Origin of the sequence: Bacillus sp. THAF10, from assembly GCF_009363695.1 — a bacterium.
Classification (GTDB): domain Bacteria; phylum Bacillota; class Bacilli; order Bacillales; family Bacillaceae_I; genus Sutcliffiella_A.
In genome coordinates this window covers 2,509,056-2,624,398 of sequence record NZ_CP045403.1, presented here as the reverse complement: position 1 = coordinate 2,624,398, position 115,343 = coordinate 2,509,056, and the positions used below count along the sequence as shown (strand labels likewise).

The window sequence follows — 115,343 nt, the reverse complement described above, 5'->3', positions numbered from 1 at the left end:
CCATCATTCCTTTATATTTCTACAATCATGTATATCTTCAAAATGAGGCTGTAAAAGGAATTGTCCGTCACCCAGTAGGGTATATCGAGCTGAAATGGGCAGATAAACAATAATTTCATAACAAAGACAATAGGAAAAGGGTGTTCACGGAACACCCTTTTCCTTGAAATTGTAGGGGTATAACATACATATACATAATTAAAAAGAGGTGAAAATACATGAAGCCTTTAAGAATTAATAGAGGGGACACAGTTGGCATCATTGCGCCTGCTAGCCCGCCAAAACAAGACAAATTAAAAGCTGCGATTCAATTTTTAGAAAACGAGCTTGGATTGAAAACTAAGCTCGGCAACTATGTGGATACACCATACGGTTACTTAGCTTCCAAGGATGAGGAAAAATTAGAAGACCTGCATGCGATGTTTTTAGATCAAGAGGTAAAAGCAATTATTTGTGCATGCGGTGGTTTTGGTACGGCAAGAATTGCGTCAGGGATAGATTACGAAATTATCAAAAATAACCCTAAAATTTTCTGGGGCTATAGCGATATCACGTTTCTCCATCAAACGTTTTATCAAAAAGCTGGGTTAGTTACCTTTCATGGGCCAATGTTAAGCTCAGACATGGGCTTAGACAATCTTCACCCACAATCCAAGGAAGGCTTTCAACAGTTATTTGAGCCAAAAGAAATCGTGTATTCGGAAGGAATTTCTTCTCTTGATGTCTTGAAGGAGGGAAAAGTAAGCGGGGAGCTGGTTGGTGGTAATTTAACCTTACTCGTAAGCTCACTTGGAACAAAGTTTGAACTCGACACAAAAGGGAAGTTGCTCTTTTTTGAAGATATTGATGAACAGCCCTATAAAGTGGACAGAATGCTAAATCAACTGAAGATGGCAGGGAAATTCGATGATGCAGCAGGGATTGTCATTGGGGACTTTCATAACTGTGTTCCAGATGAAGGTAAGCCAAGTTTAACGTTGGATGAGGTAATCTCTCAGCACGTATTAGAGGCAGGAAAACCAACCATGAAGGGCTTTAAATTTGGGCATTGCTTTCCAAATATCGCTATTCCTCATGGTGCGATGGCAAAACTAGACACCTACACAAAAACCCTAACCATTGAGCCAGGAATTAGTTGAAAGGAGAGGCATCATGATAATAGAGCAACTGGAAACATTTCGCACGAAGGTTCCTTTAACCAAGCCATTCAAAACCGCACTCCGTACCGTTTATCATGCAGAAGCAGTCATGGTGAAAATAACCTGTGACTCAAGATTGATTGGATGGGGAGAAGCTCCTCCAACACATGTCATTACTGGAGATAGTTTGGATAGCATCGAATACGTCGTTCAGCATATTTTTAAGCCTTTGCTCTTAAACCAAAGCCTTCTAAACTATGAACCTCTGCTCCAACAACTACATACTGCCATTATACGGAACTCCAGTGCAAAAGCGGCAGTGGATATGGCCATTTACGACTGTTTGGCTCAGTATAGCAAGCTTCCACTCTATCAATATCTAGGAGGAGCAAAAACGGAGCTTGAAACTGATTTTACCGTTAGTGTGAACTCGCCCCAAGAAATGGGGGAGGACGCACTTACCTACTATAAAAACGGCTTTAACGTGCTGAAGGTCAAGGTTGGAAAAGATGATATTAACCTTGATATGGAAAGAATAAAAGAGATCCGGAAACGTGTGGGAAAACATGTAAAAATTCGTCTTGATGCTAATCAGGGCTGGACAGCAAAAGAAGCAATAAGTGGCATTCGCAAAATGGAGGACCTTGGACTTGACATTGAACTTGTCGAACAACCTGTAATTGCCGATGACTTGGAAGGATTAAAACAGGTGACAGACGGAGTGGATACTCCTATTATGGCGGACGAGAGCGTTTTTACTGCACAACAAGCTCTTCAAGTGTTGAAAACAAGGAGCGCCGATTTAATAAACATTAAATTAATGAAGGCTGGTGGCATTTTTCAAGCGGAAAAAATTAATCAGATTGCCGAAGCCTTTGGAGTAGAATGCATGGTTGGAAGTATGATAGAAACTCGCCTTGGAATAACAGCAGCAGCCCATTTTGCAGCAAGCAAAACCAATGTAACCCGCTTTGATTTTGATGCTCCACTTATGCTTGCCGAAGATATTGTAGCAGGCGGAATCATTTACAATGGGCGTAAAATAACATTTCCACAATCAGCAGGACTTGGAATTTCAGACATTCGATTGCAAGGGGGAGTTAAAGTTGAATAAATATATTGTAAATGTACCGGTAGCAACCATTTGGACCTCCTTTGATTCTTATAGATCTCTCGATAAAGGAGCAGTATCCAATCCAACCGATATCAAGGGTTGGCTGCAATCTTTAAATTTTGAAACAAGACTGGAACTTTGTGATGCAAACCTAATACAGTCTCAACTCTTATATGGGGAAGAATTGTTGGTGATAGATGAAAAGGAAGACTATTTTCACATACTTGTCCCCACACAAGGCTCATCAAAGGATGATCGAGGCTACCCTGGTTGGGTTCCAAAGTGTCAGGTGACAAGACTTGAGGATTGGGATATTGTGAATCATCCCATAGCTGTGGTGACAAGTAATCTAACAAAACTTCTTACAAAAGATGAAAATGAACGGCTAGAACTTAGTTTTCAAACAGTGCTACCCTTTCTAGAAAATGCGGGAAGCCTCGTAAAGGTAAAACTACCCGATGGAAATGATGGATTTTTGCATTCTAAAGATGTGTCAGTCTATAACAAATGGGCTGATATTCCTAAAGGAACAGGCAGCGATATTGTCAAAACTGGAGAACAATTTTTAGACCTTCCATACCTTTGGGGAGGAATGAGTGGATATGGCATGGACTGCTCAGGCTTTAGCTATACCATGTGTAAAGCAAATGGCTACATCATTCCAAGGGATGCCACCGATCAAGCGAAAGAAGGCACAGAGATTGCCCTAGGTGAGATAGTGCCTGGAGATTTACTGTTTTTTGCCTATGAAGAAGGAAAAGGAAAGCTTCATCATGTTGGCATTTACTATGGTGATGGCAAGCTTTTACATTCACCTAAGACTGGGCGAGACATTGAAATTCTCCCAATGAAGGACACCATTTATGAAAAAGAACTCTGCGCAGCAAGAAGGTACTGGCAAAAGGATGGGGAGTAACATGAAAAAGAAGGTTTTACTTCAAGTAAAGAATCTACAAAAATATTTTTTTATGGCAAAGAAAAAAACATTAAAAGCCGTCGATAATATTTCTTTTGAAATTTATCAAGGAGAAACATTTGGGCTTGTCGGTGAATCTGGCTGTGGAAAATCTACCACAGGCAGAACCATCATTGGTTTATATGGCAAAACGGCTGGGGAAGTCATTTTCAATGGGAAAGATGTCCACACCCTCTCTGAAAAAGAGAAGTTTGCTTATCATAAAAATATGCAGATGATTTTTCAAGACCCTTATGCTTCTTTAAATCCGCGATCGACCGTTAAAGAAATAATCTCGGAGCCGATGGAAGTTCATGGAGTGTATGCAAATGCGAAAGAAAGAACGGCTAGAGTGTATCAGCTCCTTGAAGACGTTGGCCTAAATCGTGAGCATGCCAATCGGTACCCTCATGAGTTTAGTGGTGGTCAACGTCAGCGAATTGGAATTGCTCGGGCGCTTGCTCTAGACCCTGATTTTATCATAGCGGACGAGCCTATCTCTGCCTTAGATGTCTCCGTTCAGGCGCAGGTTGTTAATTTGTTGAAGCGACTCCAAAAGGAAAAGGGGCTTACCTATTTATTCATCGCCCACGACCTCTCTATGGTTAAACATATTAGTGACAGAATTGGCGTTATGTATCTAGGAAAAATGATGGAGCTTACAGAAAGTAAAAGTCTTTACAGAAAACCGCTTCATCCATACACACAAGCGTTGCTGTCAGCTATACCGATACCTGACCCTGACGTAGAGGACAAGCGTGAGAGGCAGATTGTGAAAGGAGAAATTCCAAGTCCCATTAATCCTCCAAGCGGTTGTGTGTTCCGAACCCGATGCCCTCATGCCATGGAAGCATGCAGTAAAATTGCACCAACATGGCAAGAGGTAGAAGAAGATCATTTTGTCGCATGTCATTTATATAACGAGGAAATTGTCGGAAGTGACAAAGTAAAACAAACGGTAGCAGCTGCTAAAGACGTGCTTTAAAAGGCTCTTTTCTAAAAGATTGTTGTTAAAAAACTAAGAAAAAGTCGGCTTCAAAACTTTTTCAAATTATGATGCGAGTTAAAATTGCCACATGTATAAAACTTTTAAAGAGCCATTGATACTGGTTTCTTCCCTATAAGAAGTAGCCACAAAGTTTGCGAAAATAGCTTTTAAAAAAGGGTAGTGAAAAGGTTCTCTTAGCAGACAAAACTATAATCCGCGTTGAATAATGCATAGTAATACGTATAACGAAAAGCACTGCTACTCGCAGTGCTTTTTAAATGTCAAAAATGCAAATTTTTGATTCTAAATATTGTGGTTTCTATTATTAAAAGGAAAGTTTATTCCATTTTTTGTTAATGAAAATATGAAGATGTTATTCGATTAATGGGCCATTATATGGAAGACTTGAATTCGAGATAAATGTGATATTTATCCAGATAAGTGGCAACTAATGAAACATGTCAGAATCTTAAATGCTACGAAGTAACGACTTCCATGGAAAATACGAACAATTATTCGTTTTCATCTGGTATGATTTTAGTATGTAGATTTGTAATATTGTGAAGTTACTTCAATAAGCGAGCTGTTATATTAAAATTATTCAGAAATAACTGGGGGAACGTATATGGTTGTAAATGTAGTATGGAAAAACGAAGAACTATATGGTTGCGAGTACCTTAAAATTGAGAAAAAAGCCGAAAACCTCGTTGTTCAAAGTACAGTAATTTATGTAGATGAAAAGAAGACAAATGCTCATACTTTAAATTATTATGTTGAATTAGATGAACATTGGCTAACTAAGAGGTTTAGTATCAATGTTGATAAAATTAATAGTTTAGAATTACATACTGATGGAGATGGAAACTGGTTTAATACTGATGGAGAATCAATTAATAGTCTAAAAGGTGCGACTGACATAGATATTTCTGCTACTCCTTTTTCCAACTCTTTACCTATTAATAGAATTAATTGGAGTATTTATCAGATAGAACACTTTCATATGGTCTATATATCATTTCCATCTTTAGAAGCAAAAAAAGTACCCCAATCTTATCAATACATCCGTATGGAAGGTGATTTAAGATATTTCAAATATCGTTGTTATGATTATGAAACAATCATTTGTGTTGATACAAATGGTTTAGTTGTTAATTATCCCAATACTTTTAGTAGGATACTATAATGTTTAGTTTGTGATTAAATTCACTTAAAGTAACGGGGGCTTATGTTGAAAAGAACGATGAAAAACCATAAATTATTTGTTGGATAGTGCAACGATACTGTTCAACTCAACAGAAAAGTATATTATATAATATAGCGCAATTATTGTACTTGCGTTACTCCATTAAAGGGCGCGATAATCTAATATTGCGTCCTTTTTGTCTTGAAAAATGATTGTCAGATCTGAGGATATTTGAAATAATTGGTATTAAGTTAAAGGGCAAGATTGTGGAAGAGATATCATACGAATAACGTTTCTTTTGTTTTCTAAATACGTATAGTTCTTAAAGTAAATAAAGTGGGGGTAGAGATTTGAAATCTAGTTTTCAAACGACTCAAAAAGAGGAAGTAGTAACACAAAAAGAAGTGAATATTAGAAAATTATTGAACATAATAGGTCTATTTATTTTTTCTGGAATAGCATTAACTTACTTAACAACTTCACTCCCTAAAACCGATTGCACCAAAGAATATTTGTACTTTTTGGTTGGAGGTGCTATTACTTATTATGTTCTATTGAATATCTACCACATAGGACATACAGGTAGAAAGGTTGTCCTTATAACTCTATTTCTATTGGGTTGTTTTAGCATTTTTATGGCTTATTATTCTTTGAATAATCCAGTATCACACTGTTATTAAAGTGATTATTTTTTCTAGATTAGTGAACAAACTAGGAGCGATTGTAGCATAGGTAAAAGCTCTTTCAGTACTTAAGAATTGGGCAGCTTTCCTGTATAAGAGTTTGTTACAGTGCGGATTAGAGGGGTAGTTAAAATGCATTATTTTAAATTTCTTTTTTATGAATTTATATTATTTAGTTTGTTGATTATTATAAATTATTATTTGGATGGTTACCTCAATCCTCCCTTTACAAAAGTTGATTTAATAGCAGGTATTATATCTTTATCTATTTTTGCGGTTTTTTTTACTTTGTTGGGTAAATGGTATAAACGGTTTTATACCATTTCATTAAGAAATAAGATTTTACTTTCAATTCCAACTTTTATTTTTGCTGGATTAATTACAGGCATTATTATGTCTCACTTTTTTGGTGTAGAGTAACTTTACTTCCTCAACAAACTAGGAGCAATTGTTGAAGACTAAGTAGGTTCTAATTGAGGCTTTTCACGGAAAAGCAGAAAGGATGACTGGTATGGCACCTAAAACAGTAATGATTATTGGTGGAGGGATAGGTGGACTTTCTGCTGCAATAGCCCTACAGCAGTTAGGATGGAACGTCTCTGTATATGAGAAGGCAAAAGAACTTAAGGAACTAGGTGCAGGAATTGTTTTATCCGCAAATGCCATCAAAGCCTTGGAGAAATTGGGGGTCGCCGAACAAGTCCGCAAGACGGGCTCCCCCGTAAAAAAAGCAGAGATACGAACATGGGATGGAAAGCTCCTCGTTAATGTACCTGTTCATAAACAATCGAAACTTTATGGCACCTATAGTTACCTGATTTATCGACCTGATCTGCAAAGCATTTTATATAAGAAATTAAAACAAGAAACCGTTGTTTTCGGAAAAAAGTTAATTCGTATAGAAAATGATGAAGCCAAAATTACGGCGATTTTTGAGGACGGAGAGGAAGCAGAAGGAGATCTATTAATTGGAGCTGACGGTGTACACTCTGAAGTAAGGAAATCTATCATCGGATCAACACCTTCCCGTTATTCTGGGTTCACCGCTATTCGAGGCATATCCAATTTTGAAGATGACCGCTTTCCAGTCGAACTTGGCGGAGGCTTTGAAGCTTGGGGTCCAGGTAAAAGGTTCGGATTTTCCCATCTGGGCAGTGGCCGAATATTTTGGTTTTCAGCAATTAATACCCCGCAAGGAACAATGATTAGCACCGAGGATCGGAAGAAAGCTGCTTTGGAGAATTTTAAGGGTTCATTCGAGCCAATTGAAGCAGTCATTGAGTCTACCAATGAATCAGATATACTTCTGCATGAAATCTTTGATCGGAGTCCGGTAAAATATTGGAGTATAGGCAGGGCTACGTTGCTCGGAGATGCCGCTCATCCGATGCTTCCTAACCTCGGACAAGGGGGAGCCCAAGCCCTAGAAGATGCACTAGTATTATCCCGTTCCCTTGAAATATACCCTGACAACGTGCAACAAGCTTTAAAAATGTATGAAAAAATTAGGATTCCCCGCACCACACAAGTGGTAAGAGGCTCAAGAGCAATGGCGAGGTTGATGCAGCTTGAAAATCCTTTAGCTATCCATTTCCGGAACCTAATGCTCCGTGCAATGCCAGACACCGTTCAAATCAAGCGTTTGGAATGGGTGGTTGGACATGAGGTGTGAATGGGTGTTTTTCACTTTGTTGTTTATGTAGGTCCAGAGGAGTTAGAAGAAATCATAAAAGCCTTTAAAAAGGGTTGAAAGATAATAAAAAATTATTGAAGTAAAGGGGGCAATATTTGAAGATCAGCTAATTGATCTCAATCTATTGATCATCTACAATTATTGGGCAGTTTAGAGCAAAAGCAATGATTAACGGATGTTCTACAATCTGGGTGTTTTACGATATAACTTATTGGGGGGTGAAAAATTTGGATAAAAGATACTATCAAGGCAAATTATTATCTCTTAAAATAGTGACTACGCTTCTCATACTCTTATTTTTAACGATGCCATATTTTATTTTGATTTCTCACAGTGTAAGTGCATTATTAATACCTATAACATTACTTTTATTTATCGTGGTAGACTACTTAATTGTTAAAGCAACTCTGGAAGATTAATGATATAAACCATATTTATTGGAAATTATTTCAAATTAAATTGATTAAGTTTTTCTTCCGCAAACGGATGAGATTTTTGGATGACGGCCGTCCTTTTGGTGTGTATGGTTTTTCAGGTGTTAGGGGCGGGAAAGGAATGGCGCGGAGTATTTTCACAGTTGTTGTAACATTTGGTTTATCAGCTTTTCTTGTATATGCTCTTCGCCGCAGATACAGAGCGGTTTGTAATAATCAACAGCTGTGTCTAGCAATGCATTTTTCAAAAAAAAAATAAAACTTTGCAGGAATCTGTCATTCTATGTAGAAATTTAACAGGGCAAGAAAAACAAACTGAAAGGAGACCTAAGAGAAGTATTCCCATACCCTTGAAATGAGGTGGAAAATGAATATTGAAAAAAAGTGTGAAGAATTAATCCGCCAGGCCGTTAGATTACGTGTTTCCGATATTCACATGAAACCCCTTGAAACTACCGCACATGTCTTATTCCGCTTAGACCACTACCTTTACGATCAAGAAAAAGTCCCGATTGAAGTGTATGAACGAATGTTATCTCATCTGAAATTTCAAGCTGCCATGGACATAGGAGAAACTAGAAAGCCTCAAAACGGTGCGCTAGCCCTGCAAGTAGATTCTAATCAAATCAACCTCCGACTCTCAACCTTGCCCACTTTAAACAGAGAAAGTCTTGTCATTCGTATACTACCTCAAGAAGACCATCAATTTTCCTTAAAACATCTCTCTCTTTTTCAGCATTCCACCAGAAAAATAATGTCCTTAATGAAGCATTCCCATGGTCTGTTTATTTTTACAGGTCCGACTGGCTCTGGCAAAACCACAACGCTATATTCTATTTTGGAAGAATCCAAGAGCATGCTGCAGCGAAACATTATTACTTTGGAGGACCCTGTAGAGAGAAAAAGCAGGCATGTTTTGCAGGTCCAGGTGAACGAGAAGGCAGGAATTAGCTACTCATCAGGATTAAAAGCAATACTCAGGCATGATCCGGATATTATAATCGTTGGGGAAATAAGAGATGAAGAGACAGCGAAAATTGCTATCCGTGCTGCTCTCACAGGTCATTTAGTTTTAAGTACACTTCATACAAGGGACGCAAAAGGAGCGATATTTAGATTACTTGAATTTGGTGTCTCCCATCAAGATCTGGAACAATCCTTAATTGCCGTATCCGCACAAAGGCTAGTGGAGTTAACGTGTCCTTATTGCAAGGAGGAATGCTCTGCTTTTTGCAAAAAATATCGTACTCATCGTTTGGCGAGTGTTTATGAACTGCTTTATGGAAACGAATTGCAAAAGGTCTTACAACAATGTAGGGGAAATTCTGTACTGGCGGCTTATCCTACTCTCAAAGAAGTGATAAAAAAAGGAATTGCCCTCGGGTTTATTCACCAGCGGGAATATGAAAGATGGGTGAATGATGGCAAAAAATAAAAATAGATGGACCATGAAGGATCAAGAGGAGTTTCTAACAAGGGTGGGGGACATGTATCACAATGGCTACTCCTTAACCGAAGCAATTGAATTAATCAGTATTCACTATTCTGCCAAAAAGAAACAACATGTTTTCTCTGCAATGAAAGCACTCCGAAGTGGTGATAGCATTCACCAAGTCTTAGAAGGCCTACATTTTCATGAGGATGTCCTTTCTCTTTTATTTTTTTCACAAAAGCATGGAAATTTAGCACATGCCTTTTGCTCCGCTGGGGAAATGCTTGGAAGAAAACGACAATACCGGGAAAAACTCGTCTCATTGATTAGATACCCCATGCTTCTGCTTATCCTTGTGTTCATCATGCTACTATTTGTTCATGTCATATTAGTTCCTCAATTCCTCCAGCTATTTCATCATATGAACCTGGAAATGGACGCTCTCTTGTCCACATTTTTTACCCTTTTAAACTATGCTCCCGTACTCCCTCTATTTTTTTTCGGAGCTACCCTATTTCTTCTTGCAAGCTATCACATGTTTTACAAAAAGATGAAACCCACCAAACGAATACAATTATTATTTAAATTTCCTCTAATCCGTACCTACCTCTCTCTCCATTATTCTCACTATTTCGCAGAGCAATTAAGTAACCTTCTCTCTAGTGGATTGACCATTAATGAAGCTCTTTCTGTATTTGAAAGGCAAAATTACCATCCTTATTTTCAAACGAAAGCAAGCGAATTTCGTAGTCGTCTTATTGAAGGAGAAAAGCTGGAGGATCTAGTAGGAAAGGAAATTGTTTTTGTTAAAGGGCTTGAGCTTATTATTATGCACGGTCAAAACAATGGGAGATTGCCGTTAGAGTTACTGCAGTATAGCAGAATTTTACTCGGCCGACTGGAAGAACATGTGGAAAAACTGCTAGCAAAAATTCAACCACTTCTCCTATTGGGAGTGGGAGCGTTTGTGATGATTCTCTATTTGAGTATTTTTATACCAATGTTTCAATTAATGGGAGGAATTTAATATGAAAATTATGAAAGATAATCGCGGTTTTACACTTGTTGAAATGCTTCTTGTGATGATGGTTATCACTGTTCTTCTCTTGGTGATGATTCCAAATGTGACGAAAAACAGCAGCATGATTGGAGACAAAGGCTGTGATGCAATGGTGAGCATGGTGGAGGCACAAATGCAGACGTACAGACTCGATTACGGTACGCCTCCTTTGAGTATTGATGATCTAAATGCACCAGAATACCTGGAGGATAAATTTGATGAAGCTGGGATGCTGAAATGTCCAAACGGAAAAATCGTTATTATAGAAAATGGAAAAGCAGCTCCACGTGAACCAGACGCTAGCTAACTTCAAAAAAAACTCCGCTGGCTTTACTCTAATGGAATCCCTCCTTATCCTATCTATCATTGCCATCATGCTCTCTGTCCTTTCCTCCAATGGCTTTGCCAAAACGCAAAAACACAGCTCCAGTCATTTTTCCGAGCAATTTACCAATGACCTCTTTTTTGCCCAGCAATATGCCCTTAGTACAAAAAACAGTGTTCAAATAGTGTTGTCTCCTAATTCAAATTCCTATCGCATTCGGCAAGGAAGCTTTCAAACAAAAGATCTCGTGAACCGTGAGTATCCATCTTCTCTATCAATAGATACGAGAACAATGGGAGAGGTGATCACCTTTTTAGGAAACGGTAGTATCGATAAGTCTGGAGCAATCATTATATTACAAGATGGAAAAGAGCGTTATCGTTATGTTTTTACGTTAGGAAAGGGGCGATTTTATGTGGAGGAAAGATGAGGGCTTTACGTTACTAGAGGTTCTGGCGGCACTGTTTGTATGGGTGGTCATTGCTTCGCTGCTGGTTCCTGGCTTAGTGAGGATGAATCAGGAAAGAAAGGGATTTTTGCTAGAACAAGATGCAAGGTTTATTTTGGCCATGAGTTTGGAGGAAATCCGCCGCGAGCAACCTATCAATTTTGAGGGGAAAATAATAAAAAAAAGAACAACTTATTCTACCCATATGAAAGAAGCAAGCATGTCACCTTTACTATGCGTAGCTTATACAGATTTTCGAAATATGAAGCAAGAGAGGTGTGTGCATGTTTTTTACCCATAAAGAGCAGGGCTTCACACTATTAGAGGTTTTGGTAAGCTTTGCAGTTGTTCTTGTATTAACGGCAATGTTTCCCCTTTTCATCAAAAGTCTCATGGAGTTAACAGAACCGGAAAAAGGGATTCACCCATTAGAGCTCGAGGTATTTGTTCAACAAGCCAAAAGGGAGCTTAGAAATGGAAAGAGCTTTTCTGCAAATGAGTCCGTATTAACCATTGTTAATCAACAAAATCAGTCAATAATCTATGAATGGTATGACGGGAAAATGAGGAGAAGAGTGAATGGAAGCGGTCATGAACTGATGCTTCATAACGTAAAAGCCATCACGTTTAAAGAAAGGGGAAATGGTGTTGTGTTTGAAATAAATGAAGGGCAGGAGCTGCAAATAGAGCTCCTTATTGACAATGTACCTGTCAGGTAAGGAATGGATGAGGAAGGAAAAGGGGTATATCTTACCTTTTACAATCATGATGAGCGGGTTGTTGTCCCTGTTTCTCCTACATCAAATCGAAAGTTTTCGTTTAGAGAATCTGTTCTACCATGAAGCGGAGCAGCAATTTAGACTAGATAGCATGATGAAGTATACATGGGATGCTGTGCACCATGAATTGGAGAACGAGGACGAAGTGCAGACGAGTTCCTTACGATTTCCAAATGGAACATCTACAATATCTACGCAAACAAAAGATGAAATAGTCGAGATTCAAATTTCATGTTTAACAGACTCAGGAAGGTCATACCAAGCTATTGTTATTTATAGCATGAATAATCATGAGGTTGTATCCTGGAATGAAAACCTGTAACATCTAGGGAAACAGAACTTCAACGCTCATTATGCTAAAGAGGGAGAATGCGAGGAGAGAACGGTGAAAAGTATTTACTTGACGGGTTTTATGGGAGCTGGAAAAACTACAGTAGGGGAAAAACTTGGTAAAGCACTGCAATTGGAAGTTTATGATACCGATCAAGTCATTGAAAAAAAGACCGGTATTTCCATAAAAGAACTATTTAGTACAAAAGGTGAATCATATTTTCGGACATTGGAAGAGCAAACTCTTCAGGAAATGCCAATAGAAAATGCTATCATCACTACAGGTGGAGGGATTGTGCTATCAGAGCGGAACAGAAATTGGATGAAGGGCAACGGCATTAGGGTTTTCTTGTTTGCAGAGATGGATATAGTGTGGGAGAGGCTAAAAAACGACCAAACCAGACCAATAATTCAACAAAAGAAAAAAGAGGAAGTGGCTAACATTTTTCAACAACGATTACCACTCTATAACCAAGCTGAGATAACAGTTGATACCACCTACCTATCTTTAGAAGCAGCGGTAGAAGCGGTATACCATGCGGTTAAAACCTACGAAAAGCGTCAACACTAAAAGAGAAATGAATCTTTGGTGGTGATGTTTTTTATGAAAACGAATGATTACGTAAAGTATGTTACGCAACAATTGGTCACTTATATGGATAAGCCGAAAGAAGTAAGAAAAGAGCAAAGGCAGATTAAAAAACAAGAACGTCCGCCTGTTGCTTTTCAGCTCTTTGGAATTATCCCCTATGCGATATTAATGATGTTTAAAAAGAAGGCGTAATGGTTGTCAAACGCTTGAAATTTTGCTACAATCTTTTCGGACAGTTAATGAAGCATTCAACTATTTGTTCATGCAAATGCTTACAACAAAGAATAGAACTTTACGTGTTACTGATACGATCAGGCATGAGTGAAGCGGTTTTGATCAATACTAAAGGGAGAAGTTTACCCTTTTTTAGAGAAAAGCCCTCTCTCATGCCTTTTTCTATAGATTAGTACGCTTTTGTACAGGGTATAGAAGAATAGTTCTATAGCTGAATGCTCTCTACATAATTTTTCGATTGCCCATAGGTTGAAACCTGGGAAAAATCCTTGTAGATTATGTATTACCAAATAACACAATTCAAAGGAGCTTGATTACAATGGCAGAAAAAACGTTTAAAGTAACAGCAGATTCAGGAATTCACGCACGTCCAGCAACTCAATTGGTACAAACAGCAGGAAAATTCGATGCAGATGTGAACCTTGAATATAACGGAAAGTCAGTAAATTTAAAGTCCATCATGGGTGTAATGTCTCTAGGAATTCCACAAGGAGCAGAAATCAAAATTGTGACACAAGGTTCTGACGAAGCGGAAGCTTTAAATGCAGTAGAAGAAACTTTGAAATCAGAAGGGTTAGGGGAATAATGTCAAACAAGATTCAAGGCATCGCTGCTTCTAGCGGGATTGCAATCGCAAAAGCATACCGTCTTGAAAACCCTGAACTAACAGTGGAAAAAAAGACAGTAGACAATGCTTCTGCTGAAGTAGAGAGATTTGAAAATGCAGTAGAAAAATCAAAAAATGAATTGGAAAAAATAAAAGAGCACGCACACAAAGAGTTAGGTGCCGATAAAGCAGAGATTTTTTCTGCTCACCTTCTCGTATTAAGTGATCCTGAGCTTTTAAATCCAATCAAAGATAAAATTAATAATGATAATGTAAACGCTGAATTTGCTCTTGATGAAACAGCTTCTATGTTTATCAATATGTTTGAGCAAATGGACAATGAGTATATGAAAGAGCGAGCAGCAGATATTCGAGATGTCACCAAGCGGGTACTTGCTCATCTTTTAGGAGTTTCTGTTTCAAACCCTGCACTTATTGCAGAAGAAGTAATCATTATTGCAGAAGATTTGACACCTTCTGATACAGCTCAGCTTAACCGTCAGTTTGTAAAAGCATTTACAACAGATATTGGGGGGCGCACTTCACACTCCGCAATCATGGCACGTTCTATGGAGATTCCAGCTGTTGTTGGGACAAAAAATGTCATGGAAGAAATCCAAAACGATACGATGGTTATTGTTGATGGCTTAGATGGAGAAGTAATTGTCGATCCAACAGATGATGAAATTGCTTTCTACCAAGAAAAACAACAAAAATTTGAAGAGCAGAAAAAAGAGTGGGCGAAGCTCGTTAATGAGAAAAGCCTTTCTTCTGATGGTCATGAGGTCGAGCTTGCAGCAAATATCGGTACCCCTAAAGACGTAAAAGGCGTTCTCGCTAATGGTGGAGAAGGTGTTGGTCTTTACCGTACGGAATTTCTTTACATGGGTAGAACCGAACTTCCCACTGAAGAGGAGCAATATAAAGCATACAAAGAAGTGCTTGAGCGCATGGAAGGGAAGCCTGTAGTGGTTCGTACACTAGATATCGGAGGAGACAAAGAACTTCCTTATCTAGATCTTCCAAAAGAAATGAATCCATTCCTAGGCTACCGTGCGATTCGCCTTTGCCTAGAACAGCAGGATATTTTCCGGACACAGCTACGTGCTCTATTGCGTGCAAGCTCTTATGGTAACTTGAAAATCATGTTCCCGATGATTGCCACTTTAGATGAATTCCGTCAGGCAAAAGCTATTCTTTTAGAAGAAAAAGAAAAGCTTGTTAATGAAGGTACAAAAGTGAATGAACATATCGAAATCGGAATTATGGTGGAAATCCCATCTACAGCTGTGATGGCCGATATGTTTGCCAAAGAAGTGGATTTCTTTAGCATCGGTACAAATGATTTAATTCAATACACAATGGCTGCAGATCGTATGAACGAGCAAGTTTCTTACTTGTATCAGCCATACAATCCAGCAATTCTTCGATTGATTGACAACGTTATTCAAGCAGCTCACAAAAACGGCAAATGGGCAGGAATGTGTGGAGAAATGGCTGGCGATCCAATCGCGATTCCAATTCTTCTTGGACTTGGCTTGGACGAATTCAGTATGAGCGCAACGTCTATCCTCCCAGCAAGAAGTCAATTACGTGGCATCTCAAAAGAAGAGGCAGCGTCCTATCGTGAAGAAATTTTGAGTATGGGTACGGCTGAAGAAGTAGTGGCCTTTGTCAAAGAAAAATTTAATGTGTAAGAATTGATTTTCCGACCTCCCTAAAAGCAGGGAGGTCGTTTTTTGCGTTAGAGTAAATTTCATTTGTATATCCCCCCCTTTACGTATGCTACAATGAACGCATACTTAAAAAGGGGGCAGGAAGAGATGATACAAGAAAATTTAATAAAGTACGCAGAACTGGCTGTAAAGGTTGGGGTCAATCTACAGCCCAATCAACCTCTAGTCATGAATGCACCAATAACAGCAGCACCTTTCGTTCGTGAAGTTGCAAAAATTGCATATAGTATCGGCGCAAAATATGTACATACAGAATGGAATGACGAGAAGTTATCAAAAATTACACTCGAGGATGCATCCGAGGCATCACTAGAATCTGTGCGTGATTGGAAGGTACGGGGGATGGAAGAGATGGCGGAAGAAGGAGCTGCATTTCTCTCCATCGTTGCATCCAACCCAGACCTACTAAAAGACGTGGACCAAAATAGAGTGGCCATTGCTAACAAAGCTCAAGCAAAAGCGATGCAAAAATATCGTAAATATACCCAAACCGCTAAGGTGAGCTGGGCCATTGTTTCCGTTCCTTCAGAAGAATGGGCAGCCAAGCTTTATCCAGGGCTATCTACAGAAACGCAGGTCCATGCACTTTGGGAAAATATTTTTGCGGTGACAAGAATTAACGAAGAGGATCCAGTTGCAGCCTGGAACAAGCATATTGAATCCTTACAACAAAAGCTCCACGTACTAAATACAAAAAAATATAAAAAACTTCACTATCAAGCACCTGGAACAGACCTTACGATAGAGCTCCCCTTAGAACAGGTTTGGTTAGGTGGAGGTTTAAACAATGAAGAGGGAACGTATTTTGTTCCAAACCTCCCAACGGAGGAAGTCTTTACACTTCCGGTTAAAACCGGAGTAAACGGTGTCGTTTCCTCGACTAAACCATTAAATTTGAACGGTAATCTTGTGGAGAATTTTAGCTTCACCTTCAAAGATGGGAAAGTCACCGAATTCCAGGCGGAACAAGGATATGACGTGCTGAAAAAGCTTCTAGAAACAGATGAAGGTTCTCTCTATCTTGGAGAAGTGGCGCTTGTACCAAACAGCTCTCCTGTTTCCAAACAAGATGTTATTTTCTACAACACCCTGTTTGATGAAAATGCTTCTTGTCATTTGGCGTTAGGCTCTGCTTATCCTATTTGTCTCGAGGGTGGTGCAGCTCTTTCAAAAGAAGAGCTCGAAGCAAAAGGGGTCAACACGAGTATGATTCATGTGGACTTTATGATTGGCTCAGAGGAGTTAAACATCACAGCTGAAACAAAGGATGGAACGAAAGAGGCCATTTTCGTGAATGGTGAGTGGGCAATCTAACTTTTTTGGCAGAGGACATTTCTTTTTTGTAACGCTGCGTTCGTGCTAAAAGTTGATTTATTACTAATAAATTAGGCTGCCAAAAAAATGACAGCCTAATTGTTATTTTTTTTATTCAACTATCCCCCGTTTGTTGAAATAAGGTTTCCCTTTATATACCTTTTAAATTATGTTCAAATAAAGTATCTATTTTCTGGTCAAACACTTCATAATCACTTTTTCTAATATATATGATACAGAATTTATCTGTATACAATGACTCTGGCGGATATTGAAATTCTGTTTCTGCAAATATCCTTGTTAGCTCTTCCATTATTTTTTCTTTATTTGAATAACCATAAATGAGATAGATACTTCCGCCATCTACCTCATATTGTTTTTCATCTGAACCAGAAATGGAAAATAAATTGGAATATTCTTCTCTCTCCTTTAATTTAATTCCTGCCTCTTCAAATTCATCAATTATAGGTTTTACCACTGTTTCTTGAAGTGTATTAGAACTACAAGCTGAAAGGAATAAGATTGGAAAAATCAAGATAAAGAAATAAAATATTTTAAGCATTTATAACTCCTCTTCTCCCATAAATCTTCCCGTTGTTAAACAGGAAATATGTTCACATAATGACATCGCTAATCTAGATAACCTAAGTGTATCAAACATTTCCAAATTCGGTAATAAATTTCCTTTAATGATCAAGTCTTTAATAGTAACGTCACTATCTAATTGTTCTTTTGTTAATCGACCCATTCCTAATGCTTTTAAAAGGCCAGTTTACTAACACGCAGACTTACTATCAACAATAAATACTAACACAGCTTTTTGTAAAAAAAAGAAACTCCTCTGCTTTTTCTTTTGGTAAAATAAAAGATAGAATTTTCCAAACTTAATTTGGTTTAAATGTATATGGCGGGTATTTGACAACGGGTTCCTTTTCTTTTCTAATACTTTTGGCAAAAGAGGAACTTACATCAACATTGCTTTCCACTATTTGAGCGGGAGTTAGTGCCATCCATTGGGCAAGCGAGACATCTTCAAAGCGGTCACTTTTGAACATTTCTAAAAACCAAACGGTGTCTTCACCAGTGTTTTGAATATAGTGACCTGTTGCAAAAGGCACATAGCCAACATCGCCCGCTTGATAATCAAAGGTTCTTGCTGTCCCATTACCAAGGAATACAGTCATCCGTGCTTTTCCAGTCAGATAGTACTGCCATTCATCGTTATTCGGGTGCCAGTGCAGCTCACGCATGCCTCCTGGTTTTACCTCGACTAAGGCTGCAGCGACCGATTTGGAAATCTTAAAAACGCTAGAATCTACAATCCTTACAGAACCACCAGAAAACTCCAATGGTGGTTGTTTCAGCAGCTCATATTTGAATGAAAGTGGCACTTCTCCGTTTGGTGAAGAAACCTTCTGTGTTTTTAACGGTCCAGGTACTTCTGCTTGGTAAATGTAACGTTGGCTTTTTGGACGATTACGAAACGTGCTTTCCGGCACCCCAAAATTGGCTGAAAGAACTTCCACTGGTGTATGTGCTAACCAATCGGAAATCGATAAGGTGCTCAAGTCGGAAAAATCGCCGCTATCAAAAACAAGTAGAAATTCACATTGCTCCAAGCCTTGAATAGAGTGAGGAATACCTGGTGGGAAGTACCAAAGATCACCAGGACCGACATCTGCGATGAAGTTTTTACCATCTTGGTCCACTGCTGTAATTCTTGCTCGACCAAGAATCATATACGCCCACTCGGCTTCTTTATGCCAATGTAGCTCCCGAACGCCTCCTGCAGTTAGGCTCATGTTGACACCTGAAAGCGTGGTGGCGATTGGCAGTTCTCTGACATTAATCTCCCTGGACCAGCCGCCATGCTTTAGGATCATGGAGGTATCAGAAAAGGAAAAGCGCAAATTGGGAACAATACCGGCATCAGTTTTTGGGGGAACAAGCAAATCAGGGTTTTGAAGATCGCGCATGACGTTTCTTGGCCCATCATCCGGTGCACCTGCGCCATCCCTTCTTATTGGTTGAGGAATTCTTGGGTCTTGAGAAGTCATGATCATTCATCCTTTTCAAATTATTTACGCTAAATATACAGTATGAAATATTACAATTATGTAGTACCAGATAGAAAGCAAAGGGGATAGTTTCAATGGGAGAAATCATTTCACTACAACCAATTACAGAACAGAATTGGAAAAAAGCTATTAATCTTAAAGTTACAGAGGAGCAAGAGGATTTTGTTGCATCCAATCTTTACTCTATCGCGCAATCAAAATTTATGCCTGACTTTCATTCGATGGGTATTTTTGCTGGAGAAAATATGGTTGGTTATTCCTTATATGGGGTGGATCCCGATGATGGAAACTACTGGATTTATCGTCTGATGATTGATCAGGATTTCCAAGGCAAAGGGTATGGAAGAAAGGCATTACAAAAGGTGTTGGAGGATATCCAACATGATAATACGGGACGGAATATTCCATTTGTGGTGCTAGGCTTTAATCCAAAAAATGAAGTGGCAAAGCAGTTATATTTGAAGGAAGGATTTGTGCAAACGGAAATGGCATCATGGGGGGAGCAACTGGCACAGCTTGAACTAGAAAGGACCATAGAAGGAGTAACGCCGATTGTTTATGCAACAAACAATCATCAAAAATATTACATAAAATTAGGACAAGCTCTTTGGCCGGAAAGCTCCACAGTGGAATTAGAGCAGTCCTTTAATGAAATCATGGCCTCAGATAGAGACCGCATATTATTCTACCAGGTAGAAGAAGAATTGGTCGGGTTTATGCATCTTTCTATCCGAATTGACTATGTGGAAGGGACTGAAGCTAGCCCAACCGGCTTCATCGAAGGAGTGTACGTAAAAGAAGCGCATAGGAGAAAAGGATACTCCCAACAGCTTTTAGAAACAGGGGAAGCATGGCTAAAGAAAAAGGGCTGCCAACAAATCGGCTCAGACATTCATTTAGATAATGAGATAAGCTACCATTTTCATAAAAGTCTTGGATTTAAAGAGGCTAGTAGGTTGATTGCTTTTATTAAGGATATAGAGTAAGGAGAGAATTATTTGAATCAGATCATAACAAGTAACCAAAAAAGCTGGGATTTGGTAGCGCATTACTTTAACGGAGTGGATGCATTGCCAAGCTATGGGCCATTTTCACAAACAGAAGATGAACTAAATCTCCTTGATGATTTACGGGGAAAACGAGTGTTAGAAATTGGATTTGGAAGTGGACACTCGTTGAAATATATGAAGGAAATGAAAAAAGTAGGAGAAATATGGGGTGTAGACCTGTCACTAGAGCAAAAACAAACAGCAGAAAAACTGTTGGCAAATTACAATCCTCATTTGTATACTGCCCCAATGGAGGAGGAAATTGAACTACCAAAGCAGTATTTTGATACCGTCTTTTCCATTTATGCATTAGGCTGGACGACTGACTTAACCAAAACGCTGCAGCTTATCTATTCTTATTTGAAGCCTGGAGGAAGCTTTTTATTTAGTTGGGATCACCCGTTGTATCCTTATCTAAAAAGTGAAGAAGGTATCATAACCTTAGAAGGGTCTTATCAAATAGAAGGTGTACAGCGTTTTGAAAAGTTTAAGGGTGAGGATGCACCGATGGTTATCCATACTCGAAAGCTGAGCACATACATAAACGAACTAATTCAAGCAGGTTTTATGATTGAAAAAGTAGTGGAAAGTGAAGTGGGGCAGCGGTATCAACATGAAGAAGCTCCATTATCAGATCGCTATTATTCTTTACAAAAGGTAAAAAGGTTTCCTTCTACTCTTATAATCAAGGCGAGAAAATAAAGGAGGTATCTTATGTTTTTGATTAACGTCGAAGCAGCCTTGTATCGAGGAGATAAATGGCTGATGATTAAACGTAGTTCAAAAGAGGAGCATGCTGGAGGAACGCTTTCCTTTGTTGGAGGTACGGTGGATCACGAAGGCGCAAGCTCGGATATTTTGGAACGAACGCTAAGGCGTGAGTTGTATGAAGAAGTCGGTGTGACAGCAGGAGAAACAATGACCTATGTCAGAAATACTTCCTTTGTTTTACCCGATGGTAGAGAAGTGGTAGATATCATTTTCCTTTGTGAATGGAAGGAAGGAGAACCCTATCCAAAAAGTGAAGACGAGGTAGATGCGGTTTTCTGGATGAAAACAGAAGAACTTCTCTCAAATCCACAAATAGAGATATGGCTGCGAGAAGGGTTGATTGCAGCGGAGAAGCTAAAATTTAGAGTCCTAAAATAATGACCGAAAACCTTTTACGAGTAAAACCTGCCACAAAAGAGCATTTCCGAACAGGTCAAGTGAAAAGTAGGCTGGTAAGATGAATATAAGGAGTGAGGCATATGGCAATGGTAGAATCCATCCAAAGAGCAATCGCATTTATAGAGAATAACATCCTTGAAGACTTATCCATAGGGAAAATTGCACAGGAAGCTAATTTTTCTTCATTTCATTTTCAACGCGCCTTTGCGTTGTTAACGGATGTTTCCGTGGGTGAGTATATAAGGCGGCGCAGACTTTCTCTCGCAGCACAGGACCTCTTATCAACAGACGATAAAATCATCGACATTGCTTTTAAGTATGGTTATGACACTCCAGAAGCTTTCACCAAAGCGTTTCGCCGTCAGCATGGGACCTCACCATCTGATGTGCGAAGGTTTGAAGGAAAGCTACAAACCTATAATCGCCTGGTTATCCAGGTAACCTTGAAAGGGGCAGAGCCAATGAAGTACAGTGTGGTAAACAAAGATGCGTTTAGAGTAGTTGGAGTGAAGAGGACATATTCGCTTGGCAATGGAGAAAACATGGCGGAGATTCCAAAGCTGTGGCAGGAAGTGAATGAAAATGGAATCACTGAAAAGCTAGTGGATATGAACAATGGATTGATCAAAGGTATTCTAGGAGTTTGTGGTGCTACTACTGAGGAAATGCGCACAAAAAACCTAATGGACTATTGGGTTGCAGCAGCATCATCAGAAGATCCACCCGAAGGTATGGAAGAGTTAGAGATTCCTGCAACAAAGTGGGCAGTGTTTGAGGTACATGGTGCGATGCCACATGCCATGCAAGATAAATGGAAGCAAATCTTCTCTGAGTGGTTCCCATCCAATTCTTATGAGCATGCCGGAACACCAGATTTTGAATGGTATGGAGACGGAAATCCAAACAGTGAGGATTATTATTCGGAGATTTGGATTCCGGTGAAATAATGTATCGACAGAGCAGGCGGTGATGCTGCTCTGTTTTTAACTGTTTAATGGGAGGTTTATATGGAAAACAAAATAATTATGGCTCATCAATACAGTAGCCATCATCGAAAAACCATGGAATTCAGCAATTTATGTGGGTGTTTTTTCTGTACAGAAATTTATCATCCTAGTGCGATTGAGGAGTGGATTGACAATGGTCAAACTGCACTTTGCCCGAAGTGTGGGATAGATGCCGTGATAGCGGAAAGTGTGGAGTTTCCAATTTCAGAAGAGTTTTTGATAAAAATGAAGGAATATTGGTTTTGATTTTATGAAAAAAGTAGCTGTGATGGCTACTTTTTTTATTTTAGAGGGTTTTTAGAGTAGAAAGGCTAAAAAATACAGGTTATCGAGGGGAAACTTTGGCCATAATTTATGCTATACCAAAAGTTCGTGCCGTTTTGAGTAAAGTTGATGCCAAAATGGCCCGAGTTCGTGCGGAAATGACCTGAGTTCGTGCCAAAACACCCCTGAGTTCATGCCGTTCCCTTTTTTATCCCAAATAAAGAACGCTTTGTTGCTAATAATGAACGAATATTATATAATTGTTCTTAAATAAGAACAAACGAGGTGCCGCCCCGTATGCCTACCATAAAAAAACTACTGCTAATCCTTCTAGCGCTAAATCTATTTGACGGAGCGGCAACCTATATCGGTCTACACTTCCAACTCATCGAAGAAAGCAACCCTCTGATGCAAACCCTCTATGACCTCAACCCCATAATATTTCTCACTTTTAAAGTTAGTATTTCATTTTTACTATTCTGGTTTATCATGAGCAAGCAACTGCTGCAATCCATGTTGCTTAAAGCAGTTAGCATTGTTGCGGTGACAAGCTATACATTCGTAAGCATATTGCATATTTATTGGATTTATCATTATTTTTCTTGAACAGTGAAACTTTCTTTCGTCACCTAACGTAATAAGCAAAAAGGGGGATGAAAATGGAAGAAAATTCAATAGGACAGTTAAGAAGAAAACAATTATTGTTTATTAATTTGGCATTAGGTATTATCTTTTTTATAATCCCAGTGTTCGCTGTATTTGAAATAAAACTATTTTATCTTACTTTATTTAGTTTAGTAGTATTACTAGTTACCTTTGTGGAGCAGATAACTAAAGTAAGCTTTTTGGACAAATTTTTTCCTTTTATGAAGGCAATTGAGGAACATGAGAAGGAGAAACTAGGAATCGCTGAACATAAAAAACAGAAAAGAGTAGTTATTATTAGTGAAGTAGTAGTAATTTTTGTGCTGATGCTGCAGGTAGAATCAATGTACCATCAGGCGGTAGTGATGGATTTTCCCATGGCAGTTTTTATCCTCATCACCTTATTAGTATTAGGTTTAGTGATTAATATCGCCCATTTCCTTCGAGTTCGCAAAATTGATCGTGCTCCTTCACCTGAAAACCTTAAAGGATATACTATGAAAAGCCTTGCTGTGCAAATAAGTGTTGGAGTAATAATTGGTTTTTTACTTACTGTAGGTATCATAACTTGGGCCATACATAGCAGTGCACAGTGGTAGGCTACTTCCCACTGTGCAGATTGCCAATAAAAGCAGGACTTAAATAAAACAGCCCTCCATTAATAATATTCACATGAATTTTCGGCTCATATTGCTCCTGCAAGGCTTTCATTTCTGTTTCATAGGATTCTGGTTTTTCATCATCATCTTCATAAAAATGTTGAAGCAGCCTTAAGTCTTGATCCCATCTTTTCCGAGCATCCTCTGCCCACTGATGATCCTGGCTTGCGATAAATCCATTCACATAGTGCTCAAGCCTAGATAGTCCACTTGCTGGCATAATAATCGGTGTCATCGTAAAGCAGAAATCTGGGATTTTTGGTGTGAGCGTTACCCTGCCAACTTCCTCTTGAAAATTTTCTACAATTGCCCCAGTGATGAGATGAATACCAAGGGACATGATGACATCCTTTTTCCTGTCACATTGATAGCTAACCTTCATATTCACATTGAGCCAGGGGTGAAGCGGAACGTGTCCACTACTACCGTTTTGAGTAGGCAAGTTTTCATACAACCGAATATAGCCGGCCAGATTTTTCGCTGACTCGAAGATTTGGTGCATTCGGGGTGAGCCGAAATGCACATGATCCCCATTTAAATCCTCTGGTGCTTGGTTGCTGTCTGTAATTAGTGTCATTTGCTTAGGGTTTGGCTCGCCGCCTGTTTTTTCAAGGTAATGCCAATAAAACGGACGGTTCATCAATTCCTTGTCCATTTCAATTGTCAGCTGTACAGCTAGGTGGCTGTTCGTATTTTCAATGATTTCACAGTTATTGGCTGTAAAATATCGCTCCAGAAATCTATGAATTTCCCGCTGCTGCATGAGGTTCATCCTCCTTTTTCATCTGATCGGCAAATTCGATAATAGAGGAAAGGTTCTCCATTTTAATTTTCATTTCTCCCTCAGACTTGGAATGAAGCATAATGTCTTGAATGTGCTCTTCAAGATTTTTAATTTCCATTTTAGTTAAAATATCATCAAGTTCGCCAATAACCCGTTCGAACAGATTTATTTTTTCATACAGAAGCTTTAAGATATGCTCTTCTACCGTGTTGCTGGTTGCAAAGTTGTAAATATTTACGTCACGCTCTTGACCCAGGCGGTGGATACGACCAATCCGCTGTTCGAGCCTCATCGGGTTCCATGGCAGGTCATAGTTGATGATATGATTACAGAATTGTAGGTTGATTCCTTCTCCACCAGCTTCTGTAGCAATCAGTACCTGCACATGATTTTTGAAAAGCTCTCGCATCCAATCCTTTTTTCCTCGTTTAAAGCCTCCGCGGAAGGGCACAGAGTTAATGCCATTTTGCTTTAAAAACCATTGCAGATACATTTGAGTGGCACGATATTCCGTGAAGATAATGACCTTATCATTCACTTTTTGGATTAGCTCAAGCACTTTTTCCGCTTTAGAATTTCTACCAACTTGATCAATCTTTTCAAAAATAGTTAATAACCCACGAGAAGGCTGGTAGTGTGGATTTTCCTTTTGCTTTCGTTCAATCATATTCTTGACGGTGTAATAAACGGCTTCTCTGCTACTACAAGCCTCTCGTTGAAGTGTCATGATGGAAAACTGACTGGTAATGGGAACAAGCGGGTCCGTTTTTAGATCATTGATGGCATTATACAAAGCTTGTTCCTCTTTTGAAAATTCAATAATGCAGGATTCCACATTGCGTTTTGGCCACTCAATTCCAGTGTCTCCACGGCGATTTCGAATCATTACCTTGTTAACGAGCTCTCTTAAATACTCATCGTTCTCAAGCTTTCGGTCCTTTGCTCGGAAGACTTCCATAAAGTTGCTCTCGCTGCCAAGATGCCCTGGTTTTAATAAGGAAACAAGGTTAAATATTTCAGCGACTTTGTTTTGAATCGGAGTAGCTGTTAAAAGCAGACAAAACTTCTTTTTCAAATTCTGTACAAACTCATAGTTTTTGGTTTTACTGTTTTTAAGTTTATGAGCCTCATCAATAATCACCATGTCATACTCTAGGCTATTTACTATCTCCTTGTGGGGACTGCGTTTTGCTGTATCAATGGAAGAGACTACTACATCGCATTGCTCCCATACATAGCTTTTACGCTGGGCAATGGCAGGAATATAGAATTTTTGATTTAATTCCATTGCCCACTGAGAAACGAGGGAAGCAGGTACAAGAATAAGGACTTTTTTTACTAATCCGCGAATCATGTACTCTTTCAAAATTAATCCAGCTTCGATGGTTTTCCCAAGCCCCACTTCATCGGCAAGGATGGCTTTCCCGTTCATCTCTTCTACTACATTTCGGGCCACCTCAAGCTGATGTGGCAGGGGAGTAAGCTGGGGAAGATGCCCTGGTGCAAGCAAGCCTTCAAATTCAGGGATACTGAGGTGCTTTTCCACTTCAAGTGCTAATTTGAATAGTTCGTAGTTTGCCCATGGTCCATCATCGGCCATTCTTTTCAGCAATTCTCCTTGCCATTCCGTATCAAATACAATCTCTACATTCATCACTCTGCATCCTTTCTGAGGCATCCATTTATTGTTTATGTAAAAGGATAGCGTTTTCATTAGAAAATATTGAGAAAAACCTTTGTGAAAGCCGAACATTTAGCTATATAAAAATAATAATGATAAGCGTTTTTATATTGCCAGATTCCATTATGTAATGGTAGGATAATAGTGTGCTTTGCGTGGTCATTCAACCATAGTCTTTTCGGTTTATTTTAAGAAGAAAAGGTATAAAGAATATTACTGTAAATATTCAAACGGAAAAAGCAGCGTCCAGCTCCACGCGCCTGCGACTAGCAAACTTCCCTCGCCTCCTTACGATAAGGCAACACGAAAAAGCTTGCGCTCTTCGTGTTTTCTTTATCTCATACGGCTCAGTGCCACGAAAAGTGAAGCGGCTCGTTCAGCTCCGACAAGCATAAGACAGCTTTTTGCAGGAGGCTGTTCTTGCCTCCGGAGGAAAGATGGCTTATGACTCGAGGAGCTAGCCGCTGCAACTAGACAAAGTTTGTACGTCGCAAAACGGGCGCATTCCGCTTTTGTTCTAGTATGACCATGTTAGGAAAAAATATAATAATGCGAATGAGAACAAGGGGAGAGACTGCCACCCGCGTTACGGCAGCGCCGAAGGAGCAAGCAACATATTTGTGAATCTCTCAGGCAAAAAGACTCTTGTTGGACGCAGCTCTGGAGAGTGTTTCACGGGTATTTTCGTGTAAACCACCAAAGGGGAAAGCCTTATAAGATAACATAGGGTAAACTTTCAGGTGCAAAGGACAGGGACTCTTTTTTTATGAAAAGGAGTTTTTCTGTCCTTTTTTTGAGACCAAAATGAGATTGTTGGAAAGGGAGAGAAGGAATGACGGAATTAAAAAGAACACCTTTGTTTGATTTGTACAAAGAAAACGGTGCAAAAACCATTGATTTTGGCGGCTGGGATTTACCAGTGCAATTCTCCAGTATTAAGGAAGAGCATGAAGCAGTTCGTACAAAAGCAGGGTTATTTGATGTCTCCCACATGGGCGAGATTGAAGTAAAAGGAAAAGATAGTCTCGCTTATCTCCAAAAAATGATGACAAATGATGTTTCCAAGTTAAAAGACGGTGGTGCCCAGTATACTGCGATGTGTTATCCAGACGGTGGTACAGTAGACGACTTGCTTGTATACAAAAAAGCCGACGAGGATTACCTGTTAGTGGTCAATGCCTCAAATATTGAAAAAGACTTCGACTGGTTGATTAGCAATGTGAATGAAGAAGTGGAAGTGACAAATATCTCTGAAAGCGTGGCACAGCTTGCCCTGCAAGGTCCTCTTTCTCAACAAATCTTGCAAAAGCTCACAAAAACGGACCTTTCAGAAATTAAATTTTTTAAATTTAATGAAAATGTAGACATCAATGGTGTGACAGCTCTAGTTTCCAGAACTGGCTACACTGGTGAGGATGGCTTTGAAATCTATTGCGCTAGTGAGGATGCTACAAAGCTTTGGAACTCGCTTTTAGAAGTAGGCAAAGAGGATGGACTTGTTCCATGTGGACTTGGTGCTCGCGATACCCTGCGTTTTGAGGCGAAGCTTGCGTTATACGGACAAGAGCTAACCAAGGACATTACCCCGATTGAAGCTGGCATTGGCTTTGCCGTGAAAACAGATAAAGAAGCAGATTTCTTTGGGAAAGCGGTTCTTAAGGAACAAAAAGAGAACGGCGCACCACGGAAGCTTGTTGGACTAGAGATGTTGGATAAAGGAATTCCTCGTCATGGCTATGAGGTGTTTGTTGGGGATGAGCAAATCGGAGAAGTAACAACTGGTACGCAGTCGCCTACCTTAAAGAAAAATGTTGGACTTGCTCTTTTAAAGAAAGAATTCACTGAAATTGATACAGAAGTGGAAGTACAGGTTCGTAAAAAGCGTCTTAAAGCAAAAATTGTTAAAACACCATTCTATCAACGCCCGAAAAACTAACAGGAGAGGGGAACTCACATGAAACATCGTTATTTACCCATGACGGATCAAGACATCCAAGAAATGCTGCAGGTAATTGGAGTAGAAAGTATTGATGAATTGTTTAAAGATATTCCAGAAAGCGTTCGCTTCGATGGAGAATTAAACATTAAAAAAGCTAAATCTGAATCAGAATTAATGCGTGAACTAAGTGATTTGGCTGCCAAAAACAAAGATTTACGCAAAAATGCATCATTCCTTGGAGCTGGAGTGTATGATCACTATATGCCTGTCATTGTTGATCACGTCATTTCTCGTTCTGAATTTTACACGGCGTATACACCATATCAGCCAGAAATCTCTCAAGGCGAACTTCAGGCAATCTTTGAATTCCAGACGATGATTTGTGAGCTAACAGGTATGGATGTTGCTAACTCATCCATGTACGATGGGGCGACTTCCTTTGCAGAAGCAGCGATGCTTGCTTGTGGGCATACAAAAAAGAAAAAAGTATTGGTGTCTGCTGCCGTTCATCCTGAAGCAAAAGCGGTTATTACCTCTTATGCAAAAGGCCAGTTCGTTGAGGTTGTAGAAGTACCTATGAAAAATGGTGTAACAGATGTGGAAGCGCTAGAAAAAATGATGAGTGCGGACGTAGCAGCTGTCATGGTACAATATCCAAACTTCTTTGGCCAAATTGAACCGATGGAAGCAATCGAAAAAATCGCGCATACGGATAAAGGGATGTTCCTTGTTTCCTCCAATCCACTCTCACTTGGAGCATTGACTCCTCCTGGTAAATTTGGGGCAGATATCGTAGCGGGAGACGCACAACCATTTGGTATACCAACACAATTTGGTGGCCCTCACTGTGGTTATTTTGCCGTAACGTCTAAATTAATGCGTAAGGTTCCAGGTAGATTAGTAGGGCAAACAGTAGATGAAGAAGGTCAACGTGGGTTTGTACTAACGCTCCAAGCACGCGAACAACACATCCGTCGTGACAAAGCGACTTCCAATATTTGTTCTAATCAAGCATTAAACGCGCTGGCAGCATCGGTTGCAATGACTGCACTTGGCAAAAAAGGCGTAAAAGACATAGCTGTTCGCAATATCCAAAAAGCCCAATATGCCAAAACTGCGCTTGAAAACGCTGGCTTAGAAGTAACATTCAGCGGTCCATTTTTTAATGAATTTGTGGTGAAGCTTTCTACACCAATCAAAGAAGTAAATCGCAAGCTCCTTGAAAAGGATATTATTGGTGGCTACGACCTTGGAACGTACTATCCAGAACTTGAAAATCATATGTTACTCGCTGTAACTGAAATGCGTACAAAGGAAGAAATCGATACACTAGCGAAAGAATTGGGGGCTCAGCAGCAATGAAAAAGCAAAATCAACCACTCATTTTTGAATTGTCCAGAGAAGGCCGCATCGGGTACAGCCTGCCAGAAAACGATGTTCCAGAGGTAGATTTAGCAGAGCTTTTCCCAAGTGAATATATTCGCGAAGAAGCTCCGGAACTACCTGAGGTTTCTGAATTAGATATCATGCGCCACTACACAGCGTTGAGCAACCGTAACCATGGAGTAGACTCAGGCTTCTACCCACTTGGTTCATGTACCATGAAATACAACCCAAAAATTAACGAGAATGTCGCACGATATCCTGGCTTTGCACACATTCACCCATTACAGGATGAGTCCACCGTTCAAGGTGCGCTTGAATTAATGTATGATTTGCAAGACCACCTGATTGAAATTACTGGAATGGATGAAGTAACCTTGCAGCCAGCAGCCGGTGCTCACGGAGAATGGACGGGTCTAATGATGATCCGCGCGTTCCACGAAGCAAACAATGATCATAACCGTACAAAAGTTATCGTTCCTGACTCTGCTCACGGTACAAACCCAGCTTCAGCAACCGTAGCAGGTTTGGAAACCATCACGGTTAAATCGGATGAAAACGGCTTAGTAGACTTAGAAGATCTTCGTAGAGTAGTAGGCGAAGACACTGCGGCTTTAATGTTAACTAACCCGAATACACTTGGACTTTTTGAAGAAAACATCTTAGAAATGGCAAAGATAGTCCACGATGCAGGCGGAAAGCTTTACTATGATGGTGCCAACCTGAATGCGGTACTCAGCAAAGCGCGTCCTGGCGACATGGGCTTTGATGTTGTGCACTTAAACTTGCATAAAACATTTACCGGTCCTCACGGTGGTGGTGGTCCTGGATCTGGTCCTGTTGGCGTAAAAGCAGACTTGATTCCATACCTTCCAAAACCACTTGTAGTGAAAAAAGAAGACGGAAGCTTTGGCTTTGATTATGACCGTCCGGATTCCATCGGCCGCGTGAAACCATTCTACGGAAACTTTGGCATCAATGTTCGTGCCTACACGTACATTCGCTCTATGGGTCCAGATGGATTAAAGGCAGTTACTGAATACGCAGTTTTAAACGCAAACTACATGATGCGCCGTTTGGCAGAGTATTTCGATCTGCCATTTGACAGACATTGTAAGCATGAGTTCGTTCTGTCCGGAAAGCGTCAAAAGAAATTAGGCGTACGTACACTCGATATCGCAAAACGCCTGCTTGACTTTGGCTACCATCCACCAACCATCTACTTCCCATTGAATGTAGAAGAATGTATCATGATCGAGCCAACCGAAACAGAATCAAAAGAAACACTAGACTCCTTTATTGACGCGATGATTCAAATCGCGCGGGAAGCAGAGGAAAATCCGGAAGTGGTTCAAGAAGCACCACATACGACAGTGATTAAACGCTTAGATGAAACACTTGCTGCGCGTAAGCCTGTGTTGCGTTTTCAAAAAGAAGCATAATATTTTTGTAGGAGAGAGAGCAGGGTGACCTGTTCTCTTTTTTACGTTGGTACATAAAACCCCTAGCTTGCCCGGAGCTTTCGAGATATTCGCTCAACCTTTGACGACCTTTCTAAAAGCTTTGAAGGTCAGCAAACCTTTCGAGATATTCCCGCAATCTTTGATGCAAAATCCGAAACCATTCGAGAAAACCATCTATTTACCTAGACAAATTCATCAAAACATATCACTTCCCCTTCACCCTAAAACCCAGTAAGATAAAATTAGAAACAAAGGGAGGGATTACCGTTATGTATTACCAAGAAACCTACAAGGCAAGAGAAGAACTACTAGAACTTCTTAATAACATTCCACAAGACGAACTTCACGCAAAGAAAGCTGATAACCTCTGGACAGTTGGCCAAAACGTGGAACATCTTTACCTCCTCGAAAACAAAATTACAAACAGTCTTAGAAAAGCGATTGCAGTCCAAAACCAAATCGAAGAAAAAGAATTGAATCTGGCAAAAATTCTTGCCAACCGAAGCTACAAAGTTGTGGCATCAGATGACATCTCGCCATCATCAAAGCCCTATACAAAAGAAGAACTCATTATATTGTTAGAGAGTTCAAGAGCTAATCTTCAAAGCTTCATTATGGAAGCCGACGATGCAGTCCTCCATCAGTATGGCTTTAACCACCGCTGGATTGGGGATCTTTCCGCTATGCAATGGGTACAATTAATTGGCTATCACGAGCGTCGTCATATTGATCAAATAAAAGAAACCTTGTCGATACAAGTATAAGAAAAGAGCACTCCAGTTTTGTGGAGTGCTCTTGTTTTTCATTATTAGTTTTTCGTTCTAATTTTACCGCCCCAGTGCTTAAAGCCACCCTTTAGTTGATAAAGCTGTGAGTGCCCTTTACGCTTTAACATTTGAGCAGCACGACCGCTGCGCATGGTATTCTGGCAGTAAATATATACTGGTTGATCATTGCGAATTTCTTTCATTCTCATTTTCAGTTGAGACATTGGAATATTTCTTGCACCTAAAATGTGTCCGCCCTCGTACTCTTTTGTTTCACGAACATCAATTAACTGTGCTTTACGATATCCAGCGCGAAATTCTTCTTCTGTTAACGTAGTAAGAATTTTGCGTTGGTAGATGAACATAATCACAGAATAGGCGATAAATGCCCCGATGATACCTAAAGAAATGTATACACCTGTCAAACTAGACAACCCCTCTTTTTCTATTTAATCCAAATTATATTATATAGAAGCTTGTTTAAAATGTCATCCTTTTCATTTGCATTCTACCATGCTTTAACTTTGAATTTAGAAAGAAATTTTGATAGAATCATTCATCATAACGAAATAAATGAGGTACATAGTATGACAAAGGAAACTTGGAGATACATTGATTCGAAGGAGCAGTCACCTGCATTTAATATGGCGCTAGATGAAGCGCTATTGGACTGGCATAGCCAAGGCAAAATCCCACCAACCATTCGTTTTTACGGCTGGAATCCCCCAACCTTATCGATTGGATATTTTCAAAAAGTAGAAAAAGAAATTAATCTAGAGCGAGTAAAGGAACTTGGCCTTGGGTTTGTAAGAAGGCCTACCGGAGGGCGTGGAGTCCTACATGACAAAGAGCTCACCTATAGTGTGATTGTGTCAGAAGATCACCCTGAAATGCCGCAAACAGTAACAGAAGCCTATCGAGTGATTTCGGAAGGTATTTTGGAAGGATTTAAAGGACTGGGCTTAGATGCTTACTTTGCAATTCCAAGAACTGAGGAAGAAAAGCAAGGTCTGAAAAATCCACGATCCGCCGTGTGCTTTGATGCACCTTCTTGGTATGAGCTAGTGGTAGAAGGAAGAAAGGTTGCAGGTAGCGCGCAAACTCGTCAAAAAGGAGTCATCCTTCAGCATGGCTCTATTTTACTGGATATCGATGAGGACCAATTGTTTAGCCTATTCAACTATCCAAGTGAGCGAGTCAAAGAAAGAATGCAAAAGAATTTTAAAAATAAAGCAGTGGCGATTAATGCCTTGCGAGAGACGCCAGTCACTATTGAAGAAGCAAAAGCAGCGTTCTTTGCAGGCTTTGAAAAAGGATTGAATATCAATTTAGAGCCATACGAATTGTCAGAGGTGGAACTAGCAGAAGTTCACGCCATTATGGAGAAAAAATATTCTACTGATGAGTGGAATTTTAAAAGATAACGGGAAGCGATTCTCGTTATTTTTTTGTTTGGCTCTTTTCTAAAAGATTGTTGTAATCGTGATGCGAAGAAATATTACCGCTTGTCTAAATCTCCCTACGAAAAGAGCACGACCACAACGTTGATTTCTAGTGTCATCTCTATACGCAGTACCAACAAAATTTACGAATAAAGACTTTTGTTTATGTCCATATCTAGTGATTGAATGACGTGTGACGTCTAAATATCCGGTTCGCCAAGAAGAAAAATAAAAAATATTTTTCTGCAAATAGGAAGGATTTTCTACAAACGTTGATTTCATCATATCGCTATATTTTACAAAATAACGCAACTGACAAATTTCGTTGTTTAGCTTGGAAAAGAGAATTAACTCTCCAATTCTCTTTCATTTTCTCGCTATTTTAACTGTTTTATCATTTGACAAATTTAGATTTTGTTCGCAAAAAATCAATATATAGTAGTGTCGAAAAAATAATTCATACTATATATAGTTTTTCGCTTGTCTGATTTAGGACAACTGTGATAAGTTAGGTGTAATCCAATTCCACATTTTATTTTTTATGAGGAAGGTAGAGGAGTGTAGAAATGACAGTAACCATGAATCCATTTAAATCAAAAATTGATGTAGAACGACTAAACAAAGACATTAACTTATTTCCACAGGTTTTTCCTGTTACAGAGGACATGACCACCACACATAAAGGTGTTTCCCGATTGGTCATGCTCGATCGATACGCATTTAAAGATACAGAAAAAGTAACGCTCACATCAGGAGACTTTGTCGTGTTGACGATAAAAGAGGATCCAAAGTTTCCTGCACGTGGCCTTGGCTTCATTCAAGACATTGACTGGTCTACTAAAAAGGCTTCTGTGTTAATTGATGAAGAGTACCGCGGTGTCCTGACAAAAGAAGGAGAAGCAGAAACTGGTGTGGTTGTGCGTTCCTTGGATGTGATCGAGAAACCACTAGAAGTTTTCTACGAGCAAATTGCAAAAAGAAATGCAAGAGGCCTCGCAGCAGTAGAAGAAACAGAAGAAAAACGGACAGAATGGTTCGAGAAATTCTATCATGAACTCGTAAACATGAATTTCGTTCCAGCAGGTCGTGTGCTATACGGAGCAGGTGCAGATACCGATGTTACTTATTTCAACTGCTACGTCATGCCGTTCGTTCAGGATTCTCGTGAAGGAATTTCCGAGCACCGTAAGCAGGTCATGGAAATCATGAGCCGCGGTGGCGGTGTTGGCACAAACGGCTCCACCTTGCGTCCAAGAAACGCCTTGGCTCGTGGCGTAAACGGGAAATCATCAGGAAGCGTTTCTTGGCTCGATGATATTGCAAAGCTGACACACCTTGTGGAGCAGGGTGGGTCGAGACGTGGTAGATCAGCTTAAGTGCCTCGTCTATAAAATACCTCGTGAATTGCTGGGAAATCTTTTAAGGGTACATCATGGCATTTAATAACCTAAAGCTTAGAATGCAAAATAGGGGTAGCTATGGTACCATATGACGCTAAAAGTTATCAGGAGTGTAAAATATGTGGTTTTCTTGTTTCACATAACAAACAAGGTAGATTTACATCACATTTAAAAAATGAGCATACTTTAGATTTAAATTCCTATTTGAAGACTACTGGTATGCGAACCCAAAATTTTATCCTGAACCTGAAGAGTGGCAAAAAGAGAGAATAAAGATAGATAAACAAAAAAATTCTCTTGCTTTATCACACGATTACAGGATACAAAGATTTTGGGAACATGATATCCTGAATAACTTTAAATTTGTAGAAAGCGTCATAAATGACTTGTTGGCTACAACGTGACTGGAAACAGTGAGCGTGAATGCTTGAAAACAACAAGTGGTTAAAGATAATCAGCAGCCAAGCACCTATTAAATGGTGAAGGTTCAACGACCATCGAAAGCATGCCATCACTATGGCAGAAGCGAGTAGAGTAGGGTTCAAGCGAATCCGAAGCGCGAGGGCACTTGTCAAAGTGCAAGATATGGTCTGAACTCTATGGTGACATGGAGAGTTGATGTAGCGAATCAACGTAACTATTTTTGGCTCAAATGATCATGCTATCAGATTGGCACCCAGATATCGTGGATTTCATCATTTCAAAAATGCAAAACCCAAGAATTCTACGCTATCTTATCGAAAACACAAACGATGAAAGCATTAAAAAAGCAGCGGAAGATAAATTGAAATTTACTCCGTTAACGGATCAGGAAATTACGATGTATCAATCCATCACAAACTTTAAGCATATTGGTGGGTACGGAGGATTTACAGAGCAAAACATTAAAGACGCAGAACAAAAGCTAAAAGTTGGCGGTACGTATACAGTCCACAACCCTGAATTCCTAACAGGAGCAAACATCTCTATCACGCTTACAAATGAATTTATGGAAGCTGTCGAAAAGGATGAGGACTTTGAACTTCGCTTCCCAGATGTGGAAGGGTACAGTAAAGAGGAAATGGCCATTTATAACGAACAATGGGCAGAGGTAGGAGATGTTCGTGAGTGGGAAAAGCTCGGCCACAAGGTGCGCGTTTACAGAAAAATTAAAGCGAAAGAGCTTTGGAACCTTGTGAATATCTGCGCCACTTACTCGGCTGAGCCAGGAATTTTCTTTATCGACAATGCCAATGACATGACAAACGCAAAAGCATACGGACAAAAGGTTGTAGCGACTAACCCATGTGGGGAACAACCTCTCGCGCCATTTTCCGTCTGTAACTTAGCTGCGGTTAACCTTGCTCAGTTTGCAGACAAGGAAACGAAAACGGTAAACTTTGAAAAACTAAAGCAAACAGTAGAAGTGGGCGTACGAATGCAGGATAACGTAATCGACGCGACTCCATACTTCCTTGAAGAAAATAAAAAGCAAGCATTAGGCGAGCGCCGTGTTGGTCTAGGCGTGATGGGGCTGCATGACCTGCTTATCTACTGTGAAACAGAGTACGGATCTGACAAAGGTAACGAGCTGGTAGATAAAGTGTTCGAAACGATTGCGGTTACAGCCTACCAAGCTTCAGTAGAACTAGCAAAAGAAAAAGGCAGTTTTCCGTTCTTAAAAGGAGAAACAACGGAGGAAACTAACCGACTTCGTGAAGCATTTACACAAACTGGTTTTATGAGTAAAATGCCAGAAGAAGTTAAACAAGGAATTCTATCTTCCGGTATTCGTAACTCACACTTATTAACAGTTGCGCCAACTGGTTCTACTGGGACGATGGTAGGGGTATCGACGGGGCTTGAGCCTTATTTCTCTTTCTCTTACTTCCGTAGCGGACGTTTAGGAAAGTTTATTGAAGTGAAAGCGGATATTGTTCAAGAGTACCTAGACGCAAATCCAGGTGCGGATAGTGAAAACCTGCCACACTGGTTTATTTCAGCAATGGAGCTTTCACCCCAAGCGCATGCGGATGTTCAGTGCATCATTCAAAATTGGATTGATAGCTCTATTTCCAAAACAGTGAATGCACCAAAAGGCTACACGGTGGATCAGGTGAAAAAAGTCTACGAACGCCTGTATAACGGAGGAGCAAAAGGTGGTACCGTTTACGTTGATGGTAGCCGTGACTCACAGGTACTAACGCTAAAAGCAGAAGAAAACACAATGGAGGAAGAAAGCGAACAAATCCAAATGGACGATGTGGTGAAAAAGCCAGTCGTTTTGGTGGAAACCATTCAAGATCTTCGCTCCACAAATGTACAATACGGATCTGAAGTAGGTAACACATGCCCAGTTTGCCGAGTAGGAGAAGTAAAAGAAATAGGTGGCTGCAACACGTGTACAGATTGCGGTGCGCAATTAAAATGCGGATTATAATTTTTTAAGTAAAAACCGGTCTCGGGAGGCCGGTTTTTTTGTTTGAATAAGAGGAGGCAAGGAGGGGGGGAGCAGAATTTGCCTTTTGGTGTCGAATGGCCTTTATCTTGCTCCAAATGGCTTAAAAAATGAAAAAGTGGATTAATTAATAGCTAAAGTGGATTAAAAATGTTGAAAGTGGATTAATTACTATTTAGCCCCCTAACTGATTTGGACACCTACTTCAAAAGATATTATCATAGAAGTATCAAAGGAGGAGTCCAAATGAGTAAACGTAATGGACCGATGGAAGATGTAAAAAAGCAATATGTGAGAATGGCACTTGAATCTGGGAATACTGCTTTTATCGCTAGGAAAACTGGAGTGAGCAGTTCTACTCTAGGTAATTGGATAAGACAGTATCGCGATGAAATAGAAGCAGAGATGGAAAAAGACGGTGTTAGGCCACTTTCAGAGTCTACTTCTACTCAAGAACTTCAAAAGAAGTATGACCATGCCATGAAACTTTTAGGTGAAAAAGAACTAGAGGTAGCGATGCTTCGCCAAATGGTAAAAAAAAACTTACCAACCTTTCGGAACAAATAACTTTCGCTAAAGAGTGGATTGACGAGGGATTCCCTGCCAGCCGTGTATTAAAGTATGCTTCCATTACTCGTTCTACTTATTATTACCGTTTGGCCAATCCACCAAAAGCTAAGGTTCCTACAGGGGGAAGACCTATACCTGGCTATTCCCTGAACAGAAAGACGAAAAAGAAAGTAAAAGATACGTCAATCAAAGTGTATCTCATGCAGCTTATCGAAGGGGAAGAAGAGATATACGGATATAGGAAGTTAACAAAAGCTTTAAGAAGAAAACATCATCTCATTATCAACAAAAAGAAAGTGTATCGTCTATGTAAAGAGCTTGATATCTTGATGCCTCAAAGGGAAAAGAAGCAGAAACACCTACGCAGACTCGCAAAGAATCGTAAGATTACAGGTCCTAATCAGTTGTGGCAAGTAGATATTAAATATGGATATGTGATGAATTCTCGCCGTTTTTTCTATCTTGTGAGCGCAATAGATGTGTTTGATCGAAAGATTGTGGGGTACTATCTTGGGAAGACGTGTGAAGCGACTAAAGTTACCAAGATGTTGATGAAAGCTATGATGAAACGTGGTGTCAAAATGACATCAGCTGAAGAAGTTGGACAAGGGGAAAGTAGACTCATTATTCGTTCAGATAATGGCCCTCAGTTTATCAGCAACCATTTCCAACAGTTTAGTGAGGATAAATTCGAACACGAACGAATTCCACCAAAATCACCAAATATGAACGCTTATATAGAGTCTTTTCATAGTGTGCTTGAAAGAGAATGTTATCAGAAAAACGAATTTATAACTTTTGATCATGCGTTTAATACTGTGGATGCTTATATTGAATTTTATAATAATAGAAGGTATCACGGCAGTTTAAACGACTACAGTCCAAGTGAGTATTATGCCAAATGGTTGGCAAAATCCATGGATCCAGTAGAGCTAACGATGTAACGTTTACCCCGAGAAGAAAGGTTAAAGCGATTCACTTTAACCTTTCTTCTCGGGGCAACCAAGCGCAAGCGCGGTAGAAGATTAAAATAATGAGATAACCCTAGTAAATAGTAGTATGTGTCCAAACTTAGGGGGTTGAACCGATTAATAGTTAAAGTGGATTAAAAATGTTGAAAGTGGATTAATTATAGTAAAGGTGAACTATATATTTTTATGGAAGAGTAGCGCTAAATCAAAATATATCGTACTAGCAGGAAAAATGAGTGGTTCTGGGGAAGAAATAAGCAAGAAGAAATAAAATGCAGTGAAATTGGGGGAATTATGGAGAGCTTGAAGTCGATGTCTTATTTCATATTAGTATTAGGTGTTGTTTTTATTCTTTATGGTACAGTGCAGTTTTTTCAAAAAGATTCCTATTCATCTATGTATGGAGTAAACCCTGATTATCTTCATGCCGTCATAAGAGCCTACATTTTTAATATTTCAGGAGCTTTGCTAATGCTTGTAAGTTATATGATGCGAAAAATCCAAAAAGAATGGGTAGTAGAGTTTGCTAATTTGACTCATAAAATAGAAAAGTTAGAAATTAAGAAGTAGTGCATCCTCGCTTGTCATCCCTCTTTAGTTAGGGTATCATTTTATAGGACGGCTTTTAGCACGTGGATTGGAAATGGAGGGATATCATGCCAACCCCTAGTATGGAAGACTACATAGAACAAATTTATATGCTTATTGAAGATAAAGGATATGCACGAGTATCAGATATTGCGGAAGCTCTGGCAGTACATCCCTCTTCTGTTACAAAAATGGTTCAAAAGCTAGATAAGGACCAATACTTAATTTATGAAAAATACCGAGGCCTAGTTTTAACAGCTAAAGGGAAGAAAATAGGAAAACGATTAGTTTACAGACATGAATTGTTAGAACAATTCTTAAGAGTGATAGGTGTGAATGAAGAAAACATCTATGAGGATGTGGAAGGAATTGAGCATCACCTAAGTTGGAATGCGATTGATCGAATTGGTGATTTAGTTCAATTCTTTGAAGAAAATAAAGAGCGTGTCGAAGCACTTCAAACCATACAAAAACAAAATGAAGAAAACAATTAATACGAGATGGATCATTGCCTTTATGGCAAAAGGGTCCATCTCTTTTTTTATGGCTATTTTCGTAAACTTTGTTGCTATTGCGTGTAGAGAACAAACCTTTAATCACTGTTGCTGTCATGCTCTTATCATGGAGAAGGATTTTAACATGTAGAAATTTCTTCTTCCCATAAAGATTGGAAAAAGTCTCAAAGCCGACATTTTCAAGGTTAATAGCAACAAGCTTTTAGAAAAGAGCTTCATATTTGTCGGTATAATCCCTTTCTCTCCTTATTAAGATGTAAAAGGGGAAGGGGGAGGGTCTATGAAAATAGATGGGGTGTTCTCTGGTGGAGGTATTAAAGGGTTTGCCCTGATAGGTGCATTGATGGCAGTAGAGGAAAGGGGATTATCATTTGAGAGGCTTGCAGGCACAAGTGCAGGATCTATTATAGCTGCATTTTCAGCTGCAGGTTATACAGCAAATGAAATTTATCATCTGATGGAAGAAACAGATATAATGAATTTTTTGGATCAGCGAACTACCTTATTGCCATCGCCTATCACAAAATGGTTGCTACTTTATTGGAAGCTTGGACTTTATAAAGGGGATGCACTAGAAAATTGGTTAACAGAAAAGCTTGCTGCCAAAGGAGTTTATACGTTTGGTGACCTCCCGAAGGATCATTTAAGAATTATCGCGTCGGACTTAACGGGTGGAAGAATTGCGGTTTTACCAGATGATCTTCCTAAATATCAAATCGACCCAAAAAAATTCTCTGTAGCAAAAGCAGTGAGAATGAGCTGTAGTATTCCTTACTTTTTTGAGCCCGTCAAAATAAAGGGAAAAGGTGTTAACTATTTATTTGTGGATGGAGGGGTGTTAAGCAATTTTCCAATATGGCTTTTTGATAACGACCGTATCCCTAAAGTCCGACCGGTTCTTGGGGTGAAGCTGAGTGCCAAACAAGAGGACCGACCGGTAAACAAAATAAACAATGCGATTACGATGTTTGGAGCGTTATTTGAAACGATGAAAGATGCCCATGACGCCAAGCACATTTCCAGCCGTCATGAAAAGGATATCATTTTTATTCCGATGGATCATATTTCCATAACAGAATTCGCACTAACAGAGGAGCGGAAGAGAGGACTTATGGAGATTGGGAAAAAGCGAGCGGAAGCATTTTTGCTGAGGTGGTGTTACTAAGAGGCTCTTTTCTAAAAGATTGCTACATGTTTAAATCTTCCTCCACGAAAAGAGCACGACAGCAACGTTGATTACGGCTGTCATTTCTATTCGCAGTAGAAATAAAATTCTTCAACACAGACTATAAATAAAAAAAACGAACTTTCCATTAGAAGAAAGCTCGGTTTTTCTTTTTGCCCTTTTTCCCTTCAATGACCGTTAAGTGGGATGGGGCTTTTCTTTTTTGGGTGGCAGGCTTAGAGCCAACTCTTTCCTTTATAGGACTGACACTTTGTCTTTGTGCTGCAGAAGTAGTATTTGTTCCATAACGTTTTTTTGATTGTTTTACTGCTTTGCTATAACGGGCATCGCCGCCACCGGTTAATCGACCTTGAATGAAATACCTGAAAATCAGGTAAAAAACCGTTACACCACCAATGATTAACAGGAGACTTGTAAACAAATCGCCTGGATTTTTGATCAATTGTATGATTAAAGCGAAAGCTGCCAAAGAAGCTAAAACATAAAAAATAGATTTTGATAGGCTTCTCTTCAACTGTGCCACCTCCCAGGTAACAGGCAAGTTACCAACACTGATTGTTTTATAGTATATTTTCTAGGATAAGGCTTGTTGCGGATTTTTATACTATTTCTTCTGTAATCTTTTTCTCTGAATCTTGATCTAGGTCTAAAAGCTTGTTAAAAGAATGAATGGCCACCTCTACCTGGTCATCCGTAGGCTCCTTTGTCGTTAAAAGCTGCAGCCAAAGGCCAGGGTACCCTAAAAATTTTAGTACGGGAATGTCTCGTACTTTATTGGTAAGCTGTAACACTTCAAAGGAAATTCCCAGAACAACAGGAATCAGTGCTAAGCGGTTTAACACACGGGCCCATAATGGATCTGTCGGGACGAGTAGATAGACGAAAAATCCAACAATGACGGTAAATAGGATGAAGCTGCTACCGCAACGATAATGTAGTCTAGACTCTGCCTGAATATTGCTTATAGTTAATTCTTTCCCGTTTTCAAATGCGTTAATCACTTTATGTTCTGCACCATGATATTGAAACACCCTTTTGATAATTGGGGTGAAGGAAATGAAATAGATATAGGCAAAGAGTAAGAGAAGTTTAAAGATGGTTTCTATTACAATTTGCGCAAAATCAGTGGTAAATACAGGTCTTGTCAATTCGGCTAGGAAAACAGGGACAAGGGTAAAAATGAATTTTCCGAAAATAAAAGATAAAATCCCAACTAATGCAACACTTAGTACCATTTCAAGCTTACTAGGCTCTTTTTTATTATAAATCTCGTCTTCGTCCTGACTCGGGTCTACATCATAACGCTCGGTTGAGAAATTAAGATGCTTTGAGCCATTTCCAGCTGCTTCCACAATTGCGACTATTCCTCGTAAAAAAGGGATTTTTTTTAGTTTTTGTAGAGTGGGATTTGTTTTTCTGGGAACATGAAGGTATTCAATAGAGTTATCTTTTCTGCGAATGGCTGTAACGTAATGGCGCTTTCCACCGAACATAACTCCCTCCACGACAGCCTGTCCGCCATAAACAGGTTTTGAATCATTTGACATAATAGCACCAACCTAACTTTTCTAAAGAAGAAAAAATTCTATATATTACTATTCTACCCGAAATGAAAAAAAACCTCTACATTCTAAGTACTTCTTTTCTTTTCGGAGGATTGTAATGAATGGTTAGGGCAAAGGTTTGGAAAGATAATGGTAGATGTTGTAGGAAAGGAAGGACAAAACATGAGTAACCAGGAGAAATTAGAACAAAATCAGCGTGAAGAACCAATGAGTTTTATGACCAAAGTGATTATCACCGGATTTATTGGTGGGGTATTTTGGAGCTTGATTGGTTATATTGCCTACATATTTAGTTTCACCGAAATAAGTCCGAATGTCGTTCTTCAGCCTTGGGCACTAGGAGAGTGGAAAAAAGGCTGGCTTGGGTATATTATTAGCTTCATTCTTCTCGGTCTATTCGGTATTGGGGCAGCCTTAATATACATGGCGGTATTGAAAAAATTAACGCAATTTTGGGTAGGAATAGTATATGGAATAGCACTGTGGGCAGTGGTGTTTTTTATCCTAAATCCCATGTTTCCATCCATAAAAACAGTACGGGAATTGACCTTGAATACAAATGTCACAAATATTTGTCTCTATATTCTTTTTGGTGTCTTTGTTGGTTATTCTATTTCCTTTGAATTTAACGAAATGAAAAATCAGAAGCAACAACAATATGATACCCAGGGTCAATCCTCTTCAAATGAGTAGTAGACAAACGAGTAATATGATAGAATGTTCAGTAATTGGACATTCTTTTTTTATGCTCCAAACAGCCTTAGAATAGGGAGAGTTACGAGTATGCATGTACTAATTCTCAATGGACCCAACCTTAACAGACTCGGCTTAAGAGAGCCCGCCATATACGGCCATCAAACCATACAGGACCTAGAACAACAACTAATGAAGTGTGGAGAGACCCTAGATGTGGAAATTGATTGCTTTCAAAGTAATCATGAAGGGGAAATAATTGATAGGTTGCATAGTGCTGAAGGTAAGTATGATGGGATCGTTATGAACCCTGGGGCCTTTACTCATTATAGCTATGCGATACGTGATGCTATTGCGAGTATTAGCATTCCTGTATTAGAAGTGCACATTTCCAATATACATAAACGGGAAGAGTTCCGGCATACTTCTGTTACAGCACCTGTTACAGCAGGGCAAATTATTGGGCTTGGGTTTCATGGTTATGAGCTAGCAATACAGGCATTAAAGAAAATGAAAGAGGGGGAAGATTCATGATAAAACTAACAAAATTAAGAGAAAGCTTTCAATCTGCAGGGGTAGATGCTTTATTAGTTACAAGCGCAAAAAACCGCCAATACCTTACAGGTTTTACAGGAAGTGCAGGTTTAGCCATTATTTCAGAAGACAGAGCAGTATTTATTACAGACTTCCGTTATACAGAACAGGCAGCTAAGCAGTGCGAAGGCTTTGAAATTGTCCAACACAAAGGTGGGCTTGTGGAAGAAATTGCAAATGTTGTGAAGGACCTTGGTATTTCGAAGCTGGGATTTGAACAAGATCACGTTACTTTCTCCACTTACTTAAGTTATAAAACTGGAATTCAAGCAGACCTTGTGCCTGTTTCCGGTGTGATTGAAAAGTTACGCTTGATTAAGAGCGAACAAGAGATTAAGATATTAAAGGAAGCTACACAGATTGCAGACGCAGCTTTCGAGCATATTCTTACATACATTAAGCCTGGTCTGACAGAATTGGAAGTTTCCAATGAGTTAGAATTTTTCATGCGTAAACAAGGAGCAAAATGTTCTTCCTTTGATATCATTGTCGCTTCAGGTTATCGCTCAGCGCTTCCTCATGGGGTAGCCTCTGACAAAGTGATTGAGAAGGGCGAGTTTGTGACAATGGACTTTGGAGCTCATTATAAAGGCTTGAATTCTGATATTACGAGAACGATTGCAGTTGGAGAACCAACAGATGAGCTTCGTACTATTTATAATATCGTCCTAGAAGCACAGCTAAGAGGGATGAAAGGCATTAAAGCCGGAATCACTGGGCGTGAAGCAGACGCATTAACACGTGATTATATCACAGAAAAAGGCTACGGTGAGTACTTCGGTCATTCAACTGGTCATGGACTGGGTATGGAAGTGCACGAAGGTCCTTCTTTATCAACGAAATCTGACACCGTACTAGAACCAGGAATGGTTGTAACAGTGGAACCAGGAATTTATGTAGCTGGATTAGGCGGAGTGCGTATTGAAGATGATACAGTCGTTACAGAAACAGGTAACGAAACACTTTCCTTCTCTACAAAAGAACTTATTATCCTGTAAAAGGGAAACGCTCATCTTGTAGACTAGAGTGACAATCTCAAGGATACAATACGAGTAGGATATCCCTATTTACATAGCTTTAGGAGGAACTAATTAATGATTTCAGTAAATGATTTTCGCACAGGTTTAACAATCGAAGTAGACAATGGTATCTGGCGTGTGCTTGATTTCCAACACGTAAAACCAGGAAAAGGCGCGGCATTTGTTCGTTCCAAACTACGCAACCTTCGTAACGGTGCGATTCAAGAAAAAACCTTCCGTGCTGGTGAAAAAGTTGCAAAAGCCCAAATTGACAATCGTAAGATGCAGTATCTATATGCTAATGGCGATATGCACGTATTTATGGATACAGAAAGCTACGATCAGTTGGAGCTTCCAGCAGCTCAGATTGAATATGAGCTAAAGTTTTTGAAAGAAAACATGGAAGTTGCAATCATGATGTATCAAAGCGAAACACTTGGTGTAGAGCTTCCAAACACAGTTGAACTTAAAGTAGCAGAAACAGAGCCAGGTATCAAAGGCGACACTGCTTCTGGTGGATCTAAGCCAGCTGTTATGGAGACAGGTGTGATTGTTAACGTACCGTTCTTCGTTAACGAAGGCGATGTGCTGATTATTAATACAACAGATAGCACGTACGTTTCTCGTGCTTAAGAACAAAAGCGCAATGCGCCCGTTTTGCGACGTACAAACTGGACTGAGCCGTATGAGATAAAGAAAACACGAAGAGCCTGCGATTCGATGTTGCCTTATCGTAAGGAGGCGAGGGAAGTTTCCTAGTCGCTGGCGCATGGAGCTGGACGTTGCTACTTTTGTTCCAGATATCCACAGACATATTTTTTATAATTTCCTAAACAATAAGAAAAGCCCCCAGCTTAAATCTGGGGGCTTATTCTTTTAACTATATTGTTAAATATCGTTGTACATTTACATACATAGGTGATGCTGCCTACTTTTTAAACCACACAATCTCAAGCACGTTTTCAAGCACTAACTGGGCATCACTGCCATCCACCTTCGCACTCCAAACGTGTCTTTTCCCGTTTTCATCCTCTCTTATCCATGCAAGCTTTTTACCAGCTGCCAAGACATATGGCTCTATATCTGATGCACCTGATGGGGGAGCGGGGAGCTTTACCGCATCGTTTCCTTTTAAATCCACCAAATATAAGGTAGCAAGAAACGGCTCTTCGGCACTTTGCGTTTCTTTTCCTCGTGCCACCACAAGCTTTTCATCATTTATCCAGTCGTAATGGATGTCTGCATAGCCCTTTGGTGTGTGTATTTTCTTGTAGTTTGGAATGATGGTGCTTGTTGTTAATGTTTTATTCTTTACGCCACCTTCAAGTCGTCCTCCACCTTGAATGGATGCAAGTACAGGCTTGGTTGGAGCCCATTTCACCCACCCAGATTCCATTAATACTTCACCAAGTGGAATAAATAACTTATTTTCTTTCACATAGACACTTAGCATATTACTATCTGCCGACCAGGAAGCAGTTGGTGTCACGGTCATGGCAAGATTTTTACCATCCACTGACCATGAAAAATTATCGACATTAATTGCTAGGATGGAAAGGTCTTCATATTTCAACGGAGAGGCGATCGTTTGCAGTGGGGTTACTTTAACGTCCATCTCTTGATTTTGTTTTTCAAGTCCCCAATGAACCTCATATAGTCGAGGGTGACTCCAACCGTCAGGAAACAATGTTGCTTTAGCCGCAGCAATTAGGTTGATTCCTTTAGCATCCCAAGTAAAGCTAGAAACACCTCCTGTAAGCTGATGGATGACGGGGGTTTCATTACTAACTTCTACGACATTAAGAATAGAGTCTGACAAAAAAGCGAAGGAAAGGTTTTTCGGATTCCAAACAGGATTATGACCTTGAATTTTTATCTTTTTCTTGATGTTAGACTCCGTATTGTAAAGCCAAATCTGAGAGGGGGCATCTTGAACATCTAGTGGGGTTACTTCATAGGCAAGCCACTTTCCATCATGTGACCAATGAAACTTTCCTATCTTCACATTTTCATGTATAGGAAATTCTTCATTGTTTTCTAGTATCCATAGTGAATTAAACCTAGTAAATGCTGCCCTTAACATATCATCCCCCTCTGTATGACCAATTTGTAAGGGATAAACGAGCAATAGGGCTAAAACTAGAATCAACTTTTTCGCCATTTTAAAATACCTCCTAAAAATTTCCTTGCGATTAGTGTGACCATCTAAGCGATTTTCATGAATGAAAAGGGTTACATTTATTGTTCGTCATGGAAAGATTGCAGTTGAAATAAATAAAAAAGATGGTATAGTAAAGGAGTGGATTTATTTAAAGCATATTTTTTTTCTTATTTTGTGCAAACGTTTACGCAAATTTTTTATGTAGATAGATTAGTTCAGTGTTGTCTATAAGGGAGAGTGTATCAGGATTGAAAAAAACATGGTGGAAAGAAGCTGTCGCATACCAGGTATATCCTCGAAGTTTTATGGATTCCAATGGAGATGGTATTGGCGACTTACAAGGTGTAATTTCTAAATTAGACTACTTAAAAGAATTAGGAATAGACGTTATCTGGATTTGCCCAATGTATAAGTCACCTAATGTCGATAATGGGTACGACATCAGTGATTACCAGGATATTATGGAAGACTTCGGGACGATGAAAGATTTTGATGAACTGTTAGAACAGGTCCACCAAAGAGACATGAAATTAATTATTGACCTGGTTATAAACCATACGAGCGACAAGCATGAGTGGTTTATTGAATCTGCTTCTTCTAAAGACAACCCGAAAAGAGATTGGTATATTTGGAAGGATGGCAAAGACGGCCAAGAGCCAAACAACTGGGAGAGTATTTTCAATGGCCCGGCATGGCAATATGACGAAACGACAGGTCAGTATTACATGCATATTTTTGCGACAGAACAACCAGATCTAAACTGGGAGAACAAAGACGTACGTTTTGCCTTATACGATATGATTAACTGGTGGTTAGATAAAGGGATAGACGGATTCCGAGTAGATGCAATCTCGCATATTAAAAAAGAGCCAGGTTTCCCTGATTTGCCAAATCCAGATGGATTAGATTACGTACCATCCTTTGACTACATGATGAATGTGGAAGGTATTCAAAAGCATCTTCAAGAGTTGAAAGAGCAAACGTTTGCACGTTATGACATCATGACGGTTGGCGAAGCAAATGGTGTAAAATTAAACCAAGCGGATGAATGGGTTGGCGAAGAAAACGGGAAATTCAATATGATTTTCCAATTTGAGCATTTAGGACTTTGGGAAAAAGGGACAGAAGGTGGAGTGGATTTACTTCAACTGAAAAAAACCTTAACCAAATGGCAAAAAGGACTGGAAGGAAACGGCTGGAACGCACTTTTCTTGGAAAACCACGATCAGGCAAGATCCGTTTCTACTTGGGGTAATGATAAAGAATATCGAGTGGAAAGTGCAAAGGCATTAGGTGCACTGTACTTCTTAATGCAAGGGACTCCTTTCATTTACCAAGGGCAAGAACTGGGAATGACAAATGTAAAGTTTGACAGCATTCACGATTATGACGATGTGGGAATGAAAAACCTCTACAATATTGAAAGTGCAAAAGGAGCAGAAGCGGCTCAAAAGGTGATGGAAATCATCTGGGCAAAGGGCCGTGATAACTCCCGTACTCCGATGCAATGGAATGAGGAGCCCAACGGTGGCTTTACATCAGGAACACCATGGATGGGTGTGAATGATAATTATTCAGAAATCAACGTGGAAAAGCAATGGAATGACCCTAATTCTGTTCTAAACTTCTATCGTGCTATGATTGACCTGCGTAAAGAAGAGGAAGTCTTTGTGTACGGCGCTTATGATCTCATTTTAGAGGAAGATATAAGTGTATATGGATATACAAGAAAATTAGAAAACGCTCAAGCGGTTGTGCTGTGTAATTTGAGTGAAGAAGAAGTATCTGTAGATCTTGGTGATATAAACGTGTCATCTGATGAGCTACGTTTACAAAATTACATGGAAATCTCCCATGACAGTACATCAAGTTTCACATTAAAGCCTTATGAAACAAGAGTGTATGTAACGAAATAAAAACGGTTAATCAAAAAGAAAGCAGGAAGAGCGTGGATGCTCACTTCCTGCTTTCTTTTACTTTTCCTTTCATTTCTACTCTAAACGCTTTTACGATTGCAAATGCCATCAAGATAAGCACGAAGGTTAATGGAAAAGCACTGACGATAATCGCAGTTTGAAGTCCCTCTAGTCCACCTGAATACATTAACACCACTGCAGAAGCTGCCAAAATCAGTCCCCAAATCAATTTTACAAAAAAAGGCGGATTTAAATTGCCATTTGTTGTCTGCATTCCCAACACAAAGGTTGCAGAGTCGGCACTTGTTATAAAAAAGGTAGCAATAAGCAAGATGGTGATAAAGGAAAGTAAGGTTCCGTATGGTAAGAGCTTATACACATAAAAAAGTGCCGTTTCAAAGCTTTGCGAGGAAACCTCCGCTCCTTGGTACAACTCCAGGTGAATTCCAGTACCGCCAAAAATACAAAACCAAAAAGCACAAACCAAGGAAGGTACAAGCAATACTGCTATCACAAACTGGCGAACAGTTCTTCCCTTTGAAACTCTAGCAATAAATGAGCCGACAAATGGAGACCAAGATATCCACCAAGCCCAGTAAAAAATGGTCCACCCTTGTATCCATTCTGCATCTTCTTTATTAAACGGAGATAATCTAAGTCCCATACTAGGGAGATGTTGAACATATTCACCTAATGTGGTGGTAAACAGGTTTAGTAAAAAGGTAGTCGGACCAATTAAAAGAAACAGAAACAAAAGAATCGTTGCGATAATCATATTTGCATTACTCAAATATCGTATCCCTTTTGACAGTCCCGTGCCTGCAGATATGATAAAGAGCACCGTTACAACAGCCATAATACTTAATTGAATGAGAAATGTATTAGGAATACCAAACAAAAAGTTTAATCCTCCATTTATCTGTTGCGCTCCTAATCCTAAAGACGCACAGACCCCAAACACCGTTGCAAAGACGGCAACAATATCAACAATATTTCCAAGTGTCCCTTTTGTTTTATCCCCAAATATCGGAGAAAGTGTGGCACTCATCAGCCCTGGTGCGCCTTTTCTGAATTTGAAATAGGCGATTGATAACGCAATGGTCGCATAAATGGCCCAAGCGTGGAAACCCCAATGCAAAAAGGTGTATCGTAGTGCAAGCTTAGCAGATGCCACTGTACCACCTTCTCCATATGGAGGCTCTGCAAAATGAGAAATAGGCTCTGCTACTCCATAAAAAACAAGTCCAATACCCATACCTGCACTAAAAAGCATGGCAAACCAGGTTAAAGTCGAATACTCCGGACGGTCTTCATTTTTACCAAGCCGTATTTTTCCATATTTGCTGAAAATCAAAAATAAGGCAAACAGTAAGAAGAAAGTGGCAGCAAGCTGATAAAACCATCCAAAGATTTGGAGTATAAAAGTATTAGCCTCGTTCATCGCCTCACTAAATGATTCCGGAAAAAGGACACCTATCATCACAAATATCCCTGATAGTACAACTGAAATCCAAAACACCTTACCCACGCTTTTCATTTACCTTCTCACACATCCTTTCTATTCCTTAAACTAGTTTCCCCAAAATACTTATTTTTTTCCCCATTTAAAATCACTTCTTCTTTTTCATGGAGCTGCATAGGTTGTACAAGACAAAGTGAATCTAGTTATTGCATTAGGGAGGAAAAGGAGACATGAGAAAAATCTTTGCTCACTTTGATCAAACCGTATTATCGATGGCTGGTATTAGAGTTTTTTCTGGCTTGTTAGAAATTACGGCAGCCATCATTATGCTAAGTCTAAATGATGTGAAAAAGGCCATTGTCGTAAATTCCATGCTGGCAGTGGTAGGACCGTTAATTTTCATCTCTACGATGATGATTGGTTTGATTAGTATGGCGAACGAAATATCCTTATCGAAATTAATCTATATTGGTATAGGTGCAGGATTTATCTTATATGGCATCTATAAATAGAAAATAGCTTTCAGCGTTATATATTATCTCGTCGTGCATACATTGTTAGTAATACGAGGACAAGAAGGAGATTTTTATGCTTGAGAGTATTGTCAAGGTGCTTCCAGAAGAAATAGCAAACATCATTCTTACACTTCCCACACAAACCGTTGAGCAGCTAGAAGAAATTAGAATTAGAATCAACCGCCCAATAGAGCTAATCGCAAATGGAAAACCGCAATTTCCACCATATTTCATAACACCTGAGGATGCCATGTACATTCTCAACAAAATAGGGAAATTTTCCATTTATGCACTTGAGGAAGAATTAAAGCGAGGGTATATAACGATTTCAGGAGGTCACAGAGTTGGACTGGCCGGTAAGGTCATAACGAACAATGGAAACGTAAAAGCAATTAGGGATGTGTCTTCTTTCAATATTAGGATAGCGAAACAAAAAATTGGTGTCGCTTCCGCTCTCATCCCCCATCTTTATACGGATAGATGGCTGAGTACCATGATTATCGGTGCTCCCCAAACCGGTAAAACTACCATGCTCAGAGATCTTGCGAGATATATGAGTACTGGTGATGAAAAGTGTGGGATCACTTCCTGCAAAGTTGGCATTGTGGATGAACGTTCCGAAATTGCCGGTAGTGTGAATGGTGTACCTCAGCATGACCTAGGCATTAGGGTAGACGTTCTCGATGGGTGTCCAAAGGCAGAAGGCATGATGATGATGATTCGCTCCATGAGCCCAGAGGTCATTGTTGTAGATGAGATTGGCAGACAAGAAGATAGCATGGCAGCGATTGAAGCAGTTCATGCGGGGGTGGGCCTGTTAATGTCCGTTCATGCATTCTCTTTCGAGGACATAAAAAATCGTCCAAGCTTAAAAGGGATACTTTCTTTACAAACGGTGAAAAGATTTGTGGAACTAAGCAGGGAAAATGGTCCTGGTTCCATCAAAAGGATTGTAAATGAGTTTGGTGAGGAGATTTATAGAGGAGAGAGAGTGAGGGTATGATCAAAATCTTAGGAGCAGCATTAATCCTAGCAGCCACAACCTGGGTAGGCTTTGAAGCGGCAAGGCATCTAATGGAAAGGCCTCGTCAACTGCGGCAGCTTAAGGTTGCCTTACAATCACTAGAGGCTGAAATCATGTATGGACATACCCCTCTAGCCGATGCAGCTAGAAACATATCGAAACAGTTAGAAAAACCACTATCATGGTTTTTCGAGGGTTTCTCGTATAAATTGGACAAATCAAGCCTGACCGTTAGAGAAGCATGGCAAGAAAGCCTGGAGGATATTTGGACATCCACAGCATACAAAAATGCAGAGCTTGAAATCATGAAGCAGTTCGGGGAAACGCTCGGTCAACATGATCGGTACACGCAACAAAAGCATATCCAACTTGCTCTCACTCATTTAGAAAGGGAAGAATTGGATGCACGAGACAAACAATCCCGTTACGAACGGATGATCAAAAGCCTTGGTGTGCTGTCAGGGTTATTGCTTGTTATTTTACTATTCTAAGTCTGATGTAAATACTGTGTTGAAAAAGAGGGGGAGCGTTCATGGGCATTGAAGTGGATGTCATATTTAAAATTGCAGGAATAGGAATTGTCGTTGCCTTTTTGCATACTGTCCTTAAGCAGCTTGGAAAAGAAGAGTATGCACACTGGGTTACCTTGCTTGGCTTTATTTATATCTTATTTATGGTGGCTAGCATTGTAGAAGATCTCTTCAAAAAGATAAAATCGGTGTTTCTGTTCCAATGATAAGGGGGGTTGACCTATCGAAATCCTTCAAATAGTCGGTATAGGATTAATTGCAACCTTTCTAGCCTTAATTGTAAAAGAACAAAAACCGACTTATGCGTTTATGCTTGTGGTGTTTGTCGGCTGCGCAATTTTTTTATTTTTGGTTGATCAAGTGTTTGAAGTGATAAGGATGCTCGAGCGTATTGCATTAAAGGCAAACGTCAATCTCATCTATGTCGAAACGATCCTTAAAATTATTGGTATTGCCTATATTGCAGAATTTGGAGCGCAAATTACGAAAGATGCTGGCCAAGGAGCCATTGCCTCCAAAATTGAACTAGCGGGCAAAATTCTCATTCTAGCAATGGCGGTCCCTATCCTTACCGTCATTATTGAAACCATCGTAAACTTAATTCCTTCATGAAAATATGATAGGAGGGAGCAATCAATTGATGAAATATGTTTATGTAATAGTTGTAGCCATCATCCTTCTACTTTTCCTTCCACTTGAAGTGGTACAAGCCTCTCCCTCGTCACCATCAGAGCTAGTTACAGACCAAATGGAAGAGATAGATGTACAAGACATCAAGCTTTATTGGGAAGAAGTAATGAAAGAGTATGGTGGGTTTCTACCTGAGAGTCAAAAAGGATCCTTCATGGAATTTGTAAAAGGGGACAAGTCCTTCTCTTTAAAGGAATGGTCAAAAGGGTTAATAAAATATATCTTTCATGAACTTCTCGCCAATGGAAAGCTTCTAGGAAGTCTTATTCTTCTAACAATCTTCAGTATGTTTCTGCAAAACTTACAAAACGCATTTGAACAAAAAACCGTTAGTAAAGTTGCCTATGCGGTTGTTTTCATGGTCCTCATCATCATCGCCTTGAACAGCTTTCATATCGTCATCTCCTACACGCAAGATGCTATCACGGCCATGACTGGATTTATTATCGCTCTCGTTCCGCTCTTGATTGCACTAATTGCATCATCTGGTGGTCTGGTCTCAGCTGCATTCTTTCATCCAATCATTCTTTTTTTAATGAATACATGTGGACTTCTCATTCAATATGTTGTCCTGCCCTTATTGTTTCTCGCTGCTATCTTGAGCATTGTTAGTACATTAAGCGAGCAATATAAAGTAACAAAGCTTGCTCAGCTATTACGGAATGTAAGCATCGGGATTTTAGGAATCTACTTGACGATTTTTCTAGGTGTTATTTCTGTACAAGGAGCAACAGCTGCAGTCGCTGATGGAATCGCCATACGAACAGCAAAGTTCGTAACCGGAAATTTCATCCCTGTCATTGGGAGGATGTTTACCGATGCTACAGACACCGTTATTACGGCTTCGCTACTATTAAAAAACACCGTCGGGATACTTGGGGTCACAATCTTAATTCTTCTTGCTGCCTTTCCAGCCATGAAAATTTTAGCTATAGCGATTATATATAAGCTAGCAGCAGCATTGTTGCAGCCCCTAGGTGGAGGACCAGTCATCTCATGCCTTGATATTATCGGAAAAAGTATCATCTACATTTTCGCAGCCCTAGCCATTGTCTCTTTTATGTTTTTCTTAACAATAACCGTCATCGTTGCTGCTGGTAATATTACCATGATGGTCAGGTAGGGGGGAACGAAATTGGATATGTTAACAGAATGGATCACCAGTATTATCCTATTTATACTTCTTGCCACCGTAGTGGAAATGCTTCTACCAAACTCGGCAATGCAAAAATATACAAAGCTCGTGATTGGATTACTATTAATTGTTGTTGTCTTATCCCCAATCTTAAAGCTTTTCTCTACCGATATAGATGAACTTTTTGCAAAAATGGCTACCATGCCCTCTTACTCCTCGGAAGAAATTACAGAAAATTTAATAGAAATGAAGAAAAAAGAAATACAAGCCTCACATGCTGCATACATTTTAGATAGGTGGGCTGTCCTAATGAAAGACGATGTGGAGGGGGAGTTGAGGGAGACCTATGGTTTAAGTGTGAAGAACCTAAATATTGTAGTGAAAAACGAAGAACAATTAACAACCATGCCATTGGAAGAAAACATAGAATCTGTTGAGATTCTACTAGGAGCGCCTGACGAAGAGACAGCCATTTCTGTCATAAAACCTGTTCATATTGACACCTCCAGACCTGACGAAGCAGCTTCTTCCACAAAGGAAGAAAAAAAAGTAGTAAACTTCCTAGCAGATCGCTGGCACTTACAACCAACAACTATTTCAGTAGCAGTGGAAGGGGGGGATTAGTACAAGGTGGAAAAGAAAAATCAAGACTTTCTAACATGGTTAAAAAACTTATTATCTCAGTCTTCAGTAAAAAAAGGAAAATACCCATATATGTTGGTCATTCTATCCATAGGCGTAGGGTTAATGCTATTTAGTACTTTATTTTTTGGGGATGATCGTGCAGATGCACCAGATGATGGGATATTGCCAGCTATGAAGCAAGAGGAAACAAATGACGAAACTGTGTTTGGACATACCGACGATGCCAACGCACCTACTACTATCTCTGATTATGAGGCGCACTTTGAAAATCAACTCAAAGATGCACTTGAAGCAATCATAGGGGTTAACGATGTTTCCGTAGTTGTTAACGTGGATGCTTCCGCACAAAAGGTGTTTCAAAGAAATACCACAACCACGGAACAAACAACCACTGAAACGGACACCAACGGAGGAAAACGGGATGTCACGGACACCTCTAAAAACGAACAAGTACTCGTAATCAGAAAAAATGAACAAGAAATCCCGGTTGTGTCAGAAACAAAGAAACCAGTCATCCGAGGAGTTCTGATAGTAGCAAAGGGCGCTGAAAATATACATGTAAAACAAATGATCCAGGAAGCAGTTACCAGAGTGCTAGATGTTCCTCAGCACAAGGTGGCTATCCTTCCGAAAAAATCCGAGGGGGAATAAACGATGTTACTTAAAAAACAAACCGTTTGGTTACTAACCATGCTGAGTCTAGTATTTGTTTTGTCAGCCTACTACTTTATTGGGGATCAAAAAGCCAATGACCAAATGGCAACCAATCCAGCTGATAACGAAGCTGTTGAAAATCAAGATGGTGGTGACGGCGAAGATGCACAAGCTGGTGCAGTTGGTGAAGAGGGTGAGGAAGGAGCAGAGGGTACGGATGGGGATGATAGTGCTGTTGTAAAATACATCTCTACAGATGAAACCTTTGCAGAAATGCGTTATGAACTTGAAAACCTTCGTAGTGAGCATCGTCAAAACTTAAAAGATATTATGGCAAGCACAGATTTGCCAGCAGAAGAAATTTCTAAGGCAGCGGACCAATACAATGAGCTTGCACAAATTCAGGAAAAAGAGCTTATACTGGAATCTACAATCCGTACACGTGAGGACGTAGAAGATGCTCTAGTCCGTGTGACTGATGGGAAAATCCGTGTAACAGTGAAACCTAAAGGTGAGCATACGGTGCAAATGGCAAATGAAATTCATCACCTCATTCGTAAGGAATTCTCCAATGTTAGAAACGAAAATATCGCCTTTGAATTTAGTAATCCAGCAGATACTGGAGAATAAGCAAAATACACTAGCTTCCCCTAGAGTGGGGAAGCTTTTTTATACTTTGTTAATGAAGAATGTTGCTAGTTGTTGATTGTAGCAGGTGGCGGAGAATATTCTCGGGATGGAAGCCACTTGTGACCGAGAAGGCTTACAAATCTCCTCGCGGACACGGAGCCAGATTTGCAGAAATCAGCAACGATGTTTAACATTGCTTTTTATAAAGAAGTATTTTTAGCACCAGATAATAAAAGCTATTACTATTTTTGAAGTTGAATTTCTTTAGGTTGTATCGTATGATGAATATGAACTATTTTGTTAAAATGTACATAACAAATGGAAGAAAGACAACAAATGAAAAAGAGCCGAGGAGTGAAGGAAAGATGTTGAAGATTCAAGAAATCAGAGAAATAATAAAGTTGATTGACCAATCCAATATAGATGAGTTCACCTACGAGAACGAGGGCGCAAAAATTAAACTAAAGAAACATGATGTGCAAACTGTTGTAAACGCTCAACCTGTTGCTGTTGCGCCACAAACAGCACCTGCAGCACAGCCACAAGCTCAGGCTGCTGCACCTGCTCCACAAGCAGCGCCACAAGAGGAAGCAAAACCAACAGCCGAAGCACCAAAACAAGATGATGCCAATTTACATAAAATTACCTCTCCAATGGTAGGTACGTTTTATTCTTCTCCTTCCCCAGATGCAGATGTTTATGTGAAAACTGGGGACAAGGTTTCTGAGAATAGCGTTGTGTGTATTGTAGAAGCCATGAAGCTGTTCAATGAAATTGAAGCAGAAGTAAAGGGTGAAATTGTAGAGGTATTGGCTGAAAATGGCCAGTTGGTTGAATATGGTCAACCTTTATTCCTTGTAAAAACAGTATAAGGAGGGGGAGACAATGATGATAAAAAAATTATTGATTGCAAACAGAGGAGAAATCGCCGTACGAATCATTCGTGCGTGTAAAGAATTAAATATTGAGACAGTTGCCATCTATTCAGAAGCGGACAAAGAATCTCTTCATGTCCAGCTAGCAGATGAGGCATATTGCGTTGGTCCAAAAGCTTCTAAGGATAGCTACTTAAACTTTACCAATGTAATCAGTGTCGCTAAATTAACAGGTTCAGATGCCATTCACCCTGGGTATGGGTTTTTAGCAGAGAACTCCGATTTTGCAGAGCTTTGCAGAGAGTGCAATATTACGTTTGTTGGTCCAAGCCCAGAGGCGATTAGTAAAATGGGAACAAAAGATGTAGCAAGAGAGACGATGCGTCTGGCAAATGTTCCGATTGTTCCTGGTTCACAAGGAATCATCGAAAATATTGCTGATGGAGTTTCCATTGCAAATGATATCGGCTATCCTGTCATCATTAAAGCAACTGCAGGTGGTGGCGGAAAAGGAATTCGTGTGGCAAGAGATGAAGCAGAACTGAAAAAAGGCATCTCCATTACGCAGCAGGAGGCATCCACAGCATTCGGTAATCCTGGCGTGTACCTTGAGAAGTTTATTGAAGATTTTCGCCACGTAGAAATTCAAGTCCTAGCAGACAGCCACGGCAATACGATTCACCTTGGAGAGCGTGATTGCTCCATCCAGCGACGTCTGCAAAAACTCGTAGAAGAAACTCCATCGCCGGTTCTGGATGAAGAAACCCGTGCGAAAATGGGAGATGCAGCAGTAAAAGCAGCTGAGGCGGTAGACTATACTGGTGCAGGTACGATAGAATTTATTTATGACTATGTGAATAAGAAATTCTACTTCATGGAAATGAATACCCGAATTCAAGTGGAGCACCCGGTTACCGAAATGGTAACAGGGGTCGATCTCATTAAAGAGCAGATTAAGGTAGCATCAGGTGAAAGATTGTCTCTTCGCCAAGAAGATGTAGTCTTTAACGGCTGGTCCATCGAGTGTCGTATTAATGCAGAGAATCCGGAAAAGAACTTTATGCCTTCACCAGGTAAAATCGAAATGTACCTTCCTCCAGGTGGACTAGGAGTGCGTGTGGATTCAGCAGTGTACCCTGGGTATAGCATTCCTCCTTATTATGATTCGATGGTTGCTAAGCTCATTACGTATGGAGCGACACGGGAAGAGGCAGTTTTACGAATGAGACGTGCATTAAGTGAATTTATTATAGAAGGAGTTCATACAACGATTCCTTTCCATCTGAAACTAATGGATCACGAGAAGTTTAAAGATGGAGATTTCAATACGAAATTTCTTGAAAAATATGATGTCATGAATTCCTAAATTAAAAGGAGGACAATTGAATGAGTGAGAGAAACTTATTAGAAATGGAAAATAACAATTCTCTTGGAAAAGTAGAAATTGCTCCAGAAGTAATTGAAGTAATTGCAGGTATTGCTGCATCTGAAGTAGATGGTGTCTCGCAAATGCGTGGAAACTTTGCAGCAGGTGTTGCAGAAAGACTTGGTAAAAAGAATCACGGCAAAGGTGTAAAAGTGGACCTTTCCGAAGAAGGAATAAAAGTAGATGTGTTCTGCGTAATGCAATTTGGGATTTCCATTCCAACTGTTGCTCAAAAAGTCCAGGATAATATCCGTCAGGCTCTACTGAACATGACTGCTTTAGAAGTAGCAGAAGTGAATATTCATGTGGTTGGCGTTCAATTTGAAACGCAAAAAAATGAAGTGGAAGTTGAACAAGAGGTTTAATTACAGGATCTCTGTCGTTTTGTAGGCACTCTTATGCAAAGGGTGCCTGCTTTTTTTTGTCAACAAGAAATAGTGAAATAGCCTTGTTTTCCTTGCTCATAAGAGGTAAAATTTAATTCGCTTTGTGTTAGAATAAGTGTCAATTTTCTAGGCAATGATGAGGTTATATCATAAGCGTTTGCTCCCCTATAGCAAATAAAAACGCTTAAATCCGAACGTTTATATACAAATTCATTATTTTGTTTGTTTTTAGATGAAAAAACAATGAAAAATGATGTGTTTTTTGAAAAAAATGTGCTATTATCATTTATATTAGGATAGCACGATAAGGAGACCGGAAAATGAAACGTAGTAAAGCAAGGGAAAAAGCACTTCAGGCAATTTTTCAAATGGACCTTAGTGATATTCCGCCAGAAGAAGCAATGGCAAACGTACTAGAAGAGAATGAACAAGTAGATGAATTTCTAAAGAGCATTGTCATCGGTACAAAAGAACATGCAGAAGAAATTGATTCTACATTGAAAAGTCACCTGGAAAAATGGTCGCTCGAGCGTTTAGGCACGGTCGATCGCACTATTTTGCGAATGGCTACATATGAGATGATCTATGTAGAAGAAATTCCAGTGAATGTGACTATGAATGAAGCAATCGAGCTAGCAAAAACATTTGGTGATGATAAATCAAGTGGTTTTATCAATGCAGTACTTTCGAAGGTGAAGGAACGCTTAGAAAAATAGTCACTTACATGAAGGGGGAGCTTAGTATGTCAGCAGTGATTGTATCAGGAAAAGAACTTGCAATGGAAAAAAGAACGATGATTAAAAACGAGGTTCAAAAACTACAGGCTGAAAAAAGCATTCAACCAAGCTTGGCGGTAATTTTAGTTGGAGAAGATCCTGCCTCGCAGTCCTATGTTCGAGCCAAAGAAAGAGCTTGTGAGGAAGCAGGTATTAGAAGCATTTTAGAAAAACATCCTAGCTCGATTTCTCAAGAAGAATTACTAGATAGAATTTCGTATTTTAACCAGGACGATTCCGTTCATGGAATTTTAGTGCAGCTTCCTCTCCCTGAGCACATTGATGAGCTGGCAGTCATAGAGCATATCTCTCCCTTAAAGGATGTAGATGGTTTTCATCCCGTAAATGTAGGGAAAATGATGATTGATCAAAAAGCTTTCTTACCTTGTACTCCATATGGAATTGTAGAGATGATAAAGTCCCTCCAAGTTTCCATTTCAAGCAAACATGTCGTTGTTATCGGTCGTAGTAATATTGTTGGAAAGCCTGTTGGTCAACTTCTTTTAAAAGAAGATGCAACCGTTACTTATTGTCATTCGCGTACAAAAGACTTAGCTTCCATAACAAAACAAGCAGATATTCTTATTGCAGCCGTTGGACGCCCTAAATTTATCGGACCTGAATATGTAAAATCAGGTGCCATTGTAATTGATGTTGGGGTAAACAGACTTGAAACTGGAAAACTTTGTGGCGATGTTGACTTTGAGCAAGTTGTGGAAAAGGCTAGCTATATTACTCCAGTACCAGGTGGTGTTGGTCCCATGACAATCACCATGCTCCTTCAAAACACGTTGGAATCTGCCCAAAAGGATGCAAGTGAAAGCAAGACGTTTTCTTAATAATATGGTATGTTTAAAGATGGAGGGAACATTTGGTTCTTCCATCTTTTTTCGCATAAACAAAAATGCGATCTAATTCCTTAAAAAGGAGCCGCAAAAATGAGTGAGCGCAGATACTTAACTGTTACTGCATTAACTAAATACATAAAAAGAAAATTTGATGTGGATCCACATTTGCAGGATGTTTGGCTAAAAGGAGAAATCTCCAACTTTAAACAGCATAGCCGCGGACATATGTATTTTACCTTAAAGGATCAAAATGCCCGTTTGCAGGTGGTAATGTTCGCAGGCAACAATAAAAATCTTGCTTTTAAACCACAGGAAGGGATGAAAGTTCTTGTCCGTGGTGAGATTACCGTATATGAAGCAAATGGATCCTATCAAATGTACATAAAAGAAATGCAGCCGGATGGTGTAGGAAGTCTATTTCTAGCCTATGAAGAGCTCAAAAAAAAGCTCTCTCAAGAAGGGTTGTTTTCACCAGAACATAAAAAAGCTTTGCCTAAATATCCTCGTGCAGTTGGTATCGTCACTTCACCAACTGGAGCGGCGGTAAGGGATATCATCACGACCTTAAAACGGCGTTATCCTCTCACAAAAATATATGTTATTCCTGCCTTGGTTCAAGGGGTGAATGCAGCACCATCGATTGTGAAAGCCATTCAGCTCGCTCACACCAAAAGCGACATAGATGTGTTAATTGTTGGGCGAGGAGGTGGTTCCATCGAGGAGCTATGGGCATTTAACGAGGAAATCGTCGCAAGAGAGATTTTTGCTTCCACGTTACCGATCATCTCCGCTGTTGGTCACGAAACAGACTTCACAATTGCTGATTTTGTGGCTGATATGCGTGCGCCAACACCAACTGCAGCAGCAGAGCTAGCTGTGCCACATATAAATGAATTGATGGAGCGGCTTTCTGATCGTAAGTTTCGTTTGCACCGGGCATCCAATAAATTGATGCAGCAATTAAAGGATAGGCTCACTACACTTCAGAAATCTTACGCCTTTCGGTATCCAAAAAATTTATATGCGCAAAAGCAGCAAGATCTTGATAGGAAAATAGATCACTTAGAAGCTGCCATGAAGAGAATGGTGGAGAAGAAGCACGTAAAATTGGATCAGATTTCTGGCCTTTTAGTACGTAACCACCCGAAAAAGCAATGGGAAACAGAAAAGGCTTCTCTTGAACAGCATACCAAGTTACTAACAAAACTAATGAAGCAGGCTCTACAGCAAAAGCAGTGGCAGTTTCAAAACAAGTTGACAAAAATAGATGGCTTAAGCCCGCTTAAAATTATGAATCGTGGATATAGTTTGGCATATAAAGAAGATGGCACCATCATTAAGCATGTAGAACAGGCCAAAAAAGGGGAAGCGATTCAGGTTCACCTTCAAAACGGTCAATTACATTGTGAGATTCAGGATATAAAGGAGCGATAAAATAATGAGTGAGAAAAAGGAACGAACATTTGAAGATGCAATGCAGGAGCTTGAAACAATCGTAGAAAAATTAGAAGAAGGAGATGTGCCATTAGAAGAAGCCATTTCCTATTACAAAGAAGGCATGAAGCTTTCGAAGCTATGTCATGATAAACTAACGACCGTTGAAAAAGAAATGGAGCATATTTTAAAAGAAAATGGTGAGCTAGAAACCTTCCAGGTGCAAGAGGAGGAAATGTAGTTGTTGCAGACAGATTTTCAAACCTTCATGAAAGAGAAAAAAACGATCGTTGAGGATGCATTGTTTTCTTATATGGAAAAGATAAACGCACCTAAAACGTTAATTGAGGCAATGAATTATTCTTTAAAAGCAGGAGGAAAACGATTGCGTCCTCTGCTTGTTTTAGCAACGCTTCACTCTTTTGGAAAAAGAGAGAGTCTAGGAATTCCTGTTGCTTGTGCGATTGAAATGATTCATACGTATTCGCTTATCCATGATGATCTGCCAAGTATGGATGATGATGATTTTAGACGTGGAAAACCAACCAATCACAAAGTGTTTGGTGAGGCAATGGCTATTTTATCTGGAGACGCGCTTCTTACTTACAGTTTTGACGTCATAACGGATCTATTAAACGAAGGTGTAGAAGTGATAAAAGTTATAACGCTATCAAGAGAGCTTGCAAAGGCAGCAGGACCAGTTGGAATGGTTGGTGGGCAAGTAGCAGATATGGAAGGAGAAGGGAAGCAGCTATCACTCCATGAGCTTGAGTACATACACCGCAACAAGACAGGAGAATTGCTAAAGTATAGTGTAGTTGCTGGAGCCATTTTAGCAGATGCATCAGAAACGGACATTGCCAAAATGGAGCTGTTTGCAGAACACGTAGGTTTAGCCTTTCAAATCCGAGATGACATTTTAGATATAGAAGGGGATGCAGAGAAAATCGGTAAACCGATAGGATCGGATACAGCTAATGAGAAAGTAACCTATCCATCTTTATTGACGATAGAAGGTGCCAAAGAAAAACTCGATTTCCACATTACTGAGGCGAAGAGGATACTATTAGAGGTAGAGCTTGAATCGGATTTGCTTGAACAACTATGCGATTTAATTGGAAATAGAGATCATTAGCCCTCGAAAAACCGAGCGAAAATTGAGCATGAAAAGCATTTGTGTTATGATATGTGTTACAAAATAAGCGAAACTAGCAAGGAAAGAGAGTGATCCCTTTTGGATCTAACAAAAATTGAAAGTCCGCAGTTTCTAAAGAAGATGTCTATTTCTGAATTAGAAAGCTTAAGTGAAGATATTCGACGTTTTTTAATTGAACAGCTCTCCACTTCAGGTGGGCATATTGGGCCAAATCTTGGTGTTGTGGAACTAACCGTTGCCCTACATAAAGTATTTGATAGCCCTAAGGATAAATTTTTATGGGATGTTGGGCATCAGGCCTATGTACATAAAATCCTTACAGGACGAGCCTGTGAGTTTGATTCTTTACGTAAATATAAAGGGCTCTGTGGATTTCCGAAAAGAAACGAAAGTGAGCATGATGTCTGGGAAACAGGACATAGCTCGACTTCTCTTTCCGGTGCAATGGGAATGGCTGCTGCACGTGATATTAAAGGAACAGATGACTTTGTGATTCCTATTATCGGTGATGGTGCTCTTACCGGTGGAATGGCTCTAGAAGCGCTCAATCATATCGGCCATGAAAAGAAAGACATGATTGTCATCTTAAATGACAATGAAATGTCTATTGCTCCAAATGTTGGCGCATTGCACAGCGCATTAGGAAGAATGCGAACCGCCGGTAAGTATAATTGGGTTAAAGATGAGTTAGAAGTGCTACTAAAGAAAATTCCAGCTGTAGGCGGAAAATTAGCCTCAACGGCAGAAAGAATTAAGGATAGCTTAAAGTACCTTGTCGTCTCCGGAATGTTTTTTGAGGAGCTAGGATTTACTTATTTAGGACCGATTGATGGGCATAATTATCAAGAATTAATTGATAACTTGAAATATGCGAAAAAAACCGAGGGCCCAGTGCTCATTCATGTTATTACGAAAAAAGGGAAAGGCTATAAGCCAGCTGAGCTTGACACTATCGGCACCTGGCATGGTACAGGTCCCTATAAAATCGAAACTGGAGACTTCCTAAAGCCAGTTGGTGGCCCGCCGGCTTGGAGCAGTGTTATCAGTGAAACCGTTCGCAAGCTTGCTCGTGAAGATGAGCGAATTGTTGCGATTACACCAGCAATGCCAGTTGGTTCAAAGCTTGAGGATTTTGCAAAAGAATTCCCAGATCGTATGTTTGATGTTGGGATTGCCGAACAGCATGCCGTGACAATGGCAGCTGGTCTTGCAACACAAGAAATGAAGCCGTTCTTAGCCATTTACTCTACATTTTTACAAAGAGGATATGATCAGGTTGTCCATGATGTTTGCCGTCAGAACCTAAATGTCTTTTTCGGCATTGACCGTTCTGGTCTTGTTGGTGAGGATGGTGAAACACATCAGGGAGTGTTTGATATTGCCTTTTTACGTCATCTTCCAAACATGGTCTTAATGATGCCTAAGGATGAAAATGAAGGACAGCATATGGTTAATACCGCGTTAAAGTATAATGAGGGTCCTATTGCGCTACGTTTTCCTAGAGGAAATGGACTGGGAGTGAAGATGGATGATGAGCTGAAGGAAATACCAATTGGCTCATGGGAAGTACTTCATGAAGGAACAGATGCTGTCATTCTAACGTTTGGAACAACCGTTGGAATGTCTCTAGAAGCTGCTGCACTCTTAAAAAAAGAAAACGTCAATGTCAAAGTAGTCAATGCGCGATTTATCAAACCATTAGACGAGGCTATGCTTCATGACTTGTTTAAGTCAGGCGTTCCTTTTGTTACAGTGGAAGAAGCAGTGCTGCAAGGCGGCTTTGGAAGTGCTGTAGTGGAATTTGCTAGTGATCATGGTTATATCAATCGCGTAGTACGAATGGGAATCCCTGATCGTTTCATTGAACATGGAAGTGTAAAAGAGCTTTTAAATGAAATCGACTTAACAAAAGAGAAAATCGTTGAAAATGTCAAAAGTTTAACAACTAGAAGAAAGCAAAAAAGGGCTTAATACAATATGGCTAAAAAAGAAAGATTAGATGTGCTCCTCGTGGAGAGGGGACTTGTGGAAACAAGAGAAAAAGCAAAGCGATCCATTATGGCAGGGTTGGTCTATTCCAATGAACAGCGCTTAGATAAGCCTGGTGAAAAAGTTGCCATGGATGCTCCTCTTACAGTAAAAGGAAACCTTATTCCGTATGTAAGTCGCGGTGGTTTAAAGCTAGAAAAAGCCTTAAAGGTATTTGATTTACATGTAAAGGATAAAATTATCATTGATATCGGTGCTTCCACAGGTGGTTTTACTGATTGTGCCCTTCAAAATGGTGCTAAACTTAGTTATGCATTGGATGTTGGCTATAACCAATTAGCTTGGAAGCTAAGGCAGGATGAAAGGGTAGAAGTAATGGAACGAACGAATTTTCGTTACGTCACTCCTGTGGACCTAACGAAAGGCATGCCTGAGTTTGCAACAATAGATGTATCGTTCATCTCGTTAAAATTAATTCTACCCGTATTAAAAACCTTACTAGTTCCAACAAGTGATGTAGTTGCATTAGTAAAACCGCAATTTGAAGCAGGAAGAGATCAGGTTGGGAAAAAGGGCATTGTTCGTGATCCCAAAACACATCAGGCTGTTATGGAAGGTATAATTCAATTTTGCCTAAAGCAAGGTTATGATGTAATGGATGCTTCTTTTTCACCGATAACAGGGGGAGAAGGAAATATAGAATTCTTGCTTCACCTACAATGGAATACAAAAGAACATGAAGAAGGTCAAGATTATCTAAAGATGTCCATCCCTGATATAATTGCAGATGCTCATCAACAACTTAAGTCGGAAAAAGGGGAATAACTATTTTAATGGTTGTTCCTTTTTTCGATTGTTTTCTTGACAATTATTATGTGGCAACTTTTCTTCGGTTAATGACTGGAAAAAGTCTTATAGCCAGCTTTTTCTTAGGTTTTTAGCAACAATCTTTTAGAAAAGAGCTTACATAAAAGAAGACAGCATTCGTTTTAATGGTATACTATATTTTGGAATGTTTGTGTGAGTAGAATGTTGATATCGAGTAGTTTCTAGCTGTAGATTGGAGCAAAATTCGTAGAATGAAGCGGCAATCTGAGACCAACGAGGGCAAATACCCGAGCAGGCTAAAAGTTTTTCCGCGGAAAGCTTAGCCTTTATCGAAATCAACTGCGATGTTACTTTTTGAATTTGGAATAGACAAGTTAAGGGGTGCCAACATGACCAAGGGGCAAAGACATATTAAAATACGAGAACTAATAACAAATAGTGAAATTGAAACACAGGATGAACTAGTAGACCGCCTTAAAAGCCTTGGATTTAATGTGACACAGGCAACAGTATCAAGAGACATCAAAGAGCTTCATCTTGTTAAGGTACCATTATTAGACGGAAGATATAAATATAGCCTACCAGCAGATCAACGCTTTAATCCCCTACAAAAATTAAAGCGGTCACTCATGGATGCATTTGTGAAAATCGACGTTGCTGGACATATGATTGTCATGAAGACGATGCCGGGGAATGCGAATGCTATTGGAGTTTTGATTGATAATCTCGATTGGCCGGAGATCCTTGGAACCATCTGCGGTGATGACACATGCTTGATCATTTGCCGTACACCTGAAGAAGCAGTGGGCTTATCTGACCGTTTTATCAATATGTTATAAACCACTTGAGGACGTGATGAAATGATTGCTGAATTGACAATCAAAAATTTTGCTATTATAGAATCTCTCTCTATATCCTTTGAAAAAGGTTTAACCGTATTAACGGGTGAAACAGGAGCTGGGAAATCCATTATCATTGATGCGATTCACTTACTTGCGGGCGGGCGAGGTTCTCATGAATATGTCCGCTTTGGTGAAAAAAGAGCAGAACTGGAAGGTTTATTCCTTTTGGAAGATGAGAGTCATCCAGCCTATCATGTTTGCGGGGAACTTGGCATTGATATAGATGACAGCATGGTTGTGCTACGAAGAGAAATTCATGCGAGTGGAAAAAGCGTTTGCCGAGTCAACGGAAAGCTTGTTACCATCGCTTTATTACGAGAAGTGGGACAAACCCTTGTTGATATTCATGGGCAGCATGAGCACCAAGAGTTAATGGATGCTGATCTACATCTGCCTCTTTTAGATCAATATGGAGGGAAAAGTGTCCAAAAGGAACTTCAATCCTATTCAGAAGTATACGATACATATAAAGATGTGGAAAAACGTCTGCTTGAGCTGACGGATAATGAGCAAAAAATGGCTCACCGCCTTGACCTGTTGCAATTTCAAGCAGAAGAAATAAACAAGGCGGAGCTTAATATAAATGAAGAAGAGGAACTACTTGCAGAACGAAAGAAAATTAGTAACTATGAACGCTTATACCAGTCATTAAACAACTGCTACCATGCACTTCGTGGGGAGCAAAAGGGCCTGGATTGGGTCGGTCAAGCTATGTCTGAATCAGAGGGTTTAGAGGAAATTGATTCCGAGTTAAAGGATATTAACGAGGTGATTTCCAATGCCTTTTATCAATTAGAAGAGCTTTCCTACAAAATTAGAGATGATATAGACCAGCTTGAATATGATCCTAACCGTCTTGACTTTATCGAGAGCAGGCTTAACGAAATTAAACAGCTGAAACGAAAGTATGGAAGTACCGTTGCTGAAGTGTTGGAGTATGGTGCAAAAATTGAGGAAGAGCTCGAAACCTTACAAAACAGAGATTCTCATATCCATCAGCTTCAACAATCGCTACATTCTCTAAAGGAAGACCTTTTATTAGAAGCAAAAACACTAACAGATGCTCGTAGGAAAGCTGCGCAGAAACTGATGAAAAGCATCCATAAAGAGCTTAAGGATTTGTATTTAGAAAAAGCTATTTTTGATGTTAATATCGAAAGTCGTATCAATAAAAGTACAGATGAATTTTCATTTTCAAAAAATGGAGTAGACGTCGTGGAGTTTTACTTAACAACCAACCCAGGGGAACCATTAAAGCCAATGGCAAAGGTGGCTTCAGGTGGAGAATTATCGCGAATCATGCTTGCGATCAAAAGCATCTTTTCCAAGCATCAGGGTGTTACCTCGATTATTTTTGATGAAGTGGATACAGGGGTTAGTGGTCGTGTGGCCCAAGCTATTGCAGAAAAGATTTATCAGGTTTCAGTGGATTCCCAAGTTCTTTGTATTTCCCATCTTCCGCAGGTCGCTGCCATGTCTGATACACATTTGTTTATCAGCAAGGAAGTATCTGGTGAAAGAACAAAAACTAAGGTTAGTGAATTAAATAAAGATGAAAAAATCAGCGAAATTGGCCGCATGATATCTGGAGTGGAAATTACCTCCCTAACAAAAGAACATGCACGTGAGCTTCTAGAAATCGCTGGAAGCATCAAACAGCCTTGAAACCGTTGCACCTAAGTGCAGCGGTTTTTTACTGTTTTGCGCTATACCTAACATAACTATCCATAAAGGGTACTTTTTTTATTGATCAAGGTGTTATAAATGTGGCCTGACAAGGCAAAATTATATAATGTAGCCATGAATGGTGTGGGATAGGAGCGAGGAGAGTGAAAAAGTTTGAGAGAAGATATTATTAGAAAAATTGTTGGTGTATTTCTCCTTGTTTCAGTCATGGTATTATGTGTAAGTCAACCATTTAAAGAGTATGTCCAAATCCCAAACAATTTAACGATGTTTGAAGGACAAGGATTACATTTCCAGTCATCCATTCCGGTGACTGCAAAGATGAATAGCGAAGCTTCTGTTACACCCCTAAGTATCCAAACAGCAGACAAAACAATCGGGTTCAACGGGAAACAGGCCGGTGAAGGTAACGTTGTTTTAGAACTCGCAGGAATTCCAGTCAAACAAGTAAATGTTGATGTCATCCCAAAATACTATGTATACCCAGGTGGGCAATCCATCGGTGTAAAACTTAATACGTTAGGTGTTCTTGTTGTAGGGCACCATCAAGTGGATACGGAAAAAGGCAAGAAATCTCCTGGCGAAATTGCAGGAATTCAAGTTGGTGACATTATCACAAAAATCAACGGTAAGAGTATCGAACAAATGAGCGACGTTGCTCCCTTTGTTCAAGAATCAGGAAAAACAGGAAAGCCGTTAGACGTGGTCATTACCCGTGAAAATCAATCCATTAAGACAAAACTTATCCCATTAAAAGATAAGCAGGAAAGTTCCTTTAGAATAGGCCTTTATATTAGGGATTCTGCTGCAGGAATTGGAACAATGACGTTTTATGATCCCATAACCATGAAATACGGTGCACTTGGCCATGTAATTTCAGATATGGATACGAAAAAACCAATTATTGTTCAGGATGGTCAAATTGTTCGTTCCACTGTCACATCGATTGATAAAGGAAGTAACGGTGTACCGGGTGAAAAACTTGCAAGATTCTCTAAAGACCGTACAGCAATTGGTGACATTTCTAGAAATAGCCCATTTGGGATATTCGGTACCCTTCATAACGATATACAAAATGGAATATTGGATAAAAAGCTTCCAATTGCCCTTTCTTCTGAAGTAAAAGAAGGTCCAGCTAAAATATTTACCGTTGTGGAAGGGGACAAAGTAGAAGAATTTGATGTGGAAGTAGTAAGTAGCATTCCACAAAAGTTCCCTGCTACAAAAGGAATGGTAATTAAAATCACCGATCCTAAACTTTTAGATAAAACAGGTGGGATTGTGCAAGGGATGAGTGGAAGTCCAATAATTCAAAATGGAAAAGTGATTGGAGCAGTCACCCATGTTTTTGTTAACGATCCAACAAGTGGATATGGTGTCCATATTGAATGGATGTTAAATGAAGCGGGTATTGATATTTATAAAAAAGAAAAGAAAGTGAGCTGAAATTCTAAGCTCGCTTTTTTTTGTGGAGTGCGTTATGATAGATTAATAAAGATTTTTCGACAAAAACACCATAATATGTAATTATATGCGGATTAAGTCGAAAAACGAAGGAATCTGGAGAAAAATAAAGATTTTATAATATTTTTTAGGTTTTTTCAATTTTTTAAAGGAAATGTTATTGCATTGTCGAATTAAACATTTAGAATAAAATTTAAGGGGTATTTGGCTGTATTTTTCGCAAAGCTGGAACCTTGTTTTTTAACAACATGGTTTTTATTGTCAGCAAAGCATATATAGCTAGGAAATGAAAGAAAGTATAGGGACTGAGGAGGATACAAGTAAATGAAAATTAAAGTATGTATTGTGGATGACAATCGTGAATTAGTAGGTCTTTTAGAAGAGTATATTTCAGCACAAGAGGACATGGAAGTGGTAGGGATTGCTCATAACGGTCAAGAGTGTCTTCAGTTGCTCCAAGATAAGAGTCCTGATGTATTAGTGCTTGATATTATCATGCCTCATTTAGATGGATTAGGTGTGTTGGAAAAAATGCGCTCCCTAAATTTAGATAAGTCACCAAATGTTATCATGTTAACAGCTTTCGGTCAGGAAGATGTTACGAAAAAAGCAGTAGATCTTGGTGCTTCTTATTTTATCTTAAAGCCTTTCGATATGGAGAATCTTGTGAGCAACATCCGTCAAGTTAGCGGAAAGTCTTCTCCTATTTTGAAGAGAACTGGTGCATCTTCATCCATCCGTTCGTCCGGCTCAGAGTCTAAAGGGAAAAACCTAGACGCGAACATCACGAGCATTATTCATGAAATTGGAGTTCCTGCTCATATTAAAGGTTATCTATACTTACGAGAAGCCATTTCAATGGTATATAACGATATTGAGCTACTCGGTTCCATTACGAAAGTTCTTTATCCGGATATTGCGAAGAAATACAATACCACTGCAAGCAGAGTCGAGCGTGCCATTCGACATGCTATAGAAGTAGCCTGGTCACGTGGAAATATTGATAGCATTTCTTCTCTCTTTGGATACACGGTTTCTATGTCTAAGGCAAAACCGACAAATTCAGAATTCATTGCGATGGTTGCTGATAAACTGCGCTTAGAGCATAGAGCTTCTTGAGATAGTAAGAATTAAAGGAGAATTAAAAACCCAACATGTTCTTCGCATGTTGGGTTTCCCTATTGCTGTTACTTATTTTTATCTTTTGCCTCTTGACGTTCTATTTCCACTAGCTTTTGAACAAGAATATGTTGAGGTAAGTGCATTACTTGCTCTAAAGGGATATCCAGAGCTTTCGCAAGCCTTTGTGCAGTTTCTGCAGAGATTTGAAGTGGTCGCATTCCTTTCACCTCACTTACAATAATCGATTTTACTAAAATATACGTAACTTGACAATTTTTTCTGACTTGCTATATCTTAATGGTTAAAAAGAGGGTGATGTAATGACAAAAATATTTGGACATCGTGGAGCTGCTGGTACACATCCTGAAAATACGATGCTTAGTTTTCAGCAAGCATTTATTGATGGTGCTGATGGAATTGAGTTAGATGTACAGCTTTCAAAGGATGGAGTACCTGTTGTAATTCATGATGAAAAAGTAAATCGAACCACAGATGGAAAAGGCTTCGTAAAGGATCTCACCTTAAAGGAGCTTCAAGCATTAAATGCCGTTCACAAGTTTAAAAAACAGTTTGAACATGCCCAAATACCCACTCTTGAAGAAGTGTTAGAATGGGCTGCTCGCAAACAAACATTGGTCAACATCGAATTGAAAAATGGTATCGTTCCTTATCCAGGTCTAGAAGAAAAAGTCTTGGATTTGATTGAAAAATATCAAGTTGAACACCTTATTATATTTTCTAGCTTTAATCATTTTAGTATTGCTCGCTTACATACTCTTGCACCTTCCATTGAAAAGGCAGTGTTATATATGGAGGGAATTTTTAAGCCATGGGAATATACGAAATGGGTAGGAGCAAATGGGATTCATCCTCATATTAAGGCAGCACCTTCTAATGTGATAAAGCAAGCCTTAGAAAATAATGTGAAGGTTCGGCCGTTTACAGTGAATGATGAAAAAACAATGAAGCGGCTTTTTCAAGAAAGAATATCGGGCTTTTTCACTGACTACCCTCGAAGAGCTGTTCAACTAAAAAATAGTTTAAAAATCAATTGAAAAGGATTTACCTCATGTAACGAAATAACATGGAACCAGTTGGGTAATATGCAACTAATTTCAAGGATAAATATTTAAACAAGGTGTAAGTAGTTCCCCTAGCGAGTGAAGAAGTTGAGGAGATAAATATAAAAAAGCTTGGGTATTTTGCACCCAAGCTTTTTTGTTTGCAGTTTTTTTCATTTATTTTTGAAATCGTTTTTGAACTTTGCTTTGTTTTTTGTCACGGTAAAAGATAAAACCAGCTACAAACCAAAGACCCACTAAGAAGAAGATTAATCCAATCAAAAATTGGAGGGTTAAACTTGGAATGAGTGGGTGAGGGATATTAAAAACCATATCTCTCATCAGCTTGATACCGTAAACGGCAATGATTCCTGGAATTAATAATATAATTAACGCTATTAATCGCTGCATACCTGTATATCCTCACTTTCGACACGTTCGCTTACATTATAGCAGAAATTGTCTTGCAAGACAGAGGAAAAACATTTAAGATAAAAGTGTGCAAGAAATTTCACACCTTTACGTGAACACTGTGAATTTTCTTTCAATTCGAATGAACTTGAAAAAAGATAAAGGGGTTTATTATGCAGTCGGTATTAGTGGTTGGTGCTGGTAAAGGTGGTTCTGCGCTTTTAAAAATGTTAACGCATTCTGGGATGTTTAACCTTTTGGCGGTAGTAGATATTAATGACCGTGCGCCAGGGTTAGAGATGGCTCAAGGAATGGGGATAAAAACCGGAAAAGATTGGAAGGATTTTTTATCTGAAAAAATCGATATCATTATCGAAGCAACCGGTTCAGAAGAAGTATTTCGGGAAATTCGAGATAGAAAAGCTAAAAAAACCGTACTCGTTCCAGGAACAGTTGCACACATCACGGCAACGCTAGTAGAAGAAAAGGAAGAGTTAATTTCGAAAATGAAATATGAATCCCATAAACGGGATTTGATTTTTAATTTACTGCATGATGGTTTAATGGTTATAGACCAATCTGGCAAAGTGATTATCTATAACAAAAGTGCAGAAAAAATTGTTGGTATTAAAAAAGAACGAATGCTTGGAAAACACATTTTAGAGAATGTCCCAACAAGCAGACTACTAGATGTGATACATAGTAAGAAAGTGGAAAAGAACAAAGAAATGCTCCTTGAAAACGGAAAGAAAATCATCACCACAAGGTCTCCGCTTGTTGATGAAGATGGTAAGGTATTTGGGGCCTTTGCGATATTTAAGGATATTACAGAGGTGATGCATTTAGCTGAAGAAGTAACGAATTTAAAGGGAATTCAAACCATGCTTCAAGCGATTATTCAGTCCTCTGAGGAAGCGATTTCTGTCGTTGATGAGCATGGTCGGGGATTGATGATAAACCCTGCGTATTCTAAACTCACTGGACTAGAAGAGAACCAAGTGATTGGAAAACCTGCTACAACAGATATTTCAGAGGGCGACAGCATGCATATGAAGGTGTTGGAGACAAGACGAGCTGTTCGGGGAGTAAATTTGAAGGTTGGTCCAGCCAAAAAAGAGGTTATCGTAAATGTGGCACCAATCATTGTGGACGGTAAGCTTAAGGGCAGTGTTGGGGTCATTCATGATGTTTCTGAAATACAAACACTGACGAACGAACTCGACAGGGCAAGGCAGATTATTAGAACCTTAGAAGCAAAATATTCTTTTGAAGATATCATCGGCTCCTCTGAAGAAATGAGCTTGGCGATTGAACAAGCAAAGCTCGGTGCGAAAACGCCCGCTACCGTATTATTGAGAGGAGAATCGGGCACAGGTAAAGAACTGTTTGCTCACGCTATCCATAATGGTAGTGATCGGAAATACAACAAATTTATTCGTGTGAATTGTGCTGCACTCTCTGAAAACTTGCTTGAAAGTGAGTTGTTTGGTTATGAAGAAGGCGCGTTTTCTGGAGCGAAAAGAGGCGGAAAAAAAGGGCTTTTTGAAGAGGCGAATAACGGAAGTATTTTTCTTGATGAAATAGGAGAATTATCTGCCAACACACAAGCGAAACTACTAAGGGTGTTACAGGAACATGAAATTATCCGCGTGGGTGGCACGAAAGCCATCACGGTCAATGTAAGAGTGATTGCTGCAACCAATGTGAATCTAGAAAAAGGTATAGCAAAGGGTTCTTTTCGTGAAGATCTCTACTATCGATTAAACCGCATGCCAATCCATATTCCCCCTTTACGAAAAAGAAAAGAGGATATTGAGGCAATCAGTGAGCATCTTTTACGGAAAATCAATCAGGATTACGGAAGAAATGTGGAAGGATTAACTCCTAGGGCTATCAATCATTTAGCAACTTATGATTGGCCGGGGAATGTAAGAGAGCTCGAAAATGTTCTAGGAAGAGCAGTAATATTCATGAACTTTAATGAAGTCTTTATTGATGTGGATCATATTCCTGATTTAGCTGGACCCAATGGTGAAAGACGAAATCAAGAATCAACAGAGTTTGTTTCCAGTGAGTTAACACTTGCGGAAATGCTAGAGGGATACGAAGCGAAAATAATTAATAAAACATTGAAGAAGAATAAAGGAAACAAAACAAAAACTGCAAAAGAACTCGGAGTATCCATCAGGAATTTATATTACAAGATGGAAAAGTTCTCGATTGAACAATAATGCGTGCAACATGTTTCATTATATGAAAGATATTGCATAGTTGTACTCCTGTAATAAAGCGTTTTCACTGGATTTTGTGTTGGCACACTTCTTGCATAAAGAAACTTGAGTGAAGAAAGGAAGGGTTGAGAAGATGAAGCTAGAGGAATTAATCACCAAAGCAACCCAGCTTACCTCGAAGGTTGTAGCCATTGCGGCAGCGGAGGATGAAGAGGTTATTGAAGCAGTATCTCATGCCCTAAACAAACAACTTGCATCATTTATATTGTTTGGGAATGAGGAAAAAATAAAATCACTTTTAACGCAACATAACATCGACTCATCGCACACTGCTCTACAAATAGTTTCAGTAGATGGAGCGAAAAAAGCATCAGAATTAGCCGTAAAGGCCGTTTCTAGTGGGGAAGCAGGTGTTCTTATGAAAGGCAATGTTCCTACTGCGACTATATTAAAAGAAGTATTAAATAAGGAATATGGCTTGCGTACTGGAAGTGTCCTTTCACATGTTGCTGCATTTGAAGTTCCTGACTATGACCAATTAATTTTTGTAACGGATGCAGCCATGAATGTTGCGCCTGATTTAAATCAAAAGGTGCAAATTGTTCAAAACTCTGTACAGGTTGCACGTGCACTTGGGATTGAGATGCCAAAGGTTGCCCCACTCGCTGCAGTGGAAGTGGTGAATCCTACCATGCAGGCGACAGTGGATGCAGCGTTACTTACCCAGATGAACAACCGTGGTCAAATTAAGGATTGTATAGTAGATGGACCTTTGGCGCTAGATAATGCAGTCTCTGCCCTAGCTGCAGAACATAAAGGAATTAAGAGTGAAGTAGCAGGACAAGCTGATATTCTATTTGTACCAACCATTGAAGTTGGGAATGTTCTCTATAAATCACTAATCTATTTTGCAAAAGCAAAGGTTGGCGCTATCATCGCCGGCGCAAAAGCACCAATTGTGTTAACATCCAGAGCGGATTCTGCAGAGAGTAAACTCTACTCATTAGCTCTAGCAGTATGCTCTGTAAAATAATTTTAAAATTTTTTATAACTTGGGGAGGAATTTACAATGGAAATTTTCAAATATATGGAGACTTACGATTACGAGCAATTAGTTATCTGTCAGGACAAACAATCAGGTTTAAAAGCAATCATCGCAATTCACGATACAACGTTAGGTCCAGCATTAGGTGGAACACGTATGTGGACATATGCAAACGAAGGCGCTGCAATTGAGGATGCGCTTCGACTTGCAAAAGGAATGACATACAAAAATGCTGCAGCAGGGTTAAACCTTGGTGGAGGGAAAACCGTTATCATTGGAGATCCACGTACTGACAAAAACGAAGAAATGTTCCGTGCATTCGGTCGTTATATTCAAGGATTAAACGGTCGCTATATTACGGCAGAAGATGTTGGAACAACGGTAGCGGACATGGACCTTATTTATGAAGAAACAGATTATGTTACAGGAGTATCTCCTGCATTCGGTTCTTCTGGTAACCCATCTCCTGTCACAGCATTTGGAGTTTACCGTGGGATGAAAGCAGCTGCGAAAGAAGCATTTGGCACAGATTCTCTAGAAGGAAAAGTGGTAGCTGTTCAAGGTGTAGGTAACGTAGCATTCAACCTTTGCCGCCACCTTCATGAAGAAGGCGCACAATTAATCGTAACAGACATCAATAAAGAAGCAGTAAATCGTGCAGTAGAAGAATTCGGTGCAAAAGCTGTGGACATCAATGACATTTACAGCGTGGAATGCGACATCTATGCTCCGTGTGCTCTTGGTGCAACGATTAATGATGAAACAATTCCACAATTAAAAGCAAAAGTAATTGCAGGTGCCGCAAATAACCAGTTGCTTGATACAAAACACGGAGATATCATCCATGAAATGGGTATCGTGTACGCTCCTGATTATGTAATCAATGCTGGTGGAGTAATCAACGTGGCAGATGAGCTGTACGGCTACAACCGTGAGCGCGCGATGAAAAAAGTAGAAGGAATTTACGATAACATTGAAAGAGTTATCGAAATTGCAAAGCGCGACGGTATCCCAACATACCGCGCTGCAGACCGCTTAGCAGAAGAGCGTATCGAGCGCATGAAAAACTCTCGTAGCCAATTTCTGCAAAACGGACATCATATTCTAAGCCGTCGTAACGGAAGATAATTAAAAAGCTTGGTCAACCTTGATATCGAGGGGTTAGACTAAAAAAACATAAAGTAACGCAGTAAGTGACAAACGCATTTTTCTGCGTTTGTCATACTACTGAAATGGAGGTTTCAGCTTTGTCAGAAAAGGAATATCGCATACTTGTCATCAATCCAGGATCAACATCAACGAAAATCGGCGTATTTGATAACGAGCGTTCTGTCTTCGAAAAAACTTTACGTCATGATAGCGAAACGATCAATTCCTTTGCAAGTATTTACGATCAATATGAATTCAGAAAAAACACCATCCTGGAAACACTCGATCAGGAAGGCATTAATATTTCAAAACTTAGCGCAGTATGTGGCCGCGGAGGACTTCTTCGTCCTATCGAAGGTGGTACGTATGCCGTAAATAAAGAAATGCTTCACGATTTAAAGATCGGCTTTGCAGGTCAGCATGCTTCCAACCTTGGCGGAATCATAGCTTTTGAAATTGCGACAGGCTTAAACATTCCATCCTTTATTGTGGACCCTGTTGTAGTGGACGAGCTTTCCGACATTGCTCGCGTTTCAGGATTTTCACTAATTCAGCGAAAAAGCATTTTCCACGCCTTGAATCAAAAAGCAGTAGCACGCCGTGTAGCAAAAGAACTTGACAAAAAATACGAAGACCTTAACCTCATCGTTACCCATATGGGTGGTGGTATTACCGTTGGGACGCATGTCGGTGGTCGTGTGGTTGATGTAAATAATGGACTTCACGGAGATGGACCTTTTTCACCGGAACGTGCTGGAACCGTTCCAGCTGGAGATTTAGTTTCCTTATGCTTCTCAGGTGATTACTATCGTGATGAAATAATGAAAAAACTAGTCGGTCAAGGTGGTCTTGTAGGATACCTTGGAACAAATGATGCAGTAAAAGTAGAGCAAATGATTGAAGCTGGTGATGAAAAAGCAGCACTTGTATATGATGCCATGGCCTACCAAGTAGCAAAAGAAATTGGCTCTGCAAGCGCCGTGCTAGCAGGGAAAGTAGACGCAATCATCTTAACTGGTGGTCTCGCTTATGGAAAAGGATTTGTTAAACAAATATCTGACCGTATTAGCTGGATTGCAGACGTTATCGTTCAACCAGGAGAAAATGAGCTACAAGCCCTTACTGAAGGAGCACTTCGTGTATTACGCGGTGAAGAAAAAGCAAAAGTTTATCCTGGAACAGAGGTTGAAACAAAAGTAGTACAAAGCTAGAAGGGAGCTAGAGAACATGGCAGAAGAATATGATTTAGTCATCCTGGGTGGCGGAACTGGCGGATATGTTGCAGCGATTCGTGCATCCCAACTTGGCTTAAAAACAGCAGTTGTAGAGAAAAAGAAAATTGGTGGCACTTGCCTTCACGCAGGTTGTATCCCAAGTAAAGCTTTACTTCGCAGTGCAGAGGTTTTTGCACAAACGAAAAACAGTGAAGAATTCGGTGTTATCTCTGGTGATGTGACGTTAGATTTCTTCAAGGTACAAGAGCGCAAGCAAAAAATTATTGATGGACTTCATAACGGCGTCCAGCACTTAATGAAGCAAGGGAAGATTGATGTGTTTTACGGAACAGGTCGTATTTTAGGACCATCCATTTTCTCCCCTATGCCTGGAACTATTTCCGTGGAATACGAAAATGGTGACGAAAACACGATGCTTATTCCCAAGAATGTGATTGTTGCGACAGGCTCTCGTCCACGTTCCCTTCCTGGTCTTGAAATTGACGGCAGCCTTGTGATGACTTCAGATGAAGCATTGTCACTAGAAGAGCTTCCAAAATCCATCATTATTGTTGGTGGAGGGGTAATTGGAATTGAGTGGGCATCCATGCTTGCAGATTTCGGTGTAGAAGTGACCGTTTTAGAATATGCAGACCGCGTGTTGCCAACAGAGGATAAAGAAGTATCCAAGGAAATGCAACGTCTATTGAAAAAACGTAAAATCAATGTTGTAACGGGAGCGAAGGTACTTTCTGAAACACTCGAAAAAGCAGAAGGCTCTGTTACCATTAAAGCGGAACACAAAGGGACAGAAAAATCCTTCACAGCAGAAAAAATGCTTGTATCTGTTGGACGCCAAGCAAATGTTGAAGGAATTGGCCTTGAAAACACAGACATCCAAGTGGAAAAAGGCTTCATTAAAACAAATGATTTCTTCCAAACCAAAGAATCTCACATCTACGCAATAGGTGATGTAATTGGTGGCCTTCAGCTTGCACACGTTGCTTCCCACGAAGGAATTGTGGCGGTTGAACACATCACTGGTGAAAATCCAACTCCAATCGATTACTCGCTTGTTTCTAAATGTGTATACTCTAGCCCTGAAGTTGCATCAGTTGGTTACACTGAAGAAGAAGCAAAGGAAAAAGGCTTCGACGTGAAAACAGGAAAATTCTCCTTCCGCGCAATTGGAAAAGCGCTTGTTTACGGTGAGTCTGACGGTTTTGTTAAGCTTGTGGTCAATAAAGAAAATGATGACATCCTAGGTGTGCACATGATCGGACCACATGTAACAGATATGATCTCAGAAGCAGGACTTGCACGTGTACTTGACGCTACTCCATGGGAGGTTGGTCACACCATCCACCCTCATCCATCATTATCAGAAGCAATTGGCGAAGCTGCTCTTGCGGTTGATGGAAAAGCGATTCATTCATAAAAATTTGGAGCGGGAGCAATAGTGTTGCTCCTCACTCTCTACATATAGGAGGTTTATTAAATGGCAGAAAATCGTCACCAAGCTCTAGGGCTAACAGATGAAAATGTATTAGAAATGTATGAAACGATGCTAATGGCACGTCGTATTGACGAACGTATGTGGCTATTAAACCGTGCTGGTAAAATTCCTTTCGTTATTTCTTGTCAAGGACAAGAAGCAGCGCAGGTTGGAGCAGCATTTGCACTAGACCGTGAAAAAGACTATGTTTTACCGTACTACCGTGACATGGGTGTGGTATTAACATTTGGAATGACAGCTACTGAATTAATGCTTTCTGGTTTTGCGAAAGCAGAAGATCCAAACTCTGGTGGACGTCAAATGCCAGGTCACTTTGGACAAAAGAAAAATCGCATTGTAACAGGTTCTTCTCCGGTAACAACACAAGTACCTCATGCAGTTGGTGTGGCACTTGCTGGTCGTTTAGAAGGAAAAGACCTTTGTACGTTTGTTACATTCGGTGAAGGTTCTTCTAACCAAGGAGACTTCCATGAAGGTGCAAACTATGCAGCGGTTCATAAGCTTCCTGTAATCTTCATGTGCGAAAACAACAAATACGCGATTTCTGTTCCTTATGAGAAGCAGGTAGCATGTGAAAAGATTTCCGACCGTGCTCTTGGCTACGGGATGCCAGGAATCACAATAGATGGAAACGATCCACTTGAAGTGTATGCAGCGGTAAAAGAAGCGGCTGATCGTGGACGTCGTGGAGAAGGCCCAACTCTTGTCGAGGCAATCTCCTACCGTTTGACTCCTCACTCCAGTGATGACGATGATCGTGCTTACCGTGAGCGTGACGAAGTAGATGCAGCGAAAGCGAAAGACCCAATCATCAGCTTTGCAGCATACCTAAAAGAAGTAGGTATACTGACAGATGAGAAAGAAAAAGAATTGAACGATAAAATTGCTAAAGAAGTAAACGAAGCAACAGAATACGCAGAAAATGCTCCATATGCAGATGCAGAATCCGCATTAAAGCATGTTTACGCAGAGTAAGGGGGAACCATCATGGCAGTGATTTCTTATATAGATGCAGTAACAATGGCCATCCGTGAAGAGATGGAGCGTGACTCAAAAGTATTCGTACTAGGGGAAGATGTAGGACGTAAAGGTGGAGTATTTAAAGCCACTCATGGACTTTATGATCAATTTGGAGAAGATAAAGTAATCGATACACCACTTGCTGAATCTGCAATTGCAGGTGTAGCGATAGGTGCGGCAATGTACGGCATGCGTCCGATTGCAGAAATGCAGTTTGCTGACTTCATCATGCCTGCAGTTAACCAAATCATTTCAGAAGCAGCTAAAATCCGTTATCGTTCTAACAATGACTGGACATGTCCACTTGTTGTTCGTGCTCCTTATGGGGGAGGCGTACACGGTGCATTGTATCACTCTCAGTCTGTGGAAGCAGTTTTTGCTAACCAGCCTGGTCTGAAAATCGTGATGCCTTCTACTCCTTACGATGTAAAAGGTTTATTGAAAGCAGCAATTCGCGATGAGGATCCAGTACTATTTTTCGAGCATAAGCGCGCTTACCGCTTAATCAAAGGCGAAGTACCAACGGATGACTATGTACTACCAATTGGAAAAGCGGACGTAAAACGCGAAGGAGAAGACATCACTGTTATCACATACGGATTATGTGTACACTTTGCACTTCAAGCGGCAGAGCGTCTTGCACAGGACGGAATTTCCGCGCACATCCTTGATCTTCGTACTGTTTATCCATTAGACAAAGAAGCGATCATGGAAGCAGCGTCTAAAACAGGTAAAGTGCTGTTACTAACAGAGGACAACAAAGAAGGAAGCATCATGAGTGAAGTTTCTGCCATTATCGCGGAAAACTGCTTATTTGACCTTGATGCACCAATTATGCGCCTTGCTGGTCCTGATGTACCTGCAATGCCATATGCACCAACGATGGAGAAATACTTCATGGTTAACCCGGATAAAGTAGAAAAAGCAATGCGCGAGCTAGCTGAATATTAATTTTTAATAGGTTATAGGTGTTTGATGGTAAAAAGTAATTTCTAGCTGTAGATTGGAGCAAAAGGCGTGAACTCTAGTGGGAAAGTAGCACAGGCGAAGCTGAATAAGCTGAAGGTCATCCCGCAGAAAGCCTAGCCTTTTGCAGAGATAAACAGCGGCGGTTAACAGAGCGTTTTGACAAAAAAGGGAAGAGTGGACCGGCCAACTTCGGATGACTCTTCTTAATGAACAAAGGAGGTCCCATCATGGCAGTTGAAAAGATAACGATGCCACAGCTTGGTGAAAGTGTGACAGAAGGTACGATTAGTCGCTGGATCGTAAGCGTGGGCGATAAAGTAAACAAATATGATCCTCTAGCCGAGGTAATGACAGATAAAGTAAACGCAGAAATCCCTTCTTCTTTTACAGGAACAATTAAAGAGCTTGTAGCTGAAGACGGAGACACTCTAGCAGTTGGAGAAATTATCTGTTATATCGAAACAGAGGGTGGCGGGGAAGCGGAAGCTACTGCTGACACACCAAAAGAAGAAGCGGCACCAGCTGCAAAGGCAGAAGCACCAAAAGCAGAGGAAAATGATGCAGATGCACCAAACAAGCGTCGCTATTCTCCAGCAGTTCTTCGCCTTGCACAAGACAACAATGTGGATCTTGAGCAAGTAAAAGGCACTGGTGCTGGCGGACGTATCACACGTAAGGATATTCAAGCTGTTATTGATTCTGGTAACATTCCAACAGCAGACAGCAAACCAGCTGCAGCAGCTCAAGCTCCAGTACAAGAAGCACCAAAAGTGGCTCCAGCAGCACCGTCTGCTCCAAGTGCGCCAAAAGCAGCACAACCAGTGAACGTACCAGTAGAAGCTGGTGACATTGAAATTCCTGTAACTGGTGTACGTAAAGCAATTGCAGCAAACATGTTACGTAGCAAACACGAAGCACCACACGCTTGGACTATGGTCGAAGTAGACGCAACAAACCTTGTGGACTACCGTAATTCCATCAAAGGCGAATTTAAGAAAAAAGAAGGCTACAACCTTACTTTCTTCGCGTTCTTCGTGAAAGCCGTTGCGCAAGCACTAAAAGAATTCCCACAAATCAACTCTATGTGGGCTGGCGAGAAAATCGTCCAAAAGAAAGACATCAATATCTCCATCGCAGTTGCAACTGATGACGCATTATACGTTCCAGTTATCCGCAACGCTGACGAGAAAACAATCAAAGGCATCGCTCGAGAAATCACCGAGCTTGCAAACAAAGTTCGTGCAGGCAAGCTGACTTCCGCTGAAATGCAGGGTGGAACGTTTACGGTTAACAACACAGGTTCCTTTGGTTCTGTTCAGTCACAAGGAATTATCAACTACCCACAAGCGGCTATTCTACAAGTTGAATCGATTGTAAAACGCCCTGTGGTAATGGATCACGGTATGATTGCGGTGCGTGACATGGTTAACCTATGTATGTCCCTTGATCACCGAGTACTTGATGGCCTTGTATGCGGTCGCTTCTTAGCTCGCGTAAAAGAAATCATTGAGAAAATGTCCAAAGAGAATACGTCTATCTATTAATAGAGCACTTAAAAACCGGCGAGGCACCTGATGACCTCGGCGGTTTTTTTACAAATAAATGAGGAGGCTGAAAGAATGGAACGTACCTATAAAATAATGACCTTCAACCTTCGTGTACTTGTACCATCGGATCCTTTTCCATGGCGTGATAGAAAGCATTGGATTAGAGAAACCATAGTGGAGTATCAGCCTGACGTAATTGGTCTGCAAGAGCTCACCCCACCAATGCTAACTTGGCTTACAACGGAATTCCAAACAACCTACGAGATTTTCCCAGTGAACAGAATAGATTCTGATTCAGAAGGGGAATTCCTTGCTATTCTTGCGAAGAAATCTAGCTTTACAATGGGGGAAAAAGGGGCGTTCATGCTATCAGAAACACCAAATGATATCGGCAGCATGGGATGGGATGCCCATTACCCACGAATTTGTAACTGGACGGAACTTCATAAAAAAGAAACAAACGAGCCCATCATGACCATTTTCAATACCCACTTAGACCATATTGGCCAATTAGCAAGAGAGAAGGGTTTAGCGCTCATCCAAAACATGATGAAGAATACGAAACTGCCAACCCTGTTAACAGGAGATTTCAATGCAACCCCTGAAAATACTGCCTTAAAGGCGGTGAATGGCATGCAAAGCTGTTACAGTACATTTACAGAAGAACAAATGGAAAATAGCCTGACTTTTCATAACTACAAGGGTGGTACAACGGGACAGCCAATCGATTATATTTTTGCAGGTACAGGCACAAGGATAACCCAAACCGCAATTATTAAAAACAGCTATGATCAGGGGTATCCGTCCGACCATTATCCAGTAATCTCAACAATTGATGTAACAATCTAAAATAACAAAAGTTACAGCATCAAATAAGTATGCGTAGCTTTTTCTTTTGTTTGCCCTCCTAATATAACTATATTAAAATAAATATAAGAACTTTTTAAAAATTTAAATTTGTAAGCGATTACGCAACTGAGGGAACGAGGGGATGAAACATGAGTAAAATAAAAGAAATGAAGAATAATAGTTTCCCAAAAGCAACTTTAGAAGAGTGGGAGGAACAGGCAGAAAAGGCGTTAAAGGGGAAGCCTGTTTCCAAGCTTTATAGTGATACATACGAAGGAATTACGAGAAAACCAATTTATACGGAAAAAGATACAAAAGCAGTGCAACAGGCAATCAAATCGAAAACTGACTGGAGCGTTTCTCAACAATTGTATCCTGCTACTAGCTTAGAAGAGACAAATGCAAGGCTAAAACAGGAGCTTGCAGAGGGATTACATACCATTCACTTTTCTACCTTTCCTGCTTCAGACCCATTAGCGCTTTCTATCACAAACAAAGATGACCTAGAAATGCTTTTAAAGGAAATCTCGCTAGATAACCTTGATATACAGGTGTATACAGGAGAAGATGCAACACCCATTTTACGTGCATTACATGAAAGTAACTTACAATCCTCTAAGCTGAAGGGTGTAATAGGAGTAGATCCAATTGGTGAGCTTGCTGTTACAGGTATGCTCATTCAACCTCTAGATGAACTATATGATCTCATGAAAACGAATGTAGAGTGGAAAAACACACATGCACCGTCCTTAAAAACAATCTACCTTCAAGCTTCCCCTTATCACCATGGTGGAGCAAATGCTGTGCAGGAGCTTGCTGCTGTTATGAGTAGTGCCGTGGAGTATCTGCACGCGTTGACCAAAAGAGGGCTGTCCGTAGACGAGGCTGCAAGTGAAATAGTTTTCTCCTTTTCGATTGGTAGTGACTTTTTTATGGAACTTGCAAAACTAAGAGCGGCAAGAATTCTTTGGAGTAATATCGTAGAGGCGTTTGGTGGAAGCAAGGATGTACAAAACATAACCATTCACGCGACAACATCCAAATTCAATAAATCCAATTTGGATCCTTATGTGAACATGCTCCGCACAACAACAGAGGCGTTTTCTTCGGTTGTGGGTGGCGCTGACAGTTTAAACATCGATAGCTATCAGCTTGGAGAGGATACTTTTTCAAGACGTATCGCCCGAAACACGCACTATATCCTAAAGGAAGAAAGCTTTTTATCAAAGGTAGCGGATCCTGCAGCTGGCTCTTATTTTGTGGAACACCTTACAAGTAAGCTTGCTGAGGAGGCATGGAAGCTGTTTCAACAAATCGATGGTATCGGCGGAATGGTGAAGGCACTAGAATCAAACTTCCTTCAGGATCAAATTGATGCGGTGAAGAAAAAACGTCTACAGGATGTTGCAAGCAGAAAAAAGGTCCTAATTGGCACAAACATGTATGCAAACATAAAAGAAGATCTCAAAGAGCCGGAGTTAGCAAAAATAATAGAAAGAAGTGACGTTTATCCCGCTGTAAAAATAAGGGCTATCAAACCTGTTAGGCTATCACAATTCTTTGAAGACCTCCGCTATCAGGCAAAAGCTGCTGAAAGGAGAACAGGCAATACACCTAGTGTGACACTCATCAATTTAGGCGCCCTTGCCACCCACAAGCCAAGAACTGATTTCGCGTCAGGATTCTTCCAGGTTGGTGGACTCGCACCTGTAATTAGCCCCAGCTTTGAGAATCTAAACGAATTAGTTTCCTGGGTAGAAAAAGAAAAAATAGCAGGTCATCTTTGTATTTGTGGAAGTGATGACACGTATGCGGAATTACTAAACGAATCGCTAAGCATTCTTCAAGCACCAAACCGCAAAATAATGCTAGCAGGACTTCCGGATACACCGAGACAAGAAGAATTAAAAACATTGGGAGTTTCTGATTTTATTCATATGCGGTCCAACTGCTATGAGCAATTATTCACGATTCACCAAGAAATGGGGTTAGCCGAACATGAAGCCTGATTTTTCGAAGCTACAATTAAATACCAATTCAACCGTCCAAGCCGTTCCTCTAACTTCAACCGCTGTAGAGGAACTATTATACGAAACGAATGAGCAAATAAAATTAAAATCACAGTATGACGAAAAGGATATCGATCAAGCAGAACACTTAGGGACTCTACCTGGTATTGCACCGTATCTGCGTGGACCATATCCAACCATGTATGTGAACCGCCCATGGACCATTCGCCAGTATGCAGGTTTTTCAACCGCAGAAGAAAGTAACGCTTTTTACCGCCGTAACCTAGAAATGGGCCAAAAAGGGTTATCTGTTGCATTTGACCTTGCCACACACCGTGGGTACGATTCCGATCATCCGCGGGTCGAAGGAGACGTAGGAAAAGCAGGTGTTGCGATCGACTCAATCCTAGATATGAAAATTCTTTTTGACGGCATTCCGCTAGATAAAATGTCCGTTTCTATGACGATGAATGGTGCAGTTCTACCAATCATGGCTTTTTATATCGTAACAGCAGAAGAGCAAGGCGTTAGTCAAGAAAAGCTATCAGGTACGATTCAAAATGATATTTTAAAAGAATACATGGTACGGAATACGTACATTTATCCACCGGAAATGTCGATGCGAATTATTGGGGATATTTTTGCCTACACGTCCAAGCATATGCCAAAGTTTAATAGTATCAGTATCTCTGGTTATCATATGCAAGAGGCAGGGGCTCCTGCAGATATTGAGCTTGCCTATACGCTTGCGGACGGTCTTGAATATGTTCGGACGGGACTGGATGCGGGAATTGACATCGATAAATTTGCCCCTCGATTGTCGTTCTTCTGGGCAATTGGCATGAACTTTTTTATGGAAGTCGCGAAAATGCGTGCCGCTCGTTTCATTTGGGCAAAAATGATGAAGGAGTTTGCACCGCAAAATCCGAAAACGATGGCACTGCGAACGCACTCGCAAACCTCAGGCTGGAGCTTAACCGAGCAAGATCCATTTAATAATGTAACCCGTACATGCATAGAGGCTCTAGCAGCTGCTAATGGCCATACACAGTCCTTGCATACGAACGCGCTAGATGAAGCAATTGCACTTCCGACAGATTTCTCTGCACGAATTGCCCGTAACACCCAGCTATACCTACAGGAAGAAACAGATATCACGAAAGTAATCGACCCTTGGGCTGGCTCTTACTATGTGGAAACCCTAACAAAAGAGCTTATTGATAAAGCCTGGGCTCATATTGAAGAAATTGAAGAGCTTGGTGGAATGGCCAAAGCAATTGAAACTGGCCTGCCGAAAATGAGAATCGAAGAAGCATCTGCTCGTCGTCAAGCAAAAATAGACTCTGGAAAAGAGGCTATTATCGGCGTCAATAAATTCCGCCTCGAGAAAGAAGACATGGCTATCGAGGTTCTTGACATAGACAATGCCGAGGTTCGAAAAAAACAAATTCAACGCCTTCAAGAACTGCGGGAAAACCGAGATGAGACACAAGTCATTTCTGCACTAGAAGCACTAACAGATGCAGCGAAAACGGGACAAGGAAATTTACTCGAGCTTGCCGTAGATGCAGCAAGGGCGCGAGCAAGTCTTGGTGAAATTTCCGATGCGATTGAAAAAGTTGCAAATCGCCATCGTGCGGTTATCCGTTCCATTAGCGGTGTTTATAGCAGCGAATTCTCCAATGAGGAAGAGATGAGTCAAGTGAAGAACAAAATTGAAGAATTTCTAGAGCTGGAAGGAAGAAGGCCGCGAATCATGATTGCCAAAATGGGGCAGGATGGCCATGACAGAGGAGCAAAAGTAATTGCTACTGCCTTTGCCGATCTTGGTTTTGATGTGGATATTGGGCCTCTTTTTCAAACTCCAGCTGAAACAGCCTTGCAAGCAGTGGAAAACGATGTCCATGTAATTGGCATTAGCTCGCTTGCAGCAGGTCACAAAACCCTGCTTCCACAGCTGGTTGAGGAGTTAAGAAAACTTAACCGTGAGGACATCATCGTTGTAATAGGTGGTGTCATTCCTGCCCAGGATTACGAATTCCTATACGAGAAAGGCGCATCAGCCATCTTTGGACCAGGAACAGTGATTCCGAGAGCTGCAGAAAAAGTACTGGAAGAAATTTACGAACGCCTCGGCTATGAGGAAGTGGAAGAAGCTCATGACTAAAAAGAAAAAAGTGTTGCGCAAGGTCGAAAGGGATGCTGATGATATAGTAAAGGGTATTCGAAAAGGTATTCGCACAGACCTTGCGCAGGCAATCACTTTAGTCGAAAGCAATGCAAACAGGCACTTTGACAAAAGTCAGGAGATTATCCAGCAAATCATGCCAAAAACCGGTAAGTCAATTAGAATTGGGATAAGTGGTGTGCCAGGTGCTGGGAAGAGCACCTTCATTGAAGCGTTTGGCCTTTATCTCTGTGAGCAGGGCCATAAGGTGGCGGTGCTCGCTGTTGATCCTAGTAGCTCCAAAACCGGTGGTAGTATTCTAGGAGACAAGACACGGATGGAGCAGCTCGCTCGCCACCCTAGAGCTTTTATCAGGCCCTCCCCCTCTAGCGGCACCTTAGGTGGGGTGCACCGGAAAACACGTGAAAGCATTCTGTTATGTGAAGCGGCAGGCTTTGATGTCATCCTAGTGGAAACGGTTGGGGTAGGTCAAAGCGAGGCTCTTGTTCGAGATATGGTCGATTTCTTCCTCCTTCTCGTCCTCACAGGAGCAGGAGATGAACTTCAAGGCATGAAAAAAGGAATAATGGAGCTAGTGGATGCAATTGTTGTCAACAAAGCGGACGGAGAAAACAAAGTAAGAGCTGAAAAAACCGCCCACGAATATAAGCAGATTCTCCACTTTCTTCAGCCCGCAACAAATGGATGGGAAACAAAAGCATTTACCTGTTCGGCATTGCATAATGTGGACATTGATAAAGCATGGATAACGGTGGAGAGATTTCTTCGTACGACAAAGGATTCTGGTGAGTTTCAAAAACGCCGGGAAGACCAAAAGAAAACATGGTTTTACTCTTCCCTAAAAGATCACATCGAACGGCTGTTTTTCGAAAGGGACAGCGTAAAAAGGGAGCTTCCCCATCTAGAGGAGCAAATCGCACGAAATGAGCTTTCCGTATCGCTTGCCATTAAAAATCTGCTAGAAAAATCGTAACATAAAAAAAGGAAAGCGTTGGGGGACGCTTTCCTTCCATCGGGAGTATAGGGTCATGGTCTGGATGATATACTGTTCTATACCCGAATATGGAAAACATAAACCTTTATTGTTTTTTTATTTTAAAAAAATTGGTATGATAGAGGTAGTTAAAAACTTGAGGTGATCAGCATGAATATCGATTTTAATATGTTTATGAATGATGTTGTCCGTACTGCCCGCGAAGAAATGGACAGAGCAGGGTACGAGCAGCTTAAAACGGTAGAAGACGTGGAAGAAGCATTTGCACGTAAAGGAACCACCCTAGTGATGGTCAATTCCGTGTGTGGTTGTGCTGGTGGAATTGCCCGCCCTGCAGCAACACATGCCGTCCATTATGATAAACGTCCAAACCACCTAGTAACGGTATTTGCAGGACAGGACAAAGACGCAACGGAAAAAGCCCGCGACTATTTCGAAGGCTATCCGCCATCCTCTCCGTCCTTTGCCCTTTTAAAAGACGGACAAATCATCACCATGGTAGAACGTCACGAAATCGAAGGACATGATCCAATGTCCGTTATCACAAAGCTGCAAGGCTACTTCGAAGAGCATTGTGAAGAGATTTAATAGATAGGTAAAAATCGAGCACTCCAGTTGGGGTGCTCGATTTTTTTGTGTAAGAGACGTTCTAGTTATCAGTTCGACAGCAAGAAAAGCTTGGAGCGATGAATAGAAGCACACCTCCCATCTTGGAAACATCGTTTTTGGTATGTTTTCCCTATCCAAACAGGTATATAATAAATTGGTAACTTAAGAAAATCTTAAGAAATTCCCTCCATAATATTTAAGATTTACCATATATGATGTGTACATAGAGCAAGAAAGGTAATGGTGAGAGATGGTAAACTATACGGTACTTGTCGTGGATGACGAAAAAGAAATTAGAGACGCAATCGAAATTTACTTAAAAAACGAAGGAATCAAAGTTCTGAAAGCTAAGGATGGCATCGAAGCTTTAGAACTCTTGCACGAAAATGAAATCCACCTAATTTTAATGGATGTGATGATGCCAAGACTTGACGGAATTGCTGCAACACACAGAATCAGAGAAGAAAAAAATATTCCAATCATCATTCTCAGTGCAAAAAGTGAAGACACTGATAAAATCCTCGGACTTCAGGTAGGAGCGGATGATTATGTAACAAAGCCATTTAACCCGATGGAACTAGTTGCCAGGGTAAAATCTCAGCTTAGAAGATACGTGACACTTGGTACCTTTGAAGGCATGAAAAAAGTCATTGACCTAAATGGCCTCACCCTAGACAAAGAAGCGAAAGAGGTAGCCGTCCAAGGCGAACCGGTAAAGCTAACTCCTATCGAATATAAAATTGTCGAGCTTTTGATGACAAATGCCGGGCGCGTTTTTTCCATTAACGACATCTATGAGCGGGTGTGGAAAGAGCCGAGCTATAACGCAGAAAACACGGTAGCGGTACATATTAGAAAAATTAGAGAGAAAATCGAAATCGACGCAAAAAATCCAAGATATTTAAAGGTGGTATGGGGGATTGGGTACAAAATGGAAAAGTAGATTGGTGACATTCTTCGTTGCACTGATCTTCGTAAGTTCATGTAGTGGAGCTTTATTTTATATGGCTAACAAGCATAGATTCTATGAAAAAAATTATTTTTATACAGGTGAATTTAATACAGAATTTAGTAAATTTCATAATACACTTGCTATTGAGGAACTCACACCATTAACAGTAGAAAAAGTGATGTCTCAAATAGAAGTCACAAAAGAGGAAATTGAAGACCACCGTTACCGTTATGGATCACTAGAGGATCAGCTTGCAAATATTCGTAATCAATACGAGGAAAGAATTCGAATGGCAGAGGATGGGGAGTCATTCGAGGATGAAGCCGAATTAAAGAAAGAACTAAATCAAAAGCTAGAAGACATTCGCAATAATTTTGAAAGTGATGACCATATCAAAGAAAAGATAGTTGCAGAAAAAGAAAAAGAAGTGAACCACTACTTTGAAAACGAGGAAAACTTTCAATTTGCAGCTTCTCTATTTGAAGATGATTTTGTGTATTACATCGAAGAAGGAGAAGAGCTTCATACGAATGCGAATTTTTCAAATTCAGAAACCTTGAAAGAAACCTTTTCTAAAAACGATTTTCAATATTCCACTGAGATTATTGTGAACGGAAATGATTATTTTAACTCTTATAACTGGCCGTATGAAGACTGGTTGTATCAAGCAATCTATAAAGCTCGTGGTCAATCTAAAGGGGAAATAGGCGTACCAAAAAATCTTTCACCAAACAGTGATCTTCTTCACGCAAAGGAAAAATACGAGCAAGATAGAGTATGGTTCTGGAGATTAGGAGTGGGATCTATCATGCTTATGCTTCTAACCATTCCAGCCCTATGGAAGCTTGCGAGACTTCCTAAGGAACTTGGAAGAATGGAGAGATTGTATCTTAGAATACCGATAGATTTTCGCTTAGCAATCGCTTTTGCCACATTCATGTTCGCTGCCATTAGCTTTTATTGGATAAATAATACGATTAATTATGCCATTAGCTTTAGAAATACAGCAGGGTTAACGGAACTGATTATTAGTATTACATTAACAACTTTTTTAGGCTTTCTTTTTTACGAACAAGTGAGGGTATCGTTGGCAGGAATAACTTCATGGAAAGCAGCAAAAGAGGTTTGGGAGAAAAGTGTTCTCGCAATAGTAAGTAAATGGATTAAAGCATCCGCTATAAAAATATACCAATACTTACAAGCAGCATTTTTGCAGAAATCTGTTGGAGTACAAGCGGTAAGCTTACTTGCTATTATATTCTGTTTAGGACTTGCTTGGTTTTTATTACTCTTAAATCCATTAACCTTTATCTTCTATCTGCTGCTAATCATTTTTGTGGGAGGTTCAACACTCCTCGTATTGCTAAGACAAATCGGGTATTTAAATAAAATTTCAATTAAAATGGATGAAATGGCAGCAGGGAAGTTAGGGGGTAATTTAGATGTGCCCGGTAACTCCGTTATGGCAAAAATGGCAGCAAATCTAAATCAACTTAAGCAAGGTGTGACAGTTTCTCAAAACGAACAAGCCAAAAGTGAACGTCTGAAAACCGAACTCATTACAAACGTAAGTCATGACCTTCGTACGCCATTAACCTCCATCATCACCTATACGGAGCTTTTGAAAAAGAACGATATAACTGACGACGATCGGGCCGCGTACCTAGAAATTATTGACCGCAAATCCCAGCGTCTTAAAGGCCTCATCGACGACCTGTTCGAGGTGTCCAAAATGGCCTCTGGAAACATCGAACTCATAAAAGCAAAAGTAGATATCAATCAACTCTTGCAGCAGGCACTTGCGGAATATGGGGATAATCTAGAAAGCTCTAATTTGCAATTCCGTGTCCACACACCAGAGACGAAAGTATTCGCCATGGTGGACGGCCAAAAAATATGGCGAGTGTTTGATAACCTAATAGGAAACATCATTAAATATTCTTTAGAACATTCCAGAGTATATATCCAGGTGCAACAAGTAGAAGGAAACGTAAAAATTACGTTTAAAAACGTATCAAAGTACGAATTAAATGATCAAAGTGAAGAGCTGTACGAAAGATTCAAGCGTGGTGACACGTCCCGTAATACCGAAGGCTCTGGCTTGGGGCTAGCCATCGCAAAATCCATCATCGACCTGCACCAAGGCTCCCTTTCCATCGATACGGATGGCGATTTGTTTAAAGTAACCGTCATATTGAAAGTGGTGGATTGATCATGGACTTTGTGCACATGTACGAAACGTATTATGACCGGGTATTTGCGATAAGTCTTTCCATCATGCGAGACAAACAGCTCGCAGAGGACAATGTTCAGGAAACCTTTTTGAAGGCTTTTAAGAAAATGGAATTCCTTGAATCGATAGAAAAGATAGGAGCATGGCTTACTGTTATTGCCAGGAGAACGGCCATTGATTACTTTAGAAAAGTAAACAAATTCAACGGAATTCCGCTAGAGGATTTTATCCTTGATCACCTTGGGACAGTATCATACACTTCAGTAGAATCCTTAGTGGAAGCTGATTTTTTAGAAGAACTAATCATGGAAACAATGGTACATTTCCCTCCTGAAGATAAAAAAATATTAGAATTGAAACTAAAAAAAGGCTGGAAGGAAAAAGAAATTGCCGCCGCCTTAAACATGAATCCTTCTACCGTGAAATCAAAAATTTATCGCGCAAAATGTAAGCTCAGGGAGACGCTCAAAAAAGAATTAAAGGTGGCCTAAAAGAAGCAAGGAACACACGACGGAAGTGTTCCTTGTTTTTTTGTTGTCTTATTTCAGAATAATAAAAATATACAAACTACATTTATTTTTATTAATTATATTGCATATTTATTAGTGTGTGTTAAAATACATTTATTCGAATAAACATACATCTATTATACTGAGAAATTAGTAGGGGGAAATTAACGTGAAAAAATGGTTATTAGGTTCATTGATTAGTATTTTAACAATTAGTATGCTATCTGCTTGCGGTACAGCTGGCAATGGTGCTAATTCTTCAAATGGGGAAGGGGATGGGAAAAAGGTACTGGTAATGGGAACCTCCGCAGACTATCCACCTTTTGAATATATTGATACAGAGAAAGGCGAAGAAATTATTGGCTTTGATGTGGACTTGGCAAAAGCAATCACAGAAGAGCTAGGCTATGAACTGAAAATTGTCGATATGGAATTTGGTAGTTTGATCACAGCAATGAAAGCAGGCAATATTGACATGATTCTCGCCGGTATGACACCAACAGAAAAGCGTGAAAAGCAAGTGGATTTTACGGATGTTTATTATAACGCTCACAATATGATTGTGTCTTTAAAAGATAGCAATATAACAAGTTTAGAAGATTTGAAAGGAAAAACTGTTGGGGTGCAAATGGGCTCCATTCAATATGATAAAGCAGAAGAAATCGCGAAAGAAGTAGACATGAAGATTGAAAATCGCGACCGCATTCCTCAAATAGTCCAAGATATCAAAACTGGCCGTTTTGATGCAGCTGTTATTGAAGATACCGTTGTGAAAGGCTTTATGGAAAAAGATCCAGAGTTAACTGGATTCACACTAGAGTCCGATGAAAAAGGCTCCGCTATTGCTCTGCCAAAAGGTAGTGAACTAACAGAAGAGTTCAACCAGGTTCTTAAGGAGATGGAAGAGAACGGAGAGATGGAAAAACTTATCAACAAATGGTTTGGTGGAGAAGAGGAATAAGCACACGTTGAAAATCAAAAGGGTGCAGCTTTCGCCCTTTTGATTTTATTTTTATAAGAGAAAGGAATGGTCACACTTGACGATAGGCTTTTTGGATTTTAGTGCCATCTCAGGTTCCACCGATTATATTTTAGGCGGTATCGGAGTTACCTTACAGGTTGTAACACTCGCTGGTATTATCGGGTTTATCATTGGAACACTTCTGGCATTATGTAAAATTGGCAGAATAAAAATACTCGCTATCATTGCAGATATTTATACATCTATTTTTCGGGGAACCCCACTTGTTCTGCAACTCATGCTCATTTTCTTTGGGCTTCCACAAGCAACTGGCATCACGCTTGAGCCTGTCACTGCCGCTATTCTGGCGTTTGGATTGAATTCTGGTGCCTACATCTCTGAGGTCATTCGTGCGGGCATCATGGCTGTGGACAAAGGACAACGAGAAGCAGCAATGGCGCTTGGCATTCCGTACCGCCAAATGATGAAGGACATCATTCTACCGCAAGCATTGAAAAATATTTTACCAGCACTCATGAACGAATACATCACGCTCACCAAAGAGTCTGCCATCGTCACCGTTATTGGTGTAATGGACATCATGAGACGCTCCTTTATGACAGCATCGAACACATATGCTTTCCTTGAGGCATTTATCTTCGCGGGCCTCATCTACTACGGACTTGTGATGGTCCTAACATTTATTGGCAAGCTCATTGAAAGGAGAATGAGACGCAGTGATTAAAATAGATAACTTACACAAATCCTTTGGCGAAAATGAAGTGCTAAAAGGGATATCAACAGAAATTAAAGCTGGAGAAGTGGTTGCCATCATCGGACCATCTGGTTCAGGGAAATCCACCTTTTTGCGCTGCATGAATTTGTTGGAGGAATCTACCTCCGGACAAATCTGGATAAAGGAGGAAGAGGTTGCCAATAAGAAAACAAACATCAATAAAGTTCGACAAAACCTCGGAATGGTGTTTCAACATTTTCACCTTTTTCCACACAAAACAGTGCTAGAGAACTTAACGTATGCCCCGGTTTCTGTAAAAGGTCTAACCAAAAAAGAAGCGGAAGCGAAGGCGCTGGACCTTCTTTCAAAGGTGGGACTTTCTGAAAAAGCACACGAATACCCAAGCCGCCTATCTGGTGGGCAAAAACAACGTGTAGCGATTGCTCGGGCACTTGCAATGGACCCAGAAGTGATGCTCTTCGATGAGCCAACCTCTGCCTTAGATCCCGAAATGGTCAAAGAGGTATTAGAAGTAATGAAAGCCCTCGCTCAAAGCGGCATGACGATGGCGATCGTCACCCACGAAATGGGCTTTGCCCGTGAAGTCGCTGATCGTGTATTATTTTTAGATGAGGGAAAACTAATAGAAGAAGCCACACCAGCCGAATTTTTCACCGCACCGAAAACCCAACGTGCTAAAGAATTTTTGGATAAAATATTTTGAGGCAAGGGGTCGTTTCAAAAGTATAAAGGGAGATGAATGTTCATGGCTAAAAATGTTATAAGAACGGCCACATTTGGGATGGGTTGATTCTGGGGAACAGATGCCCGGTTCGGGTATTTACCAGGAGTCATTCGAACAAGGGTGGGCTATGCAGGAGGGACGGCAGCCAATCCAACCTATAAACAGATGGGCGATCATACGGAAACCCTAGAAATTGATTTCGATTCTAGGCTTATCAGCTTTGAAGACATTGTTCGTCTTTTTTGGAACTCCCATAATCCCGCCCGTGGCACGTATAAAGGGAGGCAGTATCTTTCGTTATTTTTGTACCGTGATGAGGAAGAGAAGGATGTATTACTGAGTGTGCGTGCGAGCTTAAGCGAACAGATCGAAGGGAACATCGGTACAGAGCTCCAACCGTTTACTTCCTTTACTTGTGCGGAGCAGCGCCACCAAAAATACTACCTCAAAAGATACCCAAAAGCATGGGAACTACTGCAGCAATATTATGGTACGGAACAGGCTTTGGTAGATTCGACTTTAGTCGCTCGCTTAAATAGCTTTGTGAAGGGCTATGGAACTTTGGCATCATTAAAAGAAGAAATCAATACGTGGGAAATTCATGAAAAAGATGAGCTTTTGAGGCTCGTTCGTGAATTGAAGTGGTAAAAGCAGCTGTCGTGGCTGCTTTTTGGTTTGTTAAGGGTGAAAGTGGTTGGCGCTGCCTAGGCGGCTGCCTCGGATATCAGCCGAAATGTGGTTTTATCAGCCAAAATATAGGTTTATCAGCCACAATAACAATTTATCAGCCGCCACAGAATTTTATCAGCCAAAATAACAATTTATCAGCCAAAACGGTACCTTTATCAGCCATAAATCAATATTCGACAAGAACCGCCACCGCCCTTTACTTCCACGAGAACCATCCCCCCTCCTCATAGTTACTTCCAACAAACAACAAACTATAGTAAACTGAACATATGAATAAAAATTAAAAATATTCATATGTTCAAATAAAGAAGATAGGAGGCGTACCGATGGTAAAAGGCTTTACCTCAAAAGAGCGAGAGCTCATCAAATCAAAGCTACATGAAAAAGGGAAGCAACTGTTTCAGCGATACGGATTGAAGAAGACAACCATGTCCCAGCTGACAAAAGCAGTAGGCATTGCCCAGGGCTCCTTTTATATTTTTTACGAATCAAAGGAGGAACTTTATTTTGAGATCCTTGAACAAGAGGAAGCACAACTCAAATGGCAAATCCTTCAGCATATTGAAAGTCCGATGAATGCCAATGCATTTAAAAACCTGTTAATGACGTCCGTTACGACGGTGCTTAACAACCCATTTATCCAGCATTCATTTCAGCAAGAGCATATGGAACAAATCATCCGAAAGCTACCAGCAGACAAATTGGAGCAGCATATTCAAAAGGACACTGACGATCTTCAGCCGCTGCTCCTTAAATGGCAAGAAGAAGGAAGTATGGAGAAGGTTTCACCAGATGTAATTACGGCCGCCTTTCGTTCGTTTGTTTTAATATCCCTTCACCAAAAGGAAGTAGGAGAAGAACTTTTTCAGCCAGCTCTTGAACTAATGGCAGAAGGATTAGCTCAACGATTATTTAAGGAGTGAGAAAATTGATTGAGGTATGTGAGTTAAGCTTTCGTTATAAGAAGAGCGCCGCACCTATCCTTAAAAACATAAGCTTTGAAGTAAAAAAGGGCGAGATTTTTGGGTTTCTAGGCCCTTCTGGAGCGGGGAAAAGTACCGCACAGAAAATACTCATTGGTCTCTTGAGTGATTACTATGGTTCTGTAAAAGTTTTTGGGCAAGAAATGAAACAAAAAAAGAACAATTTTTATGAACAAATCGGGGTTGCATTTGAGTTCCCTAATTTTTATCACAAGCTCACAGGTCTCGAGAATCTCCGTTTGTTTCAAAAACTGTACACAAAGGAAACGGTGCAACCAGAGAGCTTGTTTGCGCAGGTGGGCTTAACAGAGGCGGCTAATCTCCGCTTTGAAAAATACTCCAAAGGCATGAAAATGCGCCTGAATTTTTGTCGAGCCCTTTTAAACGATCCGGACATATTATTTCTAGACGAACCCACATCAGGTCTAGACCCTAATAATAGTAAGCTTTTAAAGGATATCATCCTTGCCAAAAAGTCCGAGGGTAAGACCGTTATTCTTACCACTCATCATATGCATCTTGCAGAAGAGCTCTGTGATAGGGTTGCTTTTATGGTGGAAGGGGAGCTCGCTCTAATCGATACACCAGCAAACTTAAAGAGGCAAGGAAAAGAAAAAACAGTGATAGTTGAATATGCGAAAAAGGAAAATCAGCAAGAAAAAGCTAGCTTTCCATTAACCAGCATTGCAGGAAATAGCGATTTTCTCCGACTATTAAACACAAAAGACATCTTAAGTATCCATACTCACGAAAAGACAATGGAGGATGTGTTTATCGAAGTGACTGGTAGGAAGCTTACGCCATGAAAATGCTCTGGACAGACATCCGATTTCAATACAAGCATGGCTTTTATTTTGCCTATCTGTTTATGGTTTTGGTGTATGTGCTGTTACTTGCTTTTTTACCCAATAGCTACCAGCAAGAGCTGACGGTACTTATCGTCTTTACCGATCCGTCTGTTTTGGGATGCTTTTTTATTGGCGGCATTATTCTTTTAGAAAAAAGCCAAAAAGTGTACGGACCATTATTTATAACAGGCTTATCTATTGGTAGCTTTCTTATTTCCAAGATTCTTTCCTTAGCCCTAATCTCCGTACTATCTAGTCTAGCAATCATGCTTTTTGTGCATCAATTAACCTTTCATATTTTTCCATTTGTAGTGGGGGTCGTGCTGTCTTCGATTGTGTTTACGCTGTTAGGCTTGCTTTTAGCCGTGCGAGTCCGAACGGTTAATCAGTTTTTATTTTCTTCACCACTGCTTATAACAGTATTCTTTCTTCCAGTTGTGAGTATCTTTGTTAGCTGGGATTCTTTCTTGTTAAAAGTTTTGCCAAGCTACGGAGGAATTGTGCTGATTCAAGGTGCCTTTCAAACTTTATCATGGCAGGATTGGCTATATTCAATTTCTATACTTTCCATATGGAGTGTAGGACTGTTTTATCTGGCCACATATAGCTTCAAAGTACATGTCCTTCATAAAGGGGAGGGAGTGACATGAAAATGATGTATCAGCGCATGTTGAATGACGCTAGGTTAATTAGTAGGGACGGAATTCTGATGGTAGGAATTTTCGCTCCACTTTTGATTGCTGTACTTGTTCGCGTGCTTTATCCTTACGCTAATCAGTTGCTGCAGCAATTTAGTGGGTTAGTGCTCTCGAGTTATGTGGAGCTAATCATGGGAATCATCTTTTTGATGATACCAGCGATGCTAGGAATGATGACAGGGTTTATGCTGTTAGATGATCGTGATGAGGGGTTATTGGACTATTATGCTATTACTCCATTGCAAAAAAGCGGATATATTCGGTACCGTTTGGGAGCTAGTTTTACGCTAAGCTTTTTCTTGTTTTTTGCCGTTCATGTTATCACTGACAAAGTAGAGATTTCTTTGTTTCAGAGTCTCATCATCGCGACCATCTTTGCACTCGAAGCTCCAATATTTGCTTTACTTTTAGGAATGCTCGCAGCAAACAAAGTAGAAGGGCTGGCACTCTTTAAGGTGATGAATGTCAGCATCATCACCCCAATTATAGCCATGCTTGTGCCCGGCCTTTGGAAAATTCTCTTCATGCTTATCCCAACCTACTGGCCAGTCGCAGCACTCACTACCGTCAGCACCAACCAATTTATTCCCATCTGCATAGCTGGGCTAGGCATACATTTAGTGCTTCTTGTTTTCCTTGTAAAAAAGTTTTAAAGCCGGGTTCTGAAAGATTTTTTTGATATTCATAGATGCGCAATTTTCCGACAATTTTTGATTTTATGCTACAATTAGGTAGAAAAAAGTCATAATTTGGAGGATTATTATGAAATATAATGCAGGGATCTTAGGAATCGGGGCAAACATACCAGAAAAAATTGTAAACAATGAGGAAATAGCGAAACGTTTTGGGATTAAGGAAGAAGAAATCATCCGAAAGACTGGCATCATGGAACGTCGATACGAAGAACCTGAAACAACGCTAACAGAAATGAGTGTAATCGCTGGAAAACGTGCAATAGAAGATGCAGGGGTTGACCCAAAGGAAATTGATTTGGTCATTATCGGTACAAATACGCACGATACGCATATTACGGCAGCATTGGTACAACATGAAATTGGAGCGGAAACCTGTGCTGGCCTCGACCTGCATTCAGGATGTTCAAGTTTTATCACTGCTCTAGCAACCGGTGCTCAGTTCGTTCAAACTGGACTATATAAAAATGTTCTGGTTGTAGCTGTCGATAAATGTTCAAGCCTATTAAATCCAATGGACAAAAAAACTGCGCTTATATTTTCTGATGGAGCAGCTGCAGTAGTGGTTGGCCGTGTTCCTGAGGATAAAGGCATTCTTGGGATTCACATGCAAATGGATGGAAGCGGTGGCAAGTATCTTCACCTTGATGAAAACAAAAACATCAAGATGGATGGTCGTGCCGTATTTGAATTTGCCGTTGAAAAATTCCCTGAAGCGGTAAAAACAGTTCTGAAAGTATCAGGACATCAACTCGAAGAAGTAGATTTTATCATCCCGCATCAATCTAACCTTCGTATCATTGAAACAGGATTGAAAACAATGGAATTCCCAATGGAGAAAGTGCATACCCATACCATTCAATACTATGGAAACTCTTCAGCACCAACCATTCCAATTGGCCTTTACGAAGAAGTGAAAGCAGGCAACATAAAAGAAGGCGACCTTGTTGTTCTAGCTGGGTATGGAGCAGGACTAGGGTGGGGCGGCATTACACTAAGGTGGGGGAAATAAAACAGAGGGACGACTCTTTCGCAAAACAGAAAGAACCGTCCCTTTTTTGGTATTTTGACAGGATTTCAGTAACATTTGGTGTTGTTTATAATGAACTTGGGTAGCTGTGGGGTTAGCAGGGGAATCAAGGGTGAGCTCCAGCAAGGTTATTGGGAGCTTAGCATGCTCCAAAATCACTTAAGAGCGAAAATTTTGATTTGCGAGCGAAATTCCTCGTTTAAGAGCGAAAATAAAAAATTGCGATCGATAATTTACATTTGCGAGCGAAAAAATGAATTTACGAGCGAAAATCTAATTTTATGAGCAATAGTTAAAATGTGGAAAATCCACCTCGAGTCATCTCCAACTTCTCACTTCCTAAAAACCATCAGATCCATCCCTCCCCCCCAAACCTCCTCTGCATAGAAAAAGCTGGAAAACGCAAACTATTCCTTAGAAGAATCTAAAGGGAGGAATGGGTATGAAAGTAGCGAAAATGTTGGTGGGCATTATTATGGGGGTAGTTTTGTCCCTTCAGCCACTGCTCATCCATGCAGAGGGTCAGAGTTATAAAACTAGAGCAGAGATCCCACAAGAATACAAATGGGACCTGCAAACTCTTTATAAGAAGGAATCCGCTTGGAAGAAGGATGTCCAGCAGGTAAAAAAAATGGCAGAACAATTTAAAAGGAAGGAAGAAAAGATTGTCCATGAAGACCAACTTCACAGTCTTTTAAAAGAATACTTTGCCCTTTCAAGAAAAATGGAGAAAATCTTTGTTTACGCTCGAATTAACCTGGATGTGAACATTAGTGATACGAAAGCACAAGCACTTGCCGAAGAAGGGGAGAACATGATGCTGTATGTGGTAGAGCGGACGGCATGGTTTTCAAACGAAATTCAGGAAGTGGACAAAGAAAAATGGGCGGAGCTAATGCAAAGTGAAACACTTCAACCATACCGAAACTTTCTAAAAGAAACATACGACGAGAAAAACCACTCACTGCCACCGGATATGGAGCAAATGCTGATAAAAACCTTGCCAATGGTCAATGCGCCAAGCGAGCTCTTCAAAATGATGTCAAAGGATTTGGTGTTGCCAAGCTTTAAGGTAAATGAGAAGGAATATGAACTCTCCGCACCGCTTTATGCTGGCTACATGTCTGGTAAAAACCGCGATATCAGAGAGGCTGCATTTAAAACATACTACGGAACGCTCGAAAAGTATCAGGACACCTTTGCTTCCATGCTATCCAACACGGTAAAAGCCAATAACTTTTTTGCCTCGACTAGAAAGTACCCATCGTCACTTGAAGCGCACTTGGAAGGAAACCAGGTCGACCCAAAAGTGTATGATCAGCTCATTGATACCGTAGAAGAGGGCCTCCCGCTTTTACATCGCTATCTAAAACTGAAGGAAAAATACGTGGGAATCGATAATATGCATATGTATGACCTTTCCGCGCCTTCTCCATATACCAAGGAGGAGAAGGTGCCCTATGAAGTGGCGAAAAAGACGGTGATAAATGGCCTCGCTCCAATCGGCTCTGATTACACCAAAGCACTTTCCGCGGGACTTAACGCCAACTGGGTGGATGTTTATCATACCTCAGGAAAAGCAACTGGAGCGTATCAAATTGGCTCCTTTGATTCTCATCCATATGTGCTGATGAATTATCAAGGTCTGCCAAGTGACGTTCTAACATTGGCTCATGAAATGGGACATGCCATGCATTCCTACTTTTCTAATAAAAATCAGCCGTATCAGGATGCTCGCTATGTTACCTTTACGGCAGAGGTAGCCTCCACTCTGCATGAGCACTTACTGCACAAACAGCTAATGGAGGAGGCCAAAACAAAAGAGGAAAAGCTTCATGCGTTGTACCAATATTTAGAGGATTTTCGAGTGACCCTTTTCAGACAAACCCAATTTGCTGAGTTTGAAAAAATCATTCATCAATTGGCACAAGAGGAGCAGCCCTTACATGCAGAAGCCTTGAAAAAAACGTACTATGATTTGAATAAAAAATACTACGGAGAAGCGGTAGAAGTCGACCAAGAAATTTCGATGGAATGGGCACGAGTACCCCACTTTTTTCATTCAAGCTTCTACACCTATCAATATGCTACTAGCTTTGCTGCCTCAGCAGCCTTAGCAGAACAGCTAGAAGAGGAGGGGGCTCGTGCACAAGAGAGAATACGGAAGGAATTGTTCTCAGCTGGTGGCAGTCATCCACCTATAGAAATTTTAAAACGTGCCGGGGTGGATATGAGTAAAAAAGAACCAATCGAAGAATCGTTAAAACGCTACGAAGAGCTAATCAATGAGTTCGAAAAGCTGTTAGAATCCTAAGTAAATGACATGGCTGCTTTGTTAGAGCCATGTTCTTTTCCTTGCTATTTTTCATCAAAATAGTAATATGTGAGATATTGAACAAAACGGAACGGCGGGAGAGCTAGAAATATGAAGAAATTTAAAATTGGTTACCGGACAGCCAAAACTGCATTAGGTACCGGAATCGCTATTAGCATTGCCCAGTTTTTTGAGCTGGATTTTTACGCATCTGCCGGAATAATCGCGATCCTTTGTATCCAGAATACAAAACGAAAATCACTTAAAGTTGCATGGGCACGATTTTTTGCCTGTTCCTTGAGCCTAGCATTTGGGTTTGTTTTTTTTGAATCACTAGGCTACAATCCTGTTTCCATTGCCCTTTTATTATTATTTTTTATCCCCATAACGGTAATGCTGCGAATTACAGAAGGAATTGCCACAAGCTCGGTAATTTTATTGCATGTCTATTCAGTGGAAGCCTATTCCATCGGACTTGTTATAAATGAAATGAGTATCATCTCTATTGGTATTATCGTAGCGCTTATCTTGAATACCTACATGCCAAGCGTTGACAAAGAGCTTAGGGAGTTTCAGTTCAGAATTGAAGATAACTTTCATAAAGTGTTTGCGGAAATTGCGCACTATCTCAAGGAAGGAGACCGGGGGTGGGATGGCAAAGAAATTTCAGACACCAACTTAATTTTAAAGGAAGCGAAAAGCCTAGCATTCCGAGACGTGGAAAACCATTTCAAACGTGAAGAAAATCATTATTATCATTATTTTAAAATGAGAGAAAAACAACTAGATGTGATGGAAAGGATGCTTCCCATCGTTGCCACTATTGAGCAAGATTTTGAACAAGCAAAAATGGTGGCTGATTTCATTGAGGATCTTGAAGACGCCATTCACGGGGGAAATACAGCTTATCGATTTTTACACCGCCTTCGTGAGATGCGTGAAATTTTCACAGAAATGCCGCTGCCACAAACCCGAGAAGAATTCGAATCAAGAGCCTCCCTTCGTCACCTGTTAAAGGAAATTGAACAATACCTTATTATTAAAAGTGAATTCATTGGCTTAAAAAATTCCTGCTAAAAGTATGGAAAGAGCATCTTTCAACCACACTAAGCTTAAAAAGAGGCAGGTGGAAGAAAGATGTTTCTTTTTTCACTTATTTTCGCATTAGTAACCTCGCCATTATGGCCACTTGGACCAAATCCACTCCCTGGAGATCCATACATTATCGTCAATAAACAAACGAACCAGCTTGCCTACTTTCAAGGTGAGGAATTAAAGGAAGTCCACCTAGTTGCCACCGGGAAATCAGAAGACCTCACTCCAGAGGGTGAATTCAATATTATCGTCAAAGCGATTAACCCTTACTACCGGAAAAAAGACATTGCTGGTGGTGATAAGAAAAATCCCCTTGGTACGCGGTGGATTGGCTTTGACGCCGAAAATACCGATGGAAGGACGTATGGTGTGCACGGCACCAATAGGCCAGACACCATCGGAGGCTATGTGACACAAGGGTGTATCAGACTCGAAAACAAACATGTAGAAGAACTTTTCAATAAAGTGCCCGTAGGAACAAAAATTTGGGTAGTAAAGTCGTGGAAATCATTTGAAGAATTAGGCAAAGAAAAGGGAGTCATGAAATAAATTGTAGAGCGGCCAAAGCAATTTGTGGCCGCTCTTTTTTTGTGAGTGAAACAATTACCAAAAAATTCTAAACAAAAAAGAAATGTTGCGCTATAATTATTTTGATGGAAGATAACTAGAAAAAGAGGGGAATAATGGATGGGCAATAAGCAAAAGAGGGCAACTGCAAGGGTAGTTGTAACATGCTAAAAAAATTTATATTTACAGGCGTTTTGCTCGCAATAGTTAGTTGGGCAGGGAATATGTATTACTACAACTCCCAACAGCTAGAAAGACCAATAATGATGAAGCATTATTATGAACTACCAAAGGAACACATCGATTTTTTCCGACTGCACTATATCACAAACAAAGTAGAACAGATGGACATCGCTTGGGTAGAATTTCCTGAACTCGGCGAACATCATCTAGCTATCTCCTCAGACCAATCCCACGATCAAGGGAACTATTACCAAAGCCATAAAATAAAGACACTTCACCTTACTACCTACCATGATTCACTTCCAAAGCAAAAGGAAGATATTATCCTCACAAAAATGACCGCTCATTTTACCAATGGTGATTCTCATACCTATGAGATTGGAGAAATCGTCTTCAAAGAATCCAATAGAGGTCCTTTTCAGTTTAGAGGTAGTGGGGGTTCATCAGATGGAACAGGCTATGATAATATGTCTTCTTCAGAAATGGGGCTCGAAGTGACGGATGTGACTATTCGTGGTCATGAGAGACTAGGGAACTTCTCCCTTACCATTAATAAACAAGAGTTTGAACCAAAAAGTAAGGAGAACGGTATTACAACAATGAAGCTTCAAGGAAAAGAAGAAGCACTTCCTATAAGATTTCTAAATGTGAAACACGCCTTTTCATTTGAGTCAGATGATCCGAATCGATTCCACTTTTACTCGATCATTCCTATCATAAATGGACTGAAAGAAAACGGAGAACCCTTCAAGCAAGATTTCCATGCAAACTATGAGCCTTATTTTTCTGAAAAAGAGTTAAAACAATACATGAAAGCAGCAAAGGAGAATAACTAATGTATGATACATATAGAGGTCTAACAAAAATCCTATGGGGATTTGTCGTTGTGCTGCTAGATATCAATATCGAGTATGTTAGCATCATCCCTGATTTTATTGGGTATGGCATGATTGCTTATGGATTATCACAGCTACAGCTTGAAAAAGAAAGAAACTTTGCAATCTTTATCGGCGTACTTGCTCTTCCAGCCTTTGTCGTTCCAAACCCGAATATGCTCAATATGCAATTTCACGACAACGTAATGGCTACTTGGTATCATTCCGCACTTGGCATTCTTCACTTCGTCTTGATGGTGTTGATTATACTGAAGTTAATAAAAATGGCAGAGGAAAAAGGATTATATAGTATAGGAAAAAGAACTTCGAACCGCCTGAGAATATATGTTATATCTAACTTAGTAATTTTAACCGCAATCCCATTTGGCTTGAACTTTGCAGAGACACTGGGGATGTTCCTCATTATGTTAGTAATCTTTGTCTTTATTATGGAAATTGTCATGATTGTCTCCATTGCACAATTTCGAAGAGTAATTTAGCACAAACAATAGAAAAAAGACGAGCTACCAATCGGTGATGGATGTAGCTCGTCTTAATTTATCAATCTATTAAAAAAACATTGAAGCTCCTGCTAAAAGAGTTGTGATTAACATAACACCAATCATTAAATAAACAACAACCTTTTGGAATTTGCGGTTCATCATTGAGCAATTTCACTCCCTATCAATTCTGCTCTTCTTATTGTACAAGGTTTTTTTCCCATTCTCAAGCGAGGAATCTAATGGAATAAGGGAGGAATTTTGCAGAAAAAGTCGAAATGATATAAAGTCATATTGAGGGAGATACAACAGGGGGGAAAAACATGATTAAAAATGTAAACCATATCGGGATTGCTGTAAACTCCATAGAGACAGCGCTTCCATTTTATACAGAAACATTGGGGTTGACCTTTTTAGCAGTGGAGCATGTAGCAGCACAACGGGTGAGAGTAGCTTTTATTGATGCAGGAAACTGCAAGCTGGAGCTTTTAGAACCAACCTCACCTGACAGCCCGGTTGCAAAATTTATTGAAAAACGTGGGGAAGGCATTCATCATGTAGCACTGAGTGTGGATGATATTGAAGCTAGAATCCAGGAAATGATAGACCGTGGTATTCCAATGATTGACAAGCAATCAAGAGTGGGTGCCGGTGGAGCAAATATTGCATTTATGCATCCAAAAGCAAGCAATGGCGTACTGGTAGAATTCTGTGAAAAGGCGGCGACACACCATGACAATTGATATTTATGAAAAAATTAATGAACTGTATGACAAACGTCGCGAAGTAGAGCTTGGCGGCGGCGACGATCGCATTGATAAGCAACATGAAAAAGGGAAGCTAACAGCAAGAGAACGTATTGAACTTCTTGTGGATGAAGGTACGTTTGTTGAACTGAATCCGTTTATCGAGCACCGTTGTAATGATTTCGGTCTTCAAGGGAAAAAGGGACCAGGTGACGGAGTTGTTACAGGGTATGGAAAAGTTAACGGAAAACCAATCTACCTCTTTTCACAGGATTTCACTGTTTTCGGTGGGGCGCTAGGAGAAATGCACGCGAAGAAAATAGCCAATGTAATGGATATGGCAGCAAAAAACGGTGCGCCAATCGTTGGGTTAAATGACTCAGGTGGAGCACGTATTCAAGAAGGAGTACTTTCTTTAGATGGATACGGTCATATTTTTTACCGGAATTCCATCTACTCAGGCGTGATTCCACAAATTTCTGTAATAATGGGACCTTGTGCTGGCGGTGCTGTATACTCCCCAGCCATTACTGACTTTGTTTTCATGGTGGAAAAAACGAGCCAAATGTTTATCACAGGCCCTAAAGTTATTGAAACAGTGACAGGGGAAAAAATTAGTTCAGAAGGCTTAGGCGGGGCAAAAGTACATAACTCAATTAGCGGAAATGCACACTTTTCCAGCTCTTCAGAGGAGGAAGTTCTTGCGCAAGTACGAAACCTTCTAAGCTACCTTCCACAAAATAATGAAGAAAAACCAGAGCGAATTTCTTGCGAACAGGGTGATGATTATCGCCCAGATCTAGCAGATGCCATTCCATTTGATGCCATCAGACCATATGATGTACGCCTTGTCATTAATCAAGTAGTGGATGAAGGCTCCTTTATGGAGGTGCATAAAGATTTCGCGAAAAATATCGTCGTAGGTCTTGCCAGACTAAAGGGAGAAGTGGTGGGTCTTGTTTGTAACCAGCCAAAAGTAATGGCGGGAGGGTTAGATATTGATTCCTCTGATAAAGCGTCACGTTTTATTCGATTCTGTGATTCCTTTAATATCCCATTGATAACGTTTGAAGATGTTACTGGTTTCTTCCCTGGTGTGAAACAAGAGCATGGAGGTATTATTCGTCACGGAGCAAAAATACTCTATGCTTATTCTGAAGCGACAGTACCAAAGCTTACAGTCATCTTACGAAAAGCCTATGGGGGAGCATATGTTGCCTTAAATAGTAAATCTATTGGAGCCGATCTTGTATATGCATGGCCAAACGCAGAAATTGCGGTAATGGGTCCACAAGGAGCAGCGAACATTATTTTTGCAAGAGAAATTAACGAAAGCGCGAATCCGGAAGAAACGCGTGCCCAAAAAATTGAGGAATATCGTGAAAAATTTGCAAACCCATATGTGGCAGCAAGCCAAGGGATGGTAGATGATGTGATTGATCCAAGAGACACTAGAATAAAGCTAATTCAAGCACTAGAGATGCTCCGAAACAAGAAAGAAACTCGCCCTAACAAAAAGCACGGTAACATTCCATTATAAAAGGAGAGGTGGCAGGTGAAAGCTTGTCGCCTTTCTTCATGGTAAATAAGGAAAATCTCCCTTGTTTAGGGTATAATAGGATAGGATTCAAAAAGTAGTAGGAGGAACATACATATGATTAACAGAGATAGATTAGTGGAAGAGTTTTTAGAATTAGTGCAAGTAGATTCAGAAACAAAATGCGAAGCAGAAATTTGTAAGGTTTTAAAAGAAAAATTCTCTGCTCTTGGTGTACATGTCGTAGAAGATGACACGATGAATGAAACAGGTCATGGTGCTGGTAACTTAATTTGTACACTTGAGGGAACAAAAGATGGAGTAGACACTATCTATTTCACCTCCCACATGGATACGGTAGTCCCTGGTAAAGGAGTTAAACCATCCATTCAAGATGGATACATTGTTACAGATGGAACAACAATCCTTGGTGCTGATGACAAGGCTGGTCTTGCAGCAATGCTAGAAGCAGTAAGGGTTTTAAAAGAAAACAACATTGAACATGGAAAAATTGAATTTGTAATCACAGTTGGAGAAGAGTCAGGACTAGTTGGTGCTAAAGCACTTGATCCAAAAATGGTAACAGCAAAATTTGGTTTTGCTTTAGACAGTGATGGCACAGTTGGAAATATCATTGTTGCTGCTCCAACACAAGCAAAAGTAAAGGCGACGATCTACGGAAAAACTGCTCATGCGGGAGTGGCTCCTGAAAAAGGCGTATCTGCAATAACCATTGCCGCTAAATCAATCGCTAAAATGCCACTTGGCCGTATAGATGAAGAAACAACAGCAAACATTGGTCGCTTTGAGGGTGGAGGACCTACGAATATTGTTTGTGATCGAGTTGATATTTTAGCGGAAGCACGTTCACTAGTTCCTGAAAAAATGGAAGCGCAAGTTGCAAAAATGAAAGAAGCTTTTGAAACAGTTGCTTCTGAAATGGGTGGCCGCGCGGAAGTTCTAGTAGATATTATGTATCCAGGCTTTAAATATGCTGACGGCGATCATGTAGTTGAAGTTGCAAAACGTGCGGTATCTGATATTGGTAGAACGCCAGAATTACAACGCAGTGGTGGCGGAAGTGATGCAAATGTGATTGCTGGATTTGGCGTACCGACTGTTAATTTAGCGGTTGGTTATGAAGAAATTCATACTACGAACGAAAGAATGCCTATTGAAGAATTAATAAAAACAACAGAGCTTGTTGTAAGCATCATGAAAGAAGTAGCAAAATAAAATAGTTGGGAAAGCTTGGTGTAAAATGCCAAGCTTTTTTTCTTAGAGTGAATTATAATAATACAAAAGGCAGGGAGGAAAGTTATGGAATCGAAAAAGCTTGTTATTTTTGAATCAAGTAAAGAAGAGTATGGGATTTCAGTAGAGCATGTGATTTCAATTGAAAAACTAAGTGCACTTACAGTATTACCAGAAATGCCAGCATACTTAAAAGGTGTAATGAAAGTAAGAAACGAACTGATACCTGTATTAGATACAAAAAGAATATTGTTCTCAGATAATTTAACAGTCACAGACAAAACTCGTTTAATTGTGGTGCAAACTTCTAGCATTTCTGCTGGATTGTTAGTAGAAGATGCAAAAGAGATATTGGATGTTCAACCAGAAGCAATGCAGGAATTGTCCATGCTTGCACAGCATTCCACTCCATACATAAAGGCTATGGTGAACTTAGAGAGCCGATTAATTGCTGTACTGGATCCTTACACTCTTATTATGAATTTAGCGAATATTACCGAAATTGAAGAAGCTGTAGAAAAACATAAAGCTACAAACTAGTATTATAATGATTGTAATACTAAATAGGAATGATTGGTTATGAAAGAAACAGAAAAGAAAAAGCATCGTATTATTTTTCATGTAGATATGAATAGCTTTTATGCATCCGTAGAAATGGCCTATGATCCTGCATTAAAGGGAAAGCCCGTAGCAATTGCTGGCAACGTGGAAGAGCGTAAAGGGATAATTATTACGTGTAGTTATGAGGCAAGGGCTTTGGGAGTGAAAACAACCATGCCTTTATGGGAAGCTAAACAAAAGTGCCCTCAGCTTATTGTAAGAAAGCCAAATATTGATCGTTATCGAAAAAGCTCACAGGCCATGTTTGATGTATTAAGGCAATATACCGATTTGGTAGAACCGGTATCCATTGATGAAGGATACATGGATATTACGGATTACTCTGGAACGTTGACTCCACTACAAATTGCCGAAGAGATACAGAAACGATTACATTTGGAATTACTTCTCCCTTGCAGCATTGGGGTAGCACCTAACAAATTTTTGGCTAAAATGGCCTCAGATATGAAAAAGCCATTAGGAATAACGGTACTTAGAAAAAGAGAGATAAGTGAAATTCTCTGGCCGTTGAAAGTGGAAGAAATGCATGGTGTCGGAGCGAAAACAGCTGAGAAACTAAACTCGATATCTATTTTTACGATTGGCGACCTTGCAGCGGGCAACGAGGTACAGCTCAAACATCTCCTGGGGATTAATGGAGAGCGTCTTAAAAAGCGTGCGAATGGGGACGACAATCGACCGGTTGACCCCGATAGTGTGTCAGAATTTAAGAGCATTGGAAATTCTACTACGCTTCCAAAGGATACAGATAATGAACGTTCATTAGAACAGACCATCGATAAGTTATCCGTTTCTGTGAGTGCGAGAATGAAAAGAAAATCGGTAGTCAGCAGAAATATTCAACTGATGATTCGGTATGGTATTCACCATACTGTAACAAGAAGCAGAAAACTTGCGAATCCGATAGAAAATGCAGAACAAATAAAGGAAGCAGCGATGTTTCTTTTAAAAAAACACTGGAATGGTGAGCCAATTCGTCTTCTTGGCGTGACTGCTCAAGAGCTGGAAGAAAAAGATGACTCCTTTAAACAGCTTGATTTGTTTACTTATCATGAAGATGCAAAGAAAGAACCGCTTCATAGGACACTTCATGATCTGGAAAAGAAATATGGAAAAGGAATTATAAGAAAAGGGATCAAGAATAAAAATACAGCGGATGCTAACTCATCTGCAAAAATCACGACCAGCTTTCAAAAGGATTTCTTAGAATAATTTTTTGATTTTCTCGTCCGTCAATATTGATTGGACGGTTTTTTTATTTGGAGAAAAAGTTAATAATCTGTCCACTTGTTTTATATATATTAGGGAAGGAGGAAAACAACGATGAAGAGAATGCGACGGACTTCCCTTATAAAGAGAGGACCTTTACCTGTAAAATATGTTTTATTGATTACTTTCATTTTCTTTAACATTTTTACTGTTTTTAGCCTAATAGTAATTAATAAAAACCTTGAACCTACCTTGCGAAGTATTGCAGAAACAAAAGCAAGACAGATAGCAACACAGGCAATAAATGATGCAGTGGCAGAAACAATCGCAATGAGTATGGACCCTGAGGAGTTAATGATTGTGAGAGAAGGGGGTCCTGAAAGTGTGTTAGTTAGTACAAATTATCAACTGGTGAACAAGGTCGTCACTGATACGAACTCAAGTGTACAAAGATACATTGGCTACTTAGAAGATGGGAATATCGAGGCACTAAATCAGTATAATTTGGATTCAAATATAGACTATGAAGCTTCAAAGAAACAGCACGGAATTGTTTATAATATTCCTTTAGGGATGGCAACACAAACAACTTTATTCTCAAACTTAGGACCAAAGATTCCCATTAAGTTCGTTATACTAGGTGATGTTATATCTGATGTGGAAACAAAGGTTTTGGAGCCAGGTATTAATAATACTCTTTTAGACATATACTTAAATGTTAGTGTAACAATGAACATTGTCATTCCTTTGATTGAAGAACCAATTGAAGTAAACAATTCCGTCAAACTTGGAGACATGCTTATCCCAGGAAAGGTTCCATTATACTATAATGGAAACGGAAGCGGATCAGGAGCACCTGTGCCAATTATTTTGCCAGACAAAGAGCTGGAAAAAAACAATAATAATAATAATTAACTTACCTGTGGTCTCTTTCACAGGTATTTTTTTGTTGAGTGATATATGAAATCACATCCTCCTTGCATACTTTTACGACACTAGAAATAATGTCGAGATCATTTGTTACCTTTAAATCGATTAATCTCTTCGCTATTTCAAGACGAGATGCTTCTGCATTACGAGCCATGGTGCTGAGATTCCTCATCGTTTTGTAGAACATTTTTCATTCCTTGCATTCCTAATAAACATAAAGAAGTAAGCATGCTGAATGTGAAGACTGGTGCATTGCCTGAAGCATCTGTAATCATGAAATAGAAAAGAACAGCAAAGCCGGAAACAGCTAATAGTTTTAATACAAGGTAGAAAGATTTTTGTAAAGAGTTCATTAATAGTCACCTCATTCATATATTAGAACGTTTGTTCTGTTTTTATTATAAAGGAACAGATGTTCGGTTTGCAACTATTAATTGAAAAAATTTAATAGATTTTTTTGGACATAAGAAAAATCCCCTACACGAGGGGATTTTCTTCATATTATACTATTTATAAGCTTGGTTTCTAGCATTTCAGCAAGCTCCTTAAGGTTCTTTACTGTGTAGCCGCTCTCACTGTTTTTGAAAAGGTTAAAAGGATCAATACATATCGTTTGGCAACCAAGTCTCGCTGCTGGGAGAATTTCATTTATGTAGTTGTCTCCAACACTTAGCATTTCTTCAAAGGTAACATCACAATTTTCTGCAATAGCTTGGAGTTGTTTTGTGGTTGAGGTTGGTTTATTTGCCTCATAAACTTTAGCATCAAAGAAGGAAGTGAACCCAAGCTTCTTTAAAATGACATCGCTGTCAGTTTGCGGGCTGTTCGTCATGAGCACTAGCTGGTATTTTCCGTGAAGTTTTTCTAATACTTCTGCAAATTCCTTAAGTGGCTCTAAGACAAACTCATCGGTCATCATATGCTCTCTTGTTTGCAAAAAGGCAGCATACGTCTCTTCAGTAGACAGACCGTAATGCTTGGCGATTGATACCGGTACCCACCATAAATCTCCGATGCTAAGCATGTTAAAAAGGTCAAACTTTAGTGTTTCAGGATAAAGAGATTGGAGCTTTTGCTGTGTGATTTCCTCGCCATTCCAAGACCAAGCAGCCGTGACATTTCCATCTTGATGAGCCAGGATTAAGTCTTGTCTAGCATCATAGACTCTTCCAACCTTTAACGTATGTAAGTCATTTTCTACTGCAACATAATCATTTTCGAAGGCAGTCTGATGTTCTTGTGGTAGCATTTTTTTTAATAGATTTGCGTAATAGCTGAAATGATGCGTATCTTCATATAACGTTCCGTCTAAATCAAAAACAATCGTCCGAATATTTTCCATTAGAATCCACTCCTTTTATTGTCTATCCATATTGTACTATATTCCAGCTTTTTCTTATGCTTTTTTTACAATTTGCGTATAATGGAAGAGAGGAGCGGATGATGATGAAATTAACCTTTTTGGGGACAGGCTCAGGGATTCCAGCAAAGCACCGGAATGTCTCTTCTCTCTCCCTTCATTTAGATGATAAAGAAGGAACACTTTGGTTGTTTGATTGTGGGGAAGCAACCCAACATCAAATTTTACATACTTCCATAAAACCGAGAAAAATCACAAAAATATTTATCACCCATTTACATGGAGATCATATCTACGGACTGCCAGGCTTATTAAGTAGTAGATCTTTTCAAGGCGGAGAAACGCCGCTTACGGTGTATGGACCTAAAGGGATAAAAGACTACATCAACGTTTCATTGCGCGTGAGCATGACCTATCTAAAATATCCCTTATTAATAGAAGAAGTAGAAGAGGGTTTTCATTTAGAGACAGAGGACTTTACAGTAGAAGGAAACAAGCTGGTTCACGGCATTCCTTCTTATGGCTATCGCATTATCCAAAAGGACCTTCCTGGAGCCCTGATAATGGAAAAAGTAAAAGAACAACAGATTCCATCAGGACCACATTTGCAACAGTTAAAAGAAGGTAAAATGATTACCCTAAAAGACGGGCGTACTTTTGATGGCAAGGAATTTATTGGCCCTCCTAAAAAAGGAAAGGTAATTACGATCCTTGGAGATACAAGATACAACGAAACGTCTGTAGAATTGGCCGAAAACGCCGATGTGTTGGTACATGAAGCTACCTTCTCTGCAAAAGATGAGCTGCTCGCAAAAGAATATTTTCACTCCACCACTCTGCAGGCAGCAAGTGTGGCAAAAGCAGCGAATGTCTCGCAGCTTCTCCTGACACATATAAGTGCCAGGTATCAGGGCGAGGACGTTCAGATGCTCGTAAATGAAGCGAAGGAAGTGTTTCCGAACACGAGAGTTGTGCAGGATTTTGATGAGATTGAAATTAAATAAAAAGAGAAAACAGGTAAATTCAGATATGAATGATGCCTGTTTTTTGTTTACTCACAAAATTTATAAAAAATGGTAAGATTAATGCAACTT

General features: G+C 40.0%; 121 protein-coding genes, 4 pseudogenes and 1 riboswitch (1 of these 126 only partly in view). Of the genes and pseudogenes, 109 read left to right on the top strand and 16 right to left on the bottom strand.

All coding sequences use genetic code 11. The annotated features are described in order from the left end of the window. The 21 genes from FIU87_RS13790 to FIU87_RS13690 form a co-directional block, all read left to right on the top strand. Positions 1-113: the 3' portion of a peptide ABC transporter substrate-binding protein gene (locus tag FIU87_RS13790; protein WP_152445125.1), read on the top strand. The gene continues 1,516 nt to the left of window position 1, outside the view; the window shows 113 of its 1,629 coding nt (coding positions 1,517-1,629); its start codon lies beyond the left edge, outside the window; its stop codon occupies positions 111-113. Between the two features lie 105 nt (positions 114-218). Then, the gene (locus FIU87_RS13785) at positions 219-1,139 is read left to right on the top strand and encodes a S66 peptidase family protein (RefSeq protein WP_152445124.1); all 921 of its coding nucleotides are present in this window, start codon (positions 219-221) and stop codon (positions 1,137-1,139) included. Between the two features lie 13 nt (positions 1,140-1,152). Beyond that, positions 1,153-2,253 (top strand): dipeptide epimerase, encoded by a 1,101-nt coding sequence (locus tag FIU87_RS13780; RefSeq protein WP_152445123.1) that lies wholly within the window; start codon positions 1,153-1,155, stop codon positions 2,251-2,253. Beyond that, entirely contained in the window at positions 2,246-3,169 is a 924-nt protein-coding gene (locus FIU87_RS13775) for a C40 family peptidase (protein WP_152445122.1), read from the top strand. Before FIU87_RS13780 ends, FIU87_RS13775 begins: the two co-directional genes overlap by 8 nt. 1 nt (position 3,170) lies before the next feature. After that, a complete protein-coding gene (locus FIU87_RS13770) occupies positions 3,171-4,193 on the top strand; it encodes an ABC transporter ATP-binding protein (protein ID WP_152445121.1) in 1,023 nt (340 codons plus the stop codon). Positions 4,194-4,821: 628 nt separating this feature from the next. Beyond that, a complete protein-coding gene (locus FIU87_RS13765; RefSeq protein ID WP_152445120.1) occupies positions 4,822-5,379 on the top strand; it encodes a putative glycolipid-binding domain-containing protein in 558 nt (185 codons plus the stop codon). Between the two features lie 350 nt (positions 5,380-5,729). Further along, positions 5,730-6,059 carry a hypothetical protein gene (locus tag FIU87_RS13760; protein ID WP_152445119.1) on the top strand — a complete coding sequence of 110 codons (330 nt, stop codon included), beginning with the start codon at positions 5,730-5,732 and terminating at the stop codon, positions 6,057-6,059. 135 nt (positions 6,060-6,194) lie between these two features. Next, on the top strand, positions 6,195-6,482 hold the full coding sequence (locus FIU87_RS13755; protein WP_152445118.1) for a hypothetical protein: 288 nt from the start codon (positions 6,195-6,197) through the stop codon (positions 6,480-6,482). A 91-nt stretch (positions 6,483-6,573) separates the two neighbouring features. Continuing rightward, positions 6,574-7,734: an FAD-dependent monooxygenase gene (locus FIU87_RS13750; RefSeq protein ID WP_152445117.1), complete on the top strand. Its 1,161-nt coding sequence runs from the start codon at positions 6,574-6,576 to the stop codon at positions 7,732-7,734. 822 nt (positions 7,735-8,556) lie between these two features. Beyond that, a complete protein-coding gene (gene comGA / locus FIU87_RS13745) occupies positions 8,557-9,624 on the top strand; it encodes a competence type IV pilus ATPase ComGA (RefSeq protein WP_152445116.1) in 1,068 nt (355 codons plus the stop codon). Further along, positions 9,608-10,648: a competence type IV pilus assembly protein ComGB gene (gene comGB, locus FIU87_RS13740; RefSeq protein WP_152445115.1), complete on the top strand. Its 1,041-nt coding sequence runs from the start codon at positions 9,608-9,610 to the stop codon at positions 10,646-10,648. The genes comGA and comGB overlap by 17 nt, the downstream gene beginning before the upstream one ends. Before the next feature lies 1 nt (position 10,649). Next, positions 10,650-10,988 carry a competence type IV pilus major pilin ComGC gene (gene comGC / locus FIU87_RS13735; protein WP_152445114.1) on the top strand — a complete coding sequence of 113 codons (339 nt, stop codon included), beginning with the start codon at positions 10,650-10,652 and terminating at the stop codon, positions 10,986-10,988. Further along, a complete protein-coding gene (comGD, locus tag FIU87_RS13730) occupies positions 10,969-11,436 on the top strand; it encodes a competence type IV pilus minor pilin ComGD (protein ID WP_172971062.1) in 468 nt (155 codons plus the stop codon). The genes comGC and comGD overlap by 20 nt, the downstream gene beginning before the upstream one ends. After that, a complete protein-coding gene (locus FIU87_RS13725; protein ID WP_152445112.1) occupies positions 11,420-11,755 on the top strand; it encodes a type II secretion system protein in 336 nt (111 codons plus the stop codon). Before comGD ends, FIU87_RS13725 begins: the two co-directional genes overlap by 17 nt. Then, the gene (comGF, locus tag FIU87_RS13720) at positions 11,739-12,173 is read left to right on the top strand and encodes a competence type IV pilus minor pilin ComGF (RefSeq protein WP_152445111.1); all 435 of its coding nucleotides are present in this window, start codon (positions 11,739-11,741) and stop codon (positions 12,171-12,173) included. The genes FIU87_RS13725 and comGF overlap by 17 nt, the downstream gene beginning before the upstream one ends. A 7-nt stretch (positions 12,174-12,180) precedes the next feature. Further along, positions 12,181-12,555 carry a competence type IV pilus minor pilin ComGG gene (gene comGG / locus FIU87_RS13715; protein ID WP_172971061.1) on the top strand — a complete coding sequence of 125 codons (375 nt, stop codon included), beginning with the start codon at positions 12,181-12,183 and terminating at the stop codon, positions 12,553-12,555. A 63-nt stretch (positions 12,556-12,618) separates the two neighbouring features. Further along, on the top strand, positions 12,619-13,134 hold the full coding sequence (locus FIU87_RS13710; protein WP_152445109.1) for a shikimate kinase: 516 nt from the start codon (positions 12,619-12,621) through the stop codon (positions 13,132-13,134). Positions 13,135-13,167: 33 nt separating this feature from the next. Beyond that, the gene (locus FIU87_RS13705) at positions 13,168-13,347 is read left to right on the top strand and encodes a YqzE family protein (RefSeq protein WP_152445108.1); all 180 of its coding nucleotides are present in this window, start codon (positions 13,168-13,170) and stop codon (positions 13,345-13,347) included. Between the two features lie 361 nt (positions 13,348-13,708). Then, positions 13,709-13,975: a phosphocarrier protein HPr gene (locus FIU87_RS13700; protein WP_152445107.1), complete on the top strand. Its 267-nt coding sequence runs from the start codon at positions 13,709-13,711 to the stop codon at positions 13,973-13,975. Continuing rightward, positions 13,975-15,693 carry a phosphoenolpyruvate--protein phosphotransferase gene (gene ptsP, locus FIU87_RS13695; protein WP_152445106.1) on the top strand — a complete coding sequence of 573 codons (1,719 nt, stop codon included), beginning with the start codon at positions 13,975-13,977 and terminating at the stop codon, positions 15,691-15,693. Before FIU87_RS13700 ends, ptsP begins: the two co-directional genes overlap by 1 nt. A gap of 126 nt (positions 15,694-15,819) precedes the next feature. Further along, positions 15,820-17,046, top strand: a complete 1,227-nt coding sequence (locus tag FIU87_RS13690) for an aminopeptidase (protein ID WP_152445105.1) — start codon at positions 15,820-15,822, stop codon at positions 17,044-17,046. A 151-nt stretch (positions 17,047-17,197) separates the two neighbouring features. On the opposite strand, the gene FIU87_RS13685 is transcribed toward FIU87_RS13690, so the two are convergent. The 3 genes from FIU87_RS13685 to FIU87_RS13675 all read right to left on the bottom strand — a co-directional run bounded on the left by FIU87_RS13685 (position 17,198) and on the right by FIU87_RS13675 (position 19,103). Next, positions 17,198-17,608 (bottom strand): hypothetical protein, encoded by a 411-nt coding sequence (locus FIU87_RS13685; protein WP_152445104.1) that lies wholly within the window; start codon positions 17,606-17,608, stop codon positions 17,198-17,200. After that, complete coding sequence (locus tag FIU87_RS21275; protein WP_152445103.1) at positions 17,609-17,794, bottom strand: hypothetical protein; 186 nt, start codon at positions 17,792-17,794, stop codon at positions 17,609-17,611. It lies immediately after the preceding gene. Positions 17,795-17,930: 136 nt separating this feature from the next. Further along, positions 17,931-19,103 carry an oxalate decarboxylase family bicupin gene (locus tag FIU87_RS13675; RefSeq protein ID WP_152445102.1) on the bottom strand — a complete coding sequence of 391 codons (1,173 nt, stop codon included), beginning with the start codon at positions 19,101-19,103 and terminating at the stop codon, positions 17,931-17,933. Positions 19,104-19,198: 95 nt separating this feature from the next. On the opposite strand from FIU87_RS13675, the pseudogene FIU87_RS21425 reads away from it, so the two are divergent. The 8 genes and pseudogenes from FIU87_RS21425 to FIU87_RS13640 form a co-directional block, all read left to right on the top strand. Further along, a pseudogene (locus FIU87_RS21425) lies at positions 19,199-19,648 on the top strand (GNAT family N-acetyltransferase); the annotation flags it as partial. After that, the gene (aac(6'), locus tag FIU87_RS21420) at positions 19,631-20,110 is read left to right on the top strand and encodes an aminoglycoside 6'-N-acetyltransferase (protein ID WP_301538672.1); all 480 of its coding nucleotides are present in this window, start codon (positions 19,631-19,633) and stop codon (positions 20,108-20,110) included. The pseudogene FIU87_RS21425 and the gene aac(6'), both read left to right, overlap by 18 nt. Before the next feature lie 12 nt (positions 20,111-20,122). Further along, on the top strand, positions 20,123-20,875 hold the full coding sequence (locus FIU87_RS13665; protein ID WP_152445100.1) for a class I SAM-dependent methyltransferase: 753 nt from the start codon (positions 20,123-20,125) through the stop codon (positions 20,873-20,875). Positions 20,876-20,887: 12 nt separating this feature from the next. Next, on the top strand, positions 20,888-21,322 hold the full coding sequence (locus FIU87_RS13660; RefSeq protein ID WP_152445099.1) for an NUDIX hydrolase: 435 nt from the start codon (positions 20,888-20,890) through the stop codon (positions 21,320-21,322). A 101-nt stretch (positions 21,323-21,423) separates the two neighbouring features. Beyond that, the gene (locus tag FIU87_RS13655) at positions 21,424-22,290 is read left to right on the top strand and encodes an AraC family transcriptional regulator (protein WP_152445098.1); all 867 of its coding nucleotides are present in this window, start codon (positions 21,424-21,426) and stop codon (positions 22,288-22,290) included. Positions 22,291-22,350: 60 nt separating this feature from the next. Then, complete coding sequence (locus FIU87_RS13650; RefSeq protein WP_152445097.1) at positions 22,351-22,596, top strand: cytoplasmic protein; 246 nt, start codon at positions 22,351-22,353, stop codon at positions 22,594-22,596. 315 nt (positions 22,597-22,911) lie between these two features. Beyond that, positions 22,912-23,220: a DUF5658 family protein gene (locus FIU87_RS13645; RefSeq protein WP_152445096.1), complete on the top strand. Its 309-nt coding sequence runs from the start codon at positions 22,912-22,914 to the stop codon at positions 23,218-23,220. A gap of 53 nt (positions 23,221-23,273) precedes the next feature. Beyond that, positions 23,274-23,858 carry a hypothetical protein gene (locus tag FIU87_RS13640; RefSeq protein ID WP_152445095.1) on the top strand — a complete coding sequence of 195 codons (585 nt, stop codon included), beginning with the start codon at positions 23,274-23,276 and terminating at the stop codon, positions 23,856-23,858. Position 23,859: 1 nt separating this feature from the next. On the opposite strand, the gene FIU87_RS13635 is transcribed toward FIU87_RS13640, so the two are convergent. Beyond that, positions 23,860-24,681 carry a YqhG family protein gene (locus FIU87_RS13635; protein ID WP_152445094.1) on the bottom strand — a complete coding sequence of 274 codons (822 nt, stop codon included), beginning with the start codon at positions 24,679-24,681 and terminating at the stop codon, positions 23,860-23,862. Beyond that, complete coding sequence (locus tag FIU87_RS13630; RefSeq protein WP_152445093.1) at positions 24,659-26,356, bottom strand: DEAD/DEAH box helicase; 1,698 nt, start codon at positions 26,354-26,356, stop codon at positions 24,659-24,661. Before FIU87_RS13630 ends, FIU87_RS13635 begins: the two co-directional genes overlap by 23 nt. 582 nt (positions 26,357-26,938) lie before the next feature. After that, a riboswitch (glycine riboswitch) is annotated at positions 26,939-27,038 on the top strand. A gap of 177 nt (positions 27,039-27,215) precedes the next feature. On the opposite strand from FIU87_RS13630, the gene gcvT reads away from it, so the two are divergent. From gcvT to FIU87_RS13610, 4 genes are all read left to right on the top strand, one after another. Beyond that, positions 27,216-28,319, top strand: coding sequence for a glycine cleavage system aminomethyltransferase GcvT (gcvT, locus tag FIU87_RS13625; RefSeq protein ID WP_152445092.1), 1,104 nt, complete (start codon positions 27,216-27,218; stop codon positions 28,317-28,319). A gap of 18 nt (positions 28,320-28,337) precedes the next feature. Beyond that, the gene (gene gcvPA / locus FIU87_RS13620; RefSeq protein WP_152445091.1) at positions 28,338-29,684 is read left to right on the top strand and encodes an aminomethyl-transferring glycine dehydrogenase subunit GcvPA; all 1,347 of its coding nucleotides are present in this window, start codon (positions 28,338-28,340) and stop codon (positions 29,682-29,684) included. Continuing rightward, on the top strand, positions 29,681-31,147 hold the full coding sequence (gene gcvPB, locus FIU87_RS13615) for an aminomethyl-transferring glycine dehydrogenase subunit GcvPB (protein WP_152445090.1): 1,467 nt from the start codon (positions 29,681-29,683) through the stop codon (positions 31,145-31,147). The genes gcvPA and gcvPB overlap by 4 nt, the downstream gene beginning before the upstream one ends. Before the next feature lie 290 nt (positions 31,148-31,437). Beyond that, positions 31,438-31,932: a DinB family protein gene (locus FIU87_RS13610; RefSeq protein ID WP_152445089.1), complete on the top strand. Its 495-nt coding sequence runs from the start codon at positions 31,438-31,440 to the stop codon at positions 31,930-31,932. A gap of 44 nt (positions 31,933-31,976) precedes the next feature. Here FIU87_RS13610 and FIU87_RS13605 read toward each other — a convergent pair whose 3' ends face one another. Continuing rightward, the gene (locus FIU87_RS13605) at positions 31,977-32,300 is read right to left on the bottom strand and encodes a rhodanese-like domain-containing protein (RefSeq protein WP_152446573.1); all 324 of its coding nucleotides are present in this window, start codon (positions 32,298-32,300) and stop codon (positions 31,977-31,979) included. A gap of 222 nt (positions 32,301-32,522) precedes the next feature. Here FIU87_RS13605 and FIU87_RS13600 point away from each other — a divergent pair, with 222 nt between their 5' ends. From FIU87_RS13600 to FIU87_RS13565, 9 genes and pseudogenes are all read left to right on the top strand, one after another. Further along, complete coding sequence (locus FIU87_RS13600) at positions 32,523-33,359, top strand: lipoate--protein ligase family protein (protein WP_152446572.1); 837 nt, start codon at positions 32,523-32,525, stop codon at positions 33,357-33,359. 584 nt (positions 33,360-33,943) lie between these two features. Continuing rightward, positions 33,944-34,741 (top strand): annotated as a pseudogene (locus FIU87_RS13595) (ribonucleotide reductase N-terminal alpha domain-containing protein); the annotation flags it as partial. Positions 34,742-35,423: 682 nt separating this feature from the next. Beyond that, positions 35,424-37,196 (top strand): annotated as a pseudogene (locus tag FIU87_RS13590) (vitamin B12-dependent ribonucleotide reductase); the annotation flags it as partial. A 264-nt stretch (positions 37,197-37,460) separates the two neighbouring features. Beyond that, positions 37,461-37,781 carry a transposase gene (locus FIU87_RS13585; protein ID WP_152443397.1) on the top strand — a complete coding sequence of 107 codons (321 nt, stop codon included), beginning with the start codon at positions 37,461-37,463 and terminating at the stop codon, positions 37,779-37,781. Further along, the gene (locus tag FIU87_RS13580) at positions 37,778-38,728 is read left to right on the top strand and encodes an IS3 family transposase (RefSeq protein WP_152442963.1); all 951 of its coding nucleotides are present in this window, start codon (positions 37,778-37,780) and stop codon (positions 38,726-38,728) included. Before FIU87_RS13585 ends, FIU87_RS13580 begins: the two co-directional genes overlap by 4 nt. 339 nt (positions 38,729-39,067) lie before the next feature. Next, entirely contained in the window at positions 39,068-39,325 is a 258-nt protein-coding gene (locus FIU87_RS13575) for a hypothetical protein (RefSeq protein ID WP_216647475.1), read from the top strand. An 86-nt stretch (positions 39,326-39,411) separates the two neighbouring features. Beyond that, positions 39,412-39,837: a transcriptional regulator MntR gene (gene mntR, locus FIU87_RS13570; protein ID WP_152445085.1), complete on the top strand. Its 426-nt coding sequence runs from the start codon at positions 39,412-39,414 to the stop codon at positions 39,835-39,837. Beyond that, entirely contained in the window at positions 39,821-39,988 is a 168-nt protein-coding gene (locus FIU87_RS21270; protein WP_216647474.1) for a hypothetical protein, read from the top strand. Before mntR ends, FIU87_RS21270 begins: the two co-directional genes overlap by 17 nt. Before the next feature lie 150 nt (positions 39,989-40,138). Further along, the gene (locus FIU87_RS13565) at positions 40,139-41,023 is read left to right on the top strand and encodes a patatin-like phospholipase family protein (protein ID WP_152445084.1); all 885 of its coding nucleotides are present in this window, start codon (positions 40,139-40,141) and stop codon (positions 41,021-41,023) included. Positions 41,024-41,171: 148 nt separating this feature from the next. Here the strand turns inward: FIU87_RS13565 and FIU87_RS13560 are convergent, their stop codons facing one another. Both FIU87_RS13560 and FIU87_RS13555 read right to left on the bottom strand, forming a co-directional pair. Beyond that, entirely contained in the window at positions 41,172-41,558 is a 387-nt protein-coding gene (locus tag FIU87_RS13560; protein WP_152445083.1) for an SA1362 family protein, read from the bottom strand. A gap of 85 nt (positions 41,559-41,643) precedes the next feature. Beyond that, positions 41,644-42,591, bottom strand: coding sequence for a DUF1385 domain-containing protein (locus tag FIU87_RS13555; RefSeq protein ID WP_152445082.1), 948 nt, complete (start codon positions 42,589-42,591; stop codon positions 41,644-41,646). Positions 42,592-42,771: 180 nt separating this feature from the next. Here FIU87_RS13555 and FIU87_RS13550 point away from each other — a divergent pair, with 180 nt between their 5' ends. From FIU87_RS13550 to efp, 4 genes are all read left to right on the top strand, one after another. Continuing rightward, complete coding sequence (locus tag FIU87_RS13550; protein ID WP_152445081.1) at positions 42,772-43,302, top strand: YqhR family membrane protein; 531 nt, start codon at positions 42,772-42,774, stop codon at positions 43,300-43,302. A 90-nt stretch (positions 43,303-43,392) separates the two neighbouring features. Continuing rightward, complete coding sequence (gene aroQ / locus FIU87_RS13545) at positions 43,393-43,836, top strand: type II 3-dehydroquinate dehydratase (protein ID WP_152445080.1); 444 nt, start codon at positions 43,393-43,395, stop codon at positions 43,834-43,836. Next, complete coding sequence (locus tag FIU87_RS13540) at positions 43,833-44,894, top strand: M24 family metallopeptidase (RefSeq protein WP_152445079.1); 1,062 nt, start codon at positions 43,833-43,835, stop codon at positions 44,892-44,894. The genes aroQ and FIU87_RS13540 overlap by 4 nt, the downstream gene beginning before the upstream one ends. Positions 44,895-44,990: 96 nt before the next feature. Further along, the gene (gene efp, locus FIU87_RS13535) at positions 44,991-45,548 is read left to right on the top strand and encodes an elongation factor P (protein ID WP_152445078.1); all 558 of its coding nucleotides are present in this window, start codon (positions 44,991-44,993) and stop codon (positions 45,546-45,548) included. Positions 45,549-45,843: 295 nt separating this feature from the next. Here efp and FIU87_RS13530 read toward each other — a convergent pair whose 3' ends face one another. Then, the gene (locus FIU87_RS13530; protein WP_152445077.1) at positions 45,844-47,076 is read right to left on the bottom strand and encodes a TolB-like translocation protein; all 1,233 of its coding nucleotides are present in this window, start codon (positions 47,074-47,076) and stop codon (positions 45,844-45,846) included. A 248-nt stretch (positions 47,077-47,324) separates the two neighbouring features. Between FIU87_RS13530 and FIU87_RS13525 the strand changes: the two genes are divergently transcribed. Further along, a complete protein-coding gene (locus FIU87_RS13525) occupies positions 47,325-48,992 on the top strand; it encodes a glycoside hydrolase family 13 protein (protein WP_152445076.1) in 1,668 nt (555 codons plus the stop codon). Between the two features lie 40 nt (positions 48,993-49,032). On the opposite strand, the gene FIU87_RS13520 is transcribed toward FIU87_RS13525, so the two are convergent. Beyond that, positions 49,033-50,529, bottom strand: a complete 1,497-nt coding sequence (locus FIU87_RS13520) for a glycine betaine uptake BCCT transporter (RefSeq protein WP_152445075.1) — start codon at positions 50,527-50,529, stop codon at positions 49,033-49,035. A 155-nt stretch (positions 50,530-50,684) separates the two neighbouring features. Here FIU87_RS13520 and FIU87_RS13515 point away from each other — a divergent pair, with 155 nt between their 5' ends. From FIU87_RS13515 to spo0A, 23 genes are all read left to right on the top strand, one after another. Then, the gene (locus FIU87_RS13515; protein ID WP_152445074.1) at positions 50,685-50,966 is read left to right on the top strand and encodes a YqhV family protein; all 282 of its coding nucleotides are present in this window, start codon (positions 50,685-50,687) and stop codon (positions 50,964-50,966) included. 76 nt (positions 50,967-51,042) lie between these two features. Further along, positions 51,043-51,972, top strand: coding sequence for a stage III sporulation protein AA (gene spoIIIAA, locus FIU87_RS13510; protein ID WP_152445073.1), 930 nt, complete (start codon positions 51,043-51,045; stop codon positions 51,970-51,972). Continuing rightward, entirely contained in the window at positions 51,969-52,484 is a 516-nt protein-coding gene (gene spoIIIAB / locus FIU87_RS13505) for a stage III sporulation protein SpoIIIAB (protein ID WP_152445072.1), read from the top strand. Before spoIIIAA ends, spoIIIAB begins: the two co-directional genes overlap by 4 nt. Positions 52,485-52,525: 41 nt before the next feature. Continuing rightward, complete coding sequence (gene spoIIIAC / locus FIU87_RS13500) at positions 52,526-52,729, top strand: stage III sporulation protein AC (RefSeq protein ID WP_152445071.1); 204 nt, start codon at positions 52,526-52,528, stop codon at positions 52,727-52,729. Positions 52,730-52,745: 16 nt separating this feature from the next. Further along, a complete protein-coding gene (gene spoIIIAD, locus FIU87_RS13495) occupies positions 52,746-53,135 on the top strand; it encodes a stage III sporulation protein AD (RefSeq protein WP_172971165.1) in 390 nt (129 codons plus the stop codon). A gap of 28 nt (positions 53,136-53,163) precedes the next feature. Then, positions 53,164-54,336, top strand: coding sequence for a stage III sporulation protein AE (spoIIIAE, locus tag FIU87_RS13490; protein WP_152446571.1), 1,173 nt, complete (start codon positions 53,164-53,166; stop codon positions 54,334-54,336). A gap of 18 nt (positions 54,337-54,354) precedes the next feature. Then, positions 54,355-54,972, top strand: a complete 618-nt coding sequence (spoIIIAF, locus tag FIU87_RS13485; RefSeq protein WP_253905591.1) for a stage III sporulation protein AF — start codon at positions 54,355-54,357, stop codon at positions 54,970-54,972. Positions 54,973-54,978: 6 nt separating this feature from the next. Then, positions 54,979-55,644 (top strand): stage III sporulation protein AG, encoded by a 666-nt coding sequence (gene spoIIIAG, locus FIU87_RS13480; RefSeq protein WP_172971060.1) that lies wholly within the window; start codon positions 54,979-54,981, stop codon positions 55,642-55,644. Positions 55,645-55,647: 3 nt separating this feature from the next. Then, positions 55,648-56,277, top strand: coding sequence for a SpoIIIAH-like family protein (locus tag FIU87_RS13475; protein WP_152445068.1), 630 nt, complete (start codon positions 55,648-55,650; stop codon positions 56,275-56,277). A 365-nt stretch (positions 56,278-56,642) separates the two neighbouring features. Next, a complete protein-coding gene (accB, locus tag FIU87_RS13470; RefSeq protein WP_152446569.1) occupies positions 56,643-57,149 on the top strand; it encodes an acetyl-CoA carboxylase biotin carboxyl carrier protein in 507 nt (168 codons plus the stop codon). A gap of 16 nt (positions 57,150-57,165) precedes the next feature. Then, positions 57,166-58,518 carry an acetyl-CoA carboxylase biotin carboxylase subunit gene (gene accC, locus FIU87_RS13465; protein ID WP_152446568.1) on the top strand — a complete coding sequence of 451 codons (1,353 nt, stop codon included), beginning with the start codon at positions 57,166-57,168 and terminating at the stop codon, positions 58,516-58,518. Positions 58,519-58,538: 20 nt separating this feature from the next. Continuing rightward, positions 58,539-58,943 (top strand): Asp23/Gls24 family envelope stress response protein, encoded by a 405-nt coding sequence (locus tag FIU87_RS13460; RefSeq protein WP_152445067.1) that lies wholly within the window; start codon positions 58,539-58,541, stop codon positions 58,941-58,943. A gap of 341 nt (positions 58,944-59,284) precedes the next feature. Beyond that, positions 59,285-59,680 (top strand): transcription antitermination factor NusB, encoded by a 396-nt coding sequence (nusB, locus tag FIU87_RS13455; protein ID WP_152445066.1) that lies wholly within the window; start codon positions 59,285-59,287, stop codon positions 59,678-59,680. 26 nt (positions 59,681-59,706) lie between these two features. Continuing rightward, positions 59,707-60,579: a bifunctional methylenetetrahydrofolate dehydrogenase/methenyltetrahydrofolate cyclohydrolase FolD gene (folD, locus tag FIU87_RS13450; protein WP_152445065.1), complete on the top strand. Its 873-nt coding sequence runs from the start codon at positions 59,707-59,709 to the stop codon at positions 60,577-60,579. Between the two features lie 99 nt (positions 60,580-60,678). Next, the gene (xseA, locus tag FIU87_RS13445; RefSeq protein WP_152445064.1) at positions 60,679-62,022 is read left to right on the top strand and encodes an exodeoxyribonuclease VII large subunit; all 1,344 of its coding nucleotides are present in this window, start codon (positions 60,679-60,681) and stop codon (positions 62,020-62,022) included. A 4-nt stretch (positions 62,023-62,026) separates the two neighbouring features. Next, positions 62,027-62,263: an exodeoxyribonuclease VII small subunit gene (locus FIU87_RS13440; RefSeq protein ID WP_152445063.1), complete on the top strand. Its 237-nt coding sequence runs from the start codon at positions 62,027-62,029 to the stop codon at positions 62,261-62,263. 27 nt (positions 62,264-62,290) lie between these two features. Then, positions 62,291-63,157 carry a polyprenyl synthetase family protein gene (locus tag FIU87_RS13435; RefSeq protein ID WP_152446567.1) on the top strand — a complete coding sequence of 289 codons (867 nt, stop codon included), beginning with the start codon at positions 62,291-62,293 and terminating at the stop codon, positions 63,155-63,157. Positions 63,158-63,256: 99 nt separating this feature from the next. Then, on the top strand, positions 63,257-65,149 hold the full coding sequence (gene dxs, locus FIU87_RS13430; RefSeq protein WP_152445062.1) for a 1-deoxy-D-xylulose-5-phosphate synthase: 1,893 nt from the start codon (positions 63,257-63,259) through the stop codon (positions 65,147-65,149). A 6-nt stretch (positions 65,150-65,155) separates the two neighbouring features. Next, positions 65,156-65,992 carry a TlyA family RNA methyltransferase gene (locus tag FIU87_RS13425; protein WP_152445061.1) on the top strand — a complete coding sequence of 279 codons (837 nt, stop codon included), beginning with the start codon at positions 65,156-65,158 and terminating at the stop codon, positions 65,990-65,992. Positions 65,993-66,384: 392 nt separating this feature from the next. Then, on the top strand, positions 66,385-66,834 hold the full coding sequence (gene argR, locus FIU87_RS13420; RefSeq protein ID WP_152445060.1) for a transcriptional regulator AhrC/ArgR: 450 nt from the start codon (positions 66,385-66,387) through the stop codon (positions 66,832-66,834). A 21-nt stretch (positions 66,835-66,855) separates the two neighbouring features. Continuing rightward, on the top strand, positions 66,856-68,562 hold the full coding sequence (gene recN / locus FIU87_RS13415; RefSeq protein ID WP_152445059.1) for a DNA repair protein RecN: 1,707 nt from the start codon (positions 66,856-66,858) through the stop codon (positions 68,560-68,562). A gap of 174 nt (positions 68,563-68,736) precedes the next feature. Continuing rightward, the gene (gene spoIVB / locus FIU87_RS13410; RefSeq protein ID WP_152445058.1) at positions 68,737-70,029 is read left to right on the top strand and encodes a SpoIVB peptidase; all 1,293 of its coding nucleotides are present in this window, start codon (positions 68,737-68,739) and stop codon (positions 70,027-70,029) included. A 342-nt stretch (positions 70,030-70,371) separates the two neighbouring features. Then, positions 70,372-71,166 (top strand): sporulation transcription factor Spo0A, encoded by a 795-nt coding sequence (gene spo0A, locus FIU87_RS13405; protein WP_152445057.1) that lies wholly within the window; start codon positions 70,372-70,374, stop codon positions 71,164-71,166. 68 nt (positions 71,167-71,234) lie between these two features. Here spo0A and FIU87_RS13400 read toward each other — a convergent pair whose 3' ends face one another. Next, entirely contained in the window at positions 71,235-71,387 is a 153-nt protein-coding gene (locus tag FIU87_RS13400) for a YycC family protein (RefSeq protein ID WP_152445056.1), read from the bottom strand. A gap of 102 nt (positions 71,388-71,489) precedes the next feature. Here FIU87_RS13400 and FIU87_RS13395 point away from each other — a divergent pair, with 102 nt between their 5' ends. Then, positions 71,490-72,224, top strand: coding sequence for a glycerophosphodiester phosphodiesterase (locus tag FIU87_RS13395; RefSeq protein ID WP_152445055.1), 735 nt, complete (start codon positions 71,490-71,492; stop codon positions 72,222-72,224). 183 nt (positions 72,225-72,407) lie between these two features. Here the strand turns inward: FIU87_RS13395 and FIU87_RS13390 are convergent, their stop codons facing one another. After that, complete coding sequence (locus FIU87_RS13390) at positions 72,408-72,641, bottom strand: DUF2627 domain-containing protein (protein ID WP_152445054.1); 234 nt, start codon at positions 72,639-72,641, stop codon at positions 72,408-72,410. A 173-nt stretch (positions 72,642-72,814) separates the two neighbouring features. Here FIU87_RS13390 and FIU87_RS13385 point away from each other — a divergent pair, with 173 nt between their 5' ends. The 31 genes and pseudogenes from FIU87_RS13385 (at position 72,815) to FIU87_RS13240 (ending at position 106,592) form a co-directional block, all read left to right on the top strand. Further along, positions 72,815-74,872, top strand: coding sequence for a sigma 54-interacting transcriptional regulator (locus FIU87_RS13385; RefSeq protein ID WP_152445053.1), 2,058 nt, complete (start codon positions 72,815-72,817; stop codon positions 74,870-74,872). 133 nt (positions 74,873-75,005) lie between these two features. Beyond that, complete coding sequence (yqiS, locus tag FIU87_RS13380) at positions 75,006-75,905, top strand: phosphate butyryltransferase (protein WP_152445052.1); 900 nt, start codon at positions 75,006-75,008, stop codon at positions 75,903-75,905. 36 nt (positions 75,906-75,941) lie between these two features. Beyond that, on the top strand, positions 75,942-77,045 hold the full coding sequence (gene bcd, locus FIU87_RS13375) for a branched-chain amino acid dehydrogenase (protein WP_152445051.1): 1,104 nt from the start codon (positions 75,942-75,944) through the stop codon (positions 77,043-77,045). A 104-nt stretch (positions 77,046-77,149) separates the two neighbouring features. Further along, positions 77,150-78,277 (top strand): butyrate kinase, encoded by a 1,128-nt coding sequence (gene buk / locus FIU87_RS13370; RefSeq protein WP_172971164.1) that lies wholly within the window; start codon positions 77,150-77,152, stop codon positions 78,275-78,277. Positions 78,278-78,293: 16 nt separating this feature from the next. Next, the gene (lpdA, locus tag FIU87_RS13365) at positions 78,294-79,718 is read left to right on the top strand and encodes a dihydrolipoyl dehydrogenase (protein ID WP_152445049.1); all 1,425 of its coding nucleotides are present in this window, start codon (positions 78,294-78,296) and stop codon (positions 79,716-79,718) included. A 60-nt stretch (positions 79,719-79,778) separates the two neighbouring features. Next, entirely contained in the window at positions 79,779-80,771 is a 993-nt protein-coding gene (locus tag FIU87_RS13360; protein WP_152445048.1) for a thiamine pyrophosphate-dependent dehydrogenase E1 component subunit alpha, read from the top strand. Between the two features lie 12 nt (positions 80,772-80,783). Continuing rightward, positions 80,784-81,767 carry an alpha-ketoacid dehydrogenase subunit beta gene (locus tag FIU87_RS13355; RefSeq protein ID WP_152445047.1) on the top strand — a complete coding sequence of 328 codons (984 nt, stop codon included), beginning with the start codon at positions 80,784-80,786 and terminating at the stop codon, positions 81,765-81,767. A 245-nt stretch (positions 81,768-82,012) separates the two neighbouring features. Then, positions 82,013-83,329: a dihydrolipoamide acetyltransferase family protein gene (locus tag FIU87_RS13350; protein WP_152445046.1), complete on the top strand. Its 1,317-nt coding sequence runs from the start codon at positions 82,013-82,015 to the stop codon at positions 83,327-83,329. A gap of 75 nt (positions 83,330-83,404) precedes the next feature. Further along, a complete protein-coding gene (locus FIU87_RS13345; RefSeq protein WP_172971059.1) occupies positions 83,405-84,181 on the top strand; it encodes an endonuclease/exonuclease/phosphatase family protein in 777 nt (258 codons plus the stop codon). Positions 84,182-84,330: 149 nt separating this feature from the next. Then, positions 84,331-86,190 (top strand): methylmalonyl-CoA mutase subunit beta, encoded by a 1,860-nt coding sequence (locus FIU87_RS13340; RefSeq protein ID WP_152445044.1) that lies wholly within the window; start codon positions 84,331-84,333, stop codon positions 86,188-86,190. Continuing rightward, positions 86,180-88,357 (top strand): methylmalonyl-CoA mutase, encoded by a 2,178-nt coding sequence (scpA, locus tag FIU87_RS13335; RefSeq protein WP_152445043.1) that lies wholly within the window; start codon positions 86,180-86,182, stop codon positions 88,355-88,357. Before FIU87_RS13340 ends, scpA begins: the two co-directional genes overlap by 11 nt. Beyond that, complete coding sequence (gene meaB / locus FIU87_RS13330) at positions 88,350-89,351, top strand: methylmalonyl Co-A mutase-associated GTPase MeaB (protein WP_152445042.1); 1,002 nt, start codon at positions 88,350-88,352, stop codon at positions 89,349-89,351. Before scpA ends, meaB begins: the two co-directional genes overlap by 8 nt. A 171-nt stretch (positions 89,352-89,522) precedes the next feature. Then, positions 89,523-89,960: a BrxA/BrxB family bacilliredoxin gene (locus tag FIU87_RS13325; protein WP_152445041.1), complete on the top strand. Its 438-nt coding sequence runs from the start codon at positions 89,523-89,525 to the stop codon at positions 89,958-89,960. A gap of 271 nt (positions 89,961-90,231) precedes the next feature. Further along, a complete protein-coding gene (locus tag FIU87_RS13320; protein ID WP_152445040.1) occupies positions 90,232-90,924 on the top strand; it encodes a response regulator transcription factor in 693 nt (230 codons plus the stop codon). Next, positions 90,902-93,145, top strand: a complete 2,244-nt coding sequence (locus FIU87_RS13315; RefSeq protein WP_152445039.1) for a histidine kinase dimerization/phospho-acceptor domain-containing protein — start codon at positions 90,902-90,904, stop codon at positions 93,143-93,145. The genes FIU87_RS13320 and FIU87_RS13315 overlap by 23 nt, the downstream gene beginning before the upstream one ends. 2 nt (positions 93,146-93,147) lie before the next feature. Next, positions 93,148-93,657, top strand: coding sequence for an RNA polymerase sigma factor (locus tag FIU87_RS13310; protein ID WP_152445038.1), 510 nt, complete (start codon positions 93,148-93,150; stop codon positions 93,655-93,657). A 187-nt stretch (positions 93,658-93,844) separates the two neighbouring features. Next, positions 93,845-94,636 carry a transporter substrate-binding domain-containing protein gene (locus FIU87_RS13305; protein ID WP_152445037.1) on the top strand — a complete coding sequence of 264 codons (792 nt, stop codon included), beginning with the start codon at positions 93,845-93,847 and terminating at the stop codon, positions 94,634-94,636. Between the two features lie 76 nt (positions 94,637-94,712). After that, positions 94,713-95,381 carry an amino acid ABC transporter permease gene (locus FIU87_RS13300; RefSeq protein ID WP_253905420.1) on the top strand — a complete coding sequence of 223 codons (669 nt, stop codon included), beginning with the start codon at positions 94,713-94,715 and terminating at the stop codon, positions 95,379-95,381. Further along, the gene (locus FIU87_RS13295; RefSeq protein ID WP_152445036.1) at positions 95,374-96,096 is read left to right on the top strand and encodes an amino acid ABC transporter ATP-binding protein; all 723 of its coding nucleotides are present in this window, start codon (positions 95,374-95,376) and stop codon (positions 96,094-96,096) included. The genes FIU87_RS13300 and FIU87_RS13295 overlap by 8 nt, the downstream gene beginning before the upstream one ends. Positions 96,097-96,195: 99 nt before the next feature. Next, positions 96,196-96,765: pseudogene (locus FIU87_RS13290) on the top strand (peptide-methionine (S)-S-oxide reductase); the annotation flags it as partial. Further along, entirely contained in the window at positions 96,759-97,037 is a 279-nt protein-coding gene (locus FIU87_RS21265) for a hypothetical protein (protein ID WP_216647473.1), read from the top strand. The pseudogene FIU87_RS13290 and the gene FIU87_RS21265, both read left to right, overlap by 7 nt. 96 nt (positions 97,038-97,133) lie before the next feature. Beyond that, complete coding sequence (locus FIU87_RS13285; protein ID WP_152445034.1) at positions 97,134-97,730, top strand: TetR/AcrR family transcriptional regulator; 597 nt, start codon at positions 97,134-97,136, stop codon at positions 97,728-97,730. Between the two features lie 5 nt (positions 97,731-97,735). Next, the gene (locus tag FIU87_RS13280) at positions 97,736-98,596 is read left to right on the top strand and encodes an ABC transporter ATP-binding protein (RefSeq protein WP_152445033.1); all 861 of its coding nucleotides are present in this window, start codon (positions 97,736-97,738) and stop codon (positions 98,594-98,596) included. Beyond that, positions 98,593-99,288: a fluoroquinolone export ABC transporter permease subunit gene (locus FIU87_RS13275; RefSeq protein ID WP_152445032.1), complete on the top strand. Its 696-nt coding sequence runs from the start codon at positions 98,593-98,595 to the stop codon at positions 99,286-99,288. Before FIU87_RS13280 ends, FIU87_RS13275 begins: the two co-directional genes overlap by 4 nt. Continuing rightward, on the top strand, positions 99,285-99,989 hold the full coding sequence (locus tag FIU87_RS13270; RefSeq protein ID WP_152445031.1) for a hypothetical protein: 705 nt from the start codon (positions 99,285-99,287) through the stop codon (positions 99,987-99,989). Before FIU87_RS13275 ends, FIU87_RS13270 begins: the two co-directional genes overlap by 4 nt. A gap of 109 nt (positions 99,990-100,098) precedes the next feature. Then, positions 100,099-101,040 (top strand): 3-oxoacyl-ACP synthase III family protein, encoded by a 942-nt coding sequence (locus tag FIU87_RS13265; protein ID WP_152445030.1) that lies wholly within the window; start codon positions 100,099-100,101, stop codon positions 101,038-101,040. A 460-nt stretch (positions 101,041-101,500) separates the two neighbouring features. Next, positions 101,501-103,372: an oligoendopeptidase F gene (gene pepF / locus FIU87_RS13260; RefSeq protein WP_253905418.1), complete on the top strand. Its 1,872-nt coding sequence runs from the start codon at positions 101,501-101,503 to the stop codon at positions 103,370-103,372. A gap of 111 nt (positions 103,373-103,483) precedes the next feature. Continuing rightward, positions 103,484-104,449, top strand: a complete 966-nt coding sequence (locus FIU87_RS13255; protein WP_152445028.1) for an aromatic acid exporter family protein — start codon at positions 103,484-103,486, stop codon at positions 104,447-104,449. 60 nt (positions 104,450-104,509) lie between these two features. Continuing rightward, positions 104,510-105,016, top strand: coding sequence for a L,D-transpeptidase (locus FIU87_RS13250; RefSeq protein WP_152445027.1), 507 nt, complete (start codon positions 104,510-104,512; stop codon positions 105,014-105,016). A 182-nt stretch (positions 105,017-105,198) separates the two neighbouring features. After that, positions 105,199-106,053: a hypothetical protein gene (locus FIU87_RS13245; protein ID WP_152445026.1), complete on the top strand. Its 855-nt coding sequence runs from the start codon at positions 105,199-105,201 to the stop codon at positions 106,051-106,053. Continuing rightward, positions 106,053-106,592, top strand: a complete 540-nt coding sequence (locus FIU87_RS13240) for a hypothetical protein (protein WP_152445025.1) — start codon at positions 106,053-106,055, stop codon at positions 106,590-106,592. Before FIU87_RS13245 ends, FIU87_RS13240 begins: the two co-directional genes overlap by 1 nt. 69 nt (positions 106,593-106,661) lie before the next feature. Here FIU87_RS13240 and prli42 read toward each other — a convergent pair whose 3' ends face one another. Further along, positions 106,662-106,754 (bottom strand): stressosome-associated protein Prli42, encoded by a 93-nt coding sequence (prli42, locus tag FIU87_RS21570; RefSeq protein ID WP_148966666.1) that lies wholly within the window; start codon positions 106,752-106,754, stop codon positions 106,662-106,664. A gap of 161 nt (positions 106,755-106,915) precedes the next feature. On the opposite strand from prli42, the gene mce reads away from it, so the two are divergent. The 6 genes from mce to yunB all read left to right on the top strand — a co-directional run bounded on the left by mce (position 106,916) and on the right by yunB (position 112,874). Further along, positions 106,916-107,335, top strand: a complete 420-nt coding sequence (mce, locus tag FIU87_RS13230) for a methylmalonyl-CoA epimerase (RefSeq protein ID WP_152445024.1) — start codon at positions 106,916-106,918, stop codon at positions 107,333-107,335. Beyond that, positions 107,325-108,878: an acyl-CoA carboxylase subunit beta gene (locus tag FIU87_RS13225; protein WP_253905417.1), complete on the top strand. Its 1,554-nt coding sequence runs from the start codon at positions 107,325-107,327 to the stop codon at positions 108,876-108,878. The genes mce and FIU87_RS13225 overlap by 11 nt, the downstream gene beginning before the upstream one ends. A 114-nt stretch (positions 108,879-108,992) precedes the next feature. Then, positions 108,993-110,111 (top strand): tripeptidase T, encoded by a 1,119-nt coding sequence (locus FIU87_RS13220; protein WP_152445023.1) that lies wholly within the window; start codon positions 108,993-108,995, stop codon positions 110,109-110,111. 84 nt (positions 110,112-110,195) lie between these two features. Beyond that, a complete protein-coding gene (locus FIU87_RS13215; RefSeq protein ID WP_152445022.1) occupies positions 110,196-110,669 on the top strand; it encodes a chemotaxis protein CheW in 474 nt (157 codons plus the stop codon). Positions 110,670-110,708: 39 nt separating this feature from the next. Next, positions 110,709-111,962: a DNA polymerase IV gene (locus FIU87_RS13210; protein ID WP_152445021.1), complete on the top strand. Its 1,254-nt coding sequence runs from the start codon at positions 110,709-110,711 to the stop codon at positions 111,960-111,962. A 111-nt stretch (positions 111,963-112,073) separates the two neighbouring features. Next, positions 112,074-112,874: a sporulation protein YunB gene (gene yunB / locus FIU87_RS13205; RefSeq protein ID WP_152445020.1), complete on the top strand. Its 801-nt coding sequence runs from the start codon at positions 112,074-112,076 to the stop codon at positions 112,872-112,874. Between the two features lies 1 nt (position 112,875). Here yunB and FIU87_RS21065 read toward each other — a convergent pair whose 3' ends face one another. The 3 genes from FIU87_RS21065 to FIU87_RS13195 form a co-directional block, all read right to left on the bottom strand. Continuing rightward, on the bottom strand, positions 112,876-113,043 hold the full coding sequence (locus FIU87_RS21065; RefSeq protein ID WP_172971058.1) for a hypothetical protein: 168 nt from the start codon (positions 113,041-113,043) through the stop codon (positions 112,876-112,878). Beyond that, positions 113,033-113,242, bottom strand: coding sequence for a hypothetical protein (locus tag FIU87_RS13200; protein WP_152445019.1), 210 nt, complete (start codon positions 113,240-113,242; stop codon positions 113,033-113,035). The genes FIU87_RS21065 and FIU87_RS13200 overlap by 11 nt, the downstream gene beginning before the upstream one ends. Positions 113,243-113,385: 143 nt before the next feature. Then, positions 113,386-114,231: an HAD family hydrolase gene (locus tag FIU87_RS13195; protein ID WP_152445018.1), complete on the bottom strand. Its 846-nt coding sequence runs from the start codon at positions 114,229-114,231 to the stop codon at positions 113,386-113,388. A gap of 104 nt (positions 114,232-114,335) precedes the next feature. Between FIU87_RS13195 and rnz the strand changes: the two genes are divergently transcribed. Further along, complete coding sequence (rnz, locus tag FIU87_RS13190) at positions 114,336-115,253, top strand: ribonuclease Z (RefSeq protein ID WP_152446564.1); 918 nt, start codon at positions 114,336-114,338, stop codon at positions 115,251-115,253. Positions 115,254-115,343 lie beyond the last annotated feature (90 nt).

Excerpts from the sequence above, each read along its gene's own strand:
- FIU87_RS13660 (WP_152445099.1), top strand. The coding sequence starts at position 20,888 with ATGTTTTTGATTAACGTCGAAGCAGCCTTGTATCGAGGAGATAAATGG.
- FIU87_RS13755 (WP_152445118.1), top strand. The coding sequence starts at position 6,195 with ATGCATTATTTTAAATTTCTTTTTTATGAATTTATATTATTTAGTTTG.
- FIU87_RS13765 (WP_152445120.1), top strand. The coding sequence starts at position 4,822 with ATGGTTGTAAATGTAGTATGGAAAAACGAAGAACTATATGGTTGCGAG.
- spoIIIAF (WP_253905591.1), top strand. The coding sequence starts at position 54,355 with ATGTTAACAGAATGGATCACCAGTATTATCCTATTTATACTTCTTGCC.
- pepF (WP_253905418.1), top strand. The coding sequence starts at position 101,501 with ATGAAAGTAGCGAAAATGTTGGTGGGCATTATTATGGGGGTAGTTTTG.
- FIU87_RS21275 (WP_152445103.1), bottom strand. The coding sequence starts at position 17,794 with ATGGGTCGATTAACAAAAGAACAATTAGATAGTGACGTTACTATTAAA.
- FIU87_RS13785 (WP_152445124.1), top strand. The coding sequence starts at position 219 with ATGAAGCCTTTAAGAATTAATAGAGGGGACACAGTTGGCATCATTGCG.
- FIU87_RS13530 (WP_152445077.1), bottom strand. The coding sequence starts at position 47,076 with ATGGCGAAAAAGTTGATTCTAGTTTTAGCCCTATTGCTCGTTTATCCC.
- FIU87_RS13610 (WP_152445089.1), top strand. The coding sequence starts at position 31,438 with ATGTATTACCAAGAAACCTACAAGGCAAGAGAAGAACTACTAGAACTT.
- gcvPB (WP_152445090.1), top strand. The coding sequence starts at position 29,681 with ATGAAAAAGCAAAATCAACCACTCATTTTTGAATTGTCCAGAGAAGGC.
- meaB (WP_152445042.1), top strand. The coding sequence starts at position 88,350 with ATGACTAAAAAGAAAAAAGTGTTGCGCAAGGTCGAAAGGGATGCTGAT.
- FIU87_RS13600 (WP_152446572.1), top strand. The coding sequence starts at position 32,523 with ATGACAAAGGAAACTTGGAGATACATTGATTCGAAGGAGCAGTCACCT.
- FIU87_RS13265 (WP_152445030.1), top strand. The coding sequence starts at position 100,099 with ATGAAATATAATGCAGGGATCTTAGGAATCGGGGCAAACATACCAGAA.
- FIU87_RS13425 (WP_152445061.1), top strand. The coding sequence starts at position 65,156 with ATGGCTAAAAAAGAAAGATTAGATGTGCTCCTCGTGGAGAGGGGACTT.
- FIU87_RS13390 (WP_152445054.1), bottom strand. The coding sequence starts at position 72,641 with ATGCAGCGATTAATAGCGTTAATTATATTATTAATTCCAGGAATCATT.
- FIU87_RS13555 (WP_152445082.1), bottom strand. The coding sequence starts at position 42,591 with ATGTCAAATGATTCAAAACCTGTTTATGGCGGACAGGCTGTCGTGGAG.
- comGC (WP_152445114.1), top strand. The coding sequence starts at position 10,650 with ATGAAAATTATGAAAGATAATCGCGGTTTTACACTTGTTGAAATGCTT.
- FIU87_RS13385 (WP_152445053.1), top strand. The coding sequence starts at position 72,815 with ATGCAGTCGGTATTAGTGGTTGGTGCTGGTAAAGGTGGTTCTGCGCTT.
- aroQ (WP_152445080.1), top strand. The coding sequence starts at position 43,393 with ATGCATGTACTAATTCTCAATGGACCCAACCTTAACAGACTCGGCTTA.
- FIU87_RS13440 (WP_152445063.1), top strand. The coding sequence starts at position 62,027 with ATGAGTGAGAAAAAGGAACGAACATTTGAAGATGCAATGCAGGAGCTT.
- FIU87_RS13460 (WP_152445067.1), top strand. The coding sequence starts at position 58,539 with ATGAGTGAGAGAAACTTATTAGAAATGGAAAATAACAATTCTCTTGGA.
- FIU87_RS13780 (WP_152445123.1), top strand. The coding sequence starts at position 1,153 with ATGATAATAGAGCAACTGGAAACATTTCGCACGAAGGTTCCTTTAACC.
- FIU87_RS13255 (WP_152445028.1), top strand. The coding sequence starts at position 103,484 with ATGAAGAAATTTAAAATTGGTTACCGGACAGCCAAAACTGCATTAGGT.
- mce (WP_152445024.1), top strand. The coding sequence starts at position 106,916 with ATGATTAAAAATGTAAACCATATCGGGATTGCTGTAAACTCCATAGAG.
- FIU87_RS21270 (WP_216647474.1), top strand. The coding sequence starts at position 39,821 with ATGAAGAAAACAATTAATACGAGATGGATCATTGCCTTTATGGCAAAA.
- rnz (WP_152446564.1), top strand. The coding sequence starts at position 114,336 with ATGAAATTAACCTTTTTGGGGACAGGCTCAGGGATTCCAGCAAAGCAC.
- FIU87_RS13285 (WP_152445034.1), top strand. The coding sequence starts at position 97,134 with ATGGTAAAAGGCTTTACCTCAAAAGAGCGAGAGCTCATCAAATCAAAG.
- FIU87_RS13320 (WP_152445040.1), top strand. The coding sequence starts at position 90,232 with ATGGTAAACTATACGGTACTTGTCGTGGATGACGAAAAAGAAATTAGA.
- spoIIIAA (WP_152445073.1), top strand. The coding sequence starts at position 51,043 with ATGCTTGAGAGTATTGTCAAGGTGCTTCCAGAAGAAATAGCAAACATC.
- ptsP (WP_152445106.1), top strand. The coding sequence starts at position 13,975 with ATGTCAAACAAGATTCAAGGCATCGCTGCTTCTAGCGGGATTGCAATC.
- gcvT (WP_152445092.1), top strand. The coding sequence starts at position 27,216 with ATGACGGAATTAAAAAGAACACCTTTGTTTGATTTGTACAAAGAAAAC.
- FIU87_RS13645 (WP_152445096.1), top strand. The coding sequence starts at position 22,912 with ATGCCTACCATAAAAAAACTACTGCTAATCCTTCTAGCGCTAAATCTA.
- FIU87_RS21065 (WP_172971058.1), bottom strand. The coding sequence starts at position 113,043 with ATGGCTCGTAATGCAGAAGCATCTCGTCTTGAAATAGCGAAGAGATTA.
- FIU87_RS13270 (WP_152445031.1), top strand. The coding sequence starts at position 99,285 with ATGAAAATGATGTATCAGCGCATGTTGAATGACGCTAGGTTAATTAGT.
- FIU87_RS13520 (WP_152445075.1), bottom strand. The coding sequence starts at position 50,529 with ATGAAAAGCGTGGGTAAGGTGTTTTGGATTTCAGTTGTACTATCAGGG.
- recN (WP_152445059.1), top strand. The coding sequence starts at position 66,856 with ATGATTGCTGAATTGACAATCAAAAATTTTGCTATTATAGAATCTCTC.
- FIU87_RS13605 (WP_152446573.1), bottom strand. The coding sequence starts at position 32,300 with ATGTTCATCTACCAACGCAAAATTCTTACTACGTTAACAGAAGAAGAA.
- FIU87_RS13550 (WP_152445081.1), top strand. The coding sequence starts at position 42,772 with ATGAGTAACCAGGAGAAATTAGAACAAAATCAGCGTGAAGAACCAATG.
- bcd (WP_152445051.1), top strand. The coding sequence starts at position 75,942 with ATGGAAATTTTCAAATATATGGAGACTTACGATTACGAGCAATTAGTT.
- FIU87_RS13360 (WP_152445048.1), top strand. The coding sequence starts at position 79,779 with ATGGCAGAAAATCGTCACCAAGCTCTAGGGCTAACAGATGAAAATGTA.
- folD (WP_152445065.1), top strand. The coding sequence starts at position 59,707 with ATGTCAGCAGTGATTGTATCAGGAAAAGAACTTGCAATGGAAAAAAGA.
- FIU87_RS13750 (WP_152445117.1), top strand. The coding sequence starts at position 6,574 with ATGGCACCTAAAACAGTAATGATTATTGGTGGAGGGATAGGTGGACTT.
- efp (WP_152445078.1), top strand. The coding sequence starts at position 44,991 with ATGATTTCAGTAAATGATTTTCGCACAGGTTTAACAATCGAAGTAGAC.
- FIU87_RS13515 (WP_152445074.1), top strand. The coding sequence starts at position 50,685 with ATGAGAAAAATCTTTGCTCACTTTGATCAAACCGTATTATCGATGGCT.
- FIU87_RS13325 (WP_152445041.1), top strand. The coding sequence starts at position 89,523 with ATGAATATCGATTTTAATATGTTTATGAATGATGTTGTCCGTACTGCC.
- FIU87_RS13650 (WP_152445097.1), top strand. The coding sequence starts at position 22,351 with ATGGAAAACAAAATAATTATGGCTCATCAATACAGTAGCCATCATCGA.
- FIU87_RS13395 (WP_152445055.1), top strand. The coding sequence starts at position 71,490 with ATGACAAAAATATTTGGACATCGTGGAGCTGCTGGTACACATCCTGAA.
- spoIIIAE (WP_152446571.1), top strand. The coding sequence starts at position 53,164 with ATGAAATATGTTTATGTAATAGTTGTAGCCATCATCCTTCTACTTTTC.
- nusB (WP_152445066.1), top strand. The coding sequence starts at position 59,285 with ATGAAACGTAGTAAAGCAAGGGAAAAAGCACTTCAGGCAATTTTTCAA.
- FIU87_RS13275 (WP_152445032.1), top strand. The coding sequence starts at position 98,593 with ATGAAAATGCTCTGGACAGACATCCGATTTCAATACAAGCATGGCTTT.
- FIU87_RS13435 (WP_152446567.1), top strand. The coding sequence starts at position 62,291 with ATGAAAGAGAAAAAAACGATCGTTGAGGATGCATTGTTTTCTTATATG.
- FIU87_RS13340 (WP_152445044.1), top strand. The coding sequence starts at position 84,331 with ATGAGTAAAATAAAAGAAATGAAGAATAATAGTTTCCCAAAAGCAACT.
- accB (WP_152446569.1), top strand. The coding sequence starts at position 56,643 with ATGTTGAAGATTCAAGAAATCAGAGAAATAATAAAGTTGATTGACCAA.
- FIU87_RS13310 (WP_152445038.1), top strand. The coding sequence starts at position 93,148 with ATGGACTTTGTGCACATGTACGAAACGTATTATGACCGGGTATTTGCG.
- spoIIIAB (WP_152445072.1), top strand. The coding sequence starts at position 51,969 with ATGATCAAAATCTTAGGAGCAGCATTAATCCTAGCAGCCACAACCTGG.
- comGG (WP_172971061.1), top strand. The coding sequence starts at position 12,181 with ATGAGGAAGGAAAAGGGGTATATCTTACCTTTTACAATCATGATGAGC.
- FIU87_RS13655 (WP_152445098.1), top strand. The coding sequence starts at position 21,424 with ATGGCAATGGTAGAATCCATCCAAAGAGCAATCGCATTTATAGAGAAT.
- FIU87_RS13540 (WP_152445079.1), top strand. The coding sequence starts at position 43,833 with ATGATAAAACTAACAAAATTAAGAGAAAGCTTTCAATCTGCAGGGGTA.
- prli42 (WP_148966666.1), bottom strand. The coding sequence starts at position 106,754 with ATGAACCGCAAATTCCAAAAGGTTGTTGTTTATTTAATGATTGGTGTT.
- argR (WP_152445060.1), top strand. The coding sequence starts at position 66,385 with ATGACCAAGGGGCAAAGACATATTAAAATACGAGAACTAATAACAAAT.
- FIU87_RS13350 (WP_152445046.1), top strand. The coding sequence starts at position 82,013 with ATGGCAGTTGAAAAGATAACGATGCCACAGCTTGGTGAAAGTGTGACA.
- scpA (WP_152445043.1), top strand. The coding sequence starts at position 86,180 with ATGAAGCCTGATTTTTCGAAGCTACAATTAAATACCAATTCAACCGTC.
- lpdA (WP_152445049.1), top strand. The coding sequence starts at position 78,294 with ATGGCAGAAGAATATGATTTAGTCATCCTGGGTGGCGGAACTGGCGGA.
- FIU87_RS13705 (WP_152445108.1), top strand. The coding sequence starts at position 13,168 with ATGAAAACGAATGATTACGTAAAGTATGTTACGCAACAATTGGTCACT.
- yqiS (WP_152445052.1), top strand. The coding sequence starts at position 75,006 with ATGAAGCTAGAGGAATTAATCACCAAAGCAACCCAGCTTACCTCGAAG.
- gcvPA (WP_152445091.1), top strand. The coding sequence starts at position 28,338 with ATGAAACATCGTTATTTACCCATGACGGATCAAGACATCCAAGAAATG.
- FIU87_RS13700 (WP_152445107.1), top strand. The coding sequence starts at position 13,709 with ATGGCAGAAAAAACGTTTAAAGTAACAGCAGATTCAGGAATTCACGCA.
- comGB (WP_152445115.1), top strand. The coding sequence starts at position 9,608 with ATGATGGCAAAAAATAAAAATAGATGGACCATGAAGGATCAAGAGGAG.
- FIU87_RS13675 (WP_152445102.1), bottom strand. The coding sequence starts at position 19,103 with ATGACTTCTCAAGACCCAAGAATTCCTCAACCAATAAGAAGGGATGGC.
- FIU87_RS13225 (WP_253905417.1), top strand. The coding sequence starts at position 107,325 with ATGACAATTGATATTTATGAAAAAATTAATGAACTGTATGACAAACGT.
- FIU87_RS13240 (WP_152445025.1), top strand. The coding sequence starts at position 106,053 with ATGTATGATACATATAGAGGTCTAACAAAAATCCTATGGGGATTTGTC.
- FIU87_RS13575 (WP_216647475.1), top strand. The coding sequence starts at position 39,068 with ATGTCTTATTTCATATTAGTATTAGGTGTTGTTTTTATTCTTTATGGT.
- FIU87_RS13215 (WP_152445022.1), top strand. The coding sequence starts at position 110,196 with ATGGAATCGAAAAAGCTTGTTATTTTTGAATCAAGTAAAGAAGAGTAT.
- accC (WP_152446568.1), top strand. The coding sequence starts at position 57,166 with ATGATAAAAAAATTATTGATTGCAAACAGAGGAGAAATCGCCGTACGA.
- comGA (WP_152445116.1), top strand. The coding sequence starts at position 8,557 with ATGAATATTGAAAAAAAGTGTGAAGAATTAATCCGCCAGGCCGTTAGA.
- FIU87_RS13195 (WP_152445018.1), bottom strand. The coding sequence starts at position 114,231 with ATGGAAAATATTCGGACGATTGTTTTTGATTTAGACGGAACGTTATAT.
- yunB (WP_152445020.1), top strand. The coding sequence starts at position 112,074 with ATGAAGAGAATGCGACGGACTTCCCTTATAAAGAGAGGACCTTTACCT.
- FIU87_RS13685 (WP_152445104.1), bottom strand. The coding sequence starts at position 17,608 with ATGCTTAAAATATTTTATTTCTTTATCTTGATTTTTCCAATCTTATTC.
- FIU87_RS13725 (WP_152445112.1), top strand. The coding sequence starts at position 11,420 with ATGTGGAGGAAAGATGAGGGCTTTACGTTACTAGAGGTTCTGGCGGCA.
- FIU87_RS13640 (WP_152445095.1), top strand. The coding sequence starts at position 23,274 with ATGGAAGAAAATTCAATAGGACAGTTAAGAAGAAAACAATTATTGTTT.
- mntR (WP_152445085.1), top strand. The coding sequence starts at position 39,412 with ATGCCAACCCCTAGTATGGAAGACTACATAGAACAAATTTATATGCTT.
- FIU87_RS13400 (WP_152445056.1), bottom strand. The coding sequence starts at position 71,387 with ATGCGACCACTTCAAATCTCTGCAGAAACTGCACAAAGGCTTGCGAAA.
- FIU87_RS13245 (WP_152445026.1), top strand. The coding sequence starts at position 105,199 with ATGCTAAAAAAATTTATATTTACAGGCGTTTTGCTCGCAATAGTTAGT.
- FIU87_RS13210 (WP_152445021.1), top strand. The coding sequence starts at position 110,709 with ATGAAAGAAACAGAAAAGAAAAAGCATCGTATTATTTTTCATGTAGAT.
- FIU87_RS13770 (WP_152445121.1), top strand. The coding sequence starts at position 3,171 with ATGAAAAAGAAGGTTTTACTTCAAGTAAAGAATCTACAAAAATATTTT.
- FIU87_RS13690 (WP_152445105.1), top strand. The coding sequence starts at position 15,820 with ATGATACAAGAAAATTTAATAAAGTACGCAGAACTGGCTGTAAAGGTT.
- FIU87_RS13250 (WP_152445027.1), top strand. The coding sequence starts at position 104,510 with ATGTTTCTTTTTTCACTTATTTTCGCATTAGTAACCTCGCCATTATGG.
- comGF (WP_152445111.1), top strand. The coding sequence starts at position 11,739 with ATGTTTTTTACCCATAAAGAGCAGGGCTTCACACTATTAGAGGTTTTG.
- FIU87_RS13635 (WP_152445094.1), bottom strand. The coding sequence starts at position 24,681 with ATGCAGCAGCGGGAAATTCATAGATTTCTGGAGCGATATTTTACAGCC.
- FIU87_RS13475 (WP_152445068.1), top strand. The coding sequence starts at position 55,648 with ATGTTACTTAAAAAACAAACCGTTTGGTTACTAACCATGCTGAGTCTA.
- FIU87_RS13355 (WP_152445047.1), top strand. The coding sequence starts at position 80,784 with ATGGCAGTGATTTCTTATATAGATGCAGTAACAATGGCCATCCGTGAA.
- spo0A (WP_152445057.1), top strand. The coding sequence starts at position 70,372 with ATGAAAATTAAAGTATGTATTGTGGATGACAATCGTGAATTAGTAGGT.
- FIU87_RS13345 (WP_172971059.1), top strand. The coding sequence starts at position 83,405 with ATGGAACGTACCTATAAAATAATGACCTTCAACCTTCGTGTACTTGTA.
- spoIIIAC (WP_152445071.1), top strand. The coding sequence starts at position 52,526 with ATGGGCATTGAAGTGGATGTCATATTTAAAATTGCAGGAATAGGAATT.
- FIU87_RS13220 (WP_152445023.1), top strand. The coding sequence starts at position 108,993 with ATGATTAACAGAGATAGATTAGTGGAAGAGTTTTTAGAATTAGTGCAA.
- xseA (WP_152445064.1), top strand. The coding sequence starts at position 60,679 with ATGAGTGAGCGCAGATACTTAACTGTTACTGCATTAACTAAATACATA.
- FIU87_RS13585 (WP_152443397.1), top strand. The coding sequence starts at position 37,461 with ATGAGTAAACGTAATGGACCGATGGAAGATGTAAAAAAGCAATATGTG.
- FIU87_RS13200 (WP_152445019.1), bottom strand. The coding sequence starts at position 113,242 with ATGAACTCTTTACAAAAATCTTTCTACCTTGTATTAAAACTATTAGCT.
- buk (WP_172971164.1), top strand. The coding sequence starts at position 77,150 with ATGGAGGTTTCAGCTTTGTCAGAAAAGGAATATCGCATACTTGTCATC.
- FIU87_RS13565 (WP_152445084.1), top strand. The coding sequence starts at position 40,139 with ATGAAAATAGATGGGGTGTTCTCTGGTGGAGGTATTAAAGGGTTTGCC.
- FIU87_RS13630 (WP_152445093.1), bottom strand. The coding sequence starts at position 26,356 with ATGAATGTAGAGATTGTATTTGATACGGAATGGCAAGGAGAATTGCTG.